98 protein-coding genes, 1 tRNA gene and 1 riboswitch (2 of these 100 running past the window's edge) are annotated in these 114,861 nt (G+C 71.5%); of the genes, 47 read left to right on the forward strand and 52 right to left on the reverse strand.

Annotation, left to right across the window (positions count from 1 at the left end; genetic code table 11):
• The 5 genes in view from ACZ7OH_RS05970 to ACZ7OH_RS05990 are tightly spaced (at most 39 nt apart) and all read right to left on the reverse strand, a layout consistent with a single transcriptional unit that may run on beyond the window.
• Window positions 1–121: the 5' portion of a Na(+)/H(+) antiporter subunit B gene (locus tag ACZ7OH_RS05970; RefSeq protein WP_470279824.1), read on the reverse strand. 116 nt of this gene lie to the left of the window's left edge; the window shows 121 of its 237 coding nt (coding positions 1–121); its start codon is at window positions 119–121; the stop codon falls past the left edge of the window.
• Window positions 118–417: a monovalent cation/H(+) antiporter subunit G gene (locus ACZ7OH_RS05975; RefSeq protein ID WP_470279825.1), complete on the reverse strand. Its 300-nt coding sequence runs from the start codon at window positions 415–417 to the stop codon at window positions 118–120. The genes ACZ7OH_RS05970 and ACZ7OH_RS05975 overlap by 4 nt, the downstream gene beginning before the upstream one ends.
• Window positions 414–668: a hypothetical protein gene (locus ACZ7OH_RS05980; RefSeq protein ID WP_470279826.1), complete on the reverse strand. Its 255-nt coding sequence runs from the start codon at window positions 666–668 to the stop codon at window positions 414–416. The genes ACZ7OH_RS05975 and ACZ7OH_RS05980 overlap by 4 nt, the downstream gene beginning before the upstream one ends.
• The gene (locus tag ACZ7OH_RS05985) at window positions 665–1,117 is read right to left on the reverse strand and encodes a Na+/H+ antiporter subunit E (RefSeq protein ID WP_470279827.1); all 453 of its coding nucleotides are present in this window, start codon (window positions 1,115–1,117) and stop codon (window positions 665–667) included. Before ACZ7OH_RS05985 ends, ACZ7OH_RS05980 begins: the two co-directional genes overlap by 4 nt.
• A gap of 39 nt (window positions 1,118–1,156) precedes the next feature.
• Window positions 1,157–2,416: a cation:proton antiporter domain-containing protein gene (locus ACZ7OH_RS05990; RefSeq protein WP_470279828.1), complete on the reverse strand. Its 1,260-nt coding sequence runs from the start codon at window positions 2,414–2,416 to the stop codon at window positions 1,157–1,159.
• A 185-nt stretch (window positions 2,417–2,601) separates the two neighbouring features.
• Between ACZ7OH_RS05990 and ACZ7OH_RS05995 the strand changes: the two genes are divergently transcribed.
• On the forward strand, window positions 2,602–2,946 hold the full coding sequence (locus tag ACZ7OH_RS05995; RefSeq protein ID WP_400909464.1) for a hypothetical protein: 345 nt from the start codon (window positions 2,602–2,604) through the stop codon (window positions 2,944–2,946).
• 242 nt (window positions 2,947–3,188) lie between these two features.
• On the opposite strand, the gene ACZ7OH_RS06000 is transcribed toward ACZ7OH_RS05995, so the two are convergent.
• Window positions 3,189–6,836: a family 78 glycoside hydrolase catalytic domain gene (locus ACZ7OH_RS06000; protein ID WP_470279829.1), complete on the reverse strand. Its 3,648-nt coding sequence runs from the start codon at window positions 6,834–6,836 to the stop codon at window positions 3,189–3,191.
• A gap of 357 nt (window positions 6,837–7,193) precedes the next feature.
• Between ACZ7OH_RS06000 and ACZ7OH_RS06005 the strand changes: the two genes are divergently transcribed.
• The 4 genes from ACZ7OH_RS06005 to ACZ7OH_RS06020 all read left to right on the forward strand — a co-directional run bounded on the left by ACZ7OH_RS06005 (window position 7,194) and on the right by ACZ7OH_RS06020 (window position 14,071).
• On the forward strand, window positions 7,194–8,666 hold the full coding sequence (locus tag ACZ7OH_RS06005) for an alpha-L-arabinofuranosidase B (RefSeq protein ID WP_470279830.1): 1,473 nt from the start codon (window positions 7,194–7,196) through the stop codon (window positions 8,664–8,666).
• A gap of 446 nt (window positions 8,667–9,112) precedes the next feature.
• A complete protein-coding gene (locus tag ACZ7OH_RS06010) occupies window positions 9,113–11,692 on the forward strand; it encodes a glycosyltransferase (RefSeq protein WP_470279831.1) in 2,580 nt (859 codons plus the stop codon).
• A complete protein-coding gene (locus ACZ7OH_RS06015; RefSeq protein ID WP_470279832.1) occupies window positions 11,692–13,140 on the forward strand; it encodes a radical SAM protein in 1,449 nt (482 codons plus the stop codon). The genes ACZ7OH_RS06010 and ACZ7OH_RS06015 overlap by 1 nt, the downstream gene beginning before the upstream one ends.
• Before the next feature lie 91 nt (window positions 13,141–13,231).
• Window positions 13,232–14,071 carry a lysozyme gene (locus ACZ7OH_RS06020; protein ID WP_470279833.1) on the forward strand — a complete coding sequence of 280 codons (840 nt, stop codon included), beginning with the start codon at window positions 13,232–13,234 and terminating at the stop codon, window positions 14,069–14,071.
• On the opposite strand, the gene ACZ7OH_RS06025 is transcribed toward ACZ7OH_RS06020, so the two are convergent.
• Window positions 14,068–14,343 carry a hypothetical protein gene (locus ACZ7OH_RS06025; RefSeq protein ID WP_470279834.1) on the reverse strand — a complete coding sequence of 92 codons (276 nt, stop codon included), beginning with the start codon at window positions 14,341–14,343 and terminating at the stop codon, window positions 14,068–14,070. The two genes, ACZ7OH_RS06020 and ACZ7OH_RS06025, sit on opposite strands and share 4 nt — an antisense overlap.
• An 89-nt stretch (window positions 14,344–14,432) precedes the next feature.
• Here ACZ7OH_RS06025 and ACZ7OH_RS06030 point away from each other — a divergent pair, with 89 nt between their 5' ends.
• Together ACZ7OH_RS06030 and ACZ7OH_RS06035 are read left to right on the forward strand one after the other, a co-directional pair.
• Window positions 14,433–15,668, forward strand: coding sequence for a GDSL-type esterase/lipase family protein (locus ACZ7OH_RS06030; RefSeq protein WP_470279835.1), 1,236 nt, complete (start codon window positions 14,433–14,435; stop codon window positions 15,666–15,668).
• 31 nt (window positions 15,669–15,699) lie between these two features.
• Window positions 15,700–16,503 (forward strand): SAM-dependent methyltransferase, encoded by an 804-nt coding sequence (locus ACZ7OH_RS06035; protein WP_470279836.1) that lies wholly within the window; start codon window positions 15,700–15,702, stop codon window positions 16,501–16,503.
• Here the strand turns inward: ACZ7OH_RS06035 and ACZ7OH_RS06040 are convergent.
• From ACZ7OH_RS06040 to ACZ7OH_RS06070, 7 genes are all read right to left on the reverse strand, one after another.
• Window positions 16,500–16,856 carry a ClpX C4-type zinc finger protein gene (locus ACZ7OH_RS06040; protein ID WP_470279837.1) on the reverse strand — a complete coding sequence of 119 codons (357 nt, stop codon included), beginning with the start codon at window positions 16,854–16,856 and terminating at the stop codon, window positions 16,500–16,502. The two genes, ACZ7OH_RS06035 and ACZ7OH_RS06040, sit on opposite strands and share 4 nt — an antisense overlap.
• 25 nt (window positions 16,857–16,881) lie before the next feature.
• Window positions 16,882–17,274: a hypothetical protein gene (locus tag ACZ7OH_RS06045; RefSeq protein WP_470279838.1), complete on the reverse strand. Its 393-nt coding sequence runs from the start codon at window positions 17,272–17,274 to the stop codon at window positions 16,882–16,884.
• Between the two features lie 321 nt (window positions 17,275–17,595).
• A tRNA-Pro gene (locus tag ACZ7OH_RS06050) sits at window positions 17,596–17,669 on the reverse strand.
• A 117-nt stretch (window positions 17,670–17,786) separates the two neighbouring features.
• On the reverse strand, window positions 17,787–18,959 hold the full coding sequence (locus ACZ7OH_RS06055; protein WP_470279839.1) for an alginate lyase family protein: 1,173 nt from the start codon (window positions 18,957–18,959) through the stop codon (window positions 17,787–17,789).
• Window positions 18,960–19,132: 173 nt separating this feature from the next.
• On the reverse strand, window positions 19,133–21,388 hold the full coding sequence (locus ACZ7OH_RS06060; RefSeq protein WP_470279840.1) for a glycosyl hydrolase family 18 protein: 2,256 nt from the start codon (window positions 21,386–21,388) through the stop codon (window positions 19,133–19,135).
• Between the two features lie 119 nt (window positions 21,389–21,507).
• Entirely contained in the window at window positions 21,508–22,287 is a 780-nt protein-coding gene (locus ACZ7OH_RS06065; protein WP_470279841.1) for an enoyl-CoA hydratase/isomerase family protein, read from the reverse strand.
• 2 nt (window positions 22,288–22,289) lie between these two features.
• Entirely contained in the window at window positions 22,290–23,201 is a 912-nt protein-coding gene (locus tag ACZ7OH_RS06070; protein ID WP_400907680.1) for a PaaX family transcriptional regulator, read from the reverse strand.
• Between the two features lie 147 nt (window positions 23,202–23,348).
• Here ACZ7OH_RS06070 and ACZ7OH_RS06075 point away from each other — a divergent pair, with 147 nt between their 5' ends.
• Window positions 23,349–24,986, forward strand: a complete 1,638-nt coding sequence (locus ACZ7OH_RS06075; RefSeq protein WP_470279842.1) for an ABC-F family ATP-binding cassette domain-containing protein — start codon at window positions 23,349–23,351, stop codon at window positions 24,984–24,986.
• Between the two features lie 692 nt (window positions 24,987–25,678).
• Here the strand turns inward: ACZ7OH_RS06075 and ACZ7OH_RS06080 are convergent.
• From ACZ7OH_RS06080 to ACZ7OH_RS06095, 4 genes are all read right to left on the reverse strand, one after another.
• Window positions 25,679–26,500 (reverse strand): carbohydrate ABC transporter permease, encoded by an 822-nt coding sequence (locus ACZ7OH_RS06080; RefSeq protein ID WP_400907674.1) that lies wholly within the window; start codon window positions 26,498–26,500, stop codon window positions 25,679–25,681.
• Complete coding sequence (locus ACZ7OH_RS06085) at window positions 26,497–27,468, reverse strand: carbohydrate ABC transporter permease (protein WP_470279843.1); 972 nt, start codon at window positions 27,466–27,468, stop codon at window positions 26,497–26,499. The genes ACZ7OH_RS06080 and ACZ7OH_RS06085 overlap by 4 nt, the downstream gene beginning before the upstream one ends.
• On the reverse strand, window positions 27,450–28,721 hold the full coding sequence (locus tag ACZ7OH_RS06090) for an extracellular solute-binding protein (RefSeq protein WP_470279844.1): 1,272 nt from the start codon (window positions 28,719–28,721) through the stop codon (window positions 27,450–27,452). The genes ACZ7OH_RS06085 and ACZ7OH_RS06090 overlap by 19 nt, the downstream gene beginning before the upstream one ends.
• A 109-nt stretch (window positions 28,722–28,830) precedes the next feature.
• On the reverse strand, window positions 28,831–30,921 hold the full coding sequence (locus tag ACZ7OH_RS06095; protein ID WP_470279845.1) for an alpha-galactosidase: 2,091 nt from the start codon (window positions 30,919–30,921) through the stop codon (window positions 28,831–28,833).
• A 170-nt stretch (window positions 30,922–31,091) separates the two neighbouring features.
• Here ACZ7OH_RS06095 and ACZ7OH_RS06100 point away from each other — a divergent pair, with 170 nt between their 5' ends.
• The gene (locus ACZ7OH_RS06100) at window positions 31,092–32,093 is read left to right on the forward strand and encodes a hypothetical protein (protein ID WP_470279846.1); all 1,002 of its coding nucleotides are present in this window, start codon (window positions 31,092–31,094) and stop codon (window positions 32,091–32,093) included.
• Window position 32,094: 1 nt separating this feature from the next.
• On the opposite strand, the gene ACZ7OH_RS06105 is transcribed toward ACZ7OH_RS06100, so the two are convergent.
• Window positions 32,095–33,039 (reverse strand): methionyl-tRNA formyltransferase, encoded by a 945-nt coding sequence (locus tag ACZ7OH_RS06105; RefSeq protein ID WP_470279847.1) that lies wholly within the window; start codon window positions 33,037–33,039, stop codon window positions 32,095–32,097.
• Between the two features lie 115 nt (window positions 33,040–33,154).
• Between ACZ7OH_RS06105 and ACZ7OH_RS06110 the strand changes: the two genes are divergently transcribed.
• Window positions 33,155–34,447: a lysine N(6)-hydroxylase/L-ornithine N(5)-oxygenase family protein gene (locus ACZ7OH_RS06110; RefSeq protein WP_470279848.1), complete on the forward strand. Its 1,293-nt coding sequence runs from the start codon at window positions 33,155–33,157 to the stop codon at window positions 34,445–34,447.
• Here ACZ7OH_RS06110 and ACZ7OH_RS06115 read toward each other — a convergent pair.
• The 4 genes from ACZ7OH_RS06115 to ACZ7OH_RS06130 form a co-directional block, all read right to left on the reverse strand.
• A complete protein-coding gene (locus ACZ7OH_RS06115) occupies window positions 34,434–34,919 on the reverse strand; it encodes a DinB family protein (protein WP_470279849.1) in 486 nt (161 codons plus the stop codon). The genes ACZ7OH_RS06110 and ACZ7OH_RS06115 overlap by 14 nt on opposite strands.
• A 648-nt stretch (window positions 34,920–35,567) precedes the next feature.
• A complete protein-coding gene (locus tag ACZ7OH_RS06120) occupies window positions 35,568–36,371 on the reverse strand; it encodes an ABC transporter ATP-binding protein (protein WP_470279850.1) in 804 nt (267 codons plus the stop codon).
• A gap of 5 nt (window positions 36,372–36,376) precedes the next feature.
• A complete protein-coding gene (locus tag ACZ7OH_RS06125) occupies window positions 36,377–37,429 on the reverse strand; it encodes a FecCD family ABC transporter permease (protein WP_470279851.1) in 1,053 nt (350 codons plus the stop codon).
• Between the two features lies 1 nt (window position 37,430).
• Entirely contained in the window at window positions 37,431–38,468 is a 1,038-nt protein-coding gene (locus ACZ7OH_RS06130; RefSeq protein WP_470279852.1) for a FecCD family ABC transporter permease, read from the reverse strand.
• 135 nt (window positions 38,469–38,603) lie between these two features.
• Between ACZ7OH_RS06130 and ACZ7OH_RS06135 the strand changes: the two genes are divergently transcribed.
• The 4 genes from ACZ7OH_RS06135 (at window position 38,604) to ACZ7OH_RS06150 (ending at window position 58,386) form a co-directional block, all read left to right on the forward strand.
• Window positions 38,604–56,654 (forward strand): amino acid adenylation domain-containing protein, encoded by an 18,051-nt coding sequence (locus ACZ7OH_RS06135; protein WP_470279853.1) that lies wholly within the window; start codon window positions 38,604–38,606, stop codon window positions 56,652–56,654.
• Between the two features lie 2 nt (window positions 56,655–56,656).
• Entirely contained in the window at window positions 56,657–57,073 is a 417-nt protein-coding gene (panD, locus tag ACZ7OH_RS06140; RefSeq protein ID WP_470279854.1) for an aspartate 1-decarboxylase, read from the forward strand.
• Between the two features lie 70 nt (window positions 57,074–57,143).
• Window positions 57,144–58,166 carry an ABC transporter substrate-binding protein gene (locus ACZ7OH_RS06145; RefSeq protein ID WP_470279855.1) on the forward strand — a complete coding sequence of 341 codons (1,023 nt, stop codon included), beginning with the start codon at window positions 57,144–57,146 and terminating at the stop codon, window positions 58,164–58,166.
• A gap of 10 nt (window positions 58,167–58,176) precedes the next feature.
• A complete protein-coding gene (locus tag ACZ7OH_RS06150; protein WP_470279856.1) occupies window positions 58,177–58,386 on the forward strand; it encodes an MbtH family protein in 210 nt (69 codons plus the stop codon).
• Window positions 58,387–58,435: 49 nt separating this feature from the next.
• Here the strand turns inward: ACZ7OH_RS06150 and ACZ7OH_RS06155 are convergent, their stop codons facing one another.
• From ACZ7OH_RS06155 to ACZ7OH_RS06170, 4 genes are all read right to left on the reverse strand, one after another.
• The gene (locus ACZ7OH_RS06155; protein WP_470279857.1) at window positions 58,436–59,044 is read right to left on the reverse strand and encodes a dihydrofolate reductase family protein; all 609 of its coding nucleotides are present in this window, start codon (window positions 59,042–59,044) and stop codon (window positions 58,436–58,438) included.
• A 101-nt stretch (window positions 59,045–59,145) separates the two neighbouring features.
• On the reverse strand, window positions 59,146–60,897 hold the full coding sequence (locus ACZ7OH_RS06160; RefSeq protein WP_470279858.1) for an ABC transporter ATP-binding protein: 1,752 nt from the start codon (window positions 60,895–60,897) through the stop codon (window positions 59,146–59,148).
• A complete protein-coding gene (locus ACZ7OH_RS06165; protein WP_470279859.1) occupies window positions 60,894–62,558 on the reverse strand; it encodes an ABC transporter ATP-binding protein in 1,665 nt (554 codons plus the stop codon). The genes ACZ7OH_RS06160 and ACZ7OH_RS06165 overlap by 4 nt, the downstream gene beginning before the upstream one ends.
• A 53-nt stretch (window positions 62,559–62,611) precedes the next feature.
• Window positions 62,612–63,469: a DMT family protein gene (locus ACZ7OH_RS06170; protein WP_470279860.1), complete on the reverse strand. Its 858-nt coding sequence runs from the start codon at window positions 63,467–63,469 to the stop codon at window positions 62,612–62,614.
• Window positions 63,470–63,513: 44 nt separating this feature from the next.
• Between ACZ7OH_RS06170 and ACZ7OH_RS06175 the strand changes: the two genes are divergently transcribed.
• From ACZ7OH_RS06175 to ACZ7OH_RS06205, 7 genes are all read left to right on the forward strand, one after another.
• Complete coding sequence (locus tag ACZ7OH_RS06175; RefSeq protein ID WP_470279861.1) at window positions 63,514–64,026, forward strand: DinB family protein; 513 nt, start codon at window positions 63,514–63,516, stop codon at window positions 64,024–64,026.
• Between the two features lie 227 nt (window positions 64,027–64,253).
• Window positions 64,254–65,390: a PheS-related mystery ligase SrmL gene (srmL, locus tag ACZ7OH_RS06180; protein WP_470279862.1), complete on the forward strand. Its 1,137-nt coding sequence runs from the start codon at window positions 64,254–64,256 to the stop codon at window positions 65,388–65,390.
• Window positions 65,391–65,522: 132 nt separating this feature from the next.
• Window positions 65,523–66,233 carry an MBL fold metallo-hydrolase gene (locus ACZ7OH_RS06185; protein ID WP_470279863.1) on the forward strand — a complete coding sequence of 237 codons (711 nt, stop codon included), beginning with the start codon at window positions 65,523–65,525 and terminating at the stop codon, window positions 66,231–66,233.
• A gap of 124 nt (window positions 66,234–66,357) precedes the next feature.
• Window positions 66,358–67,176, forward strand: a complete 819-nt coding sequence (locus tag ACZ7OH_RS06190) for an ABC transporter permease (protein WP_470279864.1) — start codon at window positions 66,358–66,360, stop codon at window positions 67,174–67,176.
• Window positions 67,161–67,862, forward strand: a complete 702-nt coding sequence (locus ACZ7OH_RS06195; protein WP_470279865.1) for an ABC transporter ATP-binding protein — start codon at window positions 67,161–67,163, stop codon at window positions 67,860–67,862. Before ACZ7OH_RS06190 ends, ACZ7OH_RS06195 begins: the two co-directional genes overlap by 16 nt.
• Complete coding sequence (locus ACZ7OH_RS06200; RefSeq protein WP_470279866.1) at window positions 67,849–68,859, forward strand: ABC transporter substrate-binding protein; 1,011 nt, start codon at window positions 67,849–67,851, stop codon at window positions 68,857–68,859. Before ACZ7OH_RS06195 ends, ACZ7OH_RS06200 begins: the two co-directional genes overlap by 14 nt.
• On the forward strand, window positions 68,856–69,959 hold the full coding sequence (locus tag ACZ7OH_RS06205) for an LLM class flavin-dependent oxidoreductase (protein ID WP_470279867.1): 1,104 nt from the start codon (window positions 68,856–68,858) through the stop codon (window positions 69,957–69,959). Before ACZ7OH_RS06200 ends, ACZ7OH_RS06205 begins: the two co-directional genes overlap by 4 nt.
• On the opposite strand, the gene ACZ7OH_RS06210 is transcribed toward ACZ7OH_RS06205, so the two are convergent.
• The 5 genes from ACZ7OH_RS06210 to ACZ7OH_RS06230 form a co-directional block, all read right to left on the reverse strand.
• Complete coding sequence (locus ACZ7OH_RS06210; protein WP_470279868.1) at window positions 69,956–70,549, reverse strand: class F sortase; 594 nt, start codon at window positions 70,547–70,549, stop codon at window positions 69,956–69,958. The genes ACZ7OH_RS06205 and ACZ7OH_RS06210 overlap by 4 nt on opposite strands.
• Complete coding sequence (locus ACZ7OH_RS06215; RefSeq protein WP_470279869.1) at window positions 70,539–71,384, reverse strand: DUF4397 domain-containing protein; 846 nt, start codon at window positions 71,382–71,384, stop codon at window positions 70,539–70,541. Before ACZ7OH_RS06215 ends, ACZ7OH_RS06210 begins: the two co-directional genes overlap by 11 nt.
• A 22-nt stretch (window positions 71,385–71,406) precedes the next feature.
• Window positions 71,407–73,215 carry a glycosyl transferase gene (locus ACZ7OH_RS06220; RefSeq protein WP_470279870.1) on the reverse strand — a complete coding sequence of 603 codons (1,809 nt, stop codon included), beginning with the start codon at window positions 73,213–73,215 and terminating at the stop codon, window positions 71,407–71,409.
• A 95-nt stretch (window positions 73,216–73,310) separates the two neighbouring features.
• A complete protein-coding gene (locus tag ACZ7OH_RS06225) occupies window positions 73,311–74,096 on the reverse strand; it encodes an IclR family transcriptional regulator (RefSeq protein ID WP_470279871.1) in 786 nt (261 codons plus the stop codon).
• Window positions 74,097–74,154: 58 nt separating this feature from the next.
• Window positions 74,155–74,745 carry a TetR/AcrR family transcriptional regulator gene (locus ACZ7OH_RS06230; protein WP_470279872.1) on the reverse strand — a complete coding sequence of 197 codons (591 nt, stop codon included), beginning with the start codon at window positions 74,743–74,745 and terminating at the stop codon, window positions 74,155–74,157.
• A gap of 86 nt (window positions 74,746–74,831) precedes the next feature.
• Between ACZ7OH_RS06230 and ACZ7OH_RS06235 the strand changes: the two genes are divergently transcribed.
• From ACZ7OH_RS06235 to ACZ7OH_RS06250, 4 genes are all read left to right on the forward strand, one after another.
• Entirely contained in the window at window positions 74,832–75,770 is a 939-nt protein-coding gene (locus tag ACZ7OH_RS06235; RefSeq protein WP_470279873.1) for an oxygenase MpaB family protein, read from the forward strand.
• Between the two features lie 9 nt (window positions 75,771–75,779).
• Window positions 75,780–76,805, forward strand: coding sequence for an LLM class F420-dependent oxidoreductase (locus ACZ7OH_RS06240; RefSeq protein ID WP_470279874.1), 1,026 nt, complete (start codon window positions 75,780–75,782; stop codon window positions 76,803–76,805).
• A 120-nt stretch (window positions 76,806–76,925) separates the two neighbouring features.
• Entirely contained in the window at window positions 76,926–78,239 is a 1,314-nt protein-coding gene (locus tag ACZ7OH_RS06245) for an MFS transporter (RefSeq protein WP_470279875.1), read from the forward strand.
• Window positions 78,226–79,641, forward strand: a complete 1,416-nt coding sequence (locus ACZ7OH_RS06250) for a pyridoxal phosphate-dependent decarboxylase family protein (protein ID WP_470279876.1) — start codon at window positions 78,226–78,228, stop codon at window positions 79,639–79,641. The genes ACZ7OH_RS06245 and ACZ7OH_RS06250 overlap by 14 nt, the downstream gene beginning before the upstream one ends.
• A 1-nt stretch (window position 79,642) precedes the next feature.
• On the opposite strand, the gene ACZ7OH_RS06255 is transcribed toward ACZ7OH_RS06250, so the two are convergent.
• The 8 genes from ACZ7OH_RS06255 to mrf all read right to left on the reverse strand — a co-directional run bounded on the left by ACZ7OH_RS06255 (window position 79,643) and on the right by mrf (window position 85,565).
• Window positions 79,643–79,915 (reverse strand): DUF6295 family protein, encoded by a 273-nt coding sequence (locus ACZ7OH_RS06255; RefSeq protein ID WP_400873157.1) that lies wholly within the window; start codon window positions 79,913–79,915, stop codon window positions 79,643–79,645.
• A 13-nt stretch (window positions 79,916–79,928) separates the two neighbouring features.
• On the reverse strand, window positions 79,929–80,669 hold the full coding sequence (locus ACZ7OH_RS06260) for a dienelactone hydrolase family protein (protein ID WP_470279877.1): 741 nt from the start codon (window positions 80,667–80,669) through the stop codon (window positions 79,929–79,931).
• Window positions 80,666–82,357 carry an MFS transporter gene (locus ACZ7OH_RS06265; RefSeq protein ID WP_470279878.1) on the reverse strand — a complete coding sequence of 564 codons (1,692 nt, stop codon included), beginning with the start codon at window positions 82,355–82,357 and terminating at the stop codon, window positions 80,666–80,668. The genes ACZ7OH_RS06260 and ACZ7OH_RS06265 overlap by 4 nt, the downstream gene beginning before the upstream one ends.
• A complete protein-coding gene (locus tag ACZ7OH_RS06270; protein ID WP_230863148.1) occupies window positions 82,354–82,788 on the reverse strand; it encodes a MarR family winged helix-turn-helix transcriptional regulator in 435 nt (144 codons plus the stop codon). Before ACZ7OH_RS06270 ends, ACZ7OH_RS06265 begins: the two co-directional genes overlap by 4 nt.
• A gap of 80 nt (window positions 82,789–82,868) precedes the next feature.
• The gene (locus ACZ7OH_RS06275) at window positions 82,869–83,918 is read right to left on the reverse strand and encodes a GTP-binding protein (protein ID WP_470279879.1); all 1,050 of its coding nucleotides are present in this window, start codon (window positions 83,916–83,918) and stop codon (window positions 82,869–82,871) included.
• Entirely contained in the window at window positions 83,915–84,064 is a 150-nt protein-coding gene (gene rpmF / locus ACZ7OH_RS06280) for a 50S ribosomal protein L32 (RefSeq protein ID WP_155549868.1), read from the reverse strand. The genes ACZ7OH_RS06275 and rpmF overlap by 4 nt, the downstream gene beginning before the upstream one ends.
• Window positions 84,064–84,318 (reverse strand): type B 50S ribosomal protein L31, encoded by a 255-nt coding sequence (locus ACZ7OH_RS06285; RefSeq protein ID WP_470279880.1) that lies wholly within the window; start codon window positions 84,316–84,318, stop codon window positions 84,064–84,066. Before ACZ7OH_RS06285 ends, rpmF begins: the two co-directional genes overlap by 1 nt.
• Window positions 84,315–85,565 (reverse strand): ribosome hibernation factor-recruiting GTPase MRF, encoded by a 1,251-nt coding sequence (gene mrf / locus ACZ7OH_RS06290; RefSeq protein WP_470279881.1) that lies wholly within the window; start codon window positions 85,563–85,565, stop codon window positions 84,315–84,317. Before mrf ends, ACZ7OH_RS06285 begins: the two co-directional genes overlap by 4 nt.
• A gap of 79 nt (window positions 85,566–85,644) precedes the next feature.
• Here mrf and rpmB point away from each other — a divergent pair, with 79 nt between their 5' ends.
• From rpmB to cobA, 5 genes are all read left to right on the forward strand, one after another.
• A complete protein-coding gene (gene rpmB / locus ACZ7OH_RS06295) occupies window positions 85,645–85,881 on the forward strand; it encodes a 50S ribosomal protein L28 (protein ID WP_451972410.1) in 237 nt (78 codons plus the stop codon).
• Window positions 85,881–86,048 carry a 50S ribosomal protein L33 gene (gene rpmG / locus ACZ7OH_RS06300; RefSeq protein ID WP_285996476.1) on the forward strand — a complete coding sequence of 56 codons (168 nt, stop codon included), beginning with the start codon at window positions 85,881–85,883 and terminating at the stop codon, window positions 86,046–86,048. The genes rpmB and rpmG overlap by 1 nt, the downstream gene beginning before the upstream one ends.
• Window positions 86,048–86,353: a 30S ribosomal protein S14 gene (gene rpsN / locus ACZ7OH_RS06305; RefSeq protein WP_400907580.1), complete on the forward strand. Its 306-nt coding sequence runs from the start codon at window positions 86,048–86,050 to the stop codon at window positions 86,351–86,353. Before rpmG ends, rpsN begins: the two co-directional genes overlap by 1 nt.
• Window positions 86,350–86,604 carry a 30S ribosomal protein S18 gene (gene rpsR, locus ACZ7OH_RS06310; protein WP_470279882.1) on the forward strand — a complete coding sequence of 85 codons (255 nt, stop codon included), beginning with the start codon at window positions 86,350–86,352 and terminating at the stop codon, window positions 86,602–86,604. The genes rpsN and rpsR overlap by 4 nt, the downstream gene beginning before the upstream one ends.
• Before the next feature lie 86 nt (window positions 86,605–86,690).
• Entirely contained in the window at window positions 86,691–87,917 is a 1,227-nt protein-coding gene (cobA, locus tag ACZ7OH_RS06315; protein WP_470279883.1) for a uroporphyrinogen-III C-methyltransferase, read from the forward strand.
• On the opposite strand, the gene ACZ7OH_RS06320 is transcribed toward cobA, so the two are convergent.
• Window positions 87,905–88,783 (reverse strand): alpha/beta fold hydrolase, encoded by an 879-nt coding sequence (locus tag ACZ7OH_RS06320; protein WP_470279884.1) that lies wholly within the window; start codon window positions 88,781–88,783, stop codon window positions 87,905–87,907. The two genes, cobA and ACZ7OH_RS06320, sit on opposite strands and share 13 nt — an antisense overlap.
• 136 nt (window positions 88,784–88,919) lie before the next feature.
• On the opposite strand from ACZ7OH_RS06320, the gene ACZ7OH_RS06325 reads away from it, so the two are divergent.
• Both ACZ7OH_RS06325 and ACZ7OH_RS06330 read left to right on the forward strand, forming a co-directional pair.
• Window positions 88,920–89,762, forward strand: a complete 843-nt coding sequence (locus ACZ7OH_RS06325; protein WP_470279885.1) for a crotonase/enoyl-CoA hydratase family protein — start codon at window positions 88,920–88,922, stop codon at window positions 89,760–89,762.
• 13 nt (window positions 89,763–89,775) lie between these two features.
• A complete protein-coding gene (locus ACZ7OH_RS06330) occupies window positions 89,776–91,479 on the forward strand; it encodes an AMP-binding protein (protein ID WP_470279886.1) in 1,704 nt (567 codons plus the stop codon).
• 8 nt (window positions 91,480–91,487) lie between these two features.
• Here ACZ7OH_RS06330 and ACZ7OH_RS06335 read toward each other — a convergent pair whose 3' ends face one another.
• Together ACZ7OH_RS06335 and ACZ7OH_RS06340 are read right to left on the reverse strand one after the other, a co-directional pair.
• Window positions 91,488–91,892: a hypothetical protein gene (locus ACZ7OH_RS06335; RefSeq protein WP_470279887.1), complete on the reverse strand. Its 405-nt coding sequence runs from the start codon at window positions 91,890–91,892 to the stop codon at window positions 91,488–91,490.
• Window positions 91,893–91,926: 34 nt separating this feature from the next.
• The gene (locus tag ACZ7OH_RS06340) at window positions 91,927–92,436 is read right to left on the reverse strand and encodes a hypothetical protein (RefSeq protein WP_470279888.1); all 510 of its coding nucleotides are present in this window, start codon (window positions 92,434–92,436) and stop codon (window positions 91,927–91,929) included.
• A 314-nt stretch (window positions 92,437–92,750) separates the two neighbouring features.
• On the opposite strand from ACZ7OH_RS06340, the gene ACZ7OH_RS06345 reads away from it, so the two are divergent.
• From ACZ7OH_RS06345 to trxA, 8 genes are all read left to right on the forward strand, one after another.
• Window positions 92,751–92,981 carry a hypothetical protein gene (locus ACZ7OH_RS06345; protein ID WP_470279889.1) on the forward strand — a complete coding sequence of 77 codons (231 nt, stop codon included), beginning with the start codon at window positions 92,751–92,753 and terminating at the stop codon, window positions 92,979–92,981.
• Window positions 92,982–92,994: 13 nt separating this feature from the next.
• Window positions 92,995–93,621 (forward strand): cardiolipin synthase ClsA, encoded by a 627-nt coding sequence (locus tag ACZ7OH_RS06350; protein ID WP_470279890.1) that lies wholly within the window; start codon window positions 92,995–92,997, stop codon window positions 93,619–93,621.
• Window positions 93,622–93,982: 361 nt separating this feature from the next.
• A complete protein-coding gene (gene gcvH / locus ACZ7OH_RS06355; protein ID WP_086679382.1) occupies window positions 93,983–94,369 on the forward strand; it encodes a glycine cleavage system protein GcvH in 387 nt (128 codons plus the stop codon).
• Window positions 94,370–94,506: 137 nt separating this feature from the next.
• Window positions 94,507–94,977: a glycogen accumulation regulator GarA gene (garA, locus tag ACZ7OH_RS06360; RefSeq protein WP_072478754.1), complete on the forward strand. Its 471-nt coding sequence runs from the start codon at window positions 94,507–94,509 to the stop codon at window positions 94,975–94,977.
• A complete protein-coding gene (gene ftsR, locus ACZ7OH_RS06365) occupies window positions 94,974–95,720 on the forward strand; it encodes a transcriptional regulator FtsR (RefSeq protein WP_470279891.1) in 747 nt (248 codons plus the stop codon). Before garA ends, ftsR begins: the two co-directional genes overlap by 4 nt.
• 216 nt (window positions 95,721–95,936) lie before the next feature.
• Window positions 95,937–96,410 carry a bifunctional nuclease family protein gene (locus ACZ7OH_RS06370; RefSeq protein ID WP_009078856.1) on the forward strand — a complete coding sequence of 158 codons (474 nt, stop codon included), beginning with the start codon at window positions 95,937–95,939 and terminating at the stop codon, window positions 96,408–96,410.
• 42 nt (window positions 96,411–96,452) lie between these two features.
• Window positions 96,453–96,848, forward strand: coding sequence for a MerR family transcriptional regulator (locus ACZ7OH_RS06375; protein ID WP_470279892.1), 396 nt, complete (start codon window positions 96,453–96,455; stop codon window positions 96,846–96,848).
• A gap of 11 nt (window positions 96,849–96,859) precedes the next feature.
• The gene (gene trxA, locus ACZ7OH_RS06380) at window positions 96,860–97,204 is read left to right on the forward strand and encodes a thioredoxin (RefSeq protein WP_470279893.1); all 345 of its coding nucleotides are present in this window, start codon (window positions 96,860–96,862) and stop codon (window positions 97,202–97,204) included.
• Here the strand turns inward: trxA and ACZ7OH_RS06385 are convergent.
• Window positions 97,185–97,817, reverse strand: coding sequence for a TetR/AcrR family transcriptional regulator (locus tag ACZ7OH_RS06385; RefSeq protein ID WP_470279894.1), 633 nt, complete (start codon window positions 97,815–97,817; stop codon window positions 97,185–97,187). The genes trxA and ACZ7OH_RS06385 overlap by 20 nt on opposite strands.
• A gap of 277 nt (window positions 97,818–98,094) precedes the next feature.
• Between ACZ7OH_RS06385 and ACZ7OH_RS06390 the strand changes: the two genes are divergently transcribed.
• The 4 genes from ACZ7OH_RS06390 (at window position 98,095) to ACZ7OH_RS06405 (ending at window position 105,138) form a co-directional block, all read left to right on the forward strand.
• Entirely contained in the window at window positions 98,095–98,673 is a 579-nt protein-coding gene (locus ACZ7OH_RS06390) for a MerR family transcriptional regulator (protein WP_400907540.1), read from the forward strand.
• 42 nt (window positions 98,674–98,715) lie between these two features.
• A riboswitch (glycine riboswitch) is annotated at window positions 98,716–98,814 on the forward strand.
• Between the two features lie 279 nt (window positions 98,815–99,093).
• Window positions 99,094–101,970, forward strand: a complete 2,877-nt coding sequence (gene gcvP, locus ACZ7OH_RS06395; protein ID WP_470279895.1) for an aminomethyl-transferring glycine dehydrogenase — start codon at window positions 99,094–99,096, stop codon at window positions 101,968–101,970.
• A 49-nt stretch (window positions 101,971–102,019) separates the two neighbouring features.
• Window positions 102,020–102,967 (forward strand): NAD-dependent epimerase/dehydratase family protein, encoded by a 948-nt coding sequence (locus ACZ7OH_RS06400; protein ID WP_470279896.1) that lies wholly within the window; start codon window positions 102,020–102,022, stop codon window positions 102,965–102,967.
• A complete protein-coding gene (locus ACZ7OH_RS06405; protein WP_470279897.1) occupies window positions 102,964–105,138 on the forward strand; it encodes a glycosyltransferase family 2 protein in 2,175 nt (724 codons plus the stop codon). Before ACZ7OH_RS06400 ends, ACZ7OH_RS06405 begins: the two co-directional genes overlap by 4 nt.
• Here the strand turns inward: ACZ7OH_RS06405 and ACZ7OH_RS06410 are convergent.
• Window positions 105,068–105,565 (reverse strand): GtrA family protein, encoded by a 498-nt coding sequence (locus tag ACZ7OH_RS06410; RefSeq protein ID WP_470279898.1) that lies wholly within the window; start codon window positions 105,563–105,565, stop codon window positions 105,068–105,070. The two genes, ACZ7OH_RS06405 and ACZ7OH_RS06410, sit on opposite strands and share 71 nt — an antisense overlap.
• Window positions 105,566–105,703: 138 nt before the next feature.
• Between ACZ7OH_RS06410 and ACZ7OH_RS06415 the strand changes: the two genes are divergently transcribed.
• Window positions 105,704–106,858, forward strand: a complete 1,155-nt coding sequence (locus tag ACZ7OH_RS06415; protein ID WP_470279899.1) for an NAD-dependent epimerase/dehydratase family protein — start codon at window positions 105,704–105,706, stop codon at window positions 106,856–106,858.
• Window positions 106,859–106,909: 51 nt separating this feature from the next.
• Here the strand turns inward: ACZ7OH_RS06415 and ACZ7OH_RS06420 are convergent, their stop codons facing one another.
• Complete coding sequence (locus ACZ7OH_RS06420; RefSeq protein ID WP_470279900.1) at window positions 106,910–107,272, reverse strand: nuclear transport factor 2 family protein; 363 nt, start codon at window positions 107,270–107,272, stop codon at window positions 106,910–106,912.
• Window positions 107,273–107,455: 183 nt separating this feature from the next.
• Here ACZ7OH_RS06420 and ACZ7OH_RS06425 point away from each other — a divergent pair, with 183 nt between their 5' ends.
• Both ACZ7OH_RS06425 and ACZ7OH_RS06430 read left to right on the forward strand, forming a co-directional pair.
• Window positions 107,456–108,280, forward strand: coding sequence for a helix-turn-helix domain-containing protein (locus ACZ7OH_RS06425; RefSeq protein WP_470279901.1), 825 nt, complete (start codon window positions 107,456–107,458; stop codon window positions 108,278–108,280).
• Between the two features lie 43 nt (window positions 108,281–108,323).
• Window positions 108,324–109,097 (forward strand): aldo/keto reductase, encoded by a 774-nt coding sequence (locus ACZ7OH_RS06430; protein ID WP_470279902.1) that lies wholly within the window; start codon window positions 108,324–108,326, stop codon window positions 109,095–109,097.
• Here the strand turns inward: ACZ7OH_RS06430 and ACZ7OH_RS06435 are convergent.
• The 6 genes from ACZ7OH_RS06435 to ACZ7OH_RS06460 form a co-directional block, all read right to left on the reverse strand.
• On the reverse strand, window positions 109,094–110,662 hold the full coding sequence (locus ACZ7OH_RS06435; RefSeq protein ID WP_470279903.1) for a hypothetical protein: 1,569 nt from the start codon (window positions 110,660–110,662) through the stop codon (window positions 109,094–109,096). The genes ACZ7OH_RS06430 and ACZ7OH_RS06435 overlap by 4 nt on opposite strands.
• 115 nt (window positions 110,663–110,777) lie before the next feature.
• Entirely contained in the window at window positions 110,778–111,659 is an 882-nt protein-coding gene (locus ACZ7OH_RS06440; RefSeq protein ID WP_470279904.1) for a 3-methyladenine DNA glycosylase, read from the reverse strand.
• Window positions 111,656–112,699, reverse strand: a complete 1,044-nt coding sequence (locus ACZ7OH_RS06445) for a hemolysin family protein (protein ID WP_470279905.1) — start codon at window positions 112,697–112,699, stop codon at window positions 111,656–111,658. Before ACZ7OH_RS06445 ends, ACZ7OH_RS06440 begins: the two co-directional genes overlap by 4 nt.
• The gene (locus ACZ7OH_RS06450; protein ID WP_400907511.1) at window positions 112,696–114,033 is read right to left on the reverse strand and encodes a hemolysin family protein; all 1,338 of its coding nucleotides are present in this window, start codon (window positions 114,031–114,033) and stop codon (window positions 112,696–112,698) included. Before ACZ7OH_RS06450 ends, ACZ7OH_RS06445 begins: the two co-directional genes overlap by 4 nt.
• A 215-nt stretch (window positions 114,034–114,248) precedes the next feature.
• Window positions 114,249–114,824 (reverse strand): TIGR03086 family metal-binding protein, encoded by a 576-nt coding sequence (locus ACZ7OH_RS06455; protein ID WP_470279906.1) that lies wholly within the window; start codon window positions 114,822–114,824, stop codon window positions 114,249–114,251.
• Window positions 114,825–114,838: 14 nt separating this feature from the next.
• A protein-coding gene (locus ACZ7OH_RS06460) for a TetR/AcrR family transcriptional regulator (protein WP_257918778.1) crosses the window boundary here: on the reverse strand, window positions 114,839–114,861 show its final stretch. It continues 559 nt past the right edge of the window; 23 of the gene's 582 nt are visible here — the last part of the coding sequence; its start codon lies off the right edge, out of view — the gene reads right to left on this strand; its stop codon occupies window positions 114,839–114,841.

Raw genomic sequence — 114,861 nt, forward strand, 5'->3', positions numbered from 1 at the left:
TCAGGCACAGGCTGAACAGCGACAACGTGATCGCCTGCCGCCGCGGGTCCGGGGTGGCCACCACCGCGAACCCCGCGACGGCGACGAACGCGAGGGCGACGAGCAGCAAGACCGTCGTCACGACGGCAGGTCCTCGTCGATCGCGCCCTGCCGCCGCGCCTCGACGCGCCCGGCGGCGGACTGCAGCACCGGGCCGGTCACCGCGAGCAGCACGACGGTGAGCAGGATGGCGCCCGACCCGAGGTTCCACCCGCCGGCCAGCACCAGCCCGACGCCGACGAGGGGCGCGCCCAGCGTCGTCACCGGCGCGAGCAGGTGCAGGCGGTTGAGCAGGGTCCGGGCCCGCAGCATCGCCAGCGCCGAGACCACCACGACGGCGACCCCGGCGAAGACCAGAAGCTGGGCGACGACTGTCATTCCGTCGTCCCCAGCAGCCGGATGAACAGCAGCGTGCCCGCGAAGGCGAGGACGGTCAGCACCAGCGGCAGGATCACCGCGCTCGACGGACCGTAGGCCTGGATGAGCAGGAGCAGCGTGAGCACGGTGACCGGGCCGGCGAGCTGCAGTCCGGCGAGGCGCGCGATGGCGTCCCCGCGCGCGGCCAGCCACAGCGCCGGGCCGAGGCCGCCCGTCATGAGGACCACGGCGGCGACCAGCCAGCCGGTCACCGGCGCACCTCGTCCAGTACGCGCGAGTCCCCGTCGAGGAGCCGGTGGACGACCAGTTTGTGGTCGTCAGGAGGAGTGGCCACGACCATCGTGCCCGGGGTGCAGCCGACGACGGCGGCCGCGAGGGCCGCCCTGGCGTCGCGGACCGCGTCGGGTTCCGCCGGCAGCCCGACCGTGTCGAACCGGCCCGCGCGCGGGTGCCGCACGACCTTGACCAGGGCGGACGCCGATTCGCGGACCGCCGTTCCCGGGATCGTGAGCAGCCACCGCAGCCAGCTCGGGCGAGGCCGCCAGGCTCCCCCGACGGCCTTGCGCGCCGCGCGGGCCGCGAACGCGCACGGCACCGCCGCGACCGCCGCGACCACGATTTCCGGCCACGACGGCGTCGACAGCGTGAGGACCCACAGGCCGGTCAGGCCGAGCCACCAGGGCAGCACCTCGCGAATCACGTCGGCCGGGTACCCCGTGGCCGCGTCCGCCAACCGGGGTCAGTGGGCGGGCAGGTGGCCGCCCATCCGCTCGATCCGCTGGATGGCGGGTTCGGCGAGCACGCCGTGGACCACCACCGACACGGCGACCGCGAGCGCGCCGACCCGCCACAGGACGTCCTGGTGCGCCACCGGCAGCCGGTCGAGCGCGTAGGCGAGGTAGAAGAGCGTGCCGATGCCGCGGACGCCGAAGAACGCGATGGCCAGCGTCCCGGGCCGCCCGGCCGAGGACCCGAGCAGCGAAACCCAGCCGACGACCGGCCGCACCACCAGCACCGCGACCACGGCGATCACGACTTCGAGGGGACGGAGGCCGCGCAGCAGCCCGTCACCGATGGCGAGACCCAGCCCGAGCAGGGCGAGCGGCACGAAGAGCCGTTCCAGCTGGTGGCCGAACGCGTGCAGGACGCCGTGGTAGTCGTGCTCGCGCTCCTGCTTGCGGACCACGACCGCGGCGGTGAAGACGGCGATGAACCCGTTGCCGTGCGCCAGCTCCGAGAGCGCGTACGGCAGGAAAGCGAGCGCCAGCAGGACCAGGCCGTCGCCGTACTCGGCGAGCCGCAGCCGGTCCGACGACGTGTGGAAGATCGCCCAGCCGAGCCCGCGCCCGGCCACCAGGCCGACCAGCACGCCGGTCACGACCGGCAGCAGCAGGTCGGTGAGCACCCACGACACGGCGAGGTTCGGCCTGCTGCCCGCCATCGCCAGCCCGAGCAGGACGAACGGCATGGCCAGCCCGTCGTTGAGCCCCGCCTCGGTGGTCAGCGTGAAGCGGATTTCGTTGTCCCTGGCCAGTTCCGGCTCGACGTCGGGGTGCGGCACGCCGATGTCGCCCGCCAGCACCGGGTCGGTCGGCGCGAGCGCCGCGGCCAGGAGCAGGGCCACCCCCGGCGCCAGCGCGAGCCACCAGTACCCGAGCGCGGCGATCACCAGGATCGACAGCGGCATGGTCAGGGCGAGCAGCCGCCAGGTGGAGCCCCAGCGCTTCAAGCCGAACGGGCGGTCCACGGACAGGCCGGCGCCGGCGAGCGCGACGAGAATACCCAGCTGGGTGAACGATTCGACGCTGTGCAGGTGGGCGGCGGGATCGCTCCAGCCGTCGCCGTACGGCGCGGGCAGCGGGAGCAGGCCGAAGACGATCCCGGCGAGCAGCATCACCAACGGCACCGAGAACGGCCGGTCCGCGACGAGCTTCGGCACGATCGCCGCGGCGAGGGCGAGCAGCCCGGCCACCCCGAACAGCACGGTCAACGACGACAACGTTCCCTCCCTGCCCGCTCGTGCCGTGGTGCCGCCCGGGCGGGAGGTCCGTGCGCGGGTCCCGGCCGAGCGCGAGCCGGGTCCGCCGATGCCCCCGCTCGGCCGGATGCGGGTAGCGTGGCCGGGAGGTGACGTCGTGCCCCGGGTTCCCCGTGCGCGGGCGGCGAAACCGGTGAGGAGGCGGCGTGACGGCGGCGAACGGGGCCGGGCGGCCCTGCCGGTTCTGCGGCTCGGTGCGCGGCCCGCGCGTCCCCGGCAGGTCCGGGCCGATCTGCGTGGAGTGCGTGCGCGCCGGGTTGAAGGTGGTGCGCGACGGCGCGGACCGCGAGACGCCGAGCGGTGACGTGCTGGCGGCGGTGACGTCGCCGCTGGCCGCGGTGTGCGAGTTCTGCGGCCGCCGGGAGCGCCGGACGTTCCTCGGCCTGCGGCGCCCGCTCCTGCGGGTCGACTGCGCAGCGCGGGACGCGGTGATCTGCGCCGACTGCCTGGACCACGCGGGCGACGTGCTGAACCTCGCCCTGCGCCACTGACGGCGTTTCCGGGTGGCGGGCTCGGGTCGGCCCATCGCGATGGGGTACCCGGCCGGTCGGTGCGGCTGGTTCTTTCCCCCGACGACCTCGGATGTCTGGCTCGAAACGGTCTGCGGAGGGCCCGCTGGTGCCGTTCAGCGCGGGCCCCGCGATCTGCCCCTCCCGGCGACCCTGGACACTTCCACTTGGAGTTCGGAGTGCGGCCGGTGCCGTCACGGGTGAGGTGACGGCACCGGCACGCTTCACGCCGACGCCGTGAACACGTACGAACCCGCGGGCACGAAGTACGACCCCGCCGAGGACGGGACCGCTTCCGCCGGCGCCCCGACCGAACCCGGCTGCGACGTCGGCACCTTGACCGTCGCCGACGAGCCCACCGGAACCGTCACCCGCAGCGTCAGCTTGCCGCCGGAGATCGACCAGTCGCTGACCGCCGTCCCGTAAGGCGTCTCGTACGCCGACTTCGCCGCCGTCAGATCGCCGCCCGGCCTCGGCGCCACCAGCAGTGACGCGTACCCCGGCGAGGCTGGTGAGAGGCCGCCGACCGAGCGGTACAGGAAGTCGCCCACCGAGCCGAGGCCGTAGTGGTTGAACGAGTTCATGCCCGGGTCGTTGAACGAACCGTCCGGCTTGATCCCGTCCCAGCGCTCCCAGACCGTCGTCGCGCCGTGGCCGATCATGTAGCCCCAGCCGGGGAAGTCCGGCTGCAGCAGCACCTGGTACGCGACGTCCGCGTGGCCGTGCGCGGCCAGCACCGGCAATAGGTTCTCCACGCCGAGGAACCCGACGCTGAGGTGCCCGTTCGCCGAGGCGACCCGAGCCGCGAGCTTGTCCGCCGCCGGCTGCACCTGCGAAGCCGGCAGCAGCCCGAACGCCAGCGCCAGGACGTACCCCGTCTGGGAGCCGGAGCCCACCGTGCCGTCGGCCGCGACGAACCTGTTCGTGAACGCCGCTCCGATCTGGTCGGCCAGCGTCCCGTACTTGGTCGCTTCGGCGGTGTGCCCGGTGGCCGCGGCCATCCGTGACACCAGCCGGGACGACCACGCGAAGAACGCCGTCGAGATGAGGTCCTGCGCGGTGTTGTCGTTGACGTTGAGCCAGTCGCCGAACGTCTGGTGGTCGCGGATCAGGTCGGCACCCGACGTCGACCGCAGGTACTCCACCCACTTCACCATCGCGGCGAAGTGCTCGTCGATGACGCCGGTGTCGCCGTAGCGCTGCCACAGGGTGTAGGGCACGATGACGCCCGCGTCGCCCCAGCCCGCCGTGCCCGAGCCGCTCAGCACGCCCGGCGCGACGTCGGTGAACGACCCGTCGTCGTGCTGCGCGTCGACCAGGTCGTCGCTGAACTTGCCGAGGAAGTTGGCCACGTCGAGGTTGAACGTCGACGTACCGGCGAAGATCCCGATGTCACCGGTCCAGCCGAGCCGCTCGTCGCGCTGCGGGCAGTCGCTCGGGACGGACAGCATGTTCGAGCGCTCACCCCAGAGGATGTTGTGCTGCAGCTGGTTCACCAGCGCGTTCGACGAGGTGAACGTGCCGGTCTGCGCGCCGGACGTCCACATCGCCCGGCCGGTGAGCGTCGCCGCCGTCGGGGCGGACGGCAGCCCGGTCAGTTCGACGTACCGGTAGCCGTGCACGGTGAAGCGCGGCTCGTACGTCTCGACGCTCCCGGTGCCCGCCAGGGTGAACCGGTCGGTCGCCTGCGCCGCGCGCAGGTTCGCCGTGTAGATCGTGCCGTCCGGGTTGAGCACCTCGGCGTGGCGCAGGGTGATCGTGGTGCCGGCCGGGCCGGTCACCGACAACCGGTCGACGCCGCCGAAGTTCTGGCCGAGGTCGGCCACCCAGACCCCCGGCTTCGGCTGGGTCCACGCGACGGGCTTGAACTCCTGCTGCACGGTGACGCCGTTGTCCACTTGGGACACCAGGTTCGGCTTCGCGCCGGTCTTGACGCGGGGTGCCGCCCAGCCGCGGTCGTCGAACCCGGGCCGGTCCCAGCCGGTGGCGAGCCGCGCGTCGTAGGTTTCGCCCTGGTAGAGGTCGTCGGCCCGGATCGCGCCGTCACCGGCCTTCCAGGTGCCGTCGGTCGCGACGGTCGTGCTCGTGCCGTCGGTGAAGGTCAGCTTCAGCTGCGCCGAGTACCACGGCTCGGTGCCGTACTTCTGGCTACCGGCGATGCCGATGCTGCCGGAGTACCAGCCGTTGCCGACCAGCGCGCCGAGCACGTTCTCGCCGGTGCGGATCTGCTTGGTGACGTCGGAAACGCGGTACTGCAGGCGTTTCGTGTAGTCGGTCCAGCCGGGGGCCAGCGCTTCGTCGCCGACCTTCGCGCCGTTGAGGTGGGTCTCCTGCAGGCCGAGCGCGGTGGTCAGCAGCCGCGCGCTCGCGACCGGCTTCGAGACGGTGAAGCTCTTGCGCAGCAGGGGAGCGGGGGCGCTCACGGCGACGTTCGCGCCCCACGGCCCGGTGCCGTACGCGGTCAGCGCCCGCGCCGCCGGCCAGGAGCTGTCGTCGAAGCCGCGCTGCTGCCAGCCGTCGGGGCCGTTCTGGCTCGCCTTCCACGACCCGTCGGTGACGACGGTCGGTCCATTCGGGACGGTCAGCTTGGCGACCATCCCGGCCGGGCTCTGGGTCGTGTTCTCGGTGCTGACCGCGATCGTGTTCGTCCCCGCGGTCAGCAGGCTGCCGACGTCGAGGACGGCGGCGGTCTTCCAGGAGTCGGTGACCCGCGGCGAGTCGCTGACCTGGGTGCCGTTGACCCAGACGGTCGCGGTGTCGTCCCCGGTGACCACCAGCGTCGCCTTCGCGGGTGCGGCGGCCAGGTCCACGGTCTTGCGGAAGTACCGGGTGGCCGGGGGCACGCCGCCGATCGGGTCGCCTTCCGGGTACCAGACCCAGTTCGCCCCGGCGAGGTCCGGGCCGGCCGTGGCGCGGCCGAGGAACGCGCCGGTCCATTCGGCCGCCGGGTCGCGCAACGCCGTTTCGAAGCGCTGCACCGGGCTCCAGCCGCTCATCCGGCCTTGGCCGTCCCAGACGCGGACCTTCCAGGTGTATGCGGTCAGCGAGCCGAGCGCGGCACCGCCGTAGGCGACGTCGGCCTGCTGCGCCGAGGTGACGCGGCCGCTGTCCCAGACGTCCTTGCCGCCCGTGGACACCAGGATTTCGTACGCGGACTGCCGTTGCCCCGCCGCCGCCGAGGCGAGCTTCCAGCCGAACCGCGGCTGGTCGACGCCGATCGGGTTCACGCGCTGCCCGACCGTCGCGCTCGCGATCGAAAGCGGCGTCGGCTCCGAGGCGCTCGGCGTGCTGACGCGGGTGCCCCACGGGCCGGTGCCGTAGGTGCCGAGGTCCTTGGCCGCGGCCCAGGTCCCGTCGGCGAACCCGGGCTGTTCCCAGCCGTCGGGCGCGGTCGTCGCGCTCTTCCAGCCGGCGCCGGTGGTGAGGTCGGTGGTGCCCGACGCGGTCGTCACGCGCAGCCGCCCGAGCAGGCCGGCCGCGCCGCCGGAGTTGCGGACGGCGACGGCGAGCGTGTTGGTGCCGGGGGTCAGCGCGGACGCGAGGTCGACCGACAGTGCCGACCGCCACGAGTCCGCGGTGCGGGCGGAGGAGGCCAGGGGCTTGCCGTTGAGCCAGACGTCGGCGGTGTCGTCGCCGGTGACGACGAACCGGGCGTCGCTGACCGTGCCGGCGGGGGCGGTGAACGTGGTGCGGAAGTACCGGGTGGCGGCCGGCGCGGAGTTCGCGGGGTCGCCTTCCGGGTACCAGATCCAGTGCGCGCCGGTCAGCTCGACCGGGGGCGCGGCGCCCGCCGGAGGGACCGACGCGGCGGAGAGGACCAGGATCGCGGCGAGCGTGGTGGTGGTCGCGCGCCAGAGCTTCGAGGGCAGCATGCGGGCTCCCTTGGGGCGGGGATGGGGCGGCGATATTTAAAACGTTTCAAATCAGCGTGATACGTGACTGTAATCACGAACTCACACGTTGGCAATACTCCACCGGGACGTACGGGTGGTGAATCGCTTCGACGGTGCCGGGAATCCTAAATCGTTTTATGTCGTACCGGACGGCCGTTTCGGGCAAATCGGAGCGTTGACGAACGGCGGGGCCGAGCTGCATAGTGCTCGCTGGTAACGCTCACATCATTTGGTCCCGCTCTGGAGGCTTTTGTGTCTCAACGTCGAGACGGCAAGAATGTTAGCGCTAACAATCGGACGCGGATCCTGCGGGTACTGGCGGGGGTCGTCGCCCTCGTGGCCGCGAGCCTCACGACGGCGTCGACGGCTTCGGCCGCGGCCTCGCTGCCGTGCGACATCTACGGGGCCGCGGGCACGCCGTGCGTAGCGGCGCACAGCACCACCCGAGCCCTCTACGGCACCTACAACGGCGCGCTGTACCAGGTCCAGCGCGCCTCCGACGGCGCGAAGACGAACATCGGCCTGCTGGCGGCGGGCGGGTACGCCAACGCCGCGGCCCAGGACTCCTTCTGCGCCGGGACGACCTGCCTGATCACCGAGATCTACGACCAGTCCCCGCGGCACAACGACCTGACGATCGAGGGCCCCGGCGGCGCGGGCGGCCAGGACACCGGCGTCCCCGCGGACGCCCTGCCGGTGACCGCGGGCGGCCACCAGGTCTACGGCGCCTCGTTCTCCGGCCGGATGGGCTACCGCGACAACAGCACCTCCGGTGTCGCGAAGAACGGCCAGCCCGAAGGCATGTACATGATCACCTCCGGCACGCACGTCAACGGCGCCTGCTGCTTCGACTACGGCAACGCCGAGACGAACAACCAGGACACCGGCAACGGCCACATGGACGCGCTCAACTTCGGCACCGAGTGCTGGTTCCAGCCGTGCTACGGCGCCGGTCCGTGGGTGCAGGCCGACCTGGAGAACGGCTTGTTCCAGTCCGGTGCCGGCGGCAGCCAGAACACCGCGAACACCGGGATCACCGCGCCGTTCGTCACCGCGCTGCTGAAGAACAACGGCCAGAACTTCTTCGCGCTCAAGGACGGCAACGCCCAGTCCGGCGGCCTGCGGACGACGTACTCCGGCTCCGAACCGACGCGTGCGGGCTATTCGCCGATGCACCAGGAGGGCGCGATCGTCCTCGGCACCGGCGGGGACAACAGCAACGGCTCGATCGGCTCGTTCTTCGAGGGCGTGATGACCGCCGGGCTGCCGACCGACGCGGCGGACAACGCGGTCCAGGCGAACGTCGTCTCGGTCGGCTACGGCGGCGCGACCGGGTCCGCCGGCACGCTGAACCCCGGTTCGGAGATCTCGCTGCGCGCGACCACCGCGTGCTGCACGAACGACTACATCCGCCACCAGAACGACAACGCGGTGATCTCGCCCATCAGCTCCACTTTGGACAAGAACGACGCCACCTGGATCGTCCGGCGCGGGCTCGCCAGCGCGTCCTGCGTGTCGTTCGAGTCCCGCAACTACCCCGGGGACTTCCTGCGCCACTTCAACTTCCAGGTCTACCGGCAGCCGATGGACGGCAGCGCGGCCTTCCGCGCCGACGCCACGTTCTGCCCGGTCGCCGGGAAGAACGGGCAGGGCTCGTCGTTCCGCTCGTACAACTACTCCGGCAAGTACCTGCGGCACTACAACAACACCCTCTACATCGCCGACACCAGCGGCGCCCACGCGTGGGACGCCGCCGGGTCGTACAACGACGACGTGAGCTGGGTCGTCGCGCAGCCCTGGGCGCCCTGACCCGGCGCACAGCAGGATCAGGGCGACGGGTAACGCCGTCAGCAGCCACGGCCAGGCCCGGCCTTCGAAGCCGACGCCGTCGGTGGACAGCTCCAGGACCTTCGCGGTCCACCGCGCGGTAGCGACGTCCGTGCGGCGCGAGAGCGTGCTCACCGCGGTGTCGTAGGCGAAGCCGGGCCGGTCGTGGACATACTCCGGTGCGGCGCCCCAGGTGACCCCACAGAGAGCGCTTCCCTTGGTGCGCGGTGGTTGACCGCGGCGCACCCACGCCCCAGAGTGGCTCCATGAACCGGGCCCTCGGGGTGCTGACCTGCGGCGCCTTCCTCTCGATCGTGCTCGGGGTCCTCGGGTCCGGGGAGCCCGTGCTTGCGCTCTCACGCGGCCACTCGCCGCCACAACCCGTAGGCTGGGAGTGACGGCGAAGCCGAGACGGGAGTCCGACATCGATGTCAGTCCTCTGGGGCGTGTCCTTCGACGCCACCGCGCTGTCCGGGGTCGTGGTCGAGTTCCTCAAGACGGCGCGCCGGTTCGCCGGGCACCGCGTCCACCTCGACCTCGGCTACGACATCCGGCCCGACAAAGGGGCGTTCTTCCGGCCCTACCGCGACGAAGCCGGGCTGCTGCCGAAGTGGGTCACGCTCGACCGCGTCGAGGGCGTCGACGGGATCCGCGGCTACGACCGGGAGTTCGTCGAGCGGGTGCTCAGCGAGGTCGTCCAGAACGAAGACGACACCCTACGTCCCGAAATCGACCGGATCGCCGGCGAACTGGCCGAGCGCATCGTGGCCACCTGGGAACGTCTCGGCGTCACGATGGTGATGGTCGAGAACGGGACGCTGCCGGAGAACGTCACCTACACCGAAGCGCTCTACCGCGCGATCGACCGCTACGGCACCCGCCACCGCCTGGGCCGGTTCGTGTTCTGGCGCGACCACGACCTGATGTGGCAGAGCGAACCGGGCATCGCCAAGTACGGCCGGTTCCCGTACCCCGGCGTCCCCGCGCCGCGGAACTCGCCGCACATCCACTACTTCGCGCTGCACGAGCAGGCTTTGGCGAAGACCCTGGAGTGGGTTCCGGGCCTGCGGGCCATCGACGTGCTGCCCAACGCGTTCACCATCGCGCCCGCGCGGATCGACGAACGCACCGCCGGCTTCCGGCGTGACCACGGCATTCCCGACGACGTCCCGCTGCTGGCCCGGATCACGCGGATCATCCCGCAGAAGCGCATCGACCGGGACCTGCACCTGCTCGTCCTGCTGCCCGACGCGTGGCTGTTCGTCGCCGGCGACGTCGAAGAGGCGCCCGCCGAACACACCCGGCTGGTTCGGCTGGCCGACGACCTCGGCGTGCGCGACCGCGTCGTGTTCGGTGGCTGGCTGACGCCGTACGACACGAGCGTCCCCGGCCGCTACTCGGTGCGGGACCTCCTGGCGCACGCGACCGTCGTGTCGTTCCTGACCTCCTACGACTACGAGAGTTACGGCAATCCGATCAGTGAGGCGATCGCCTCCGGGACGCCATACATCACCAGCGGGTACGAGCTGTACGACGTCGTCTACGGCCGCAAGGGGTTCCGGGCGCCGGTGCTGGACATCCGGGCCCGCGACCTGCCGGACGCGGCGTTCGCCCGCGAAGTGGCCGAGCTGATCACCGACGAAGGGAAACGGGCGGACGTGGTGCGGGCGAACTCCGAACTCGGGCAGGCGCACTTCGGCACGGAGGTCGTCGACGACCTCGTCGACCGGCTCTACCCACCGCCGATGGGAGCCGGCACGCGGCTTTCCGTCGTGCTGCCGGTGTACAACGAGGCCGCGAACCTCCCGGAGGTCCTGCACACGCTGCACGACCAGCGCGACGGCGACCGCCCATTGGACAAGAGCCGGTACGAGGTCGTGCTGGTGGACAACAACTCGACCGACGACACCGTGGCCGTCGCGCACGCCTTCGCGGCCGCGCACCCGGATCTGGCCCTGCACGTCATCCGCGAGCCCGAGCAGGGGGTGTCGTGCGCGCGCCGGGCGGGCATGGACTTCGCTCTCGCACGCAGCCGCAATCGGCCCGATGCCGATCCGGCCGAGCGGTTCTACCTCGTCTCGGCGGACGCGGACTGCCGCGTCGACCCGCACTGGCTGAGCGAGCTGTTCACCGCGATGGAGGAGAGCAAAGCGGCCATCGGCGTCTGCGACTACTACTACAACGCGGCGCACTTCACCGGGCGGCCGCGGCTGTGGGACGCGATCCAGCGGACGCTGCGGTGCCGCGCGGTCACGTTTTCGCTGTTCGGCGGCTTCCCGGACGGCAAGGGCTTCGCCGTCGAGCGCGACGCCTACGAGCGCGCCGGCGGCATCGAGATCTTCTACCAGCTGCAGGACGGCAAGTTCGTCAGCCACCTGTCCGACGACTGGGACTTCGGCATCAAGGTCGCCAGCGGCGGCGACGCGATCACCTACGCGCCGCGCTCGCGCGTCGAGATCAACCCGCGCCGCGTCGACCACGCCATCGACGAGGTCATCGCCGGCCGCGCCTACGGCTCCGACGGCATCATCGTCATGCGCGACATCCGGCCCTCGGCGCCCGCCGTCGCCTCGGACCTGACCGAGGCCGAGGCGCTGCAGGCGTGGGAGTTCTCGATCAAGGACTTCACGCCGAAGAACACCATCCTGCCGGTGCTGCTGACGCCCGCGCTGCTTGAGGACGACGCCGTCATCGCGTTCTTCGGGGCCGACTTGGCCGCTCGGCTGGCGCGGCGGATCGCCGAGATCCGCGACGAGATGCGCGTCGTCGACTTCACGCCGATCCACGCGTACAAGACGCCGTCGTACCGGCTGTACTTCGAGTTCGCCGACGAGCTGTTCGCCTGCCTGCGCCGGCACGTCGGCGAGGACATCGGCCACCCGCCGCCGCTTCCGCCGTGCCTGGCGGAGGTCCCGGCCGCCCGCTTCGCGGAGTTCGTCCACTACTACTGCGAAGACCGGGAATCGGGAGAAGCCCACAACTACTTCGGCAACGGAGGGGTGTTCTGATGACCCTCGCCTACGAAGAGGCGATCGGCTCGCTGCACGCGCTCGACCCCGCGTGGCCGCGGCCCGCGGTGCTCGACGTCCTCGAGGCGCCGGAGAACCGGCACCTGCTGGACTTCGTGCAGGAGGACCCGTTCGGGGCGCACGTGTTCCCGGGCAACGTCCCCGGCTCGCCGGCGGACTTCCTGCGCGACCTGGATGCCCAGTTGGCGTCCTCGGGGCCGATCCACCTCTGGTCGTACATCCCCACGTGTGCCTACCGCTGCCGGTTCTGCCAGTACCCGGTGGTGCTGGTCAAGGGCAAACCCGAAGTGCAGTACGAAAAGGCGAAGCACTGGGTCGACCTCAACATCGCCGAAGCCCGGCTGTGGCTCGACGCCGTGCCGAACCTGCGCGGCGCGGAGGTGGGGGAGTTCAACGTCTTCGGCGGCACGCCGTCGCTGCTGCCGGAGCCGGAGATCCGCCGCCTGCTGGAGTTCTACCGCTCGAAGTTCGGCTTCACCGGCGACACGACGATCCGGTTCGAGGGCGACCCCAGCACGTTCACCCCGGCCAAGCTCGAGCTGCTGCGGGAACTGGGCTGCACCAAGCTGTCCAGCGGTGTCCAGTCGTTCGACGACCACGTGCTGGAGCTGTGCGGCCGCGAACACAGTGCCGAGATGTGCGTCGACTTCGTCCGCAACGCGCGTTCGCTCGGCTTCGAGTGGGTCAGCATCGACCTGATGTACGGCCTGCTGGACCAAACCCTCGACAGCGTCCGCCGCGACCTCGACGTCGTGCTCGAGAACGAAGTCACGGCCGTGGTCTGCACGAAGCTGCACCTGGCGTCCTACAGCGACACCCGCACCGGCGTCACGGGCGAGAAGCCGGCGGCGTGGCAGCTGCCGGCGTACCGGGACAAGCTGGTGCGCGACGGCCACCGCTGGCCGACGCTCGGCGAGCAGTACCAGATGCGCGACCTGCTCACCGACGGCCTGCGCACCGCGGGCTACACCGAGCACCCGACGATGTACTTCGCGCGCGCCGGCCTCGGGCCCGAGAAGTGGAAGGCCATCATGGTCGACCAGGACAAGCAGGAGCCCGAAGTCGCGATCGGGCTGGGCGGGTCGTCGAGCTGCCGCGCGTCCGAGGCGATCACCGACGTCAACTCCCGCCGCTACACCGAAACCGTTTCGGACGGCCGCATTCCCCTGGGCTCGGCGACGCGGTTCACGCCCGAAGCCCAGGAGGCGAGGGCGGTGAAGATGGCGCTGACGACGTTGCAGCCGTTGCGGGATTCCGTGCACGCGGAACGGTTCCCGGGGTGTTCGCTGTTCGCGGAACCGTGGCTGGGCAAGTTCCGGTCGCTGGCCGCGCGAGGCCTCGTCGAGCTGCGCCCGCACGACGGCGTCGTCGAACTCACGCCGGTGGGGGAGGTCCTGGTCGAAGCGATCATCACCACCGAGCTATAGATCACTACATCGAGTGACACATCGCTCGCGCGGAGCGACAAGAGCAGGCAGCATGGGCTTCGGACGTGCCAGTACCGAGATCGGAGCCCCGATGAGCCGAACCGTTGCCGGACACGACGAACAGCGGTGGCGGCCCCGGCTCGCCGCAGCGGGCGCCTTGGCCGCGCTCGCTTCGGTGGTCGTGGCCGTCCCCGCTGAAGCGGCGCCGGACTACTCACTCGCGGACACGAACTTCGCGGGCACGCAGATCGCGCTCCACGAAGGGGTGGTGCCGGGCTCCGCGCGAGCCGAGACGACCGACCAGACGCTGGGGCACGACGTCAGCGGGCACCAGGGCGCCGTCGACTGGGCCGCCGCGTCGGCCGGCGGCGCGAAGTTCACCTACGTCAAGGCGACCGAGGGCACCGGGTTCGTCAACCCGCAGTACGGCCAGCAGTACGACGGCGCGCACGCGGCGGGCCTGATCCGCGGCGCGTACCACTTCGCCCGCCCCGACATCTCCGGCGGCGCGGAGCAGGCGGAGTACTTCATCGCCCACGGCGGCGGCTGGCGCTCCGACGGCAAGACGCTCCCGGGCGCGCTGGACATCGAGTACAACCCGTACGGCGATGTCTGCTACGGCAAGAACCCGGCCGACATGACGGCGTGGATCACCGACTTCACGCGCACGTACCTGGCGAAGGTCAAGCGCAGCGCGCTGATCTACACGAGCACGGCGTGGTGGAAGCAGTGCACGGGTAACGCGTCCGGGTTCGGGAACACGAACCCGCTGTGGCTCGCGCGCTACGGCCCGGACGTCGGGGAGCTCCCGGCGGGCTGGGACAAGCAGAGCATCTGGCAGTTCGCCCGCGACGGCGGCCTACCGGGGGACCAGAACTACTACAACGGGCCGTTCGGCCGGGTCGTGGCGCTGGCCGGCGGCGCGGCTTAGCGTTGCCAGTGTCCCGACAGGTCCGGCCACGGCGGCCGCCGCAGCACGGCGAGCGTGCCAAGGGTCGCGGCGACCAGCCCGGTGCCGATGGCGAGCAGGGCGACGCGCGTCGCGTCGACGGCCGGCTCGAACTTGGCCTGGCCGTCGCGGATCGCGAACACCCCGGGCGGCCTGGTCACGGTGATCACCGTCGTGCCGTCGGGCGTCTCGTGCGGTTCGCCGAAGATCCGGGGTTCGGATGCACCCGGTCGCGGCAGGCCTCGTAACGTCATACCTGCCGATCGAACCCGGAAACCGCGGCGCTGACAACATCGGACAAGCTGCTTGCCGGTCTCGTGATCGGCTCCCTACCATCGATCGGGTGCGAGCAGCCCACCGGATCGCTGTCCTGGCCACGATTTCCGCGTTGGTCGTCGCTTCGGCCCCGAGCGCGGACGGGGCGGGGCACGCCTGGTTCACGTCGTGGGCGCAGTCGCAGGACGGCCACGCCGACGCGCCGGTGTCCGGCCAGTCCCTGCGGATGATCACCCACCTGAGCCAGGGCGGGGACGCGGTGCGCGTCCGCCTCCAGAACACGTTCGGCACCGGCCCGCTGACGGTCGACCACGCGACGGCCGGCCTGAGCACGAGCGGCGCCGACGTCTCGGGAACGCGCGACCTGACGTTCGCCGGCCGGGTGGCGGTCACGATCCCGGCGGGCGGCGAGGTCTGGAGCGACGAGACCCGCCTCGCGACCCGCCCGGACACGAACCTCGCGGTGAGCATGTTCGTCTCGGGCACCGCCGTCGTCGGGCGGCACGGCGCCGGACTGCGGGACAACTACTTGACCGCTGCCGGCGCGGGCGACCACACAGCCGACGCGTCGGGCGACGCCTTCACCTCGACGGTCGGTTCGACGTACGTGGTGAGCGCGGTCGATGTGCACAACGCGTCGTTGAAGGGCACGGTGGTCCCGTTCGGCAGTTCGGTGGTCGACGGGATCGGCAGCACGAACTGCGGCCCGGGCTGCACGCAGCTCGGCGCGGACCGCCGGTGGACCGACGACCTGGCGCGCCGGATCGTCGCCGCGTCGACGCCGCTGGCGGTCGCCAACGCAGGCGTGTCGGGCACGACGAGCGCGCCGTCCTGCCCGGGGATGCCGCCGTCGGTGGCGGGCCTGGACGCGGGGAGCCGCCTCGACCGCGACGTGCTGGCACTGCACGGCGTCACGGCGGTGATCTACTACTACGGAACGAACGACCTGGCGTACGGCTGCGACGCGGCGACGATCCTGGCGAGCTACCGATCGGTGTTCCAGCGGTTGCGAGCGGCGGGGATCGCGGTGTACGTCACCCCGAGCACGCCGCGGCCGGGCTACAACGACCAGGCGAACCTGGCGCGCCACGAGATCGGGCTGTTCGTGTCCCGCTGGTCGTCGTGCGGCGGCACGTGTTCGGGCGTGGTGGACTTCGACATGGTGCTGAAGGACCCGCTGAAGCCGAACAGCATCCTGCCGGCGTACGACAACGGCGACGGAATCCACGCGAACGCGGCGGGCCAGCAAGCCTTGGCGGACTTCATCTCGCTCCCGATGCTCGCCGGTTCCGCGCGCCGCTAAGGTGGGTTGAGCCGACTCGAGGGGGACCGCCATGACCGATCAGGAAGGCGCCGACTGGATTCCGCCGGAAGCGGATCTTTCCCGGCCCAGCGCCGCGCGGATCTACGACTACCTGCTCGGTGGCGCCCACAACCTCGCCGCCGATCGGGCCGTCGCCCAGAAGCTCGAGGCCATCCAGCCGCAGGTCGCCAGCGTGGCTCGCCGGAACCGGGCCTTCCTGCGGCGCGCGGTGCGGTTCATGCTCGACCAGGGTGTCCGGCAGTTCCTCGACCTCGGCTCCGGCATCCCGACCGTCGGCAACGTGCACGAAGTTGCGCAGGCCGTCGATCCCGCGTCGAAGGTCGTCTACGTCGACTACGAACCCGTCGCGGTCGCGCACAGTCTCATGCTGCTCAAGGACAACGCCAACGCCGCGGCGCTCGAGGCTGACGCCACGGACACCGAGGCCGTGCTCAGCTCCGAACCCGTGAAGAGCCTGCTCGACCTCGGCGAACCCGTCGGCCTGCTCGCGATCACCCTCGGGCACTACCTGCCGGAGGTCGAGGGCGTCTTCAGCGCTTACCGGAACGCGCTCGCCCCCGGCAGCCACTTCGCGCTGACGCATCTCACCAACGACTTCGCCGTCCTGCGTGACCCCAAGATCGCCGAGACGATGCGCTCGACCCAGGACCACATCTACCCGCGCTCGCGCGCCGAGGTGCTCGCCCTCTTCGACGGCTTCGAGCTCGTCGAGCCGGGGCTGACGACCTCCGCGAACTGGCGGCCGGACCGCGTCGCCGCGGTGGTGGACCCCGAAGAGGACGGTCTGTACGCCGGCGTGGGCGTCAAGCTTTAGGGCTCGTTGGAGAAGCGTTCCCACGCGGACTGCCGGGTCATTCCCAGCGCTTCGCCGATCTGCGACCAGGTGCCGCCCAGTTCGCGTGCCTTGCCCACCCAAGCCGCAAGGTTCTCCTGCACTTGAGTGGTGGCGGCCGCGACCGGCCGAAGGTTCTGCAGAACGTGTTCGAGCGGCAGATCGTGCTCCCACGGCGCGATGTGCGGCGCGTCGGCGGGCTTGCCTTCGATCACGGAGACGCACAGCTGCACGCACCCGTCACAGATGAAGACGCCCGGCCCGCCGACGAGCGTCTCGACTTCGGTGTTCGGCTTGGCGCAGAACGAACAGCGCGCAATCACCCCAGTGGCCATCGTGACCTCCTCGTCAGGACGGACCTTACAGCCGTAAGGCGGAGCCTGACAAGCTGAGGAAGTTCGAGGTCCATTCGGCAAGTTCGGTGAGCCGGCCGGTGAGCTCTTCGATCTCGGCCCAGCGCCGGTGCTCCCGTTCCAGATCTGGCACAAGGAAGTCCTCGACGAGGAGCAAGAGCGTGGAGATCTCATAGGCGACGTCGGCAAGCTGCAGAAAAGGGCGATACTCGGCTTCTTCACCGATCCCGTTCCGCGCGGCCCACTCACGAGCCCCAAGCCCGGCGACGCGACAGATGGACTCGACCGAGCGCCGGATCGCCCCACGCCGGGAGTCAGGCTGCCCCTCGGTCAGCGGGGCGACGTTCCAGGCCACGGACAGCAGACAGCACCCGGCGTCATCCATTGAGTTGTGCTTCACGCAGGTACTCTGCGGACTGCGGGTGGCCACACGGCCGTTCCGACGCGCGGAGCAACCTGATCGTGTAAGAAATCCGCCCCGATCGAGAAGGGGGCAAGAATCGCTGTATTGACCGTCGCGATGACGGCGCACGGAAGAAGCCGCCGACGGGCTGGACGTTGCTCGGTGCGTGGCTGATCGTGATGTCGATCCCGGTGTGGGTTCCGGTCGCGCTGCTGGCGAGCAAGCTCGGCCTCGCGGGGGCCCGCAGCGACGGGGTCAAGAAGTAAGAAAGCCGCTTAGCCCGGGTGCATCACCCAAGGCGAGCGGCTTCTGTGTCCGTCGGGCTGACAGGATTTGAACCTGCGACCCCTTGACCCCCAGTCAAGTGCGCTACCAAACTGCGCCACAGCCCGGACCCGCACTCGCTGAGTGCGTGAGAAGTACTCTAGCGTGCCCGCCATAGCCGTCTGCACGCGGGGCCCCCATCCGCCTGACCTGCGGAAACGCAGGTCAGGCGGACCGCGCCAAGATCAAGCCGGGTTGGAAGCATGCGTCAGGGTCTGCCACGCCACGAACAGGTTGTTCGAGCCCGCCGGGCGCTGGCGCTCCGTCAACGTCTGCGTGGTCGACATCGCTATGCCCAACCGCGTGTGCAGCGCGTTGAGCCCCACCTCCGTCACCGGGCCCAAGCCGAGCTTCAACGACCCCGAGCACAGCCACGACGGCACCGCCGCGCCCAGCTGGTACTTCGACTGGAACCCCAGCGCCTGACGCAGGCGCTCGCCCACGTCCGTTCCGTACACGTCCTGGCCCTGGATTCGCAGCGTCTCCGCCACGTCCGCGATCGCCGCTATGCCGTAGCCCGTGTGGGTGAAGTCGCGGCAGGTCTCCTGCGTCAGGCCGTCCACGAACGTCGACTGGCCCTGCCAATAGCCCACGATTTGGTCGCGAGAGGACAACCCGCTGCCCGGGACCGTCTTCGGCAACGAACCGTCCGACGACAGGTACACGTACGCCGCGACGCGGTTGCGGTACCTCGTGACCGCCTTGTCGAAGTTCGTCTTGTCCTCCAGGAACACCGAGATTCCTACCGCGGCCTCCATCATGGACAGTTCCCAGTTGCCGTTGCTGTTGCTGCCGTTGATGATCTTGTTCAAGTACACGTTGCGCAGCATCGTGCCGAAGCGGCCGGAGTTCGGCCAGCTCGAATACGTGTACTTGATGATCTCCGCCGCGCGGGGCCACGACGAACCCGCCCAGCCCGTCTGCAGCGGCGCGTTGCTGTTGGTGTGGCTCGTGATCGTCGCCGACCACGCGTCCATCAGCGCGATCGCCTTCTGCGCGTACCGCGCGTCGCCGGAGATGTACCAGATCAGCGCGTCCGTGTACGCCGCGATCGCGTCTTCCCGCTCGTCGGTGCACCCGTAGTTCGGGTTCGAATAGGACCCGCATTCGACGACCGCGCGCGGTTTGGGTGTGCGGGAAAGGGATGCGTACGAACTCGAGACAGCCTGGTCGTACGCCGCCTTCCACGGCTGGGCGCCGGCTTTCACCTGGGACTTGACGAAATCGAGCTGCGGGCGGCTGACCAGCACGCCCGGGTGCGTGAACGTCGCGGGCGCCGCGGGGGCCGGCGTGCTGACCAAGCCGAGGGCGAGCGGCACCAGGGCGGCGAGCGTGACGACTTTTCTCAAGCGGGACATGGCTCTCCTCGAGACGACGGTGTCCGGGGCTGGCGCGCCGCGCTCAAGTTTCATGGTCCAGACCATAGTCCGTCAAGAAGCCGGAAGCCCTTTCTTTGTCTCCTGAAGAAAAGTAGAGGGAAATGTTCAGCCCGCTGAACGGAAACGGCCTTCCGTTCAGCGGGCTGAACGAATCAGCCGAGCCCGGCGCTGACCGCGTTCATCAATGTCCCGGTGTCACCCGACATCTCCCACGCCATCACGCCGAGCAGGCCGCGGGACTTGAGCCACGTCGTCTTCAGCCCGATCGACCACGCGTCGTCGAACGTCCACCACTGGCCGCCGTTGCCGGTGTAGCACGACGTCGCGACCGCCGCCGTGTCGTGGTAAACCGTGCACGCCGGCACGCTCGCCACCAGGTTCGCATAACCCCGGGTGCCCGCTTCCTCGGCGAACTGCCCCGGCGCCGCGCCGGTCGCCGACTGCCATTCGCCGTGCTTCCCGCCGTCCGCGACGCCCTGCCAGCCGCGTCCGTAGAACGCCAATCCGAGCGTCAGCCGGCGTGGGTCGACGCCCGCGTCCGTGTACGCATTGATCGCGCTTTCCGCACTGAAGTGGAAGTTGTACGGGTCGTCCGCGTCGGCGTACAGATTGCCCTGGTGGCCCGTACGGTTCGGCTCCCACGAGTTGTCGCTGCCCGAGCCGTGGAAGTCGTACCCCTGCACGTTCGCGACGTCCAGGTAGTTGAAGACGCGGGACAGGTCCCAGCCCGACGCGACCTTGGCCGGGTCCGCCGGGGTGAACGCGTGCAGCTGGTAGCGCTTGCCGGTCGTCGCGCCGTACGCGTCGAGCTGCGCGCGGAACTCGGCCAGCAGGGCGGTCAGGTTGTTCTTGTCGTTCGGGCTCCAGTGGTTGCCCGGGTGGCCGTCGGCGCTCGCCGGCCACTCCCAGTCGAGGTCGATGCCGTCGAAGATGCCCGCCGCGGTGCCCGGGCCGCCGGCGCCGCCGTAGGACGCGATGTTGCCCTTGATCCACGTGTCGAGGCACGACGAGACGAACTTCTTGCGCGACGCGTCGGTGGCCGCGACGTCGGAGAAGTACTTCGAATACGTCCAGCCGCCCAGCGACACCAGCACCTTCAGGTTCGGGTGCTTCGCCTTGAGCTTCTTCAGCTGGTTGAAGTTGCCGCGCAACGACTCCCAGCCCGTGTCCGCCACGCCGTCGACCGACTGCGCCGCCGAGAACGGCCGCGAGTAGTCGGCTTCGGCGTCACCCGCGCCGTCACCCTGGCTGGGGTCCTGCGGATTCGCCGTGGTGCCCTTCGTGACGCCGGAGAGGCAGGTCAGGTTCACCGGATCGATGTTCTCGAACGCGTACAGGAGGTGCGTCAGCTTCGCCGCCGCGCCCGAGGTCTCGAGGTTCTTCACGAAGTACTGGCGCCCGTAGATGCCCCACTGGACGAAGTACCCGACCTTTGCGTAGCCGGAAACGATGTCGCCTGTCCGGGCTGTAACCGCGGCACTCGGCGCCGACACGTTGTCGTAGCCGTCACGAGCGCGCACGGTGAAAGTGTACGAAGTGGACGGTGCCAGCCCGGTCACGACGGCGGCCGTCGTGGTCACCGTCGTGGCCAAAGTGGACCCGCGGTAGACGTCGTAGCTGACGACGCCGGTGTTGTCGGTCGACGCCGTCCACGCCAGGGACACGCTGCCCGAGTCGGCGGCCGTCGAGCGCAGCCCGTTCGGCGCCGACGGTGGTTGCGTGTCGTCCGCCGGGTTGTTCGTCGTGACGGCCAACGCCGCGCTGGCGGGTGAGGTGTTTCCCTTGGCGTCCTTGGCCTTCACCGTGAACGAGTACGCCGTTCCCGGCGTGAGCCCGGAAATCGTGGCGCTGGTCCCCGTCACCGACGTGGCCAAGGACGTCCCCTGGTAGACGTCGTACCCGGTCACCGGCAACGACCCAGCCGTCGAGGCGTTCCACGCCAGGGCGACCGTCTTGGTCGTCTTCGCGACCAGCCGCAGGTTCGCCGGAGCGCCCGGGGGAGTGTCGGGTGAACCGTCGCAGTTGGCGTTGTCGACGCGGCACTGCGCCGGCGTCGCGGCGGCGCTGAGCCGGAACGTCGGGCTGTACGGGTAGGTGTTGCGGCCCGGCGCGAGCGTCGCGATGTAGTACGCCGGCGTGAGCGTGACTTGGGTGCCGCTCTGCGTCACCGTGCCGTTTTCGCCGGTCGAGGCGGTGATCCCGGCGGGCAGCGTGAAGGTGATCGCCCAGTTGCTTACCGACGCGGTGCCGGTGTTGGCGACGGTGTAGGTGCCGGTGGTGCCGCTCGTCGCCAGGGTGGCGGTCAGCGAACCGGCTGCGGCGGCGGGTGGCGCGAGCGCCACGCTGCCGCCGGCGGCTATCAGTACGGCGGCGAGTGCGGAGCGTAGTCGTGCGGAGGTGCGTCTCATGGCGGTTCTCCAAGCGGCACGAGGCGGGGGACGACGTGGTCTAGACCACATCGAATGTAACCCGGTGCGGAGAGAACCGCGCACGCCCGAACGGCGGCAACCGGTGTCCGAACGGACTGTTAACGACCCGAGAACGTCGCCTTACCGGGTCCGTCCGCGAGGAACGACTTGACGGCGTTGCGGAGGTCTTCGGTCTCGAAGAGCCCGGCCGCGATCGTCGTGATGTGCGCGTTCGCCTCCGGGACGCCGCCGGCGGAGAAGTGGTCGAGGACGCGCTTGGTCGCCGCGTGCGCCTTGGTCGGCCCGGAGGCCAGCTGACGCGCGAAAGCCCGGGCGGCGTCGTCGAAACCCTCGTCCGGCAGGACGCGGTTGACGACGTTCCAGCGCTCGAGCGTCGCGGCGTCGTAGGTGTCGCCGGTCATCACGAACTCCTTGGCGCGTCCGACGCCGGCGCGGTCGGCGAGCCGCTGCGTGCCGCCCATGGTCGGCGTCAGCCCGACGACCTTCTCGACGAGCCCGAACTTCGCGCGCGAGGCGGCCAGGATCAGGTCGCAGGCCACCGCGACCTCGAAGGCCCAGGTCAGGCACAGGCCGTGCGCGGCGAACACGGTCGGGAACGGCAGGGCCGCGATCCGGTCCGGGATCGCCAGCATCTCGTCGAACAGCACCTTCGCCTCGGTCGGCGAGCCCTGGGCGTCGAACAGCGAGACGTCCACGCCGCCGCTGACGATCTTGCCCTCGGCGCGGATCAGCAGCGCCCGCGCGGGTGACGCTTCCAGCTCGTCGATGGCCGACGAAAGCGAATCCTGCAGGGCGCCCGTGTAGAGGTTCAACGGCGGAGCGTCGACGGTCAGGACGGCGAGCCCGCCGTCACGATCGAGGCGGACCTGGTCGGTCATGTTCACCCTGCTTCTTCGGCGGCGACGATGTCGTCCCAATACTGCTGGGCCTCGGGGCGCCAGTCGACGTGTTTGTGATGGAACAGTTCCGCCGCTTTCGTGCCGCTCCACTTCGCCGGCAGGAGCTCGGCGGGCAGCTGCGGGTCGAGGAACGGGAACCGCCGCCACTCGTGCACCAGCTCGGTCTGCGCGCGCAGCACCGCGCGGCCGCCGGTGGGGTGCAGGCCGGTGAACCGGTCGATGAAGTCCTCGTAGCGGTCCTTCAGCTCGGTCAGGTCCCAGGACCGCGCGACCATCGTCTCCTGCTCGCCGACCTCGCCGTAGGTGGCGGTGAAGGACATCGCCTGGGCGTCGAGGCCGAGCTCGTTGACGATCTGCTGGGCCTCGCGCTGGCGGCTCAGGTCCGGGCTGACCCACACGCCCGCGACCGGCGAGCCGAAGCCCGCCCAGGTCAGCCGCGTGCGGAGGCGGTGGCGCAGGTCGCGCTTGGCTTCCGGCACGGAGACGATGAGCATCAGCCACTGGCCGTTCCACGGGCGCTCTTCGCGGCCGAACGCGTAGATTCGCTCGGCGCCCTCGGTGAGCAGGCGGCGCCCCGGCGGCGTCAGCGACCAGCGCACGCGGCGCCCGACGCGTTCGGAGACCACCCAGCCCTCGGCGGCGGAACGGGCCAGGGCCTGGCGCGCCGACTTCTCCTCGATGTCGAGGATGCCGAGCACCTCGACCAGCATCGACGTCCAGACCGGCTTGTCACGCGGCAGCGTGTACTCCCCGAGAACGGTCATCAGCAGCGACCGCGCGCTCGCGTGGCTGACCTCGCGGCGCCGGCTCACCGTGGGCCGGGGCGCGGATGGGCGTCCTTCCCTCGGTTTCGGCCTGCGGCCGAGGGTGACCGGGGGAGCGGATTCGCCCATGCTGTTTCACCGACCTCACTGCTTGGCTGTTCCGACAACCGAACAGGTTACCCACACTGAGTGATCAAAGCGCCACCGGACACACACAGTCGGTGGCTTTGACCATGATCTGACAGTTCAGCACGGCCCCGTAGACTTGGCCACCTCATGAGCGCAACTCTCGTCGCGAAGGACCTGGCCGCGGGCCACGGTGACCGCATCCTCTTCTCGGGCCTCGACCTCGTGGTCGCGCCCGGCGACGTCGTCGGCCTGGTCGGCGTCAACGGCGCCGGCAAGTCGACGCTGCTGCGGACGCTGGCCGGGCTCGCGAAGCCCGACGACGGCGAAATCCGGCTGAACCCGCCGACCGCGACCGTCGGGCACCTGCCGCAGGAGCCCGAGCGGCGTGAAGGCGAGTCGGTGCGGGCGTTCCTGGCGCGCCGCACCGGCGTGTCGGCGGCGCAGGCGGACCTGGATCTTGCGACCGCGGAGCTCACCGCGGGCTCGGCCGGCGCGGACGACCGGTACGCCCTGGCGTTGGACCGCTGGCTCGACCTGGGTGGCGCCGACCTCGACGACCGCGCCGCGGAAGTGGCGGCCGACCTCGGGCTCGCCGTCGACCTCGATCAGCCGATGACGTCGTTGTCCGGTGGCCAGGCGGCGCGTGCCGGGCTGGCGTCGCTGCTGCTGAGCCGCTACGACGTCTTCCTGCTCGACGAGCCGACCAACGACCTCGACCTGGACGGCCTGGCGCGGCTGGAGCGGTTCGTGTCCGGGCTGCGGGCGGCGACGGTGCTGGTCAGCCACGACCGCGAGTTCCTGGCCCGGACGGTCGACCGCGTCGTAGAGCTGGACTTGGCGCAGCAGCAGGTGAACGTCTACGGCGGCGGGTACGAGGCCTACCTCGAGGAGCGCGAGGTCGCGCGCCGGCACGCGCGTGAAGAGTACGACGAGTACGCCGACACGAAGGCTTCGCTGGAGGCGCGCGGTCGGATGCAGCGGGCGTGGATGGAGAAGGGCGTCAAGAACGCGCGCCGGAAGCAGCCCGACAACGACAAGAACGCCCGTAAGTTCCGCGCCGAGGCGACCGAGAAGCAGGCGTCGAAAGCCCGGCAGACCGACCGGATGATCGAGCGGCTGGACGTCGTCGAGGAGCCGCGCAAGGAGTGGGAGCTGCGGATGGAGATTGCCGCGGCCCCGCGGGCGGGCGCGGTGGTCGCGACCTTGCGGGGTGCTGTCGTGCGGCGGGGTGGGTTCACGCTCGGGCCGGTGGATCTGCAGGTCGATTGGGCGGACAAGGTCGCCATTACCGGGGCGAATGGTTCCGGGAAGTCGACGTTGCTGGCTGCGCTCCTTGGCCGGTTGCCGTTGGACGAGGGGTCCGCGGCGTTGGGGCCGGGGGTGGTGGTCGGCGAGGTCGATCAGGCGCGGCGGTTGTTCCTCGGTGATGTTCCGCTTGCTTCGGCGTTTGCTCGTGAGGTGCCGGAGTTGGCTGATGCTGATGTCCGGACTTTGCTGGCGAAGTTCGGGTTGAAGGCCGCGCATGTGCTTCGCTCCGCTGCGACGCTCTCGCCGGGCGAGCGGACGCGGGCTGCGTTGGCACTGTTGCAGGCTCGTGGGGTGAATTTGCTCGTGTTGGACGAGCCGACCAACCATCTTGATTTGGCGGCGATCGAGCAGCTGGAGTCGGCGCTGGACAAGTACCCGGGGACGCTGCTGCTCGTGACCCATGACCGGCGGATGTTGGACGCTGTGCACGTGGGACGGCGTCTTGAGGTGGATGGTGGGAAGGTTCGCGAGTTGTGACTCGGTTGGTGGCTGCGGTCGGGGCGTTGGTGAGTAGTGCTCTCGTTTGGGAGCGCTGCCCGCTGCACCGTGAGAGCGGTGCTCTCGATGGTGAGCATCGCCCACCACTATGGGAGAGCAGCGCTCACGAAAGTCAGCACTGGTCGCGGCTGGGTGAGAGCACTGCTCTCGAAATTGAGCGGCGCGCGATGTGTGTGAGCGGCGCTCTGGTTTGAGAGCATCGTGTCGGACGGCTTGCGAGCAGTGCTCTCGACCGTGAGCGGTGCCGGTCGCCCCGGCGGAGCGGTGATCTCGGCGTGAGCCTGAGGCGAACCCATGTCGGAGCAGTGCTCTCGCAAGCAAACACTGGGTGCTCGCTGCCTGCTGGCGCGTGTGAGCGGTGCTCCCGCTCTTGCGGACTGATCGCCGGCCTGCGAGAGCGGTGCTCCCGGACTGCGTGCCGATGCCCGGCCTGTGGGAGCGGATCTCGACTCTGGGGGTGCCCTCCGTCGCGTATGAGCAGTGCTGCCGTTTGGGAGCGCCGCGTCTTGGTGTGCGAGAGCGGCGCTCTCGAAGCTGCACACTGATCACTGGCTTGCGAGAGCGGTGCTCTCGACTCTGGTGGGTGCTCTCCGCCGGTTGTGAGCGGTGCTCTTGGATGTGAGCAGCCGTACGCAGGGCGAGTGAGCAGTGCTCTTGTCTGGGAGCGCCGCTCAGCCCTTTGTTGCGCCGCCCGTTAGGCCCTTCACGAATTGCTTCTGCAGTGCCAAGTAAAAGATCAACACCGGCAGCGTCGCCAAGAACATCAGCGCGAACACGCTGCCCAAGTCGGCCTGGTACTGGCCGATCGACCGGTAAATCCCCGTCGTGATCGTGGTGCCCTGGCTTGGTCCGAGGATGATCAGCGGGTCGATGAAGTCGTTCCAAATCCACACGCCCAAGAAGATCAACACCGAGGCCGTCGCCGGGCGCAACAACGGGAAAACCACGCGCCAGAACACCTGCATGCGACTCGCCCCGTCGAGGAGCGCCGCCTCCTCCAGCTCCACCGGCACCCCTCGGATGAACCCCGTGAACACGAACACCCCGAACGGCACGTAGTACCCGACGTTGAACAACACGAGCCCCTGCAGCGTCGCCATCAGGTGCGTCACCCGCAGGACGTCTGTGATCGGGATCAGGATCACCTGCGGCGGGATCATCAACCCCGCCAGCAGCACCAGCGTCAACACCTTCGTCCACCGCTTGCCCGACCGCGCCAGGTAGTGGCCGAGCATGGCCGACAGCACCGTCAGCACCAGAATCGACAACACTGTCACGACCACGCTGTTGGTCAAGCTGACCCAGAACAGCCCGTCCGGCCGGGTCAGGACCGCGTGGATGTTCGCCAGCGTGGGCGGCAGCGGGAGCGACGCCGGCTCCTTCGCGATCAGGTCCCCCTGCTTGACCACGTTCGTCAGCACCAGGTACAGCGGCACGAAGAACACCGCGCTGACCAGCAAAGCGACCGACGGCCGCAGCCAGGACCGGGTCACAGGTCCACCTCCCGGCGGCGCAGGAAGTTGAGCACGATCGTCGTCACGACCGCGACGATCACCAGCATCAATACCGCCATCGCCGACGCGTAGCCGACGTGGTTCGAGTCGAAGCCGGTCTGCAGGACGTCGAACGCGATCGTCGCGGTGGCTCCGGAACCCGGGCCGCCGTTGGTGATCACCTTGACGTAGTCGTACGTCTTGAACGCCGAGATCAGCAGCACGACCGTGTTGATCGTCAGCGACGGCGCGAGCAGCGGCCAGGTGACCGCCCGGAACCGCCGCAGCGGGCCGGCGCCGTCGATTTCGGCCGCCTCCAGCAATTCCGTAGGCACCCCCTGCAGCCCGGCCAGGTAGACGACGACGCAGAACCCGAGCATCTGCCAGCACACGATCGACGCCACCGAATACAGCGCGACGTCCGGATCGGACAGCCAGCCCGGCGGGTGCTCGACGCCCAAGGCCCGCAGCAAATTGTTCAACGGGCCCTGGTCGTCGAGCAGCCGCGACCACACGATCGAGACGACGACCGAACTGAGGATCACCGGCGTGAAGAACACGCTGCGCAAAGCGTTGTGCAGCCAGCCTTTCCGGTCCAGCAGCAGCGCGACGCCGAGACCCAGGACGTTCGGCACGATCACCACGATCAGCGTCAGGATCGTCGTGACCTTCAACGCGGTGAGGAATTGTTCGTCGGAGAACAGCAGTCGGTAGTTGTCGAAGCCGACGAACTTCACCGGCGGGTTGAACGGGTTGTAGTTCGTGAGGCTGTACCCGAAGCTGATCAGGATCGGCGCCAGCACGAAACACAGGTAGACGAGCACTCCCGGAGCGCCGAACGACGCGAAGTGCCACACCCTCGGCAGGATCGGCTTGCGCCGGCGGCGACGGACGGGGGAGCGACGCGCGCTCGGCGGGGCGGGCGGGGAGACGACGGCGGCCAAGTTCGTCAGCCCGCCTTGGCCCACTCGGTGTCCAGGAACGCGCACGCGTCGGCCACGGACTTGCGACCGGTGATGACGTCCTGGGCGGCCTGGTCGACCTTGTCCTTCATGCCGGGCAGCAGCCCGTCGTCGGCGGTTTCCCAGCGGAACGCGTGCACCACGGCGTTCTTCTCCACGGCCTGCGTGTAGAGGTCGTAGCCGGCCTTGAAGGTCGGGCCGACGTCCGCGGGCGGGGTGTAGCCCTTGATCGCCGGGAACAGGCCGTCGGCCTTGACCGACGCGTCCAGCTGGTCCTTGTCGAGCTGGAAGCCGAGCGCGAACTTCCTGGCGGCGTCGAGGTTCGCGGCCTTGGCGTTCACGATCATGCCGCCGCCGGTGTAGGCGGGGACGACCAGCTTGCCGTCCTCGGTGGGGAAGTTGAAGACGCCGATCTCGAAATCGTGCTTCTTGCTGTCGGCGTTGGCGGCGAACCAGTTGCCCATCGGGTACATCGCGCTCTTGCCGTCCAGGAAAGCCTGCTCGGTCGCCGCGTAGTCGCGGGACACGCTCGTCTTGTCCACGTACCCCTTCGACGCGAGGTCGGCCAGCTTGGAGAACGCTTTCTGGAACGCGGGATCGGCGAACTTGACCTTGTCCTGACGGCGCTGCGTCAGCCAGTCCGGCATCGTGCTGTAGACCTCGGTGCTGACCAGGCCGGAGAGGATCATCGACGACGGGAAGCCGTCCTTGCCGCCGCCGATGGTGAACGGCGAGAAGCCCTTGTCCTTCAGCTTGCCGGCGTCGGCGACGAGCTCGTCCCACGTCTTCGGGGGCGCGCTGATGCCCGCGTCGGCGAACATCTTCTTGTTGTAGTAGATCGGCGGGATGGTCTGGGTGTTCGCCGGCAGCTGGTAGTACTTCCCGCGGACCGGGTTCGCCTCGGGGAACTGGAAGTCCTTGAGCTCGTCCGGCGTCCAGGCATACAGGTTGCCCGCTTCGGCGAAGCCCGCCGAGTCGACGGCGATCATCACGTCCGGGAACTGGCCGGACTGCAGGAGCTGCTTCGCGTACGACGTCCGGCCGTCGGCGGTCGGGGCGACGAGCTTCTTGACCTTGATCCCCGGGTTCTTGTCCGTGACGCGCTTGATGGCGGCGTCCCAGTAGGCGGGGGTCAGGTTCGGGGTCTCGAAGGTCAGGAAGGTGATCTCCGCGTCGCCGCCGCCGCCGCTGTTCGAGCCGACCGAACACGCGCTCACCGCCAGGAGCGCCGCTGCCCCCAACGCCAGGAACCTTCTCATCGAGCCTCCCACCATATGTGATGTATGACGCATTTGATCTGACGTCTAGCGGGCTGTCAAGCGCGATATGGCCACGAAACCGTCGACGGGCGGCCGAAAGATCCGATCTCTAGCGCGCGATTCGGCTCAGTCGGGTCACCGTGCTCGCGAAGTCGCCGGTCGGCAGCGTCAGCGGCAGCCCGTGGGCGAGCAGCACGGCTCCGCTGTGCGTCGCTCCGGAATCCGAATCCACGTACCGGTCAGCGGGATCGAGGCCCTCGAGGCGCAGCGGCCGCTCCGGTGCGGCGAAGTGCGCGGCCTGCCGGTAGGCGAAGACGACGGTCCGGTCTTCGTGGACGTACTGCAGTGCCGTGACGCCGTCGTCGACAGGTGGCCGCAGCCGGTACAACGCGCCGTGCTGGACCACCGGCCGGATGTCCTTGTAGAGCGCGATCAAGTCGCCGGCGAGCGCGAGGTCGTCGTCGGGCCAGCGCACGATGTCGCCGCCGATGCCGAGCACGCCCGCCATGGCGACGTGGAACCGGAACCGCAGCGGCACCGACCGCCCGGTGACGAAGTTGGGGTTGTCGGTGACCCAGGCCGACATCGCGCGCGCCGGGTAGAGCTGGCTGTAGCCGTGCTGGATCCGGAGCCGGTCGAGCGCGTCGGTGTTGTCCGACGTCCAGACCTGGTCGGCGCGCGCGAGCACGCCGAGGTCGATCCGCCCGCCCCCGCCGCTGCACGCTTCGATCCGCAGGCCCGGGTGGTCGGCGCGCAACCGGTCCAGGAGCGCGTAGACGGCGCTCGTGTGCTCGACCCACAGGCGATCCGGGTTGGCGTCGCCGGGCCAGCCGGCTTCGCTGAACGGGCGGTTCATGTCCCACTTGAGGAAGTCGACGCCGTGGTCGCCGACGAGCCGGTCGAGCCACTCGTGGGCCCACGCGCGGACGTCCGGCCGGGCGAAGTTGAGGACGAGCTGGTTGCGCAGCTGCGACCGGCGCCGGTGCGGGTGGTGCAGCACCCAGTCCGGGTGGGCGCGGTAGAGATCGCTGTCGGGGTTGACCATTTCGGGCTCGACCCAGATGCCGAACCGCATGCCGAGCCCGTGCACGGCGTCGACCAGGGGCTTGAGCCCGTCGGGGAAGCGTTCGCGGTTGACGTGCCAGTCACCGAGCCCGGCGTGGTCGCCGGTCCGGGCGCCGAACCAGCCGTCGTCCATGACGAACAGTTCGACACCCAGCGCCGCGGCCCGCTCGGCGAGGGCGCGCTGTCCTTGCTCGGAGACGTCGAAACCCGTTGCCTCCCAAGAGTTGTAGAGCACCGGACGCAGTTCGTGCGCGTGCGGCAGGACGTCGCTCAGGGCGTAGGCGTGCCACGCGCGGCTGGCGGCGCCGAAGCCTCCGGTGGTGTAGAGGCCGGCGATCACGGGCGTGAGCAGCGGCTTGCCGGGGCCGACGTGGTGGACGACGCCGTCCTGGCCGAAGCCGCCGCTGACCGTGAGGCGTCCGGTCGACGAGCGCGTGGTCGTGAGCCGCCACGACCCGCTCCACGCGAGGGCGACGCCGTAGACCTCGCCGTGGCGCTCGGTGGCGGTGCCGTCGTCGACCATGACCCACGGGTTGGCGTGGTGCCCGGTGATTCCGCGCCGGCTCGCGAAGACCGTCTCGCCGTGGGGTGCGGGTGTCCGCCGCAGCCCGGTTTCCGCGGCCCAGCGGCCGGTGACGTGGCTGAGCCGGTAGCCGTCCCGGAGGGGGAGGGCCCAGGTCGCGGAGTCGGCGCGGACGACGTCGACCCCCGCGTCGGCGGTGAGTTCGGTCCAGCGTTCGAGGACGTCGGTCTTCAGGCGGTAGTGGAGGGTGATCCGGAGGGGGTAGTGGCGGTCGGTGAAGTGGATCGCGAGGTGGTCCCGCGAGATCTCGTGCGTTTCGTAGCGCCATTCGAGGGCGCGGGTGCCGTCGGCGAAGCGGACTTGCAGGGCGGGGGTCCAGTAGCGGGTGCCGCCGTCCGCGGCGAGTTCGTCGAGGCCTTCGTTGGGGTCGTTGAAGCCGTCCCACCAGGGGAGCGTTTCGGTGATGAGCTCCTCGACGGCGTCGGCCGGGAGGGGCGGGCCCCAGTAGAGGTGGGTCGGGACGTCGTCCTCGTTCAGGCGCAGGGCGTAGGTGCTCGACTCGCCGGTGAGCACCCAGGCGCGGTGGCGCTCGAGGTGGCTGATCTCGCCCATGCGGGACATCCTGGCGCCGGGATGTGGTGCCGCCAAGAGGTGTCCCGGCCATCGGCACCTGCGGCCGTTCGGGTGGCATGCGACGCGCGATAGTGGTTCTTCCGGGTATCGGTCATCACAATGGGTGAGGGGTGGCGGCCTGTGGTCGTCAGCGAGGGGAGAAAAGCGCCATGGTGATCAATGCGCGAAAAATAAACGCGGTACCGGACGCGGAACCAGGTGATCGGATCGCCTGCCCGTGCGTCCACGATTTGATCGAGGCCTACCAGGAGGAGGGGCGGCCGCGATTCGCGAAGCTGCGGGCGGCGTACGAGGCCAACCAGGGAAAGATCGTCGACGAGTATTACGCGCGGCATTTCCAGGCGGCGCTCCTGGTGGTCGCCCACCAACAGCACGGGCCGGACGGCGGGGTGAAACGGGTCGTCTACAAACTGCGGCAGTACTACGACTCGTTGGAGAGCACGGCAGACTTCGACGACGTGTTCCGGTCCGCCCGGCGGGTGGAGCGGAAGTATTCGGTGCTGCTCGGCGGTCAGTCGCAGGAGATCCTGGTGCAGGGCATCTACACCGAGGCCGTCGCCCTCCTGAGCGTGCTGGACGCGATGGTGGGAGCCGACGGGAAGCGCGAGCGGCTGGCCGCCGCCGTCGCGTCGAGCCGGAAGGAGATTCGCCAGATCGAGCAGAACGCGCGGGACGCGGCGCTCGACCGGGCGCTCGTCCGCTACCTCGGTGGCCTCGCCGTCGGCGTCGTCGTGGCCGCCGCCGTCGCCATTGCCGTGCATTTCCTGTTGAAGGTCGAAATCGGCTCGCACTTGGTGATTTGCGTGGTCGCCGGCGCCATCGGCGCGATCGTCAGCGTCATGACGCGCACGGCGAACCGGCAACGGGTGCGGGTGAGCCTCGACCAGGGCTGGCTCGTCGTCATTCTTTCCGGGTGTTTCCGGCTGATCATCGGCGCCGTTTTCGGCGCGGCGATGTTCGTTCTCGTGCGGGCCGGTCTGCTCCCGCTTGCCGTTCCGGTCCCGGGCGGCCAGGTCACGTTGTTCTTCGCCGGGCTCGCTTTCCTCGCCGGGTTCAGCGAACGCCGTGCGCAGGACACGATCGTGCGCACCTTGCCCGGCGCGGTGGAACAGAACGTGACCGAACCGGCGCGGGGCAAGGGCGACACCTGAGTCAGGGGCGGTCGGTCAGGTACCCGCCCATGGTCTTGAAGTACTCGGCCGCCGGCAGGTCCGTCCCGTCGGCCGTGCGGACGCGCTCCACCACGAGCCCCGGCGACCGGCCGCGCCGGGCGTCCGGGCCGGCCACGATCACCACGCCGTCGCCTTCGCGGATGAAGATGCGGCCCGGCGTTCCCCCGTAGTTGCCGCGGGACACCGACGCCTCGAGGATCCGCAGCTGCTCGCCGCGGTGGTAGGTGAACGCGTTCGGGTACGGGTCCGGCAACGCGCGCACGAAGCGTTCGATGTCGGACGGCGAGGACGTCCAGTCGACGAGGCTGTCGCGCGCCGCGCGCTTGTGGAAGAAGCTCGCCTTCGACCGGTCCTGCGGCACCGGCGTGTAGCCCGTCTCGATCTTCGAGAGCGCTTCCGCCGTGATCGGCGCGATCAGGTCCACCGTGCGGTGGAACAGGTCCGTCGTCGTGTCCGACGGCCCGACCGGGATCGCGCGCTGCAGGACGATGTCGCCGGCGTCCAGCTCGCCGTCCATCATGTGGGCGGTCACGCCGACCTCCGGCTCGCCGTTGATCATCGCCCAGATCAGCGGCGAGAAGCCCGCGTACGACGGCAGCAGCGAGTCGTGGATGTTCAGCGTGCCGTGGCGCGGCAGGTCGAAGATCTCCGGCGGCAGCCACGTGCGCCAGTTGTTCGCCACGATCAGGTCGAGCTCCGCCGCCTTCAGCTCGGCCAGCAGCTCGGCGTCGTCCGGGCGGTTGCGCAGCAGGACGCGGATGCCGTTCGCCTCGGCGAGGTCGGCGACGGAGTCCGCCCAGATCCGCTCGTAGGCGTGGTCGCTCTTCGGGTGCGTGACCACGAGGGCGACCTCGTGGCCGGCGTCGATGAGCGCCTGGAGGGTCCGGTGCCCCCAGGTCTGGTAGCCGAACATCGCCACGCGCATTCGAGAGTGCCCTTTCGTGATCGGGGGACGAACATCACCACGAACGTACTAGGCGAGGCTGTCCTAAGTTAGGTTAGGGTTCCCTGAACCGTACCGGAGCGCGCGAGGGAGCAACATGACTGCAGAGGTCCCGATCTACGACATCGTCGGCGTGGGCTTCGGACCGTCGAACCTGGCCCTCGCGATCGCCCTCGCCGAGCACAACGCCGGGGCCGGGGAGCCGGTGACCGCGCACTTCCTCGAGCGGCAGCCGCGCTTCGGCTGGCACCGCGGGATGCTGATCGACACCGCGACGATGCAGGTGTCGTTCCTCAAGGACCTGGTCACCATGCGGAACCCGACCAGCGAGTTCAGCTTCCTCAACTACCTGCACGCGGCGGGCCGGCTGGTCGACTTCATCAACCACAAGAACCTCTTCCCGCTGCGCGTCGAGTTCCACGACTACTTCGAGTGGGCGGCCGCGAAGGTCGACGACGTCGTCTCGTACGGCACCGAGGTCGTCGCGGTGAAACCGGTGTACGACGGCTCCGAAGTGGCCTACTTCGACGTCGAGGCTTCGGACGGCTCGTCGCTGCGCGCCCGGAACCTCGTGGTCGGCACCGGTCTGCGGCCCCAGTTGCCCGACGGCGTCACCGCCGGCGACCGGATCTGGCACAACAGCGAACTGCTCTTCCGCGTGGACGCCCTGCGTGGCACGTCGCCACGACGGTTCGTCGTCGTGGGCGCCGGGCAGAGCGCCGCGGAGGTCGCCGCGCTGCTGCACGACGAGTTCCCGCGCGCCGAGGTGTGCGCGGTGTTCGCGCGGTACGGCTACAGCCCGGCCGACGACAGCTCGTTCGCGAACCGGATCTTCGACCCGGACGCCGTCGACCAGTTCTACCGCGCGGGCGAGCCGGTCAAGGACCGCCTGATGCGTTACCACGGCGCGACGAACTACTCGGCCGTCGACGTCGAGCTGATCGACGAGCTCTACCGCCGCGTCTACCGCGAGAAGGTGCTGGGCGTGGAACGGTTGCGGCTGTTCAACGTTTCGCGGCCGGTCGAGGTGACGCCTTCGGGCACGGTGACGGTCGAGTCGCTGACGACGGGTGCGCGGACGGTGCTGGAGGCCGACGCGGTCGTGTTCGCGACGGGCTACCGGCCCGCGGACCCGACGCCGTTGCTGAGCGAGCTGCGGTTCCTGCGCGACGAGTCCGGCCGGTTGCGGGTCGAGCGCGACTACCGGTTGTCGACGGACATGCCCCTGCGCGGCGGGATCTACCTGCAGGGCGGCACCGAGCACACGCACGGCATCACGTCGTCGCTGCTGTCGAACACCGCGGTGCGGGTGGGGGAGATCCTGCAGTCCATTGTGGACCGGCGCGTGGTCGCCGAGCCCGCGGGGGAGTACGCGGTCAGCGCGCTCTGAGCTGTTCCCGGAGGATGTCGCCGTGGCCCGCGTGGCGGGCGAAGTCCTCGATCAGCAGCAAGTAGACGAACCGGAGGTTGACCTCGCCAAGGACGTCGTGGGTCCACGTGTCGTCGAGGTCGAAGCCGGCGGCGATCTCGCGGGAGCGCGCGCTCGCCCGCTCGAACTCGGCGATCACGTCGGCGAGGGTTTCGCCTTCGGCGACCACGAAACTGGCGTCGCCGGGGGTGGTGGGTCCGTCGCAATCGGACTCGGCCAAGCCGAGCAGGAAGAGCTGGAACCAGCGGCGCTCGGCCATCGCGGCGTGCTTGACGAGGCCGATCGGCGTGGTCAGCGACGTGACCAGCCGCTCCCGCGCGTCGGCTTCGGAAAGGCCGCGCGCGGTGTCGATCACGGCGCGCCGGTTGCGGTCCATCATCGCCTCCAGCAGGCGGCGCTCGGGTCCGGTGGTGGTTTCGGGCAGCACGAACACAGGTCAGCTCCAGAAGTGGGGTGGTGGCCGGACGGACCTCGGGACGACACGAGGCGGGCCACGCCCAGGATAGCGCTGCGGCCAGGGCGGCAACAGGCGGGCCGAGCGGGGACTTGGTGGGGGCGGCCGCTGACGGCCGACGGGTGAAACCTGAGGTTGATCTCGCTGTGCCCGTAACGCCCGAGCGGCATGGCAACGACCCAGCGGGTTGAGGGCCATCCGCGAAGCGGATCTGATCGTATCCGTCGATGGGGCATCGGGGACCGCGGCGGCCGTGTATTCCGCCGCGGTGCTGGAAAAGCCGATCATGGCGATTCCGACGTTCGGCGGAGCGAGCGGTTCGCGCGCAGAAACCCCATGGTGGAACTGAGGGCTGCCGACGTCGTCGCCTCTGCGGCTACCGGCGTCATCCTGGTCGGCGGCTGGATCGCAGCCTTCGCGGGAGTCGGCCCGGGTGTTCTGCCGCCGGTGGCCTGGGCTTACCTCCTGATCATGATCGCCACCTACCTCGGCGTGATGCTGCGACACTCGTTCTCGCGCGAAGTATTCCTGGCGTCATCGGGTCAACGAGGTTGCTCCTGGACGAGTACTACAAGCGGATCCAAGCCGAAGCGCGGAAATTCTTGGCCTGATCGCGCGAACGAACGGCTAGTCGACCGGCGCCGGGTGGTGGCGGCTGATCGGGATCACCATCGGCGTTCCGCTCACCGGGTCCGGGGTCACCTGGCAGCGGACGTCGAACACCTCGTCCACCAGCTCCTCGGTGATCACCTCCACCGGCTTCCCCGATGCCACGACCCGGCCCGCCTTCATCGCGATCACGTGGTCGGCGTAGCGGCACGCCTGCGGCAGGTCGTGCAGGACCATGACCACCGTCCGGCCTTCGCCGCGGTTGAGGTCGACCACCAGGTCCAGCACGTCGATCTGGTGGGCCAGGTCGAGGTACGTCGTCGGCTCGTCGAGCAGCAGCACCGGTGTGCCCTGGGCGACCGCCATCGCGATCCACGCGCGCTGCCGCTGGCCGCCGGACAGCTCGTCGACCGGGCGGTCCGCGAGGTCGGTCATGGAGGTCGCCGCCAACGCCGACGCCACCGCGCCTTCGTCCGAAGTGGACCATTGGCGCCACCAGCTTTGGTGCGGCGCGCGGCCCCGGCCGACGAGGTCGGCCACCGTCATGCCCTCGGGCGCCACCGGGGACTGCGGGAGGATGCCGAGCCGCTGGGCGACCTGGCGCGTCGGCAGGTCGTGGATCGAGCGGCCGTCCAGGTACACCCCGCCCGCCTTCGGCGTGAGCAGCCGGGCGAGGGTGCGCAGCAGCGTCGACTTCCCGCACGCGTTCGGCCCGACGATCGCCGTGATCTGCTCCGGCGGGATGTCGAGGTCGAGGCCGTCGATGACGACCCGGTCGTCGTAGGCGACGCGCAGGTCCTGCACGCGCAGGGACGGTGTCATGGGGGTCAGCCTCCGGAACCGGATCGGTTGGCCGTGGCCAGCAGCCAGAGCAGCAGGGGAGCGCCGAGCACGCCGGTCACGATGCCGACCGGCAGCGCCGACGCGGTCAGCGACCGCGCGATGATGTCGCTGCCCAGCACCACGACCGCGCCGGTGAGCGCGGACGCCGTGATCGGCGGCGACGACAGCCGGGCGAGCCGTTGCGCGATCTGCGGCGCGGTCAGCGCGACGAACGAGATCGGGCCCGCCGACGCCGTCGCGAACGCCACCAGGCCGGCGCCGGCCAGCAGCAGGCCGAGCCGGACCGGCTGGACCGGCGTGCCGAGCCCGGCCGCCACGTCGTCGCCGAGCAGCAGCGTCTGCATCCACCGGGACAGCGCCAGCACCACCGGCACCAGCACGACCAGCGCGAAGAACAGCGGCACGACGTGCTCCCAGCCGCGGTTGGCGAGGTTGCCGACCAGCCAGCCGATCGACGCCTGCGCCTCGGTGATCTGCGCCTTGCTCAGCAGGTAGTCGGTGAGGCTGGTGCACATCGCGAAGATCCCGATGCCCACCAGCAGGATCCGGTAGCCGGTGGTGCCGCGCCGCCACGCCAGCGCGTACACCAGCAGCGCCGTGAGCAGCCCGCCGAGGAGGCCGAGCGTCGTGGTGCCGAGGCCGCCGCCGAAGCCGAACGCGATGCCCGCGACGACGAAAGTGGCCGCGCCCGCGTTGATGCCGATCATGTCCGGGCTGGCCAGCGGGTTGCGGGTGATCGTCTGGAACACCGCGCCGGACGCGCCGAACGCGAACCCGGCCAGCAGACCGGTGAGCGCCCGCGGCAGCCGCAGCTCCTGGACGATGTAACCGTTTCCGCTGTCGCCGCCGCCGAACAGACCGGACAGGACGTCGGACACGGTCATCGGGACGTCGCCGATCGTCATGCCCACGCAGAACAAGACGAACGCGAGCACCGCGAGGACCACCGACACGAGCAGCAGCCGGGGCCGGACCCGGCCGGACACGGCGCCGGCGCGGAAGGTGACCCGGTCGCGCCGGATCTGCAGCAGGCTCATCTCAGGACTCCACGAGCTTGCGGCGCCGGACCAGGTAGATGAAGAAGGGCGCGCCGAGGAACGCGACGATCACGCCCGCGCGGATCTCGCTCGGCCGCGCCACGATCCGGCCGAGGATGTCGGCGGCGAGCAGCAGACACGGCGCGAGCACCGCGGTGTAGGGCAGCAGCCAGCGGTGGTCCGGGCCGATCACGAACCGCACCGCGTGCGGGACGACCAGGCCGAGGAACACGATCGGCCCGGCGACGGCGACGGCCGCGCCGGTCAGCAGGGTGATCGCCAGCGCGCCGCGCAGCCGCAGCGGACCGAGCTTGCGGCCGAGCGCGATCGCGACGTCGTCGCCGAGCGCGAGGCTGTTGAGCGCCGGGCCGCTCGCGATCGCCAGCACCACCCCGACCACCAGGAACGGCAGGACTTGCAGCAACGCGGTCGCGTCGACGCCGGAAAGCGAGCCGGCGGACCAGAAGCGGTAGCGGTTGAGCGCCACCGGGTCCGACAGCACCATGGCGCTGGTGAAGGACGAGAGCAACGCCGTGACGGCGGCGCCGGCGAGCGCCAGCTTGACCGGGCTCGACCCGGCCCGGCCGCGCGTGCCCAGGTAGTAGACGACGGATGTCGCGGCGAGCGCGCCGGCGAAGGCGAACCAGATGTAGCCGTAGAGCGAGCTGACACCCAGCACGGTGATCGAGAACACGATCGCGAACGCGGCCCCGGCGCTGACGCCGAGCAGGCCCGGATCGGCGAGGGGGTTGCGGGTCAGCGCCTGCATCACCGTGCCGGCCAGCCCGAGCCCGGCACCCACCAGCAACGCCAGGAAGGTCCGCGGCATCCGGACACTGTGGATGATCACGGCGTCCGCGGAGCCGTCGTCGTGCCACAGCACCTGCCAGACCGCGCCGAACGAGATCTCCTTCGACCCCAGCCAGATGCTCAGCAGGCACAGGAAGACCAGCACGGCGAGGACGGCCAGCAGACCCAGCGCGCGGCCCGTGTGTGGCGGGCGTCGCGTGAGAGCGATCCCTCCGGGGTCTGTTCGCACCGCACCTCCGACTGGTAATCATTTTAGGTAAGGCTAACCGATGGTACAGCAGTGCATTCTCACCCTCGGTTTGTTAGGTTGCCCTAAGTCGACGCCCCGTTTGGGCGTCTTGAGCAGCGGGAGGCTGGTCTACCGGTGAGCAACGGTGACGCTGTGCAGCAGGTGGCGGAGCTGGATTTCTGGCGTGACCGCCTCGCCTCGGCGCCGAAGGAGCTCGCGCTGCCGGTCGACCGCCCGTACGCCGCGGAGCCCGTCCGCGCCCGGCTGGCCCGGCCCCGGCCGGACGCCGACGAGCTGACGCTCTTGGCCGGGTTCGCCGTACTGCTGTCCCGGTACGCGGGCACCGCCGACGTCGTCCTCGGCATCGGCTCGCTGATCCCGTTGCGGGTCGACCTCGGCGGCTCTCCCGGATTCGCCGACGTCGTCACGCGCGTGCGTGACGCGCGCGAAGAGGCACTGGCGCACGAAGTCCCCTTCGGCGAGCTGGTCGCCGAGCTGAAGCCGGAGCCCGGTCGTGGGGGATCGGTGCTCGTGAGCGTCGGCTTCGGTGCCGGGACGGACCTCCCGCTCGACCTGAACCTGAGCGTCGGCGACGGCGAACTCGTCGCCGACTACCGCGCCGACGTCCTCGACGAGTCCACTGTGGACCGCATGCTGGGCCACCTGGCGAACCTCCTGGCCGACGCGCGGCAGCGTCCACAGTGGCCGGTCGACCGGCTGGACCTGATGAGCGCGCCGGAACTCCGTCAGCTCATCGAGGAGTGGAACGACACCGACCTCGACACGCTGTTGGCGACGCTGCCCGAGCTGTTCGCCGCCCGCGTCCAGGAAGCTCCCGACGCCGTGGCGCTCGTCTTCGAGGACGAGGAACTGACCTACGCCGAGCTGGACGCGCGCGCGAACCGGCTCGCCCACGTCCTCATCGGCCGCGGCGCCGGGCCGGAACGGGTCGTCGCACTGGCCGTGCCGCGCTCGGTCGAGATGATCGTGGCCGAGCTGGCCGTGCTCAAGGCCGGTGCGGCCTACCTGCCGCTCGACCCGGACTACCCGGCCGAGCGCATCGCGTTCATGGTCGCCGACGCCCGTCCGGTGTGCGTGCTGACCACCGGTGACCTGGCGGAGCACTTCGAGCGTCCGGTCCTCCTCGACGAGCTGGACCTCGCGTCGGCGCCGGACACCGGGCCACCAGCGGCGATCGTCCCGGCGAACGCGGCCTACGTCATCTACACCTCCGGCTCGACCGGGCGGCCCAAGGGTGTCGTGGTGTCCCACGCGGGTGTCGCGAAGCTCGTCGCGACGCAGTCACAGCGGTTCGGAGTCGGCCCGCACAGCCGGGTGCTGCAGTTCGCGTCGCCGAGCTTCGACGTCGCGTTCTGGGATCTCTGCCTCGGCCTGCTTTCCGGTGGGCGCCTGGTGGTCGTGCCCGCCGAGCGGCGCGTGCCCGGCCCCGAACTCGCCGGCTACGCCCACGCCCACGGCGTCGACTTCATGATCCTGCCGCCCGCGCTGCTCGCCGAGTTCCCCGACGACTGCGACCTCCCGCGCGACAGCGTCCTGCTGGCCGGCACCGAGCGCGTGTCGCCGGAACTGGTCAAAAGGTGGGCGCCGGGACGGCGGATGTTCAACGCCTACGGCCCGACCGAGGCCACGACCAACTCGACGCTCGGGTTGTGCGACCCGGAGATCGCGCCCGGCTCGGCCGTGCCGATCGGCGTGCCGGACCCGGGCACCCGCGCGTACGTCCTCGACGCGTCGCTCGCGCCGGTCCCGGTCGGCGTCGTCGGCGAGCTGTACCTGGCCGGTTCCGGTCTGGCCCGCGGGTATCTCGGGCGGCCGGGGCTGACGTCGGAACGGTTCGTCGCGGACCCCTTCGGTGACGGTGGCCGGCTCTACCGCACCGGTGACCTGGTGAAGTGGCTGCCGGACGGGCGGCTGGTGTTCCTCGGTCGCGCGGACGACCAGGTCAAGATCCGCGGCTACCGCATCGAGCTGGGCGAGATCGAGTCGGTGCTCGCCGAGCACCCGCGCGTCGGCCAGTCGGTCGTCGTTGCCCAGGACGGCCGGCTCGTCGCCTACGCCGTGCCGCTGCCCGACCGCGACCAGGCGGCCGAGCAGGGCCACGTCGAGGAGTGGCACGCCGTCCACGAGGAGATGCTCGCCGGCTCCACCGGCATCGAGGAGAACTTCGCGGGCTGGAACTCCAGCTACGACGGCTCCGACATCCCGCTCGACGAGATGCGGGAGTGGCACGCGGCAACGATCGACCGCATCCGGTCGCTGCGGCCGACGCGGGTCCTGGAGATCGGCGTCGGCAGCGGGCTCATCCTCTCGCGGATCGCGCCGGACGCCGAAACGTACTGGGGTGTCGACCTTTCCGAGAGCGCGATCGTGAACGTCCGGCGCGAGGTCGCCGCGACGCCGTTCGCCGACAGGGTGCACCTCGCCGCCCGCCCGGCGCACGACCTGGGCGAGCTGCCGGACGAGCCGTTCGACACGGTGATCATCAACTCGGTCGCGCAGTACTTCCCGAGCGCCGGCTACCTCACCGAGGTCGTCCGGACCGCGGCCGGCCTGCTGGCGCCGGGCGGCACGGTCTTCCTCGGCGACATCCGCAACCTCCGGTCGCTGCGCGCTTTCCGCACCGCCGTCGAGCTGCGCCACGGCCGCGCCGACGTCGCCGCGGTCGACCAGGCGATCGCGCGCGAGGGCGAGCTGGTGCTCGACCCGGACTTCTTCCCGGCGCTCGCGCGGGACCTCGACGGCTTCGACGACGTCGACCTGTGGGTGAAGCGCGGTCAGGCCCACAACGAGCTGACGCGGCACCGCTACGACGTCGTCCTGCGGAAGGCGCCGAAGACGGAACCGGCCGGCGAGCAGGTCGTCGCGTTCGGTGATCTCGGTGCGGTGGAACGGTTCCTGGCCACCGAGACGCCGAGCCGGCTGCGGGTGACCGGCATCCCGGACGCCCGGCTGTCCGGTGAACTGGCGGCGGCGCGCGCCCTCGACATCGGCGATCCGGCCGCTGCTCGCGCGGCGCTCGAGCGGCGCGACGGCGTCGACCCGGAGGACCTGCACCGGCTCGGCGACCGCGCCGGCTACCGGGTGGCGGTGACCTGGGCGGCCGAGGGTGGTGTGCTGGAGGCCGTCTTCTCGAGGGGGGAGGACGGCCCGGCTTACCGCCCCGGACGGCCATCCGGGCCCCCGGCGTCGTACGCCAACAGCCCGGCGGCGCGGCGGGACACCGGCGCGCTGGTGGCGTCGCTGCGCGCGCACGTGCGGGACCGGCTGCCGCTGTACATGGTGCCGTCGGCGTTCGTCGTGCTGGACAAGCTGCCCGTCCTGGCTTCCGGCAAGCTCGACCGCAAGGCCCTGCCCAGCCCCGAGCGGTTCGAGGCCGGACCGGGCCGCGCGCCGCGCAACCCCGTCGAACAGCTGCTGTGCGAGCTGTTCGCCGACGTCCTCGGCGTGCCGCAGGCGGCCCCGGACGACGACTTCTTCGCCCTCGGCGGACACTCGCTGCTCGCCACTCGGCTGATCCAGCGCATCCGCGCGGCCGTCGGCGCCGAGGTGCCGGTGCGGGCGGTGTTCGACGCGCCGACCCCGGCCGCGCTCGCCGGCCTCCTCGCCGGCGCGGTGACCGGCACCGAGCGGCGCCCGCTCACCCGCGCCGCCGACCGGCCCGAGCGGCTGCCGCTGTCGTTCGCGCAGCAACGGCTCTGGTTCCTGCACGGCCTCGAAGGCGGCTCGGCGACCTACAACGTCCCGCTCGTCATGCGGCTGACCGGCGAGCTCGACGTCGAGGCGCTGCGGGCGGCACTGCACGACGTCGTCCGCCGGCACGAGGCCCTGCGGACGGTGTTCCCGACCGCCGACGGCGTGCCGTACCAGAAGATCCTGGCCGAGGCCACGGTCGAGCTGACCGTCCGCGAGGGCGCGGAGTCCGAAGTGGACGACCTCGTCCGCGGCGCGTTCGACCTCGGCGCCGGCGTCCCCGTGCGGGCCGCGCTGCTGACCGTCGGCGAACGGCGGCACGTGCTGGTCCTCGTCCTGCACCACATCGCCGCCGACGGCTGGTCGCTCACCCCGCTCTGGCGGGACATCGCCACGGCTTACCGCGCCCGGCTCCGCGGCGAAGCTCCACAATGGACGCCGCTGCCGGTGCAGTACGCGGACTACACGCTCTGGCAACGGGAACTCCTCGAGTCCGAAGAGACCACGCAGCTCGACTACTGGCGCGAGGCCCTCGACGGCCTGCCCGAACGCATCCCGCTCCCGCTCGACCGGCCGCACCCGGCGGTGTCCGCCTACCGCGGCGAGTTCTTCACCTTCACCTGGGACACCGGTCTGCAGGCCGGCCTGACCGAGCTCGCCCGCGCGTGCGGCGCGAGCCCGTTCATGGTCGTGCACGCCGGCCTGACGGCGCTGCTGTCGCGGCTCGGCGGCGGCACCGACATCCCGATCGGCACCCCGATCGCCGGCCGGACCGACCCCGCCCTCGACGACCTCGTCGGGTTCTTCGTCAACACCCTCGTCCTGCGCGTCGACACCGGCGGCGACCCGTCGTTCCGCGACCTCGTGGCGCGGGTTCGCGAGCGCAGCCTCGACGCCTACGCCCACCAGGACGTCCCCTTCGAGCGGCTGGTCGAGGCCCTGAACCCGGTGCGGTCGCTCGCGCACCACCCGCTGTTCCAGACCATGCTGGCCTGGCAGAACACGCCCGGCGCCGGCGTCGAGCTGCCCGGGCTGACCGTCACCGAGCGGCCCGTCGGCACCGGCACGGCCAAGTTCGACCTCTGGTTCTCCTTCACCGAGCGGGCCGACGGCATCCACGGGCAGGCCGAGTTCAACGCCGAGGTCTTCGACCACGCCACCGTGACCGGCCTGCTCGGCCGCCTCGAAGTCCTGCTGCGCCAGGTCGTCTCCGCCCCGGACCGCCGCCTGGGCAGCCTCGACGTGCTCACCCCGGCCGAGCGTGACGGCCTCGAAACGACCTGGTCGGGCCCGGTCGAATACGTCCCGGCGGTGGCTGTGCCGGAGCTGTTCGCCGCCCAGGTCGCGCGGACGCCGGACGCCACCGCCCTCGTCTTCGAGGACGAAGAGCTGACCTACGCCGAGCTGGACGCCGTCTCGAACCGCCTCGCTCGCGTGCTCGCCGAGCGGGGCGCCGGGCCCGAGCGCGTCGTCGCGCTGGCGCTGCCGCGGTCGACGTACCTGGTCACGGCCATCCTCGCGGTGCTCAAGACGGGCGCGGCCTACCTGCCGCTCGACCCGGGCTACCCGGCCGAGCGCATCGCGTTCATGCTCGAAGACGCGCAGCCCGCCCTGGTCCTGGCGACCGCGGAGACGGCCGTCGCGGGTGCGCTCCTCTTGGACGACCCGGAGACCCTCGCGGGCGTTTCGGCTGCGCCACTCGACGTCATCCTTCGCCCGGAGAACCCGGCGTACGTCATCTACACGTCCGGGTCGACGGGCCGCCCCAAGGGTGTCGTCGTGCCGCACGAGGGCATCGTCAACCGGCTGCTGTGGATGCAGGCCGAATACGGCCTGACCGGCGACGACCGGGTCCTGCAGAAGACGCCGTCGAGCTTCGACGTCTCCGTGTGGGAGTTCCTCTGGCCACTCGTCACCGGCGCGACCGAGGTCCTGGCCCGCCCCGACGGTCACAAGGATCCCGCTTATCTCGCCCGGCTGATCCGCGAGCGCGGGATCACGACCGTCCACTTCGTCCCGTCGATGCTCCAGGTGTTCCTGCCGGAACCCGCGGCGGGGGAGTGCACCAGCCTGCGCCGGGTGCTGTGCAGCGGCGAAGCCCTGCCGCTCGACGCCGTCACCCAGTTCGGCCAGGTCCTCGACGCCGAGCTGCACAACCTCTACGGCCCAACGGAAGCTTCGGTCGACGTCACGTCCTGGCGAACGTCCACCGAGGACACGACCGTCCCGATCGGACGTCCGGTGTGGAACACCCGGACCTACGTCCTCGACGCCGCGTTGCGCCCGGTGCCGCCGGGCACCGCGGGGGAGCTGTACCTCGCCGGCGTCCAGCTCGCCCGCGGCTACCTCGGGCGGCCCGGGCTCAGCGCCGAGCGGTTCGTCGCCGACCCGTTCGGCGCGCCGGGCTCCCGGATGTACCGGACCGGCGACGTGGCCCGCTTCGGCCCCGACGGCGTTCTCGAGTTCCTCGGCCGCGGCGACGAGCAGATCAAGATCCGCGGCTTCCGCGTCGAGCCCGGCGAGATCGCGGCCACCCTCGCCACGCACGACGACGTCGCGCACGCGGTGGTCGTCGCCCGCGAGGACCGGCCGGGCGACGTCCGCCTGGTCGGGTACGTCGTGCCCGCCGACACGGCGAGCACGTCCGACGAGGAGACCGAGCAGGTCGGCGAGTGGCGTGAGCTGTACGACTCGATGTACGCGGCCACCGACGACGAGTTCGAGGGCTGGAACTCCAGCTACACCGGCGAACCGATCCCGCGGGCCGAGATGCGGGAGTGGCGGGACGCGATCGTTACGCGCATCCGCGACCTCGACCCGCGCCGCGTGCTGGAGATCGGCGTCGGCACCGGCTTGCTGCTGACCGAGCTGGCCCCGCGGTGCGAGACGTACTGGGGCACGGACTTCTCCGCCGAGGTCATCGCGTCGCTGGGCCGCCGGGTCGAGGCCGACCCCGCGCTCGCCGATCGCGTCGAACTGCGCGCCGGCGACGCCGCGGACCTGTCCGGCCTGCCGTCCGGGTTCTTCGACACCATCGTGCTCAACTCCGTCGTCCAGTACTTCCCGAGTGGGACGTACTTGCTGGAGGTCTTGCGCGGGGCCCTCGAGCTGCTCGCTCCGGGTGGGTCGCTGTTCGTCGGCGACGTCCGCGACCTCCGCCAGGTCCGCGCCTTCCACACTGCGGTGGCCGAAGCGCGCGGGGGCGACGTCGAGCAGCGGCTCCTGCACGAGAAGGAGCTCCTCGTCGCGCCCGAGTTCTTCGCCGGACTCCACGACGTCACCGCGGACATCCGGGTCAAGCGCGGCCGGGCGGTCAACGAGCTGACCCAGTACCGCTACGACGTGGTCCTGCGCCCCGGCCCGGCCGCGGCGAGCGAGGTCCCCGTCCTCGTGTGGGGCACGAATCTGTCCACTGTGGACGAGGTCGCCGGCCCGAGCCGGATCGAACGCGTTCCGAACGGCCGTACCGTACCGGGCGGGGTGGACCCCGAAGACTTTTACGAGTTCGGTGACGCGCACGGTTACCGCACGGTCGTCACCTGGTCGGCAGACGGCGACGGCTCGGTCGACGTCCTGTTCACCACCGGCGACCCCGCCGGCGCTTTCCGGCCGGGCACCGGCCCGCTGCTGTCCTACACCGGCAACCCCGGCCGCTTCCGCCGGATCAGCACGCTCACCGCGGACCTGCGGACCCTCGCGGCCGACCGGCTGCCCGAGCACATGGTGCCCTCGGCGATCGTCGTCCTCGACGCGCTCCCGGTGACCGCCAACGGCAAGCTCGACCGCCGCGCCTTGCCCTCACCCGACCCCGTCGCCCCGACCTCGGACCGCGAGCCGCGCACCCCGGCCGAACGGCAGCTGTGCGAGCTGTTCGCCGACGTCCTCGGCCTGCCGCGGGTGGGCCCGGACGACAGCTTCTTCGCCCTCGGCGGCCACTCGCTGCTGGCCACCCGGCTGATCGCCCGCATCCGCACGACGCTGAACGCCGAGCTGGAAGTCCGCTCGGTCTTCGAGACGCCGACCCCCGCCGGCCTGGCCGCGCTGGTCAGCGCGGGAACCGCCACCGCGCGTCCGCCGCTCGTCCCGGTGGAGCGGCCGGCGCTGGTGCCGCTCTCGGGTGCACAGCAGCGGCTGTGGTTCCTGCACCACCTCGAAGGCCCGTCGGCCACCTACAACGTTCCGCTGATCATGCGCCTGGAAGGCGAGGTCGACGTCGAGGCGCTGCGCAGGGCACTGTCCGATGTGGTCGCCCGGCACGAGGCCCTGCGGACGCGTTTTCCGCAGCACGACGGCGTCCCGCACCAGGACATCCTGCCGCCCGGCGAGGTCGATCTGCCGGTGCGGGACGTCACCGACCTCGACGCCGAACTGACCCGGCTCGTCCGCGGTTCGTTCGACCTCGAGCGTGAGGCGCCGATGCGCGTGGAGCTGCTGCGATTGGACGAGCGCGAGCACGTCCTGGCCCTGGTGTTCCACCACATCGCGTCCGATGGTTGGTCGATGGCCCCGCTGTGGCGCGACATCGCCACGGCCTACACCGCGCGTCGCGCCGGCGAGACTCCACAGTGGACGCCACTGCCGGTGCAGTACGCGGACTACACGCTGTGGCAACAGGATCTGCTCGGCAGCGAGGACGACCCGGACAGCGTCCTCGGCACACAGCTGGACTACTGGCGCGACACCCTCGACGGCCTGCCCGACCGCATCGAGCTGCCCCTGGACCGGCCGCATCCGGCGACCGCGACCTTCCGCGGTGAACTGCACACCTTCACCTGGGACGCGGACCTCCACACCCGCCTGACCGAGCTGGCCCGCGAATCCGGCGCGAGCGTGTTCATGGTCGTGCACGCGGCGCTGGCCGCCCTGCTCACCCGGCTGGGCGCGGGCACCGACGTCCCGATCGGCTCACCCATCGCCGGCCGGACCGACTCCGCGCTCGACGACCTCGTCGGGTTCTTCGTCAACACCCTCGTCCTGCGCGTCGACACCGGCGGCGAGCCGACCTTCCGCGACCTGGTGGTCCGCGTCCGCGAGCGGAACCTCGATGCCTACGCCCACCAGGACGTCCCGTTCGAGCGCCTGGTCGAGGTGCTCAACCCGGCGCGCTCGCTGTCCTACCACCCGCTGTTCCAGGTGATGATCGCGGGCCAGAACAACGCGCGTGCCGAGGCCACCCTGCCCGGCCTGACCGTCACCGAGATCCCGGTGACGACCGGGACGTCGAAGTTCGACCTGTCGATCTCGCTCACCGAACGCGAGGCCGGGATCGCCGGCGTGCTGGAGTTCAACGCCGACGTCTTCGACCACGCGGGCGCGAACGCGATCCTGCGCCGCCTCGAAGTGCTGCTGCGCGCGGCGCTGGCCGAGCCCGACCGCCCGGTCGGTGCCCTGGATCTTCTGGCCGGGGACGAGCGCGACCTGATCCTGACGGAGTGGGCCGGTTCGCTGGAACCGGCGGGCACCGAGACGTTCCCGGGCCTGTTCGCGCGCCGTGTGGCCGAAGCGCCGGACGCCGTGGCGCTCGTCTTCGAGGACGTCGAGCTGACCTACGCCGAGGTGAACGCCCGCGCGAACCGGCTCGCGCACCTGCTCCTCGCCCGCGGTGCCGGGCCGGAACGCGTGGTCGCGCTGGCCGTCCCGCGGTCGCTCGAAATGATCATCGCGGAACTGGCCGTGCTCAAGGCCGGTGCCGCCTACCTGCCGGTCGACGTCGACTACCCCGGCGACCGGATCGCCTACATGGTCGAGGACGCGCGCCCGGTCTGCGTCGTGACGACGCGGGAGATCGCCGCCAAGCTGCCCGGGGACGTCCCGCGCGTGCTCCTGGACGACCCGGCGCTCGCCACGACGTCCACAGTGGACCCCGACGTCGTGGTGAAGGCGGAGAACGCCGCCTACGTGATCTACACGTCCGGCTCGTCCGGGCGGCCGAAGGGCGTCGTCCTCCAGCACTCGGGCGTCGCCAAGCTCGTGGCCACCCAGGTCGAGCGGTTCGGGATCGGCCCGCACAGCCGGGTGCTGCAGTTCGCGTCGCCGAGCTTCGACGTCGCCTTCTGGGACCTCTGCCTCGGTCTGCTGTCCGGCGGCCGCCTGGTCGTCGTCCCGGCCGAGCGGCGCGTCGCCGGGCCCGCGCTGACCGAGTACGCGCACCAGCACGCCGTGGACTTCATGATCCTGCCGCCCGCGCTGCTCGACGCCATGCCCGCGGACTGCGACCTCCCGCGCGACAGCGTCCTGCTGGCCGGCACCGAGCGCGTGTCGCCGGAACTGGTCAAAAGGTGGGCGCCGGGACGGCGGATGTTCAACGCCTACGGCCCGACCGAGGCGACCACCAACTCGACGCTCGGCGAGAGCGACCCCGTCGAACTGGCGGACGCGACCGTCGTGCCGATCGGCATCCCGGACCCCGGCACCCGGGCGTACGTGTTCGACGCCGGGCTGCGGCCGGTCCCGCCCGGCGTGGTGGGGGAGCTGTACCTGGCCGGGTCCGGCCTGGCGCGCGGCTACCTCGGCCGGCCCGCGCTGACGTCGGAACGGTTCGTCGCGGACCCGTTCGGCACCGGCGGCCGGCTTTACCGCACGGGTGACCTGGTGAAGTGGCTGCCGGACGGGCGGCTGGTCTTCCTGGGCCGCGCGGACGACCAGGTCAAGATCCGCGGTTACCGCATCGAGCCGGGCGAGATCGAGACCGTCATCGCCGAGCACCCGGCCATCGGCCAGTCCGTGGTGATCGCCCAGGACGGGCGGCTCATCGCCTACGCCGTCCCGGCCGCCGGCCGCGACGAGGAAGCGGAGCTGGACCACGTCGGCGAATGGCGTGAGCTGCACGAGAACGTGTTCACCGAGGCGGCGTCCGGCGGGCTGGAGGAGAACTTCACCGGCTGGAACTCCAGCTACGACGGCTCCGAGATCCCTCTCGAAGAAATGCGGGAGTGGCACGCGGCGACGATCGACCGCATCCGGTCGCTGCGGCCGAGGCGGGTCCTCGAGATCGGCGTCGGCTCGGGGCTCATCCTGTCCCGGATCGCGCCGGACGCCGAGGAGTACTGGGGCGTCGACCTGTCGGAGAAGGCGATCGACAACCTGCGGCGTGAACTCGCGTCGACGTCGTTCGCGGGCAAAGTCCACCTCGCGGCCCGCCCGGCGCACGACCTGGGCGAGCTGCCGGACGAGCCGTTCGACACGGTGATCATCAACTCGGTCGCGCAGTACTTCCCCAGCGTCGGCTACCTCGCCGAGGTCATCCGCACGGCCGCCACGCGGGTCGCCCCGGGCGGGGTGATCTTCCTGGGCGACATCCGGAACCTGCGCTCGTTGCGCGCGTTCCGGACGGCGACCGAGCTGCGCCACGGCCGCCGGACCACGGCCGCCGTCGACCAGGCGATCGCCCGCGAGGGCGAGCTGCTGCTGGACCCGGACTTCTTCGCGGTGCTGGCCCGTGAGCTGGCCGGCTTCGACGACGTGGACCTCCGGATGAAGCGCGGTCACGCGCACAACGAGCTGACCCGGCACAGGTACGACGTCGTCCTGCGGAAGGCGCCGAAGCCGGCCGCGGTCGAGGAAACCGTCGTCCCGTTCACGTCGCTCGACGAGCTGGAGCTGCTGCTCGCCGAGCGCCCGGCCCGCCTCCGGGTCACCGGTGTACCGGACGCGCGGCTGTCCGGTGAGCTGGCCGCCGTCGCCGCGCTCGCCGAGGGCGACGCCGACGCCGCACTGTCCGCGTTGGCGGCCGAGCCGTCCGGTGTGGACATCGAGAAGCTGCAAGAGCGCGGCTGTTACGCGGCCCCGGCGCAGCAAGGCTTCCACGAAGTCGTGTTCACCACCGGCGAGCCGACGCGGATCTACCGGGCCAAGCCGGTTCGGGCCGCGCTGGAGACGCTGGGCAACCACCCGGCGGGCCAGCGGGACACCAGCGCCTTGGTCTCGGCGCTGCGCGCCCACGTCCGCGACCGGCTCCCGCAGTACATGGTGCCGTCGGCGTTCGTCGTGCTGGACCGGCTGCCGCTGCTCGCCTCGGGCAAGCTCGACCGACGCGCGCTGCCGAGCCCGGACCAGCAGGCCGTCACCGCCGGTCGCGCACCGCGCACCCCGGTCGAGGAAGTCCTCTGCGGACTGTTCGCCGAAGTCCTCGACACCGCGTCGATCGGCGTCGACGACGACTTCTTCGCACTGGGCGGCCATTCGCTCATGGCGACGCGCCTGGTCGCGCGGGTGCGCGCGGTGTTCGGCGTCGAGCTTCAAGTGCGCTCGGTCTTCGAGACACCGACGGTCGCCGGGCTCGCCGCGCTGCTGTCCACTTCGGACTCCTCGGCCGCCCGGCCCGCGCTGGACCGCGTCGAGCCACGACCGGCCGTGCTGCCGCTGTCGTTCGCCCAGCAGCGGCTGTGGTTCCTGCACCGCCTGGAAGGCCCGTCGGCGACGTACAACATGCCGACGGCGGTCCGGCTGAGCGGCGACCTCGACGTCTGCGCGCTGACGCTCGCGCTGTCCGATGTGGTCGAACGCCACGAAGCCCTGCGCACGGTCTTCCCGGAAATCGACGGCGAAGCCCGGCAGCAGATCCTCGACGGAGTCACGATCCCCTTGCCGACCCGCACGGTCACCGAGGCGACGCTCGCCGATGCCGTGTCCGAAGTGGCCCACACGGTGTTCCGGCTGGAATCCGAGATCCCGCTGCGGGCCGAGCTGCTGCGGCTCGATGCGCAGGAGCACGTCCTCGTGCTGGTGTTCCACCACATCGCCTCGGACGGCTGGTCAACCGCGCCCTTGTGGCGCGACCTCGCGACGGCCTACACCGCACGGCAGGCCGGAGAAGCTCCACAGTGGACGCCGTTGCCGGTGCAGTACGCGGACTACACGCTGTGGCAGCGGGACGTCCTCGGCGAGCCGGTGATCGAGCCGCAGCTGGCCTACTGGCGGGAAACGCTCGACGGCCTACCGGAACGGATCGAGCTGCCCACCGACCGGCCGCACCCGGCCGAAGCGTCCTACCGGGGCGAACAGTTTGCGTTCGGCTGGGACGCCGGCCTCCACAGTGGACTCGTCGAGCTGGCCCGCGCCTGCGGGGCCAGCGTGTTCATGGTCGTGCACGCCGGCCTCACCGCCGTGCTCACCCGGCTCGGCGCGGGCACCGACATCCCGCTCGGCACGTCCATCGCCGGCCGCACCGACCAGGCCCTTGACGACCTCGTCGGGTTCTTCGTCAACACCCTGGTCCTGCGCGTGGACACCGGCGGCGACCCGACGTTCCGCGACCTCGTCGCCCGCGTGCGCGACCGCAGCCTCGACGCCTACGCCCACCAGGACGTCCCGTTCGAGCGCCTGGTCGAAGCGCTCAACCCGGCGCGGTCGCTGTCCTACCACCCGCTGTTCCAGACGATGCTGGCCTGGCAGAACAACGCCGTCGCCGACCTCGCGCTGCCCGGCCTGACCGTCGCGGAGGAACCGGTCCGCACCGGCACCGCCCGCGCCGACCTGACGTTCTTCGTCGGGGAGCGACCGGGCAACCAGACCGGCATCCGCGGTACCGCGGAGTACAACAGCGACGTCTTCGACCGCACGAGCGTCGAAGCCATCCTCGACCGGCTCCGGATGCTGCTGCGGGCCGTCGTCGCCGACCCGGACACCCGCATCGGCGCGGTCGACCTGCTGACCGCCGCCGAGCACGAGCGGCTCGCCGCCGACCCCGCGACGCCGCTGCCCGCGGAGACGGCCGCCGAGCTGTGCGCCGCCCAGGTGACCCGGATCCCGGACGCAACCGCGCTGGTGTTCGGCGACGAGCGCTTGACCTACGCCGAACTGGACGCCCGCGCGACGACGCTCGCCCGCGCCCTGCTCGTGCGCGGTGCCGGACCGGAGCGGGTGGTGGCGGTCGCGCTGCCGCGCTCGGCCGACCTGGTCGTCGCGCTGCTGGCGGTGCTCAAGACCGGCGCCGCGTACCTGCCCCTCGACCTGAACCACCCGGCCGAACGCGTCGAGCTGATGCTCACCGACGCCGGCCCGCACCTGGTCATCGCGGAGGATGGCTTCGGCGATCGGCTGGTCCGGCCCGGCGACACCGGACCCGAACCGGCGTGGCCGTCGATCAGCCCGGACCACCCGGCGTACGTGATCTTCACGTCCGGCTCGACCGGACGCCCGAAGGCGGTCGCCGGCACCCAGCGGGCGCTGGCCAACCGGCTGCACTGGGGGCGCGGCCTCGCCGAGGGCGTGCGCGTGGCGAAGAGCGCGCTGACCTTCATCGACGGCTCGACCGAGCTGCTCGGCGGGCTCGTCGCGGGCGACCCGGTCGTCCTCGCCGACGACGCCACCGCGACCGACCCGCACGCGCTCGCCGAACTCGTCCGCACGTCCGGCGCCCAGGTGCTGACCGTGGTGCCGAGCCTCCTGGAGAGCTTCGTCGAGGACGGTCCGGATGACGCGTTCGACGCCGTCACGACGTGGATCACCAGTGGTGAGCCGCTTTCGACCGCCCTCGCGGAAAAGGTGCGGCGGCGGTGGCCGGCGGCGAAACTCGTCAACCTGTACGGCTGCTCGGAGGTCGCCGGCGACAGCCTCGCGCAGGAGTGCGGGCCGGTCGCCATCGGCCGGCCCGTCGCGAACACCCGCGCGTACGTCCTCGACGCCGCGTTGCGGCCGGTGCCGCCGGGCGTCCGCGGCGAGCTGTACCTGGCCGGTGCCGGGCTCGCCAGGGGCTACCTCGGCCGTCCGGCGTTCACCGCAGAGAGATTCGTCGCGTCGCCGTTCGAGGCGGGGGAGCGGATGTACCGCACCGGCGACCTCGTCCGCCGCCGCTCCGACAGTGCCCTCGAGTTCCTCGGCCGCGCCGACCAGCAGATCAAGATCCGCGGCTTCCGCGTCGAGCCGGGCGAAGTCGAAGCCGCGTTGACGGCCGACGCCTCGGTCGCCCGCGCGGTCGTCATCGCCCGTTCCGGCGCCTTGATCGCCTACGTCGCGCCGTCCGGGGACCCGGCCGCACTGCGGGCGCGGCTCGCCGGACGACTGCCGGACCACCTGGTGCCCTCGGCGATCGTCGCCCTGCCGGAACTGCCGGTGAACGCCAACGGCAAGCTCGACCGCGCCGCGCTGCCCGACCCGGAGATCCGGACCTCGGGCCGCGTCGCGCGAACGCCGGCCGAGCAGGCGCTGTGCGACCTCTTCGCCGACGTCCTCGGCGTGCCGCAGGTCGGCCCGGACGAGGGCTTCTTCACTCTCGGCGGCCATTCGCTGCTCGCGACGCGGCTGGTCAGCCGGATCCGCGCGCTGCTCGGCGTCGAGGTCCCGATCCGGGCGGTGTTCGACGCGCCGACACCGGCCCGGCTCGCCGAGCTCCTCGACCCGGGCCGGGAAAGCCGTCCGGCGCTCGTGCCGGTCGAGCGACCCGAAGTGCTGCCGCTGTCGTTCGCCCAGCAGCGCCTGTGGTTCCTCGACCGCCTCGACGGTTTGAGCGCGACCTACAACATCCCGTGGGCGTGGGAGCTGACCGGACCGGTCGACGCCGAGGCACTGCGGGCGGCTTTGGGGGACGTCGTCGCGCGGCACGAGGTCCTGCGCACGATTCTCGCCGAGGATCACGGCACACCGCGGCAGGTCGTCCTGGACGCGGGTGACGCCCGCGCGCGGCCGGTGCTGGTCACGGAGACGTCGGCCGACCTCGACGAGAGCGTCACGGCGGCGGCGTCGTACTGCTTCACCCTGGACGCCGAAATCCCGATCCGCGCGACGCTCGTGTCGGCCGGGCCGGAGCGACACGTATTCGTCCTGCTGGTGCACCACATCGCCGGTGACGGCTGGTCGTTGCCACCGCTGAAGCGGGACCTCGACACCGCGTACGCCGCCCGGCTGCGCGGCGAGCGTCCACAGTGGACGCCGTTGCCGGTGCAGTACGCGGACTACACGCTCTGGCAGCGCGAGATGTTCGGCCGGGCCGACGACCCGGACAGCATCCTCGGGCGGCAGGCCGCGTTCTGGCGGGACACCCTCGCCGGCATCCCGGACGAGCTGGCGCTCCCCGCGGACCGGCCCCGCCCGGCACGCTCCACGAACCGCGGCGCCGCCGTGCCGTTCACCGTGCCCGCAGACGTCCACAATGGACTTCGCGCGTTGGCTCACGGCAGCGACACCAGCACGTTCATGGTGCTGCAGGCCGCCCTCGCGGCGCTGCTGACCCGGCTCGGCGCGGGCACCGACATCCCGCTCGGCACGCCCGTCGCGGGCCGGACGGACCACGCGCTGGAGGACCTGGCCGGGTTCTTCGTCAACACGCTCGTCCTGCGCACCGACACCGGCGGCGACCCGACGTTCCGCGAGCTCCTGGACCGCGTCCGGGAGGCCGACCTGGCCGCGTACGCCCACCAGGACCTGCCGTTCGAGCACCTCGTCGAGCTGCTCAACCCGGCCCGGTCCCTGGCGCGGCACCCGCTGTTCCAGGTCATGCTCGCCGTCTACCACTCGGGCTCGGAGCCGGACCGGCTGCTCGGCCTCGACGCGGCCTACCGCGACACCGGGCTGCGGCAGGCGAAGTTCGACCTGTCGTTCGACCTCGTGGAAACGCCCGGCGGCATCGAGGGCGACCTCGAGTTCAGCCTCGACCTGTTCGACGAGCCGACCGCCCGGACGCTCACCGAGCGCCTGGTCCGGCTGATGACGGCCGTCGTCGCGGACCCGGACCGGCCGCTGAGCCGGATCGACGTCCTCGAACCCGCCGAGCGGCACCGGATCCTGCGCGACTGGGGTGCGGGCGAGCCGCTGACGACGTCGGCGCCGACGGTCGTCGACCGGCTGGCCGCTCAGGTGGCCGCGACACCCGGCGCGACGGCGCTGAGCGACGCTTCCAGCAGCGTGACGTTCGCCGAATTCGCGGCGAAGACCGACCGCCTGGCCCGGTGGCTGACCTCGCGGGGAGCGGGTCCGGAGCGGGTCGTGGCGCTGGTCCTGCCGCGCTCGGCGCGGGTCGTCGAGGCGATCTTCGGCGTGTTCAAGACGGGTGCGGCGTACCTGCCGGTGGACCCGGACCAGCCGGCCGACCGGATCTCGGCGATCCTCGCCGACGTCGGGGCGACGCTGGTGCTCACCAGCCGTTCGCTGGCTTCGCGGGTTCCCGGAGCGCTGTTCGTCGAGGACATTGTGGACAGTGACGCGGCTTTGACCCTGCCGTCGCCCGCGAACCCGGCGTACGTGCTCTACACGTCCGGGTCGACGGGCAAGCCCAAGGGTGTGGTGATCCCGCATTCCGGGCTGGCGAACCTGTTCCACAGCCACCGGGAGACGCTCTACCGCCTGGCGGTCGCCGCGGCGGGCGGCCGCCGGCTGCGGGTCGGGCACGCGTGGGCGTTCTTCTTCGACGCGTCCTGGCAGCCGCAGCTGTGGCTGCTCGACGGGCACGAGGTGCACGTCGTCGACGACGACACCCGCCGCGACCCCGACCGGCTGGCGGCGGTGGTGCGCGAGCGCGGCCTCGACTTCCTCGAGCTGACGCCGTCGCACTTCGCGCAGCTGGCCGCGGCCGGCGTCGTCGAAGACGGGAAATGCGCCCTCGGGGTCGTCGGCGTCGGCGGGGAAGCCGTGTCCCAGACGCTGTGGGAGCGGCTGCGGTCGATGCCGGGTACCGCGGCGTACAACCTCTACGGCCCGACCGAGGCCACTGTGGACGCTCTGGTCGGCCGGTTCGCCGACGCCGACCGGCCGGTGGTCGGGCGCCCGGTGCACAACGCCCGCGCGTACGTCCTCGACGGCGGCCTGACCCCGGTCCCGGCCGGGGTGCCGGGCGAGCTGTACCTGGCCGGCGCCGGGCTGGCCCGCGGCTACCACGGCCGGTCCGCGCTGACCGCCGAGCGGTTCGTGGCCGACCCGTTCGGGCCCTCGGGGGAGCGGATGTACCGCACCGGCGACCTCGTGCGGTGGCGGCCGGACGGGCAGCTCGAGTACCTCGGCCGCACCGACGACCAGGTCAAGGTCCGTGGCTTCCGGATCGAGCCGGGGGAGATCGAGACGGCCCTGACCCGCCACGACGACGTCGAGCAGGCGCTCGTCGTCGTCCGCGAGGACCGGGACAAGCGCCTGGTCGCCTACACGACCCCGGCGACGGCGGACCCGGCGCGGCTGCGGGAGTTCGTGGCCCGCTCGCTGCCCGAGTACATGGTGCCCGCGGCGATCGTCCCGCTCGACGCGTTCCCGGTGACGCCCAACGGGAAGCTCGACAAGACCGCGTTGCCGGTGCCGGAGTTCGAAACCCGGGGCCGGGCGCCGGAAACACCCTTGGAGAAGACCCTCTGCGAGATCTTCGCCGAGGTCCTGGACGTCGGCGCCGTCGGTGCCGACGACGACCTGTTCACCCTCGGCGGGCATTCGATGCTGCTCGTGGTCCTGCGCGACCGGATCACCGAGCGGCTCGGGACCGAGCTCCCGATCGCCGAGTTCTTCCGCACCCCCACGGCGGCCGGCTTGGCCGCGCTGCTGACCCGAGACGCGAGGTAGAAGTGCACCGCACCTTGATGAACGCCAAGATCCACCGCGCCACCGTCACGCAGGCCGACCTGCACTACGTCGGCTCGCTGACCATCGACGCCGACCTGATGGCCGCCGCGGACATCGTCGAGGGCGAGCGGGTCCAGGTCGTCGACATCACCAACGGCGCCCGCCTGGAGACCTACGCCATCACAGGCGAGCCGGGCACCGGGGTGATCGGCGTCAACGGCGCGGCCGCGCACCTGGTGCACCCCGGCGACCTCGTCATCATCATCACCTACGCGCAGGTGGACGAGGCCGAGCGCGCGGGTCACCGGCCGCGCGTGGTGCACGTGGACGCGGACAACCGCCAGGTCCACCTGGGACACGACCCGGCCGAGCCGGTGCCCGGCGCGGAAGCCCAGCTCTCCGGACGGGGTGGGCGCTGACACAGTTGCTTTTGCCAGGCTGCCCTAAATAAGGTGTGCCTATCCTAAAAGTCTTTGGTGAGAGGTTCACATGTCCGTGTTTCAAGGCGCTGCCGGGCTCAGCCGGCGTGGATTCCTGATCGGGGCCGGTGGCCTCGCGGCGACCGTCGCCCTCACCGCGTGCGGCAGCGGCGAGGACAAGCCCGCCGCTTCGTCCGGCCCCTGGGAGTTCACCGACGACCGCGGCCGGAAGGTGTCGCGCGACCAGCGTCCGACGCGTGTCGTGGCCTACGTCAGCTCCGCGGCCGCGCTGTGGGACTACGGCGTCCGCCCGGTCGGCGTGTTCGGCCCGCAGAAGACGGCCGACGGCGGCAAGGAGATCCAGGCGGGCAACATCGACCTGGGCTCCGTCACCTCGATCGGCAACGCCTGGGACGACTTCAGCATGGAGAAGTTCGCGGCCACCAAGCCGGACCTGGTGATCACCGGCCTCACCGGCGCCAAGCCGACCGACCTGTGGGTGCTCAAGGACGACGTGGGCACCAAGGTCCAGCAGGTCGCGCCGATCGTCGCGCTGTCGGAGTACAAGGTCACGCTGCCGAAGGTGATCGAGCGCTACGAGCAGCTCGCGGTGGCCCTCGGCGGCGACGCGAACTCCGACGTCATCAAGAAGGGCAAGGACGACTTCCGGAAGGCGTCCGACGACCTCAAGGCCGCGATCAAGGCCAAGCCGGGCCTCAAGGTGCTCGTGGTGTCCAGCGACAAGGACAACCTCTACGTCTGCAAGCCGGAGTTCTTCGCGGACCTGGCGTACTACCGCGACCTGGGCCTGGACATCATCAACGGCGCCGGCTCGGACGACTACTTCGAGACGCTCAGCTGGGAGCAGGCGGGCAAGTACCCGGCCGACCTGATCCTGACCGACAGCCGCACGTACGCGCTGTCGCGCCAGCAGCTGGCCGCGATCCCGACGTGGGCGCAACTGCCCGCGGTCAAGGCGAGCCAGCTCGCCGACTGGTCGACCGAACCCCGGTTCAACCCGGTGCTCGCGGCCCCGGTCATCCGGAAGCTGACCGAGGTCGTCACCGGCGCCCGTACGGACATCGCCGCCTGAGGAGGCCCGCATGACCAACCCGTTCGAAGACCCGTCCGGCACCTACCTGGTGCTGGTGAACGCGGAGAACCAGCACAGCCTGTGGCCGGAGTTCGTGGAGGTGCCGGCGGGCTGGACGGTCGCGTTCGGTCCGGCGGGGCGCCAGGAGTGCCTGGACCACGTGGAAGCGAATTGGACGGACATGCGGCCCAAGTCCCTGGCCGAGGCCATGGACGACTGAGTTCCTTTCTGTTCTGCCGACGCCGGGAGCCCGCGGGTTCCCGGCGTTCTCAGTGCCGGACGCGGTAGATCAGGTGCGTGACCGCCTTCGCCGCCCGCACCTCGACCTGCTCGAGATCCAGGGGCGGGACGCCGTCGAACAGCCGCGAGCCGGCGCCGAGCATGAGCGGGACGACGTGCAGCCGGATCTCGTCGATCAGCCCGGCGGCGAGGTACTGGTTGACGGTCCGCGCGCCGCCGTGGATGGAGATGTCCCCGTCGCCGGCCGCCTCGCGAGCGCGTTCGAACGCCGCTTCGATCCCCTCGGTGACGAAGTGGAAGGTGGTGCCGCCGTCCATCGGCTGCGGCGCGCGCGAGTGGTGGGTGAGCACGAAGACCGGTCCGTGGTACGGCGGGTTGTCGCCCCACCAGCCCGTCCACTGCCGGTCCCATTCGCCGCGCACCGGGCCGAACATGTTGCGGCCCATGATGAACGCCTTCGCCGTCATCATCCGCGCGAACTCGTCGGGGTGCTGCTCGGCGCCTTCGCCGAACCAGGCGTGCAGCTTGTCGCCCCAGCCGTCACCGCCGTCTTCGCCGAACGGGCGCTGCTCGGTCTGGTTGATCCCGGCGGCGTAGCCGTCGAGCGAGATCGTGAGGTCGCAGGTCACCTTCGTCATGGGCACCAGCTTGCTGCGTTCGACGCAGGACGTCCAATGCCAACTCGGCCGCGGTATCCGGTTGACCCCGGAAGGCCGGCTGCGCGCTCACGGACGGCGCGTCAGGTGCGCTGGCCTGACCAGGCCGCCCACAGCTTCGCGTACTGGCCGCCCGCCGCGACCAGTTCGTCGTGCGTTCCGGACTCCACCACCGCGCCCGCGTCGAGGACCACGATCCGGTCCGACGCCGCCGCCTGGGTCAACCGGTGGGCCACCACCAGCGCCGTGCGCCCTTCCAGCGCCGCGGCGGCCGCCGACTCCAAGACCCGCGAGCCCGCGCTGCCCGCCTCCGCCGTGGCTTCGTCGAGGATCGCGATCGGCGGGTCGGCCAGCACCAGCCGGACCAGGGCGAGCTGCTGGGCCTGCGTCACCGTCAGCTGGTGCCCGCCTTCGCCGACGACCGTGGCGAGGCCGTCCGGCAGACTGTCCACCCAGGACAGTGCGCCCACCTTCGCCAGCGCCGCACGCAGTTCCGCGTCGGTCGCCGACGGGCGCGCCAGGCGGAGGTCGGCGGACAGGGGCCCCGCGAAGACGTGGACCTCCTGGCTGATCAGCGCGACCGTCCGGCGGGTCGCCTCCGGTCCCAGCTCCTCCAGCGGGACGCCGCCGAGGGTGACCGAGCCCGTGGTGGGCGCGTGGATCCCCGCGATCAGCTTGGCCAGTGTCGTCTTGCCCGCTCCGCTCGCCCCGACCAGCGCCACCCGTTCACCGGGGGCGACGCCGAGGTCGATGTCGCGCAGCACCGGGTGACCGTCCACATAGGAATAGCCGGCCGCCGCCGTCTTCACCGACGCGTCCACCGGCCGGGCCGGCTGTGCGGGCGCGGCTTCGGCGGGCAGGTCCGCGACGCCGATCAGCCGCGCGAGGCCGGCCGCGGCCGCTTGCGCGTCGTCAACCAGGGCCAGCGCCGTCGTGATCGGGCCGAAGAGGCTGTGGAAGTACAGTGCCGCGGCCGTCGCGACACCGACCGTCACCGCGTCCGCGCCGACCAGCAGGAACCCCATGGCCAGCACGGCCGACAGCCCGAGGAACTCCGCCAGGTTGAGCCGCGCGTAGAACCGCGTCACCAGCCGGATCCCGCGCAGGGCCAGGTCGACGGCGACGTCCGACCGCGCGCGCACCCGGTCGAGGTGGGTGTCCGCCAGCCGGAACGCGCGGACGGTCTTCGCGCCGCCGATGGTGTCCAGCAGCTGTTGCTGTTGCGCCCCGATGGCCTCGCGCTGGCTCGCGTACAACGGCTTCGCGCGCGGCACGTACCAGCGGACGGTCCACAGCTGGATCGGCACGGCGACCAGCGCGGCCAGCAGGAACCGCCAGTCCAGCACCGCGAGCGCGCCCAAGGTGAGCACGACCGTCAGCACCGAGCGGCCGAGCTCGGGCAGCGCCTGCCGGACGGCTTCCGCGACGACCGAGACGTCGTTCGTCACGCGCGTCGTGAGGTCGCCGGACCCGGCGCGCTCCAGCTGGTCGAGCGGCAGGCCGAGGGCCCGCTCGACGAAGCGTTCGCGCAGCTCGGCGAGGATCTCTTCGCCCAGCCGCGCCACCAGCGACACGCCGATCGCCGTCGCGACCGCCTGGGCGAGCGCGACCAGCACCAAGCCCACCACGGGCGTGACGAGTTCGGCCGCCGGGTGGCGCGTCGCGACCAGGTCGACGGCCCGGCCGAGCAGGGGCGCGGTGAGCAGCCCGATCGCCGTCGCTGCGACGAGCACCGTGAACGCGGCCGCGGCCCGGCCCTTCGACCGGCCGGCGAGCTCGCCGACGACGGCGCGGATCCGGCGGCCGTCGGCCACGGGGAGGAGTTCGCGGGTCATGACAGCACCGCCGCCCGGTAGTCGGCGCGACCGGCCAGCTCGGCGTGGCTGCCGACGCCGGCGATCCGCCCGTCGTCGAGGAGGACGACGCGGTCGGTCGCGGCGAGCAGCGCCGGGCTGGTGGTCACGAGGATGGTCGTGCGGCCGCGCCGCAGCTCGGCCAGGCCCGCGGCGATCCGGGCCTCGGTGACGGTGTCGACGGCGGTCGTCGGGTCGTGCAGCACGAGCACCGGCGCGTCCACGGCCAGGGCGCGGGCCAGCGCGACCCGCTGCCGCTGCCCGCCCGAGAGCGACCGCCCGCGTTCGCTGACGGCGGTCGCGACGCCGTCGGGCAGCGCCTCGGCGACCTCGTCGACGGCGGCCGCGGTCATGGCCGGTCCGGCGAGCGGTCCGGTTCCGCAGTTCTCGGCGACGGTGCCGGCGAAGAGGTCCGCGTCGTGCGCGGCCACCAGCACCACTTCGCGGACCCGGCTGGGGTCCACAGTGGACAGATCGACGGCGTCGACCGTAACGGTGCCGGTCGCCGGGTCGGCGGCGCGGCCGAGGCAGTCGAGGAGGTCGGTCGCGGCGGCCGGATCGGTGGCGACCACGCCGAGCAGCTCGCCCGGGCGCGCTTCGAAGCCGACGTCCCGCAGCGCGCCGCGGCCGAGCGCGGACAGCCGGACGTGACCCGCTGACGGCGTCGGCAGCGTGGCCTCGCCGGTGTCGACGGCGGGTGGCGCGTTGAGGACGTCGGCGATGCGCGCGGCCGACGCGCGACCCTGAGCGAGCTCGCCGTTGACCCACGAGAAGATCGAGAACGGCGTGATCAGGTACTGCGCGAGCCCGACCGCGGCGACGAGGTCGCCGACGCTGATTTCGCCGGCGGCCGCGAGGTTCCCGCCGACGAGCGCGACGAGGGCGATGAAGATCCCGGTCAGCGCGAGCAGTGCGCCGTTGTGCCAGGCCTGCGCGCGTGCCGCCCGCAGCGTCGCCTTCAACGAGTCCTGGCTGGTGCGGCGGTAGCGGTCGACGGCGGCGCGTTCGGCGCCGACGCCCTTGAGCACGCGCAGCCCGGCGACGAGGTCGGTGGCGATGCCGGAGGCGAACGCGGAGCGTTCCTGCTCGGCCTCGCTGCGGCGCTCGAGGGGCTTCCCGATCAGGTGCGCGAGGTACAGCATCGGCGGCGTGCCGAGCAGCACCAGCAGGCCGAGCGGGACGCTCATGGTGAGCAGCACGACGGCGCTGACCAGCAGCCCGGCCAGCCCGGCGACGCCGAACGGCAGGACGCCGTTGACCTGGCCGACGCGCTTCGCGTCCGACGTCCCGACGCTGACGAGTTCGCCCGCGAGGGACTCCGCGCCGCCGCCGGGGTGCAGCACGCGGCGTCCGACGTCGAGGCGCAGGTCGTGGGCGGCGCGTTCGGCGGCGCGCTCGCCGAAGCGGGCGCCGAGGCGGTAGCTGGTCGACAGCACCGCGAAGAGCACGCCGAGCACCGCGAGCCAGAGGAGCAGTGTGCCCACCGAGCCGCCGGCGACGGCCTGGTCGATCACCACGCCGATCACCACCGGCACCAGCGCCTCACCACCCTGGTGGCACGCGGTCAGCAGCGCCGCGAGGCCCACCGATCGTCGTTGCCCGGTGATCGAACGGCGGAGGACTTCCCGTCCGGTCGTGCGCACCCGCGCCTCCCTGTCCTGTCGTGGGATAGGTAAGGCTAGTCTAAGTAAAGAAGTTACGGGGAGACCGTCGGCTTCGTCTCAGTTGTATCCGGCTCGCCGAAGCGGGCCAGGGCGAGCGCGGCGGCCACGGCGAGGACGAACCCGGCGAGGGCGACGACCGCGAACCCCGGCCGGGTGCGGTCGCCGAGCACGAGCACGCCGACCAGCGACGGGAAGACCGTCTCGCCGAGCACCATCATCGCGGTGCTCGTGGTGACGCTGCCGCGTTGCAACGCCGTCGCGTAGAAGAGCATCGCCATGCCGCCCGCGACCGCGACGGTGTAGGTGGCCGGGTCGGTGAGCAGGTCCAGCGGGGCGAGGCTGGGGATGATCCGGCCGGCGATGGCGACGACGCCGAAGCTGAGCCCGGCGACCAGCCCGAGCGCGGGTGTCCGGAGGCGGCGGCTCGCCTTCCCGGCGGCGATCCCGGCCACGGCCAGCACGGCGACGGCGCCGATCAGCCCGAGCCGGAAGCCGAGCCCGACGGGATCGGAGCCCTCGCTCTCGGCGGCGGCGCCGAGCAGCCCGAGCCCGGCGCACACAACGGCGACGGCCGCCCACTCCTTCGTCCCGAGCCGCACGCCGAGGAACCGCGCGGCGACGGCGGTGACGGCGAGACTGGCGGCGAGCGCGGCCTGCACGACGAAGAGCGGAAGGACGTGCAGGGCGGCGATCTGCGCGACGAACCCGAGGACGTCGAGGGACAGGCCGAGCACGAACTTCCACTGTTTCAGGACGCGGACCAGGAGCTTCGGGTCGACGCCGGGTTTGTCGGTGCCGGTGTCCGCGGCTTTGGCGGCGACCGACTGCATCACCGAAGCCACGCCGTACGCGATTGCCGCGCCGAGCGCGCAGAGCAGTCCCCACCACATGGCGATCACTCTATTTTGTCGGTGCGGTGGGGTACGTTGCGGTCATGTCGAACATGAGTTCGAAGATGCAGCGGTCGTGGCCGGGCCGCCTGGCTTCCGACGAGCTGCGCCTTCAGCTGGACTTCCTCCAGTTCCTCCGCGCGACGGCGGTGAACAAGCTGGCGGGGTTGCCGCTTGCCTTGGCGGTGGCCACGCCGCTGCCGACGTCACCGCGGTTGAGTGCCCTGGGGGTGGTGAAGCACCTGACGGCGGTGGAGCGGTGGTGGTTGTCGATCGAGGCCGGGGGAGCGGACCTGCCGTCGTTGTGGGCGGGTTCGCCGGACCCGAGCTGGGATCCGGCGCCGGAGGACACGCCGGCTTCCGTGGTGGCGGCGTACAAGGCCGAGTGGGCGCGGGCGGAGAAGTCGCTGCGGAGGCTGGGTCCGGACGACCGGACCCGGCGGCGCGGGGAGTTCACGGTTCGGTGGGTGGTGGCGCACGTGGTCCAGGAGACGGCCCGGCATGTGGGGCATTTGGACTTGCTGCGGGAGCTGGCTGATGGGGAGGTGGGGGAGTAGGGAATGTCCGTGTTGTCGGTTGACTTGACCGGCTAACCTGGGTTCGTGGCCGTCGTTGCGGGATACCGCCGATTTCCCGGCCCCCTGGCCCTTCGTGGGCGCCAGTGGGGTTCCGGGGCCATGCCCGCCGCCTGCGCTGTCTGAACGCGCCGCGGTGAACCTCGCCGAGTGTCCGGGCCAGGGGGAGCACCTCGCTCACCCAACCCGCTCACTCAGGAGGTTCCGTCGTGCCCGCCCTGCTCACTCCCACCCAGCTCACTCGCGACCTCGCCGTCCGGGATCTGACTGATCCCGCGGCCGGGCCGCATGCCGTTCAGCTCGTCGTCGAGCGGGCCGTCTCCGCTGTGGGTCGCCCCGGCACTGAAATCCGGCGGTGGCCCGGCGATCGGATCGTCACCGTCGCCGACAACTACGACCGCCTCGGCTACGACCCCGCCGACGTCACCCGCGACGCTCGCTACACCCGCTACGTCGACGAAAGTCACGTGCTGCGCAGCCACTCCAGTGCCCTGGTTCCCGCCGCACTGCGGGCGCTCAAGGCCTGCCCCGTCGATGACGCCCTGCTCGTCTGCCCCGGCGTCGTCTACCGGCGCGACTCCATCGACCGGCTGCACAGCGGCACCCCGCACCAGCTCGACCTCTGGCGGATCACCCGCGGGACGACCACCAAAGCCGACCTTGAACACCTCGTCGAATCGCTCGTCGGAACCCTCCTGCCGGGACGCCCGTGGCGGCTCGAACCCCGCCGGCATCCGTACACAGTGGAGGGTGCCCAGCTCGACGTCGAGCATGAGGGCGGGTGGGTCGAGGTCGCCGAGTGCGGGCTGGCCCACCCGGCCGTCCTCGCGCGGGCCGGGCTCGGGGACGGCTGGTCCGGCCTCGCCCTCGGCATGGGGCTCGACCGGATGCTCATGCTGCTCAAGGGCATCCCCGACATCCGCCTGCTGCGCTCGGCGGACCCGGCCGTCGCCGCTCAGCTCACCGATCTCGCGCCCTACCGTCCGGTGTCCGCGCTGCCGCCCGTGCGTCGCGACCTCTCGATCGCCGTCGCCGCCGACGACCGGGCCGAGGACCTCGGCGACCGCGTCCGCACCGCCCTCGGCGACGACTCGGACCTCGTCGAGTCGGTCGAGATCCGGCAGGAGACGCCGTGCGCACGGCTCCCGCCGCAGGCCCTGGCGCGATTGGGCGCGGAAAGGCACCAGAAGAACCTCCTGGTCCGGCTGGTGCTCAGGCCGCTGGACCGCACGCTGTCGGACGCGGAGGCGAACGCGCTGAGGGATCGTGCGTACGCGGCCCTGCACCAGGGCACCGCGCACCAATGGTCAGGCTCGGTACCCCCGGAGCGCGCGGGCGGCCGGTGAAGCGGCCCGGATCCCGCCGTTGGCCATCAAGACCAGGACCAGGCGGCGGTGGCCGCGCACCGGAGGATGCAGGCCAAGTCTCCGGGAGGATCGTGCTCACCCCGGCGGAAAGCCGACCCGTAGGGTGGGGCCATGGCAGATCGGCTCTACTTCCGGCAGCTGCTCGCCGGGCGGGACTTCGCCGTCGGTGATCCCGTGGCGACGCAGATGGTGAACTTCGCCTACCTCATCGGCGACCGGGACACGCGGGAAGCGGTCATCGTCGACCCCGCCTACGCCGTGCAGGATCTGCTCTCGGTGCTCGAAGCCGATGGCATGCGGCTCACCGGGGTGCTCGCCACGCACCACCACCCCGACCACGTCGGCGGCGAGATGCTCGGCTTCGACCTGCCCGGCGTCGCCGAACTGCTCGCCATCCAGCCGGTGCCGATCCACGTCAACGGCGCCGAGTCCGAGTGGGTCCGCCGCGTGACCGGGGTCGAGGACAGCGATCTGCGCGCCCACGACCACGACGACGTCCTCGAGGTCGGGTCCGTTCCGATCCGGATGCTGCACACCCCCGGTCACACGCCCGGCAGCCAGTGCTTCCTCGTCGAGGACAAGCTCGTCTCCGGCGACACGCTCTTCCTCGAGGGCTGCGGCCGCACCGACTTCCCCGGCGGCGACGCCGAGGAGATCTACCGCAGCCTGCAAGCCCTCGCCGGGCTGCCCGGCGATCCCGGCGTCTATCCGGGCCACCAGTACTCGGCCGAGCCGTCGGCGCCGCTGTCGGACGTCAAGCGCACCAACTTCGTCTACCGGCCGCGGTCGCTCGACGAGTGGAAGGTCATGTTCGGCGGCTGAGCAAGCCGTTCCACGGGCTGAAACCCCGCGATTTCACGGACTGGGCGCCGATTGACTTCGCCTGCCCGGGGCCCGATGGTCGGGACCACGCAATCCCGAACATCCCCGTCCCCGGGAGAAATCCGTGTCGATTTCCACCACGGGCGTGCTTCCCCGCGCCCGGAAGCGCGCCGACGGGCCGCCGCGCAAGCTCGCGTGGCGGCCCGACCTGCGGCGCTGGATCAGCCCGGTGGTGCTCGTCGCCGCCTGGCAGGTCTTCAGCGCCACCGGCGTCGTGCCGCCCGACAAGCTCAGTTCACCGTGGACGGTCCTGCAGGCCGGCGTCGAAACCGCGCGCAGCGGCGAACTCGGCGACGCGTTCGCCGTGTCGCTCGGCCGCGTCGGCGCCGGGTTCGCGCTCGGCCTCCTCGCCGGCGTGCTGCTGGGCATCGTCTCCGGCCTGTCGCGCTGGGGCGAGGCGCTGGTCGACCCGCCCGTCCAGATGCTGCGCACGCTGCCGTTCCTCGGGCTGATCCCGCTGTTCATCCTGTGGTTCGGCATCGGCGAGGAAACCAAGATCGTGCTGGTCGCGCTCGGCGTGGCCTTCCCGCTCTACCTCAACGTCCACTCGGGAATCCGCGGCGCCGACCCCGACCTGGTGGAAGCTTCACGGGCGCTGGGGTTCAGCCGCGCGGAACGGCTCTGGCACGTCGTCCTGCCCGGTGCGCTGCCGCAGGGGCTCGTCGGGCTGCGGCAGTCGCTCGGCCTCGCCTGGCTCGCGCTGATCGTCGGCGAGACGGTCAACGCCGACGCCGGGGTCGGCTACCTCATCAACAACGCGCGGGAGTTCCTGCGCACCGACGTCGTGGTCGTCGGTCTCGTCCTGTACGCCCTGCTCGGCCTGGTCACCGACGCGCTGGTCCGGCTGCTGGAACGGAAGGTGCTGCGGTGGGGAACCCGGTAGCGGAGGTCCGCGAACTCACGAAGAAGTTCGGGGATCGGACGATCCTGAGCGGACTCGACCTGACCGTCGAGCGCGGCGAGTTCGTCGCGCTGCTGGGCCGCAGCGGGTCGGGCAAGTCGACGCTGCTGCGGGTGCTGGCCGGCCTGGACGGCGACGTCGACGGCCACGTGGTGGTGGGCGGGACCGTCTCGGTCGCCTTCCAGCAGCCGCGGCTGCTGCCGTGGCGGAAGGTCTGGCGCAACGTCGTCCTCGGCCTGCGCCAGGACGGCGTCTCGAAGTCCCGCAACCGCGCGGTGGCCGAGAAGGCGCTCGCGGAGGTGCACCTGACCGAGCACGCCGACGACTGGCCCCTGACGCTGTCCGGTGGGGAGGCGCAGCGCGTTTCGCTGGCCCGCGCCCTGGTCCGCGAACCCGGCCTGCTCCTGCTCGACGAGCCGTTCGGCGCTCTCGACGCGTTGACGCGGATCGCGATGCACGGGCTGGTCGTGGACCTGTGGCGGCGGCACCGGCCGGGCGTGCTGCTGGTGACCCACGACGTCGACGAGGCCCTGCGGCTCGCCGGCCGGGTCCTGGTGCTCGACGGCGGCCGGATCGTGGCCGAGCACCGGCCGCGCGAAGCCGACCACGACGACCTCCGCCGGCGCGTGCTGGCCGACTTGGGAGTGACCGAAGATGCGGTGGCGTAACGGAATCGCGGTCGTCGCGGCGGCGCTGACCCTGGCCGGCTGCGGCTCGGCGACCGGCACCGACCAAGCTGCCGTGCCGGGCCCGGTCAGCGCGGCGGATCTGGCCAAGGTGACGCTCAAGGTCGGCGACCAGAAGGGCGGCGCCAAGTCGCTGCTGACCGCGGCCGGCCTGCTCGACGGCACGCCCTACAAGATCGAATGGTCGACGTTCACCTCGGGGCCGCCGCTGCTCGAAGCCGCGTCGGCCGGCGCGATCGACACCGGCCGCGTCGGCAACACGCCGCCGATCTTCGCGGCCGCGGCGAAGGCGAAGATCAAGGTGATCAGCGTGTCGCACAGCAACGTCGAGCGGGAGGCCATCCTCGTCCCGCCCGATTCGACCTTGCCGGACGTCGCCACGTTGAAGGGCAAGACGATCGGCGTCGCCAAGGGCAGCTCGGCGCACGGGCAGCTGCTGAACACGCTGCACAACAACGGATTGTCCACAAAGGACGTCAAGCTGAGCTTCCTGCAGCCGGCGGAGGCCTACGCCGCGTTCACCCAGCACACGATCGACGCCTGGGCGATCTGGGACCCCTACACCGCGCAGGCCCAGATCGAAGCGCACGCCCGGGTGCTGGCCGACGGCCGGGGCGCCTCGAACGGGCTCGCCTTCCTGACCGCGGGCACCGCCGCGCTGGCCGACCCCGGGAAGAACTCCGCGTTGCGGGACTTCGCCGTCCGGGTCGTCAAGGCACAGAAGTGGGCCGACACGCACCGCCCGGAGTGGGCGCAGGCGTGGGCGAAGGAGACCGGGCTCAAGCTCGAGGTCGCGCAGAAGGCCGTCGACGCCGGGCGGGACCTGCCGATCGCGCTGGACGACTCGGTGGTGGCGTCCGAACAGCAGCTCGCGGACGCCTTTACCGACGAGAAGACCCTGCCGGGCAAGGTGGACTTCGCCGCCTTCGCCGACCGGCGGTTCGCCCCCGACCTGGACCAGGCTAGGAGCAACGGATGAGCATCGCGCTGCACTGGTTCCTGCCCACCAGCGGCGACGGCCGCACGATCGTGGAACGCTTCCACGCCAACCGGTCCCAGGGCCCGTCGGCGCAACGCCAACCCGACCTGGACTACCTGGCCCAGGTCGCCCGCGCGGCCGAGCGGCAGGGCTTCGAAGGCGTCCTGACGCCGACGGGCACGTGGTGCGAGGACGCGTGGCTGACCACGGCCGCGCTCATCCGCGAGACGACCCGGCTGAAGTTCCTGGTCGCCTTCCGCCCGGGTGTCATTTCGCCGACGCTGGCCGCGCAGATGGCCGGCACCTTCCAGCGGCTGTCGGACGGCCGCGTGCTGCTCAACATCGTCACCGGCGGCGACGCGGTCGAACAGCGGCGCTTCGGTGACTGGCACGACCACGACGCCCGGTACGCGCGCACCGACGAGTTCCTGACCATCGTCCGCGGCGTCTGGTCCGGGCAGCCGTTCACCTTCGAAGGCGAGCACCTGCGCGTCGAAGGCGCGACGACGCTGGCCGCGCCGGACCCGGTGCCGCCGATCTACTTCGGCGGGTCGTCGCCGGCCGCGCTGCCGGTCGCGGCGCGGCACGCGGACGTCTACCTGACCTGGGGCGAGCCGCCCGCGCAGGTGGCGAAGAAGATCGGCAAGGTCCGCGAGCTGGCCGGCGACCGGCCGATCCGGTTCGGCGTCCGGCTGCACACGATCTCGCGCGACACGTCGGCCGAGGCGTGGGCGGAGGCGCAGAAGCTGCTGGACGCGCTGAGCCCGGACCAGGTCGCGAAGGCGCAGGCGCAGCTGGCCGCGAGCGAGTCGGTCGGGCAGCAGCGGATGGTCGCGCTGCACGGCGGCCGGACGGACGGCGGGGTCCGCGGGCTGGAGATCCACCCGAACCTGTGGGCCGGGGTCGGCTTGGTCCGCGGCGGCGCGGGGACCTCGCTGGTGGGCAGTCACAGCGAAGTCGCCGACTTGATCGAGGAGTACCACAGCGTCGGCGTCAGCGAGTTCGTGCTGTCGGGCTACCCGCACCTGGAGGAGGCTTACTGGTTCGGCGACGGCGTCCGGCCCGAGCTGGCCCGGCGCGGGCTGCTGAAGGAGTACTAACCCCAGCGGGTCGAGGCGTAGACGACGATGTTGTCGCGGTAGGACCGCTTCGCCGCGTCGAAGCTGCCGCCGCAGGTGATGAGCCGCAGCGCGCTGCCCGGCGCGGGTCCGTACACCGCGTCGGTCGGGAACGCGTTCTTCGGGTAGCGCTGGACGGTGTCCACGACGAACCGGGTCTCCTGGCCGTCGGAGCGCGTGACGAACACCGGGTCGCCGTCGCGCAGGTCGCGCAGCCGGAAGAACGGCGCCGGGCCGGACCGGGAGTCGACGTGCGCGGCGATCACCGCCGGCCCGGGGTCTCCCGGGACCGGGCCGGCGGCGTACCACCCGACGTCTTCGAAGCGCGCCGGTGCTTCGAGCTGGTGGTCCGCCCCCAGCCCGAGCGGCACGAGCGCGGGTGCGTCGACGCCGATCGCGGGAATCCGCAGCCGCACCGGACGGACCTCGGCCGCGGTGGGCAGCAGCTTCGGCCCGGTCGCCGTCTCCGCCGGGGTGGTCGCCGCCGTCGGTGGCGCCGCGGGCGGCGGAGCCGGGGCGCAGCCCGCCACCACCAAGGCGGCGACGAGCAGCGCGCCGACGTCACCGCGCACGAGCCGCCCGGCGTCCCACGACGAGCGCGGCCAGCAGCCCGACCACCGCGAGGGCCGGCCACAGCGGCGTTCCGGACGGCGACGCCGTGCCACCACCGCCGGTTTCGACGCCCAGCTTCGGCGGCTGGGGCAGCGAAGCGCCGTCGGAGATCGGGTTCGCCTTCAGCACGCCGTTGTTCTCGAGGACGAACACGGTCGTCGAACTCCCGGCCTTGACGTCGACCTCGGGGCTGGTCTTCGCCGTGCCGCTGCGCAGCTGCAGCGGCCAGCGCCCCTGCGGCACGTCGACGTAGGGCGAGGTGAAGCCGTAGGGCGCGTCCTGGGCGAGCAGGACGCCCGGGCCGTCGACGGAGACCGGCGCGATCGCCGCCGACCCTTCGACGATCCGGAGGCGGCCCTTGCCCGCGGCCGGCGCGGTGAGGTCGTCGGTGACCAGGGTGCCCTTGAGCGTGCTGCCCGGGCCGTTCGTGAACACGAGCAGCGAGTACGCGGACCGCTCGGCGATCTCGATCGTCGCCGACAGCGCGGGCGGTGTGCTGGACGCGGCATCGGCGGGCCGCATCGACAGCGTGTACTTCCCGGGGTCGAGCGAGGAGTACGGCGTGACGGCGCCGTAGCCCGCCTTGCGGATGACGACCTTCTCGGCCTGGCCGAACGGCGCGAAGTAGATGTCCACCGGCGGGACCTTGGGGGAGAGGTGACCGACCCGGATCCAGCCGACGCCCGGGCCGGGCGCGGTCGCCGCCTCGGCCGTGACCGGCGTCAGCGCGACGAGCAGGAGGGCTGCGGCGGCCAGCCCGCCGGGTCTGAGCAGGAGCTGGGGGAGAGTGCGCATCGGAGGGCCTCTTTTCACCGGATCAGGGAGAGGAGAACGGGACGAGCAGTCCCGGGGGTGCGAACAGCGGGTAGGTGACGAGCACGCCGCCGCCGGTCCGGACGACCGACGAGGGGCGGAACAGGTCGCGCTGGCCGGTGTAGAACGCGGCCGCGCCGTCTTCGCCGCCGGTGAGCAGCACCCGCCGGCGGGGTTGCCCGGCGGGGTCTTCGCCGGGGACTTCGGGGAACGCCGTGACGCGGACCGGCTGCAGCGCCGCGAGCGCGGCGATCGTCGCGATCAGCCGGGGGTCGACGCGGCCCGCGCGCAGCGGGACGGCGGCGTCCGGGGTGAAGGTGATCCGGGCCGACGCCTGGAGGGCCTCGCCCGCGTGGGCGCGGGCCGACGATTCCGACGGCGCCGCCGGGTCGGCGGGCGGCAGCCCCAGGCGCGAGACCGTGACGCTGCCGTCGCCGGTGCCGAACACCGCGGTCGCGCCGGAGCCGTCGAAAGCCGCGTCGAGGGCCGGGTAGCGGTCCCGGAGATCGGCCTCGTCGGCGGCGAAGACGGCCCACTCGGCCGGCGGGCAGGTCGCCGCGCACGCGGCGGGCGCGACGAGCATGCCGGTCGGCCAGCCCGCCTTCGCGAGCTCGGCCCAGGCGCCGTCGTCGACCAGCACGCGGGCGCCGGAAGCGTTGACCCGCAACCAGTTCCCCGCGTCGGCCAGGGGGCCGCCCCGGTCGGCCGCCGGCCGCAGCGCGGGGTAGCCGTACGCCCAGCCGACGGCGACCATCACGACGAGCACGACCGCCGCGAGCGCGGTGCCGGTTTGCCGCCGGGCTTCCCAGCGGTGGGCCGCGTCGCGCTGCCGGGTCACGGCCTGGACGACGCCGGCCAGCAGCAGCGGCGTCACCGGCAGCAGCAGCGCGAGCACGGCGGTGTCCGGCACGCCGGGGACGAGCAGGGCCGCGACGAGCAGCAATCCGGACACCGCGAACGGCCGCAGCGCCGTCACGGCGAGGGCGGCCACCAGGGCGACGGTCGACAGCACCGCCCAGGCCGGGTCGAGCGCGACCCAGTCGGCGACCGAGGGGCGGCCCGAAGCCGCCAGGTGCGGCCGCAGGAGCCCCGCCGCCGGACCGAACGCGATGCCGAGCCCGAGGTTGAGCAGCACCGCCACGAGCGCGGCCCGCACGGGCGCGCGCCGCACCAGCAGCCAGCCGGCCGCGGGCAGGAAGACCAGCGCCAGCGGCGACGTGAGCACGGCCGCCAGCAAGCAGACCGCGGCCAGGACGTCGTGCCGGATCCGGGCGTCGGGCCGGGTGAGCAGCACCAGCGCGCCCAGCGCCCACACCGCCGCCAGGTGTTCGACGACGACCAGCCGCTGCAGGCCGAGTGCCAGCGGGGACGCCGCGAGCAGCAGCACCGCGGCCGCCGCCGCCCAGCGCGTCAGGCCGAGCCGCCGGGCCAGGACCCACAGCAGCAGCGCGCCGAGCACGGCGACGACGAGCATCGTTTCGCGGACCGCCACGAGCGCCATGGCCGAGCGCCCGAAGGCGTCCGAAACCATGGTGTAGGCCGAAAGCTGCCACCAGCCGAACGGGCTGACCCCGCCGCCGCCCGCGTCGGTGAACGCCGTGAAGTGCCCGAGCGCGTAGGCGTGCGCGACGTTCACGGCTTCGGCGGGCAGGGCCGGTGCCGGCGCGGCGAGGTAGAGCACCCGCAGGCCGCCGGCCAGTGCCAGCAGCGCGAGGACGACGTCGAGCGACAGCAACCGGTGCGCGGCCACCGGTTCGGAGAGCGTCGCGGGGGAGCGGCCCGCGACCGTCGTCCCCCGGCTGTGCTGGGCCATTGGACGGATCGTAGCCGCTCCCGATCACCCGTCCAGCTCGGGAGGGTTACGTCAGCCGGACGGCCCAGTGGCCGGAAAAGCGTTGTCCCGCAAGATTATTTCCGACTGTCCGGAGTGGATCCGGAGAGTGTCCGGGTCAACGCGAGCGCGACCGTCCGGACGGCGGGCGCGACCCGTTCGGTCCGCATCCGGTTGGCCCAGCCGGAAATCGAGACCGCGGCCACCGCCTCGCCGCGCGCGTCGAGCAGCGGGCTCGCCGCGCACACGACGCCGACGCCGGATTCTTCGCGCTCCAGCGCGATCCCGCCTTCGCGGACCCGCGTCAGCTGGCGCCGCAGCAGACCGGGCGCGGTGATCGTCTTGGGGCTCATCCTGGGCAATCCGGCGTCGATGACCTGGTTCACCACGGATTCCGGAGAGAACGCGAGGATCGCCTTGCCGACCCCGGTGGCGTGCGCCGGGAAACGGCCGCCGATCCGCGACGGCAGCGTCGGCGCGTCGGGGCCGCGCAGCACGTCGAGGTAGACGACTTCGGTGCCCTCCAGGATCGCGAGGTGCACGGTGTTGCGGGTCGCCTCGCGCAGGTCGGCGAGATAGGGCCGGGCGGCTTCGACCAGTCCACGGCGGGGCGAGGCCAGTTGGCCGATTTCGAACAGCCGCAGCCCCAGCCGCACCGCACCCCCCTCACGGGTGAGGAGGCCGGTGTCGGCGAGGTGACCCGCCAACCGGTGCACCGTCGTCTTCGCCAGCCCGGTCCGGCGGGCCAGTTCGGAGACGCCCAGGGCGTCGTCGCCCGGCCGGAAGGCTTCCAGCAGCGCGGCGAGCCGGGCCGCGACGAGACCGTCGCCGCTCGCGCCGTCGTTCCGCCCAGCGGTACGCATGGGTTGAGTGTGCCCGATCCGCCGCGCGACTGTCACGAGGTCGGCAAGGAGGTGGAGGTCAGTGGTCGTCGGCGCCGAGCACGAGTTTCACGCAGTGGGCGACGAGCCGGTCGCGCGAGACCTTCAGCGAGCCGTCGAGGTAGGCGATGAAGACGTTGCTCAGCGCGCCCACCAGCCCGACGGCGACCATCCGGCGCTCGGTCTCGTCGCCGTGGGACAGCTGTTCGCCGACGAGCGCGGCGAACACCGGCAGCAGGTGCAGGCCGCGGCGGGTCAGCGCGGGGTCGGTCAGCGGCGCGAGCAGCAGGATCCGGCCCTTGCGGGGGTCGTCGACGATCAGCTCGACGAACGCGCGGACGGCGTTCTCGGCCCGCAGCACCGGGGTCGGCGCGTCCCGGACCGCGTCCACGAGGGCTTGGCGGGCCTGCTCGCCGACGTGCTCGTAGACGGCGGCGACCAGCTCTTCGCGGTCGGTGAAGCTCTCGTAGAAGTAGCGCTCGGTGAGCTTCGCCTGCCGGCACACCGCGCGCACGCTCGTGCCGGCCGAGCCCTCGGTGCCCAGCAGCTCGAGACCCGCGGAGACGAGCTGCGCGCGCCGCTGCGCCCTGCGGTCGTCCAGGGTCGTGCCCGCCCACGTGCGGCCCGGCATGATCACTCCTCGGTTGACTACGTGTGTTGTCAGATCCTAGCCTGACAACAGCCGTAGTCAGTCGGACTCGACGAGGAGAGCCGCCGATGACCCGCGAAGCACCCCAGCCGCTGGGCCCCGACTCGCTGACGTGGAAGTACTTCGGCGACTGGCGCGGCCTGCTGATCGCGCTGTGGGCCGGGTCGATGCAGAACATGCACCCGGGCCTCGGCGCCGGCGTCGAGCAGCACTCGCGGTTCTTCGAGGAGCGCTGGCAGCGGCTGTTCCGCTCGCTCTACCCGATCGGCGGGGTCGTCTACGACGGCCCGCGCGCGCACGCGACGGCCCTGGAGGTCCGCGGCTACCACGACCGCATCAAGGGCGTCGACGCGCGAGGCCGGCGCTACCACGCGCTCGACCCGGACACCTACTACTGGGCGCACTCGACGTTCTTCGTCAGCACGATCCTCATCGCCGACCACTTCATGGGCGGCATCGGCGAGGCGGAGAAGCGGCGGCTGTTCGACGAGCACGTCACGTGGTGGCGGATGTACGACATGACCATGCGGCCGGTGCCCGGGAGCTGGGAGGACTTCCAGCGCTACTGGAAGCACATGTGCGCCGAGGTCCTGGAGGACAACAAGGCCACCCGGGACGTCCTCGACCTGCGGGGGATCGCGAAACCGCCGTTCCTGCCGTGGCTGCCGGACGTGCTGTGGCGGCCGGTGAGCGCGCTGGTCGCGAAGAACTTCCGCTGGCTGACCATCGGGCTCTACGACCGCGAGGTCCGCGACCTGCTCGGCTTCCGCTGGTCGGAGCGCGACGCCCGCCGGCACCGCCGGGTGGGGAAGCTGATCAACGCCGTCTTCAAGCTCGTCCCGCACGACCGCCGCTACCACCCGCGGGCCCGCGCCGGCTGGCGCCGCGTGCGCGGCGAGGTGGCTCCGGACGCCGCCTTGGTCGAGACTCCACGCAGGAACCTGCCGCCGCTGTCCGAGCGGGGCAAGCCGGAGCACTACGCGCCGAACGTCCGTCGTAACGCCTAGGAGGCATTCGTGAAGCTGGGATTCCACGTCGGGTACTGGGGCAGCGGGCCGAGGCCGGGCGCGCTGGAGGCCGTGCTGAAGGCCGAGGAGCTCGGGTTCGACTCGGTGTGGACGGCGGAGGCGTACGGCTCGGACGCGTTCACGCCGCTGGCCTGGTACGGCGCGTCCACCAGCCGGATCCGGCTCGGCACGAACATCGTGCAGATGTCCGCGCGCACCCCGACCGCGACGGCGATGAGCGCGATGACGCTGGACCACCTCTCCGGCGGCCGGATGGTGCTCGGGCTGGGCGCGTCCGGCCCGCAGGTCGTCGAGGGCTGGTACGGGCAGCCGTACCCGAAGCCCCTGGCGCGGACGCGGGAGTACGTGGACATCGTCCGGCAGGTGATCGCCCGCGAGGCCCCGGTGACCCTGGACGGCCAGCACTACCAGCTGCCGCTCCAGGGCGGCACCGGGCTCGGGAAGGCGCTGAAGCCGACCGTGCACCCGCTGCGCAAGGAGATCCCGATCCACCTGGCCGCGGAAGGCCCGAAGAACGTCGCCCTCTCGGCCGAGATCGGCGACGGCTGGCTGCCGCTGTTCTTCTCCCCGAAGAGCAACGGCTTCTACAAGGCCGCCCTCGAGGAGGGGTTCGCCCGCGAGGGTGCCCGGCACACCCTGGAGACGTTCGAGGTGCCGTGCTCGATCCCGGTGATCGTGCACGACGACGTCGAGGAGGCGGCGTCGTGGATCAAGCCGTCCCTGGCGTTGTACATCGGCGGCATGGGCGCGAAGAGCGTGAACTTCCACCACGACGTCTTCGCCCGCCTCGGCTACGAGGACGTCGCCGACAAGGTCCAGGAGCTGTACCTGGCCGGCCGCAAGGACGAGGCGACCGCCGCGATCCCGACGTCGCTGGTGGAGGACACGTCGCTGATCGGGCCGGCCGCCAAGATCCGCGACGAGCTGCAGGCCTGGGAGGAAACGGTGGTCACGCAGCTGCTTCTGCGCGGTGACGCGGCGACGTTGGAGAAGATCGCCCGCGCGCTCGGCTAGCGCGGGCCCCGGTCGTGGCCTTGGTCACGACGATGGCACGATTCCCCTCGACCACTACCGGGTGCGCGCCGAGATCGAATACTCATGGCCTGCACCCGGTACGCCGTTTCGAGGAGGACCATGACGACGCTGTCCGGCCGGACGAGGTTCCGCTATTCGCTCGGCTCGTTCGTCACCGGCTCCTTCGGCACGGTCCCCGGCCTGGTCCTGGTCAAGTACCTGACCGACACCATGGCCGTGCCCGCCGGCTGGGCCGCCGCGATCGTCTTCGTGCCCAAGGCCTGGGACTTCTTCTTCAACCCGGTCGCCGGCCGGCTGTCCGACGCCGACCTGATCAAGACCGGCAGCCGGCGGCGCTTCCTGCTGATCGGCGGCATCGGCGTCGCGATCCTGTTCGCGGCGATGTTCGCCCACCCCGGCTTCGGGAGCCCGCTGCCGGACGCGCTGTACGTGGCGGTCATGTTCGCCGCTTGCGCCACGGCGTACGCGCTGTTCCAGGTGCCGTTCAACGCGCTGCCCGCCGAGCTGACCGGGTCGGCGACCGAGCGGACGAAGCTGACCAGCGTCCGGATCGGCGTGCTGGCCGTGACGATCCTGATCTGCGGCGGCGGCGCCCCGGCGATCACCGCCGCGATCGAAGGCGTCGCCGGCTACCGGGTCATGGCCGTGGTGATCGGGCTGATCGTGCTGGCCGCGACGCTGCTGGTGTACTTCGGGCTCAAGGACGCGCCGGTCGGCTCGCTGCGGCCGAACACCGTGAACCTCAAGGAGCTCGTCAGCACGCTCGCCGGCTGGCGGCCGTTCCGCTGGCTGCTCGGCACGTACTTCATCCAGGCGCTGGGCATCGGCACCGTGCTCGCAGCGATCCCGTTCTTCGCCCAGCGCATCCTCGGCAGCGACAACTACGGCACGATCCTGTTCGTCATCTTCGTCGGCCCGGCGCTGGTCACCATGCCGCTGTGGCCGCGCCTCGGCGACCGCGTCGGCAAGCTCAACGGCTTCCGGCTGGCGACCGCGGCGTTCGCGATCGGCCTGCTGGGCCTGGTGTTCGCCCAGTCGATCCCGCTGGTCGTGTCGTTCGTCTTCGTGGCGCTCTGCGGCGTCGGCTACGCGGGGATCTCGGTGTTCCCGCTGGCGATCCTGCCGGACCTGATCACCGCCGAGGAGGAGCGGACCGGCGAGACCCGCGCGGGGATCGCGGCCGGCGTGTGGACGGCGGGGGAGACGCTCGGGCTGGCCTTCGGGGGCGGGCTCTGGGCGCTGATCCTGGCGTTCGGCGGGTACGTGTCCAGCACGGACGCGACGGCCTTCCAGCCGCACAGCGCGATCGTGGCGATCCTGATCGGGTCGTCGATCATCCCCGGTGTGCTCATCGCGCTGGCGCTGCCGATGCTGAGGCGCAAGGTCCTGGAACCGCGGCATGAACCCGCCTGAGGACGTCCTCGCGCAGCTGCGGGAGCTGCGCGCGGGTGACCTGCCGACGCACGGCGGCCGCACCCTGGCCTACGTCTACGACAGCGGGCTGTCCGAAGTGGACTCCCTCGGCGCGGCGGCGCACGCGCTGGCGTCGTCGGCCAACGGCCTCGACCCGACGGCGTTCCCGAGCCTGCTGCGCATGGAGAACGACCTCGTCGCGGCGGCTTCTTCGTTGCTCGGCGACGTTCCCGGCGTCGTCGGCTCGGTGACCTCCGGCGGCACGGAGTCGTGTCTGCTGGCGGTGCTCGCGGCCCGGGACGCGCGGCCCGACGTTTCGTCGCCGTCGATCGTGCTGCCGACCACCGCGCACGCGGCGTTCCACAAGGCGGCGCACCTGTTCGGGCTGCGGCGGATCGACGTCCCGGTCGACCCGGTGACGTTCCGCGCCGACCCGGCGGCGATGGCCGCGGCGATCGACGACTCGACGGTGCTGGTGGTGGCGAGCGCGCCGTCGTACGCCCACGGCGTGCTGGACCCGATCGCTTCGATCGCGGCGGCCGCTCTCGAGCGCGGAGTCCGGATGCACGTCGACGCGTGCATCGGCGGCTGGGTGCTGCCGTACTTCGCCCGCCTCGGCGCCGACGTGCCGCCGTTCGACTTCCGCGTCCCGGGCGTGACCAGCGTGTCGGTGGACCTGCACAAGTACGCGTACTGTCCGAAAGGGACGTCGGTGCTGCTGCACGCGTCGGCGGAGCTGCGGCGCTCGCACTACTTCGCGAGCGCGGCCTGGCCTGGCTACACGATGCTGAACACGACGATCCAGAGCACCCGCTCGGGCGGCCCGCTCGCGGCGGCGTGGGCGGTGGTCCGCCACCTCGGCTCCGAGGGCTACCTTTCGTTGGCGGCGTCCACGCGGGAAGCGGTTTCCCGGATCCGGTCCGGCATCTCCGAGATCCACGGACTGCGCGTGCTGGGCGACCCGGTGTCGACGCTGATCGCGTTCACCGGCGACGACGGCTTCGACCTGTTCACGGTGGCCGACGAGATGAAGGTCCGCGGCTGGTACGTCCAGCCGCAGTTCGCCCACCTGTCGTCACCGGTGAACCTGCACCTGACGGTGACGGCGGCGAACCACGGCAGCGAGAAGGAGTTCCTGACCGACCTCGCGGCTGCGGTGGACGCGGCTCGCGAGGCGGGCCCGGTCGTGATCGACCCGGCGGTCGCGGAGTTCGTGGCAGCGCTGGACCCGGCGACTTTGACGTCGGAGCAGTTCGCGGGCTTGCTCGCCGCGGCCGGCCTCGGCTCCGGCGCGGGCCTGCCGGACCGGATGGCGGAGATCAACGCGCTCCTCGCAACGGCACCGGCGCCGTTGCGGGAGCGGCTGTTGCTGGAGTTCCTGGGCGCGCTTTACACGCCCTGACTCACTGGTTTCGCGAAGCCAGGCCCGCGGGCGCCGACTTGACCGCGGCGTGAATCGCGTCCGCCAGGGCCAGGGCGTCCTCCTCCGTCAGTTCCAAAGCCACCCGCGCCGAAGCGCCCAAGCCGGGGTTGCGGAAGTCGATGTTCACCGTGTGCGCGTACGGCGCGTGGACCGGGTGGTCGACGTACACGGTCCCTTCGTTCAACCGGAACCAGCCGCGGGCGCCCTTGCCGCTGCCCTCGAGTTCGAACTTCTCCGTGAGGTAAGTGCACATGAGTGAGGTCCTCTCAGGCGGTCAGCGTGCGGGAGTAGAAGTCGAGGATGCGTTCCCAGCCGTCCTTCGCGGCTTCCGGCCGGTAGCTCGGGCGGTCGACCGCGAAGAACGCGTGGCCCGCGCCCGCGTACGTGTGGAACTCGTGCTCCTTGCCCAGCTTCTCCAGCTCGGCCGCCAGCACGGCGACCTCGTCCGGGCTCGGGAACTGGTCGTCCGCGCCGAAGATGCCCAGCAGCGGGCACGACAGCTGCGAAGCCAGGCCCAGCAACGGCTTCATCATCTTCATGGCCTCGGGCGGGTCGTTGACGACGAAGGCGCCGTAGCAGTCGACCGCCGCGTCGAGGTCCAGGGAACACGCGGACAGGAACGCGTGCCGCCCGCCCGAGCAGTGCCCGATGACGCCGACCCGGCCGTTGGCGTTCTCCAGGGCGCGCAGGTAGTCCGCCGCGCCCGAGACGTCGCCGACCAGGCGGTCGTCGGGGATGCCGCCGGCCGCGCGGACCGTCGCCGCCGCGTCGTCCGGGTCCGCGCCCGGCGCTTCGCGCGTGTAGAGGTTCGGGCAGAGCGCGTTGTAGCCCTCGACGGCGAAGCGGCGCACCATCTCCTTGGTCGCCGCGTCGTAGCCGGGCAGGTGGTGGATCACCACGACCCCGCCGCGCGGAGTCGTGTCGGTCGGTTTGGCCAGGTAAGCCTCGAGCTCGTCCCCGCCGTGGCCGGTGATGGTGACGGTCCCGGCGACGATCTCGTCGGTCATCGGTTCTCCTTCGATCCCTCGGGGGTGTGGAAGTAGCGCTTGCCGCGCGAGGCGGACGCCACCGCGGCGACGACGGCCATCACCGCGGCCGCGGTGAACACGACCACCAGGCCGTGGTGGAACGGTCCGGAAACGAGCTGCGGGAAGAACTCCCCGCCGGTCAGGGCCGAGCGGTCCGCCGGGGACAACCCGGCCAGGACGTCCGGACCCAGCAGGTGCCCGACCGGGTTGCTGCCGAGGAACGCCGCGAACAGCGTGCTGACCGGCGGCAGCTGCGCGACGCCGTCGGCGACGGCGGCCGGGACGCCGTGGGCCTGCAGCCCGCCGGTCAGCGTCTGGGGGAGCGACGACGCCAGCCCGGCGATCATCAGCGAGAAGAACACGCCGATCGACAACGACGTCCCGGAGTTCTGGAACGTCGCCCGCATGCCGGACGCGACCCCGCGCTGCTCGGTCGGCACGCTGCTCATGATCGCCGAGGTGTTCGGCGCGGAGAACATGCCCTGGCCGATCCCGCTCAGCACGAGCAGCGCGGCGAAGGCGGGGTAGGGGAAGTCCACCGGCAACGCGAGCAGGCCGAGGAACGCCGCCGCGACCAGCAGCAGCCCGCCGGTGGAGAACAGCCGGGCCCCGAACCGGTCGGACAGGTAGCCCGAAACCGGCCCGGCGATGAGGAAGCCGACGGTCAGCGGCAGCAGGTAGATGCCCGCCCACAGCGGGGTGCGCTCGTAGTCGAAGCCGTGCAGGGGCAGCCAGATCCCCTGCAGCCAGATGATGAGCATGAACTGCATGCCACCACGGGCGACCGAAGTCAGCAACGCGGCGATGTTGCCGGCGGCGAACGCGCGGATCTTGAACAGGCTCAGCTGGAACATCGGCGCGGCGACCCGGGTCTCGATGACGCCGAACAGCAGGAGCAGCAGCACGCCGGCGACGATCCCGCCGAGCACCCACGGGCTGCCCCAGCCGGTGGCGGCGTCTCCGTAGGGCTGGATGCCGTAGGTGATCGCGGCGAGCAGCAACGCGGTCCCGGCGGCGAAGGTGATGTTGCCGCCCCAGTCGACCTTCGCCCGCTTCGGCGTCCCGACCTCGCGCAGGCTGCGGATCGACCAGATCGTGCCGAGCAGCCCGAACGGGACGCTCACCCAGAACACCGCGCGCCAGTCGATCTCGGCGAGCAGGCCGCCGACGACCAGGCCGAGGAACTGCCCGGCCAGCGCGGTGATCTGGTTGACGCCGAGCGCCATCCCGCGTTGTTCCGCCGGGAAGGCGTCGGTCAGGATCGCGGCCGAGTTCGCCGTCAGCATCGACCCGCCGACGGCCTGGACGATCCGCCAGCCGATCAGCCACAACGCGCCGCCGCCGGCGTGGAACGGGTCGAACGACAGAGCCACCGACGCGACGCTGAAGACGACGAAGCCGAGGTTGTACATCTTGACCCGGCCGAACATGTCGCCGAGCCGCCCGAGCGTCACCACCAGCACGGCCTGCACCAGCAGGTAGCCGAGGATCATCCAGAGCAGGTAGCCGATGTTGCCGGGCGCGAGGGGGTCGAGGCCGATGCCGCGAAAGATCGCCGGCAGCGAGATGATCACGATCGAGCCGTCGAGCGCGGACATCAGCACGCCGAGCGTGGTGTTCGAGAGCGCGACCCACTTGTAGCGGCTCGGGGTTTCGGTGACGGTCACAGCTCGTCCGCCAGCCGCTCGATGAGCGGGATGGCCGCGATCAGCTCGCGCTGCTCGGCCGCGGTGAACTTCTCGGCCAGCGCGGTCGCCATCTTCTCCGTCGTCCGCGAACGGCGGTCGGTGAGCAGCTTGACGCCGGTTTCGGTGACCGACATCAGCACCTTGCGGCCGTCGGAGTCGTCCTTGCGCCGCTCGACGAGCCCGCGGTCGACGAGGCCGGCCAGCGTCACGCCCATGGCCTGCGGCTTGACGCGTTCGAGGTCGGCCAGACACCCCGGGGTGGCCGGGCCCTCCCGGTCGAGCCGGGAGAGCACCGACCGTTCGGGCAGCGTCAGCTCCCCGACGACGTACCCCTGCCGCAAGCGCCGGATCACCCGGCCCAGCGCGACGCGCAGGTCCGCGCTCGCCTGGAGGAGGTCCTCGTCCGTCACGATCGTCAACCTAGACTGATAAACCTGGGTTGATCAACTCGGACGGACCGGCCGCTATCGGGTGAGCCGGGAGCTTTCACTCAGTGGACGTGCACCGGCTCCCACTCGGGAAACAGGTCCGGCCCGGTTTCCTCACCCAGGCAGCCGTCCAGGGCCTTCAGGAGTGCTTCCCCCGCCAGATCGACGCCGATGAACACCAGCTCCTGCCGCGGTTCCGCGGCCACCCCGTGCGGCTCGAACCGGGCCACCGCGCCGGCCTGCGACCACAGCCCGGTCACCCCGGGCCGGGACGCCAGCGCGAAGAACCCCTTGGACCGCAACACGGTCCCGAACTCGCCCGAGTCCAGCCGCCGCGTCACGAAGTCCCACAGCGCCGCCGGGTCGAACGCCCGCGACGCTCGGAAGACGACGCTGGAGATCCCGTACTCCTCGGTCTCCGGCACGTGGTCCCCGTTCAGCTCGGCCACCCACCCCGGCGCCTCCTGGGCCCGTTCGGCGTCGTAGCGGCCGGTGCCGAAGACCCGGTCGAGGGGCACCCTCCCGAAGCTGCCGGTGACGACGTCCGCGGCGGGGTTGAGCCGCCGCAGCGTCGCCACCAGGCCGTCGATGTCCGGGACGAGGTCCGTCTTGTTGAGCAGCAGGACGTCCGCGAACTCGACCTGGTCGACCAGCAGGTCGCTGACCGTCCGTTCGTCGCCCTCGTACTGGTCGAGCCGGCGCTCCACGAGGGAGTCGCCGGCCGCCAGCTCGCGGGCGAAGTTCGCCGCGTCCACCACCGTGACCATCGTGTCGAGGTGGGCGACGGCGTCCAGGAAGGTGAACGTCGCCGCCACCGGCATCGGCTCGGAGATCCCGCTCGACTCGATCAGCACGTGGTCGAAGCGGCCGTCCGAGCAGAGCGCCGCCACCTCTTCGAGGAGGTCCTCCCGCAGGGTGCAGCAGATGCACCCGTTGGTCAGCTCGACGAGGCGCTCCTGCGAGCGCACCAGCGCCGCGTCGATGTTGACCTCGCTCATGTCGTTGACGATCACCGCGACCCGCAGCCCCGCCCGGTTGGCGAGGATGTGGTTGAGCAGCGTCGTCTTGCCCGCGCCGAGGAAGCCGGACAGCACCGTGACCGGGACGGTCACGAGTGGAAGTGCCGCATCAGCCGGCGCGGAACCAGCTGGACCTCGCCGTCGACCTTGATCGGCACCAGGTCCGGCACCGCCGCCTTCCACTGCGATCGCCGGGAACGCGTGTTGCTGCGCGACTTCTTCCGCTTGGGGACGGCCATCAGCGCGTCCCCCGCTTCCCGTAGCGGCGGTGGAACTTCTCGACCTGGCCGGCGCTGTCCATGATCCGCTGGGTGCCGGTCCAGAACGGGTGCGACGACGAGCTGATGTCGACCAGCACGAGCGGGTAGGTCACGCCGTCGGACCACTCGATCGTCTTGTCGGAGGTGATGGTGGAGCGGGTCAGGAACGCGTCGCCGGTGGACGAGTCCTTGAACACCACGGGGTGGTAATCGGGGTGGATTCCGGTCTTCACTGGTCTTCCTTTCGGTTCGCCGCGGTCGCGTCGTGCCGCGCCGGGTCGGGCTCGGTGTCCTCGCACGGTTCTTCGTGCCAGTCGCCGAACGGGTCGGGGTAGCGCGCCCACGCCTCGGGTCCTGCCGCGAGTTCCTCTTCGGTCAGTAGAGCGCCGCGCAGGGCCGCGTCGATCTCGTCGGGCGTTGTCTGGTCCGTCACCACGACGAGCTCCTGCGCGCGGTCGCCGTGCACCGGGTGCCAGCGCAGGGACGCCAGCGTGCGGCGCTCGGGGGAGACGTCCGTCCACTCCGGACCGTCCGGCGCGGCGAGCCACGGCCCGGCGTGGCCGATGCCCAGGCCGCCGCCCGCCGACTCGATCCAGAACGCGACGTCGGGCTGGCTCGCCACCCACGCGCGCCCACGGGTCCGGACGACGCCGTCGAGGAGGACGTCCAGGGCGTCGTGCAGGCGCTCGGGGTGGAACGGGCGCTGCGCGGTGAAGGTGACCAGCCCGATGCCGCAGTCGACGTGCACCGGCGGTTCGCCGCGCAGGAGAGCGCCGTGCATGTCGGTGACCTCGCCGCGGCGGGCGTCCGGCGGTACGGCGTCGAGCACGCTGTGCCCGTCGATCCGGCTCAGCTCGACCCGGGGTACCGACGGCGCGACCCGGTCGAGGACCGCCGACGCCTTCGCCGCGGTCCACGCGTCGGGTGCCGCGCCGGCCAGCACCAGCACGTCGGCGAACTCGACCTGCGAGAGCGCCACCTGGGCGACCGTGCGTTCGTCCTCCGGGCTGGCCTGCAGGTTCCGCTCGGCCAGGACGTCGTCGCCGGTCGCGTCGGCGAGGAAGGCCGCGCAGTCGACGACGGTGAGCACCGCGCGCAGGTCGACGTCGTCGCTCACCGGGTGGTCGCCGACCAGGACGGTGCGGATCGCCCAGCTCACCGGCTCCGGCTCCATGGCCTCGTCGAGCCGGACGACGATCCGGCGCACCTGCGGCAGCCGGGCCAGGTGCCGCAGCAGGGGGAGCAGGTCTTCGCGCAGCGTGCAGGACACGCAGCCGTGCGCCAGTTCGAGCACGGTCAGCTGGTCGCGCTGCCCGAGCCGGAGCCGGCGGCGGACGACGCCGGAGTGGATCTCGCGCAGGTCGTGGTGGACGACGGCCGTGCCGGGCGCGGCACCGCGCAGCAGCTCGGCCAGTTCGGCGTTCGGGCCCGGGGCGAGGCCGCTCACGAGGATGAGCGGGACGCGGGAATCAGGGGTCACGGGTGCTCCAGGAATACGGGCGGGGTACGGTGCGTCAGAGTAAATGAAAACGACAACCACTATCAACTCGGGAGGTCTCGTGTCCGCCGTGTGCCAGGTCACCGGCCGCAAGCCGGGCTACGGCAAGCGGGTCTCGCACTCGCACCGCCGCACGTCCCGGCGCTGGGAGCCGAACCTGCAGAACCGCCGGTACTTCGTGCCGGGCGAGGGGCGCTGGGTACGCCTGCGCGTCTCCGCCAAGGGCATGAAGACGATCGACAAGCGGGGCATCGAGGCCGTCGTGGCCGAACTGAAGGCAAGGGGAGTGAAGCTGTAATGGCGAAGAGCACCGACGTCCGCCCGGTCATCAAGCTGCGGTCCACCGCGGGCACCGGCTACACGTACGTCACGAAGAAGAACCGGCGGAACGACCCCGACCGGATGGTCCTGCGCAAGTACGACCCGGTCGCGCGCGAGCACGTCGAGTTCAAGGAAGAGCGCTGATGGCCAAGAAGTCCAAGATCGCGAAGAACGAGCAGCGGAAGGTGGTCGCGGCGCGGTACGTCGCCCGGCGCCGCGAGCTCAAGGCCGTCATCGCGTCGCCGGCGTCGTCGCCGGGTGAGAAGGCCGAGGCGGTGGTCGCGCTGCAGAAGCTGCCGCGCGACGCGAGCCCGACGCGCATCCGCAACCGCGACGCCGCCGACGGGCGTCCGCGCGGGTACCTGCGGAAGTTCGGGTTGTCGCGGGTCAAGGTGCGCCAGGCCGCGCACCGCGGCGAGCTCCCCGGCGTCACGAAGTCGAGCTGGTGAGCCGGGTGCCGAAGCCGAACCGGGACCGCCCGGCCAAGCGCAAGGTGAACCTGTTGCGCGCCAACAAGGTCACCCACGTCGACTGGAAGGACGTCGAGCTGCTGCGGAAGTTCATCTCCGACCGGGGCAAGATCCGCGCCCGCCGCGTGACGGGGTTGACCCCGCAGCAACAGAAGCAGGTCGCGACGGCGATCAAGAACGCGCGGGAGATGGCCCTGCTGCCGTACCCGTCCGCGGGACGCGCGAGCTGACGGCGTCACGCCACCCGGGAGGTTCTCCGGGTGGCGTGACCCACGCTGGGCTGGCGCGCGGGTGAACCGTCAATAAACTCCCGCCCATGGACGACCCGCACTACCTCTCCGGCCTCCAGCTCACCGGCCGCCGCGTTGTCATGTTCGGCGGCGGCAGCGTGGCCCAGCGGCGGCTGCCCCGGCTGATCAGCGCGGGGGCGCGCATCGAGCTGGTGTCGCCGCACACGACGCCGTCGGTGCAGGGGATGGTGGACGCGGGCGAGCTGGTCTGGCACGAGCGCGGTTACGCCGAGGGTGACCTGAAGGACGCTTGGTACGCCCTGGCCTGCACGAACGACCCGGACGTCAACGCGGCGATCTGCGCCGAGGCCGAGCGTGAGCGCGTGTTCTGCGTCCGCGCCGACGAGGGCGAGTCCGGTTCGGCGGTGACCCCGGCGTCCGGCCGGCACGGCGGCCTGCTGTTCGGCGTCCTGTCCGGCGGCGAGCCGCTGCGTTCGGGGGCGGTCCGCGACTCGATGCTCGACGGCCTGCACAACGGCACGATCGAAGACGGCCGCCAGCCGCACCCCGAGGGCACCCTGCCCGGGGTGGCCCTGGTCGGCGGCGGCCCGGGCGACCCGGAGCTGATCACGGTCCGCGGCCGCCGGCTGCTCTCGCGCGCCGACGTCGTCGTGGTCGACCGCCTGGGGCCGCGCGAGCTGCTCGACGAGCTCGCGCCCGAGGTCGAGGTCGTGGACGCGGCGAAGATCCCCTACGGCCGCGCGGCCAGCCAGGACGTCATCAACCAGACCCTGATCGAGAAGGCCAAGGAGGGCAAGTTCGTGGTCCGCCTCAAGGGCGGCGACCCGTACCTGTTCGGCCGCGGCTTCGAAGAGGTGCTGGCCTGCGCCGAGGCGGGCGTCCCGGTGACGATGGTCCCGGGCATCACGAGCGCGTTCGCGGTCCCGGCGGTGGCGGACGTCCCGGTGACCCACCGCGGCGTGGCGCACGAGGTGGTGGTGGTCTCCGGCCACGTCGCCCCGGGCGACGACCGGTCCCTGGTGGACTGGGACCTGCTGGCCCGCATGCGCGGCACGATCGTGCTGATGATGGGCGTGGAGCGGCTGCCGCAGTTCGCGAAGGCCCTGCTGGACGGCGGCCGCCCGGCGGAAACCCCGGTGGCGATCATCGAGGACGGCACGATGCGCACCCAGCGGACACTGCGGTCCACATTGGACACGGTGGTCACGGACGCGGCGGCCTCGGGTGTCCGGCCCCCGGCGATCATCGTGATCGGCCCGGTGGCGGGCCTGGCGCCGGTTCAGGCTTCGTAGCAGCTCGCGGCGAAGTCCCGGATCGCGTCGGACAGGCGGGTCGGGTCCAGCCTCAGCTCGACCGGGCTGCGCGCCTGGACGAACTCCGCTTCCGGCATGTCCACGGCCAACGTGTCCGCGTCGCCGAACGGGTGGATCGGGTCGCCCTGGTGGCCGATCACCAGCGCCCGCGTCGTGATCTTGCGGCGCACCGACTTCGGCGGTGCGATCCGGCCGAACAGCACCCCGTGCAGCAACGCCGCCATCGGGGCGGGACGCTGCGAGAGCGTGTCCGTCACGACGTCGACCCACTGGTTGCCGTGCGGGACCAGGGACGCCACCAGCGCCACCGCCTGGACCGTCACCGGCAGGAACCGGGCCGCCATCAGCAGCGGCGCGAACGTGATCAGGCCCGCCACGATCGCGTTGTCCAGCACCGGCATCTCGACGATCAGCCCGCGCACCCGCGACGCATCCTGGACCGCGACCTCCAGCGAGACGTTCGCACCCAGGGACGTCCCGCCGATGACCGCCGACGAGACCTCGAGGTGGTCCAGCAGCGCCAGGGTCTGCTCCGCGAACGACGGCATCGAGTAGAGCCACGACTCGGTCGGCCGGTCGGAGTCGCCGTGGCCGAGGAGGTCGAGCGTGACCACCCGGAACCCGGCGCGGGCCAGCCGGCGCGCGAGGGGCGCGTGCATCCGGCGGGTCAGCATGATGCCGTGGGTGAGCACGACGACGCGGTCGCCACTGCCGAACTCCGTGTACCAGAGCCGGTGCCCTTCGTGCTCGAACGAGCCGGTCAGCTCGATCGGGCGGGACGCCCGCCGGACGGGCGTGGAAGGGGGTTCGGGTTCGATCGCGGTCGCGCTGCTGGCCGGGCTCATGTCCCACCGTCCTCCCCGGGTCGTGCCGCACCTCTGTTCAGGAAAGCATCCCCTGACCACGTTGGCACGGTGACACTCGCGTCAATTGACAGCGCGCCAATGGCGGGCCGTCGCGGGCATGGGTCAAGATGACCCCATGACCGCTACAGCTGACAGCTTGCCCGACCTCGTCTCGCTGAAGGTCGACGTCGCCGGCCCCGTGGCCGAAGTGACGCTCCTCGGCCCGTCGAAGGGCAACGCGATGGGCCCGGACTTCTGGCGCGAGCTGCCCCTGGTGTTCCGCGCGCTGGACGCGGACCCGCAGGTCAGGGCCGTCGTGCTGACCGGCAGTGGCAAGCACTTCTCGTACGGCCTCGACCTGCCGGCGATGATGGGCGACTGGGCGCCGATGCTCGGCGGCGACAACCTCGCCGGCCCGCGGACGGCCTTCCTCGACCAGGTCCGGTCGCTGCAGGCGGCGGTCAGCTCGATCGCGGAATGCCGCAAACCGGTCGTAGCGGCCGTGTCGGGCTGGTGCATCGGCGGCGGGGTCGACGTCGTCGCGGCCGCGGACATCCGTCTGGCCAGCGCGGACGCCAAGTTCAGCGTCCGCGAGGTGCGCGTCGCCATCGTGGCCGACCTCGGCAGCCTCCAGCGGCTCGCCTCGATCGTCGGCGAGGGACACCTGCGGGAGCTCGCGCTGACCGGCAAGGACATCGACGCCGCGCGCGCCGAGAAGATCGGCCTCGTCAACGACGTCTACCCCGACCAGGACGCGCTGCTCGAGGCGGCGCGGGAACTCGCCGGGGCGATCGCTGCGAACCCGCCGCTCGTGGTGCAGGGTACGAAGCAGGTACTGGCGACGAACACCGAGCGCCAGGTCGCCGACGGCCTCCGGTACGTCGCGGCGTGGAACTCGGCGTTCCTGCCCAGCAAGGACCTCGGCGAGGCGGTCCAGGCGTTCCTGGAGCGTCGCCCGCCGGAGTTCAAGGGCGAATGACGGAGGAGGCACTGTGACCGCTTCGGAAGTCCACCACGCGTTCCGCGTCGCGAGGGACTACCTGCTGACCCACCGCGAGGACTACGAGACCGCCTACCGCGACTTCGCCTGGCCGTCGCTCGACGAGTTCAACTGGGCGATCGACTGGTTCGACGTCGTCGCCCACGACCCGGACAACGCCGAGCGGTACGCGCTGTGGATCGTCGAAGAGGACGGCACCGAGAACCGCTGGACCTACCCGGAGATGTCCGGCCGGTCCAACCAGGTCGCCAACTGGCTGCGGGGTCTCGGCGTCCGCCGCGGCGACCGGCTGATCCTCATGCTGGGCAACCAGGGCGAGCTGTGGGAGACCATCCTCGCCGCGATCAAGCTCGGCGCGGTGATCATCCCGGCGTCGACCCTGCTCGGGCCGGCCGACCTGACCGACCGCGTGGAGCGCGGCGCGGCCAAGCACGTCGTGGTCCGGTCGGTGGACGCGCCGAAGTTCGCGGACGTCGGCGGCGACTACACGCGGATCGCCGTCGGGGAGCCGGTCGAGGGCTGGCAGCAGTACTCGGCCGCGTTCGCGGAGTCCCCGGAGTTCGCCCCGGACGGCCCGACGAAGGCCGGCGACCCGCTGTTGCTGTACTTCACCTCCGGCACGACGGCGAAGCCGAAGCTGGTGCAGCACACCCACGTCTCGTACCCGGTCGGTCACCTGTCCACGATGTACTGGATCGGGCTGGAACCGGGCGACGTCCACCTGAACATCTCCTCGCCCGGCTGGGCGAAGCACGCGTGGAGCAACTTCTTCGCTCCCTTCAACGCCGAAGCGACGGTGTTCCTCTACAACTACAACCGCTTCGACGCGGGCGCGCTGATGGCCCAGATGGATCGCTGCGGCGTCAGCAGCTTCTGCGCGCCGCCCACGGTGTGGCGGATGCTCATCCAGGCCGACCTGACCGCGCTCAAGACGCCGCCGAAGAAGGTCGTCGGCGCGGGGGAGCCGCTCAACCCCGAAGTGATCGAGCAGGTCCAGAAGTCGTGGGGCGTCACCATCCGCGACGGCTTCGGCCAGACCGAGAGCAGCGTCCAGATCGCGAACACGCCGGGCCAGGACGTCGTGCCCGGCTCGATGGGCCGCCCGCTGCCCGGGTTCGTGGTGGCGCTGGTCGACCCGGTCAGCGGCGAGCGCGCGTCCGAGGGCGAGATCTGCCTCGACCTGCAGCACCGCCCGGTCGGCCTGATGACCGGCTACGCCGACGACGACGAGCGCACGGCGGCCGCGTTCGCGAACGGCTTCTACCACACCGGTGACGTCGGTTCGATCGACGAACGCGGCTACATCACCTACGTCGGGCGCACGGACGACGTGTTCAAGGCGTCGGACTACCGGATCTCGCCGTTCGAGCTGGAGAGCGTGCTGATCGAGCACGAGGCCGTGGCGGAGGCCGCGGTGGTCCCGGCTCCCGACCCGATCCGGCTCGCGGTGCCCAAGGCGTACGTCGTGCTGGCTTCGGGGCACGAACCGACCGCGGAGACGGCGAAGGCGATCCTCGCGTACTGCCGCGAGCACCTGGCGCCCTACAAGCGCATCCGGCGGCTCGAGTTCGCGGAGCTGCCGAAGACGATCTCCGGCAAGATCCGCCGCGTCGAGCTGCGGGGCCGCGAGAACGACCCGAAGCGCGCCGAGGGCACCGAGTTCCGCGAAGAGGACTTCCCGGACCTCAAGGGCTGACCCGCCGGTCAGCCGCGGGTGCCCTCGATCTGCCGGCCGTCCTCGGTCGAGCACGCCGTCACCGGGTCATTCGCGCCGCTGCCGCACGTCCACTCGCCGAGGACGACCGGGCCCGGGCCGTCGGCGGAGGACGCCTCGGCCGGGGTCAGCTTCGCGAAGTAGTCCTTCAGCAGCTGGGTCGCCGCGGCGCAGTCGACCTTGCCGTGCGCGACGACGGCCGTCTTCGCGCCGCCTGCGCCGGTGACGTCGCCGCACGGCACGCCCGGAGCCGTCGACGCGGCCGCGGCAGCCGCGGCCGGGACCGCCGCCGGAGAAGAGGACGAAGGAGCGGCGGGCGCCGGGTCACCGCCGCCGCAGCCGGCCAGGACGGCGGTCGCGGCGACGAGCAGCAGGGGGTAGGCGAGTGTCTTCATGGGCCCTTCAAGAGCGGGAACGGATCGGGAGGGGTCACTCGGAGGGCACGACGGCGGCGAACACCGTCTGCTCGCCCTTGGTGCAGGTGGTGCCGCCCTGGGCGGCCGGCGGCCCGGACGTGCACAGCCAGCCGTCGACGGTCTCGTTCACCGCGTCGTTCGACCCGGCGCCTTGGCGCCCGGCGATCTTGCGGTGGAAGTCGCCGACGAGCTTCGTCGCCGCGGCGCAGCTGACGCCGGCCGAGCCGCTGTCGAACACGTAGAGCGTCAGCCCGCTGGCGGCCGTCACCGTGCCGCAGGACCCCGGCACCGACGGCGGCGCGCCGGCCGGCTTCGTCACCGGTGCGGGCGCGGACGAGCTGCCGTCGGCGGGCGGCGGCGGGGGAGCGGTCGTCGAGGACGCCGGAGCCGCCGAAGTCGTGACGGCCGCGGACGACGGCGGCGCCGGCGCGGCGGGCTCGGCGGAGCAGGCCGCGAGCGCGGGCACGGCGAGGCAGGCGGCGAGCAACGGCCGCCACGTCCTCGTGGTGGTCGGGTGGGGCACCGCGATCGTTCCTCCCCGGTCAGGCTGGCCCGGTCATTCTGGCCCACCGGGCCGGGGCACCGTGGGCCGACTCGCCCACAGGTGTGCGGCAGATTACTCCAGCCGGGTGGCGGCGCGGTCCGGTGGCCGCCGGAAGAATGTCCACAATGGACGGTTAACATTCCGTTCACGCTCCGAAACCTCACGCTGCCATCAAGAATCGATCGGTCTAATTCCGGCCGCGTCGGTTAACAATCCGGCTCCGCGCGCCGAAGATCTTGGTGGAGGCCGAAGAGCTTCCCGTCCCCGACGCCCGTCCCGAGCCCGTGAGAGCGATGAACGCCGACGCTGTGACCAGCCCCGAACCCAGCACCGACGAGACCACCGGCCCGTCCGGCCCGCCGACCGTCCCCAGCAGCGTCGTCTGGTGCTGCGGCCGCCCGTACGTCCTGGAGGCGCGCCCCGGCCGCGCCCGCTGGATGGGCACCGACTACCGGGGCCGCCCCGAGGCGCTGAGCAGCGCCGAACTGCAGCGGCGCGGCTGGAGCCACCGCCGCGCGTGCTGACTACGCTGGCCGGGTGAGCACCGCCGCACCCGAACCCGCCGCTCAGGCGGGCGCCGCCGAGCCGTCCCTGCTGAAGCAGGCGTTCAACGTCCCCAACATGCTGTCGCTGCTGCGGCTAGCCGGCGTCCCGGTGTTCCTGTGGCTGCTGCTGGGGCCGGAGGAGGACGGCTGGGCGCTCGCGCTGCTGGTGTTCAGCGCGCTGACCGACTGGCTCGACGGCAAGCTGGCCCGCTGGCTCAACCAGATGTCCCGGCTGGGCCAGCTCCTCGACCCGGCGGCCGACCGGCTCTACATCCTCGCGACGCTGATCGCGTTCCTGGTCCGCGGCATCATCCCCTGGTGGGTCGTGGTGCCGCTGGTGCTGCGTGAAGCGGTGCTGGGGGTGTGCGTGGTGGTGCTGCGCCGCCGCGGTTTCGCCCCGCCGGAGGTGACCTACATCGGCAAGGGCGCGACGTTCGTGCTGATGTACGCGTTCCCGTTCCTGCTGCTCGCCCAGGGTGGCTCGGACATCGCGGCGGTGGCGCGGCCGATCGGCTACGCGTTCACCATCTGGGGTGCGGTCCTCTACGTGTGGTCCGGTGTCCTTTACGTGGTCCAGGCGCGCAACGCCCTGCGCGGCGCCGCGTCGCCGGAGGGCTGAACGCCACCGCTTACCGCGCGAGCCGGCTCGTCCCCGCGCCACGGCCCGCCCGCGCCGCTGCCGGGCGGTCTGGTTCCGGCCTGCTGTGGACGGGCTTCCCGGGCGCGGCGGCTCGTTCCGCCGGCTTTGGTCGGTTGCCGGGTGGCCGGGTGGGCCCGTGCCTCGATCGCTCGAGCCCGCCGCCGGCGGCCCGGTGCCGGCCCGCCACGCGGCGACCTCCCCGGCGCGCCGCCCGTCCCCGCCGGCCGATCCCGCGACTGAGCGCGACCTTTTTCCCGGCCCGTGCCGGGCGGCTGCGCCGTGTGGGTGTAAGACTTCGCGCAGCACGTTTCGCCAGTGAGGGCATGAAAGGGGACCGGCGGTGTCCGCTCCTGAAGAGCTTCGCTACACCGAGGAACACGAGTGGGTCGCCACCCGCGGCGAGGACACCCTCGTCCGCATCGGCATCACCGAGTACGCGCAGGACCAGCTCGGCGACGTTGTCTTCGTCGACCTGCCCGAGGTCGGCCGCCAGGTGAGCGCGGGCGACGTCTTCGGCGAGGTCGAGTCGACCAAGAGCGTTTCCGAGCTGTTCGCGCCGGTCGACGGCGAGGTCGTGGCCGTGAACGACGCCGTCGCCGACTCGCCCGAGCTGATCAACAGCGACCCCTACGGCGAGGGCTGGCTGATCGAGATCCGGCTCGACGACCCGGCGGGCCTGGAAGCCCTGCTCGAAGCCGAGGCGTACGACGCCCTGACCAAGGGCTGAAGCCCGCTCCCACCCGGTCGGACCAGCACTGCGCCGGTTCGGGGAGCCGGGGCTCGGAGAATCGATCAGGCACGGTACGTTGGCAGCTACACGTTCTTGAGTACTAGGCAACACAGCATGTGTGGAGGAGAGCTCAGGTGAGCACGAACGACGGGCCCGGCGGCGTTCCCCCGGAGCAGTCTCCGGAGCGGACCTCTGTCTTCCGGGCCGACTTCCTGGCCGAAGCCGAAGGCCACGAGTCCGCCCCGGCCGCGGAAGCACCGGTCCAGGGCGTCGACGCCCTGCCGCCGGGTTCCGCCCTGCTGGTCGTGAAGCGCGGGCCCAACGCGGGTTCGCGCTTCCTGCTCGACCGCGACACCACCAGCGCCGGACGGCACCCGGACAGCGACATCTTCCTGGACGACGTCACGGTCTCCCGCCGGCACGCCGAATTCCGGCGTGAGGGCGGCGAGTTCGTCGTCATCGACGTCGGCAGCCTCAACGGCACCTACGTCAACCGCGAGCCGGTCGACCAGGCCGTCCTCGCGGGCGGCGACGAGGTGCAGATCGGCAAGTTCCGCCTGGTCTTCCTGACCGGCCCGGGTCACGGGGGCCAGGGGGCGCAGTGACGGCGGCCGGGCGGCCACAGAACCACGGGTTGAGCATCGGGGCGGTCCTCGCGCAGCTGCGCGGGGACTTCCCCGATGTCACCATCTCCAAGATCCGGTTCCTCGAAGCGGAAGGCCTGGTCACCCCGGGCCGGACGCCTTCGGGCTACCGGCAGTTCGCCGCGGCGGACGTGGAGCGCCTGCGGTTCGTCCTGGCCGCCCAGCGGGACCACTACCTCCCGTTGAAGGTCATCAAGGAGCAGCTGGACGCGGCGGACTCGGGAGCCGAGCCCACCGCGGCCCTGCCCCGCCCGCCGCGCCGGCTGGTGCCGATCGACGCCCCGGCGGAGAACGTCGGCCTGCCCGTGGCGGAGGACTTCGCCACCGGCAAGGAGCTGCGCCTGACCCAGGAGGAGCTCCTGGAGCAGTCCGGCATCGACGCCGCCACGCTGACCGAGCTGCAGCAGTACGGCTTGGTCCGGCCGGGCACCGCCGGGTTCTTCGACCCGGACGCGGTCCTGGTCGCGCGGACGGTGAAGGCGATGACCGAATTCGGTATCGAGCCGAGACACCTGCGTGCCTTCCGCGCCGCGGCCGACCGCGAGGTCGGGTTGCTGGAGCAGATCGTGACCCCGGTGTATCGGCACCGTGACCCGGAAGCGAAGTCCAGGGCCGACGAGGTGGTCCGGGAGGTCGCGGCACTGTCCGTGACCCTCCACACGCTCCTCGTCAAGGCGGGAATCCGCGGCGTCACGGGGTGTTGATCCGTAACGGGGCGGTGAGATCCTCTTTGCGGTCCCATGTCAATGACTGAATGTTCGGTGCCGCATGCCGTACCGTGAGGGCAAGGGTTTGCGGCAGGCGAACCGAGATAGTCTCGACAGCGAGCACAGTGCGGGGATGACGGGTAGCGTCGGCAGTGACGGCGCCCGGCCGAACCAGCGCCTGCGCCCGCGTGCACGAGAGGGAGGCGAAGCCCGATGAGCGAGATGCGCGTCGTCGGTGTGCGGGTCGAGCTGCCCGCGAATCAGCCGATCTTGTTGCTGCGGGAGACCGAGGGTGAACGGTACCTGCCGATCTGGATCGGCTCGGTCGAAGCGACCGCCATCGCCTTGGAGCAACAGGGAGTCCGGCCGGCTCGTCCGCTCACGCATGACCTGCTGAAAGAGGTCATCGGGGCGCTCGGCCGGGAGCTGGAGCAGGTCGTCATCACCGACCTCAAGGAAGGCACGTTCTTTGCGGAACTGGTCTTCGACGGCGACATCCGGGTGTCCGCCCGGCCGAGCGACTCGGTCGCGCTGGCCCTGCGGATCGGCGTCCCCATCCACGCCGTGGACGCGGTGCTGGAAGAGGCGGGCCTGATCATCCCGGACGAGCAGGAGGACGAGGTCGAGAAGTTCCGCGAGTTCCTCGACTCCGTTTCGCCCGAAGACTTCCGGGGTGCGGACACGTGAGAACTTGCCTTGACGCGGACGTCAACGTCTAGCGTCGGGGGCATGCGGATCGGAGAGCTTGCGCAGCGCACGGGTGTCACCACCCGTGCGCTGCGGTTTTACGAGGCCCAGGGTCTCCTGGCGGCCCGTCGCGCGGCGAACGGCTACCGCGAGTACGACGAGGAAGACCTGCAGCTGGTCAAGGAGATCCAGACCCTGCAGACGGTCGGCCTGACCCTCGAGGAGACCCGCCCGTTCGTCGAGTGCCTGCGCAGCGGCCACGAAACCGGCGACTCCTGCCTGAGTTCCATCGAGGTCTACCGCCGCAAGCTCGAAGAAGCCGACGCGCTTCTCGCGCGCCTCGGCGGCATCCGCGGCGAACTGGCGGCGAAGCTCGCCGGCGCGCTCGCCCGGCAAGCGCCCGATCCGTGTGTCGTGCCCACGTCCCCGCGCTCGTGAAGGAGCCCGTCATGTCCGAAAACACCACAGTCGGTGAAGTCACCGACGCCACGTTCGCGGAGGTCGTCGGCAGCGACGTCCCGGTGCTGGTCGAGTTCTGGGCCACCTGGTGCGGCCCCTGCCGGATGGTCGGCCCGGTGCTCGAGCAGCTGGCCGCCGAGCGGGCCGGGAGCCTCGCCGTCCGCAAGATCAACGCCGACGAGAACCCCGAGACCACCCGCTCCTATCAGGTCATGTCCCTGCCGACGATGATCCTCTTCCGCGGCGGCGAGCCGGTCGAGACGATCGTCGGCGCGTTCCCCAAGGCCCGCATCGAAGACCGCCTCGACCGGGCGCTCACGGCGCCGTCGCTTTGACGAAGGTGTCCGCCACCTCGCGGCCGTAGTCCTCCAGGTCGAGCGCCGGGTCGGCCGCGTACGCCGCGGCCACCCCGTCGATCGCCTGCGCGACGGACATCGCCATCACCTCGGGCGTGAACTGCCCGAACACTCCCTCGGCCTGCCCCTGCTTCAGCTGCCGGGCGAGGCCGTGCACGCGCATGTCGTCGACCAGCACCTTCGTCATCGACCAGCCGTCGGCGTCGTCCGCGTTGGCCGACAGCTCGGCCAGCACGCGGACGCACTCCGGGTACGCGCGCAGGAACGCGATCGACGTCTCGATGTGGGCCCGCAGGTAGCCGGCCCGGTCGGCCGGGTCCAGCCCGCCGCCGGTGCGCTCCTTCAGGAACTCGTTCTTCGTCTCGACCACCGCGCTCAGCACGGCCTGCATCAGGCCGGCCTTGTTCGTGAAGTGGTAGGAGATCAGCCGGGTGCTGCTGAGCCCGGCGCGCTCCTTGATCTTGGCGAACGTCGTCTTGCGGTGCCCGAGGTCGGCGAGGACGCCGATGGTCGCCCCGATGATCTGGGCGCGGCGGGCCGCCTCGGTGCCGCTGAGCCCCAGTTCCGCCATGAGGTCGGTGTTTACTCGCATGAATAAAATTTACTCGGCTGAGTAAAACGGCGCAAGAGGTTTGAACCACGGCTCCCGGGGTACGGCGAACGGTGCAAAGGCTCAGCCGACCGTTGAGGCTTGCCGCGCGTCGCGTTGACCGGCACTGTCCGGGCGCTTACCGTCGGAGGAGGTAAATCGCCACGGTGTGATTCACGGTCTGGGGCCGGACCGTGGCGGTTGATCTCCGGCGGGTCCCGCTCCTGGGACCGTCCGGCTGTCATTCGCCGGCCGCCTGGTCGGGCGAGGGGAGGCTTGCGTGGTCGAGGCTGGTTCCGAGAAGCAGCCTGTTGAGGTCGCGGCTGGCGAGCAGGGTGAACTGTTCCCCGACGACTCGCTGCCGGACGAGCTGGTGGGCTACCGCGGCCCGGCCGCGTGCCAGATCGCCGGGATCACCTACCGCCAGCTCGACTACTGGGCCCGGACGAAGCTGGTCGCACCCAGCATCCGCACCGCCCACGGCTCCGGCTCGCAGCGGCTGTACTCGTTCAAGGACATCCTGGTCCTCAAGGTCGTCAAGCGGCTGCTGGACACCGGGGTCTCCCTGCAGAACATCCGCGTCGCCGTCGACCACCTGCGCGTCCGCGGGGTCCGCGACCTCGCGCGCGTGACGCTGTTCTCCGACGGCACCACCGTCTACGAGTGCACCTCGCCGGAGGAGATCGTCGATCTGCTCCAGGGCGGCCAAGGCGTCTTCGGCATCGCGGTCAGCGGCGCCATGCAGGAAATCAGCGGCACCATCCACGAGTTCCCGGCCGAACGCGCCGACGGCGGTGTCGTCGAGACCCACCAGCCGGACGAGCTGACCCAGCGCCGCAACGCCCGCCGGACCGGGTGATCACCGCTGCGGCGGACGGAGTAAGGTTCTCCGTGCGGTCGACGAATCCGCGCGGGAGAGTCCGAGCCTCATATTGAGCTCGGCGCCGAAGGAGCAAGTCCTCCCCGGAACCTCTCAGGCACCCTGGACCGCGCGGACGAGACGCCTCTGGAAAGCGGGTCGTCAGGACACAACCTGATGGCCCCGCCGACGGTGCAAGCCCGGCTCAACCTCGGGCGAAACTCTCAGGCGCCCCTCGGGGTACGGACAGAGTGGGGAGGGTACGGCACGGGGCTCGCAGGCTCGCCCCTCGCCTTCCTGGTGTTTTGTGGGGGTGCAACCCCCACACCCCGCCCGGGGGCTCCGCCCCCGGACCCCCGTCGTGGTCACCTTCCGTTCTAGAGTCGGGTTGGCAGATACCGCCGTTCGGAGGAGGCCCTCGTGGACTTTTCGCTCGCCTCTCTCGAGCAGGGTGTTCCCTTCGCCGACCGGCACATCGGGCCCGGCCCCGCCGAACTCCGCCGGATCCTCGACGTCATCGGCGTCGCTTCTCTCGACGAGCTCTCCGAGCGTGCCGTTCCCGAGTCGCTCCGGCGGTCCGCGCAGCCGCTCGAACTGCCGCCCGCCGCCACCGAAGGCCAGGCGCTCGCCGAGCTCCGCGCGCTCGCCGGCCGCAACCGGTCCATGGCGCAGATGATCGGCCTCGGCTACCACGACACCGTCACCCCGCCCGTCATCCGGCGGAACGTGCTCGAGAACCCCGCCTGGTACACCGCCTACACGCCCTACCAGCCGGAAATCTCCCAAGGCCGGCTCGAAGCGCTGCTCAACTTCCAGACCATGGTCTCGGACCTGACCGGCCTGCCGGTCGCCAACGCCTCGATGCTCGACGAAGCCACCGCGGCCGCCGAGGCCATGACGCTCGTGCGCCGAGCGGGCAAAGCGTCCTCGAACCGGTTCGTCGTCGACCAGGACACCCTCCCGCAGACCCTCGCCGTGCTCCGGACCCGCGCCGAGCCGCTCGGCATCGACCTGGTTGTCGAAGATCTTTCGCAGGGGCTGACCGGCCTCGGGCTCGGCGGCGACTTCTTCGGCATCCTGCTGGCGTACCCCGGCGCGTCCGGCGCGGTGCGCGAGCTGGACCTGACGATCGCCGACGCGAAGAAGCACGGTGCCGCCGTGATCGTCGCCGCCGACCCGCTCGCCCTGACCCTGCTCCGGCCGCCCGGCGAACTCGGCGCCGACGTCGCCGTCGGGTCGACCCAGCGCTTCGGCGTCCCGCTCGGCTTCGGCGGCCCGCACGCCGCCTACCTCGCCGTCCGCAAGGGCCTCGAGCGGCAGCTGCCGGGCCGGCTGGTCGGCGTCTCGAAGGACGCCGACGGCGCACCCGCGTACCGGCTCGCCCTGCAGACCCGGGAACAGCACATCCGCCGCGAGAAGGCGACGTCGAACATCTGCACCGCCCAGGTCCTGCTCGCGGTGATGGCGTCGATGTACGCCGTGTACCACGGGCCCGACGGGCTGCGCGGGATCGCGCTGCGCGCCCACCGGATGGCCACCGTGCTCGCCGCCGGCCTGGCCGAGGGCGGCGTCGACGTCGTGCACGGCGAATTCTTCGACACCGTGACCGCGGCGGTGCCCGGGCGCGCGGACGCGGTCGTCGAGGCGGCCCGCGACCTCGGCGTCAACCTCCGGTGGGTCGACGACGACCACGTCGGCGTCGCCTGCGACGAGACGACGACCCGGGACCGGCTTTCCCGCGTGTGGAAGGCGTTCGGCGTCTCGGTGTCCGATGTGGACGGTCTCGACGCGGACACCGCGGACGCGCTCCCGGCGCCGCTGCGGCGCACGAGCGACTTCCTCACCCACCCGGTGTTCCACGCCCACCGTTCGGAAACCGCGCTGCTGCGCTACCTGCGGCAGCTGGCCGACAAGGACGTCGCGCTCGACCGGAGCATGATCCCGCTCGGCTCGTGCACCATGAAGCTCAACGCCACCGCGGAGATGGAACCCATCACCTGGCCGGAGTTCGCCGGGCTGCACCCGTTCGCCCCCGCCGAGGACGCCGCCGGTCTCCTGGAGGTGGTCGCCGACCTGGGCGCGTGGCTCGCGCGGATCACCGGCTACGACACGGTCTCCCTGCAGCCCAACGCGGGCAGCCAAGGCGAGTTCGCCGGGCTGCTGGCCATCCGCGCCTACCACCGGTCGCGCGGTGAGGGCGAGCGGGACGTCTGCCTGATCCCGGCGAGCGCGCACGGCACGAACGCGGCGAGCGCGGTGATGGCCGGCATGCGCGTGGTCGTCGTCCGCTGCGACGACGACGGCAACATCGACCTCGGCCACCTGCGGTCCACTGTGGACGACCACCGCGCGGACCTGGCCGCGATCATGATCACCTACCCGTCGACGCACGGGGTCTACGAGGACACCGTCGGCGAGGTGTGCGCGCTGGTGCACGACGCGGGCGGGCAGGTGTACGTCGACGGTGCCAACCTCAACGCGCTGATCGGCGTGGCCCAGTACGGCCGCTTCGGCGCCGACGTCTCGCACCTCAACCTGCACAAGACGTTCTGCATCCCGCACGGCGGCGGCGGACCCGGCGTCGGGCCGATCGGGGTCCGCGCGCACCTGGCGCCGTTCCTGCCGAACCACCCGCTGCAGCCGGCGGCCGGCCCGGTGACCGGGGTCGGGCCGGTGAGCGCGGCGCCGTGGGGGAGCGCGTCGATCCTGCCGATCTCGTGGGCGTACGTCCGGATGATGGGTGCGGAGGGCCTGCGCCGCGCGACGCTCGTGGCGGTGGCAAACGCCAACTACGTCGCTCGCCGCCTGGGGGACCACTTCCCGGTGCTGTACGCGGGCCACGGCGGGCTCGTCGCGCACGAGTGCATCCTCGACCTGCGGCCGCTGACGAAGGCGACCGGCGTGACGGTCGACGACGTGGCCAAGCGCCTGGCGGACTACGGCCTCCACGCGCCGACGATGTCGTTCCCGGTGGCGGGCACGCTGATGGTGGAGCCGACGGAGAGCGAAGACCTGGCCGAGCTGGACCGCTTCTGCGACGCGATGATCGCGATCCGCGCGGAGATCGACCGGGTCGCGGCGGGGGAGTGGGCACTGGCGGAGTCCCCGCTGCGGCAGGCCCCGCACACTGCGCGCTGCGTCGCGGGCGAGTGGGACCGGCCGTACAGCCGGGAGGTAGCGGTGTTCCCGGCGGGCCCGCCGGCGGCGAAGATCTGGCCCCCGGTCCGCCGCATCGACGGCGCGGCCGGCGACCGCAACCTGATCTGCTCCTGCCCGCCCCCGGAGGCGTTCGCCTAGCGCGTGGGTACGCGGGAACCGCACAGGTGCGCGGGGTAGGTTGGCGGCCATGTCGAGTGCGCACGCTCCTGATCGAACGTCCGTCGTCGTGACCGGTGGCAGCGGCTTCATCGGCCGGGCCGTCGTGCGCGCCTTCCTCGATCGGGGTGTCCCGGTCACTGTCGTGGACCGCGTCCCTTTCCCGTACGCCGAGAACGGTGTCCGCGTCGTGACCGGCGACCTGCGCGAGGCCGCCGTCCGCGAGGAGGCCGTGACGCCGGAGACCGTCGGGATCGTGCACCTCGCCGCGCTGACGTCGGTGCTGAAGTCGGTCGAGCTGCCCGAAGACACCTTCGCCGACAACGTCCTGGTCACCCAGGAACTGCTCGAACTCGCCCGCCGCCACGAAGTCCCGAAGTTCCTGCTCGCCTCGACCAACGCGGTGATCGGCAACGTCGGCTCGGCAACGATCACCCCGGACCTGCCGCCGCGGCCGCTGACGCCGTACGGCGCCACCAAAGCGGCGTGCGAAATGCTGCTCTCGGGCTACGCCGGCGCGTACGGCATGACCACGTGTGCGTTGCGGTTCACCAACGTCTACGGTCCGGGAATGTCCCACAAGGACAGTTTCGTGCCGCGCATGATGCGCGCCGCGCTGACCGGCACCGGCGTCAAGGTCTACGGCGACGGCCGCCAGCGCCGCGACCTCGTGCACGTCGACGACGTCGTCCGCGCGATCCTGCTGGCCCTCGACAGCGGCTACTCGGGCCGGGCGATCGTCGGCGCCGGGCGGTCGGTCTCCGTGCTGGAGATGGTCGACGCCGTGCGCGAGGTGACCGGCGCCGAGCTGCCGGTCGAACACGTCGACGCGCCGGCGGGCGAGATGCCCGCGGTGGTCGTCGACGTTTCGGCGAGCGCCGGGACCATCGGCTTCCGGCCGGAGGTCTCGCTCACCGACGGCCTGGCCACGGCGTGGAAGTACTTCTCCGGTCTCGACCGTCCAAACGCGACACCGTGACGGCTTTCCTCAAGCGCCACTGGCCGCTGCTCCTGCTCCTCGTCCCGGCGATCGTGCTCCGGGTGCTGACCTGGCTGGCGTACAAACCCGCGCTGCTGTACATCGATTCGTTCCGCTACATCGACAACCTGCACGCGCTGCGCGCCGACCAGCTCGACCCGATCGGCTACGACCTCGTGCTGCGCCCGCTGCTCGCCGTCGGCGGCCTCGCGTGGGTCACGGCCGTCCAGCACGTCGGCGGGCTCCTCGTCGCGGTCGGCCTGTACGCGCTGGTCCTGCGCCTCGGCGGCCGCCCGTGGGTCGGCGCGCTCGCCGCCGTGCCCGTGCTGCTCGACGCCTACCAGCTGCAGATCGAGCAGAACCTCATGTCCGAGGTCGTCTTCGAGGCGGTGCTGCTCGGGCTCCTGTGGCTGCTGCTGGGCTGGGGCACGCCGGGCTGGAAACGCGCCGGCGTCGCGGGTCTGCTGCTCGGCTTCGGCGTGCTGACGCGGCTCGTCGGGATCTCCCTGGCGGTGCCGCTGCTGGTGTTCCTGGTCGTCGCCGGGGGAGCGTGGCGGCACTGGGCGGGCTGGCGCCGGGCGGGGGCCGGCGTGCTGGGCCTGCTCGTCGTGCTCGTGCCGTACTCGGCGCGGGTGCACTCGGAGACCGGCAAGTGGGGGCTGACCGGGCCGTCCGGGAACATGCTCTACGGCCGCACCGCCGCCGTCGCCGACTGCGCGAACCTCCACCTCTCGCCCGAGCTGCAGGTGTTCTGCCCGGCCGAGCCGCGCGAGACGCGGCTGGTGGACAACTACACCCACGCCGACCTCGACCCGAACTGGCCGGGCCCGCTGCCGCCGGGCGCGGACAAAGCCGCGCTGGCGCACGAATTCGCCGTCGACGTCCTGAAGGAGCAGCCCGGCGACGTCGCCGACGCGATCCTGAAGGACTTCGCGAAGAGCTTCGCCTGGACGCGTGAGCAGGACCCGACCGACGTCCCGCTGGACCGGTGGCAGTTCCAGCTCACCTACCCGCAGTGGGCCGACCAGTCGCTGATCGACCTGGTCACGCAGCAGAACGACGGCGTGAACGCCGGTGTCGACCAGCCACTGGCCAAGATCCTTCGCGACTACCAGCTCGGCGGCGGGTACGTCTCCGGCGGGGTGCTCGGCATCGGTGCGATCCTGGGCCTGCTCACGGTGTTCCGCCGCAAGAGGCCCCTGGACCGGGCGCGCGCGGGCGCGCTGCTGGCGGCGTCGAGCGGGCTGGTCCTGCTCTTCGTCTCGGCCGTGTTCCAGTTCTCCTGGCGCTACCAGATCCCCGCCCTGGTGCTGCTGCCCGTGGCCGGCGCGCTCGGCTTCACCACCTTGACCTCGGCCAGCCGGAAACGGCTCGCCGCGTTCCCCGACGACGTCGACACCGGCGCCCTGGACGACTTCCGCGGCCGGCACCCCGAGCTGAAGCTGGCGCCGCTGACCGTCGTCATCGCCGCCTACAACGAAGCCGGCGGCATCGGCGAAGTCCTGGAGAAGATGCCGGACGAGTGCCTGGGCATGCGCGTGGACGTGCTCGTCGTCGTCGACGGCGGCACCGACGACACCGCGGCCATCGCCGAGGAGCACGGCGCGTACGTGTGCGTCGCGCCCCGCAACCGCGGCCAGGGTGCCGCGTTGCGCCTGGGCTACCACCTCGCGGCGGAGGCCGGAGCCGAGTACGTCGTGACGACCGACGCCGATGGCCAATACGACAACAGCGAGCTGGAAGCCCTGGTCAGTCCGGTCGTCGACGGCACCGCGGACTTCGTCACCGGGTCCCGGCGGCTCGGGCACGAGGAGGCCGACAGCCGCGTCCGGTGGCTGGGCGTGCGCGTGTTCGCCGTGCTGGCGTCGGTGCTGACCGCGCGGCGGATCACCGACACGTCGTTCGGCTTCCGCGCGATGCGGGCGGAGCTGGCCTGCTCGGTCCCGCTCAACGAGCCGCAGTACCAGTCGTCGGAGCTCATGCTGGGCGTGACCGCGCGCGGTGCCCGGGTCCTCGAGCTGCCGATGAGCATGCGGCTGCGCAAGGCGGGCAAGAGCAAGAAGGGCGGCAGCCTCGTCTACGGCGCGAACTACGCCCGCGTCATGACGGGGACGTGGTGGCGGGGGTACGTGCTGCGCCGCGGCCGAACACGAGCCGGTCGAGCAGCGTGAACTTCACGACGAACACCAGCGCGTAACTGGCCACGTATGCGCCGTCGACGAGCACGACCCACCATAGGTGCGGCAGGTTCAGCGGCGTCAGGAGCGAGCCGGCGAGGGTCGTCAGGCCGATCGAGGCGAGCCCGCCGAGCCCGATGACGACCAGGTAGGGCAGCAGTTCGCGGCGCACGCGCGGGCGTCCGGTGCGGCCCCACACCCAGCGGCGGGTGACCAGGAAGTTCAGCACCGCGCCGGCCGCCCAGGCGAGCGTGCTCGCAAGGGCCGCGGCGCCGCCGGTGGCGAGCACGGCGAGCAGGACGACCTGGCTGAGGACCGTGGCGGCGACGGACGTCGCGGCGGCGCGCGCGAGGCGGGCCCAGCCGCGGCGGCGGGTCTTGTCCGCTGTGCGGGGCCGCACGCCGTTGGTTACGGTCGTCATGCCCCCATCCTCCCCGTGGGCCGGTCGCGCCGCCGTCCGACCCCCCTACGCATAGGAGATTCACAGCCTATTGACAGGTCTTCATCAGCACTTGATCGATAGCGTCGGGGGGCGTAAACGAGCAGGAAAGGCGGCACAATGCGAGTGCTGGTTCTCGGCGGCGACGGATATCTGGGCTGGCCGACCGCGCTTCACCTATCGGACAAAGGCCATCAGGTAGCCGTTCTCGACAATTTCGCCCGCCGCGGTTACGACGCCGAACTCGGCGTCGAAAGCCTCGTCCCGATCGAATCCCTCGCCGACCGGATCGCCGCGTGGGAAGAGGTCTCGGGACGCACGATCGCCAGCTACGAAGGCGACCTGCTCGACGCGGAGTTCCTGTTCGGCGCGGTGCGCGACTTCGGGCCCGACGCGGTGGTGCACTACGCGGAGCAGCGTTCGGCGCCGTACTCGATGATCGACCGCGAGCACGCGGTGTACACCCAGCACAACAACGTGATCGGCACCTTGAACCTGCTCTACGCGATCGCGGAGATCGACCCGGCGATCCACTTGGTCAAACTGGGGACGATGGGCGAATACGGCACGCCGAACGTCGACATCGAAGAAGGCTGGCTGGACCTCGAGCACAACGGGCGTTCCGACCGGGTGCTGTTCCCGAAGCGGCCCGGGTCGTTCTACCACCTGACCAAGGTGCACGATTCGCACAACATCGAATTCACGTGCCGCGCGTGGGGGCTGCGGGCCACGGACCTCAACCAGGGCATCGTGTACGGCCAGCAGACGCCGCAGACCGCGGCCGACCCGCGGCTGGCGACCCGCTTCGACTACGACGCGGTGTTCGGCACGGTGCTCAACCGGTTCGTCATCCAGGCGGTGCTGGGGCAGCCGCTGACGGTGTACGGCAAGGGCTCCCAGACGCGCGGCCTGATCGACATCCGCGACACCGTCGAATGCATCCGGCTCGCCGTGGAGAACCCGGCCGGGGCGGGGGAGTTCCGCGTGTTCAACCAGATGACCGAGAGCATGTCGGTGGCCGCGATCGCCGACCTCGTCGCCGACCGGTTCCCCGGGCCGGTGCAGATCGAGCAGCTGGAGAACCCGCGCACCGAGGCGCCGGAGCACTACTACAACGTGAAGCACACCGGGCTGGTCGGGCTGGGGCTGGAGCCGCACCTGCTGTCGGACACGCTGATCGAGTCGATGTTCGACATCGTCGGCGCCAACAAGCACCGCGTGAACCCGGAAAAGCTGCGCCCGACGGTGCGCTGGCGGGGCGCGCTGAAGGGCTAGCGGGTACGGGTGGCGTGCGGGCTCCCCTGCCCGGGAGCCCGCACGTCGTTTTCAGCCGGGCAGCTTGTCCAGGAAGCCGTGCACCCGGGCGATCTTGCCGTCTTCGAGCTCGACGACGTCGAACCCGATGGCGATGGGCTCGTCGGCCCCGGGCGCGCCGAGGTACCACTGGAACCGCGCGAGGTCGTGGTGGGCATCCGGGTCGGCGGGCAGGCTGAAGGTGAGGCCGGCGAACTGCTGCTGCGCCCCGCCGATGAACTGGTCGATCCCGTCGTGTCCGGTGACGGCCCCGAGCGGGTCGGTGTAGCCGGCGCCGGCGGTGAAGACGTCGGCGATGAGGGCCCGCCGGTTGTCACCGTCGGTCTCGTTCCAGACGGCGATGTACTGCTCGACGAGGGTGCGGACGTCGGTCATGAGGTGCTCCTTCGGTTGGGGGACAACGGTTTCGTCGTCGTCCGGTGCTGGGACCGACTTTGGCGGACGAGCGGCGGTCCGTCGATTACGCGCGAGGTAATGCCGCGGCGGCGGTCGAGGCGGTCGCCGGCATTACCCCCGAAGTAATGGCAGCGGCCCCGTGATGGCCGTAGCGTCGCTCGCGTGACGACCACAGTGCAGGCGACCACCGTGCAGGCGGCCGCGCGGCAGCGGCCGGTCGGGAAGCTGCTGCGGGAATGGCGCGACCGGCGCCGGATCAGCCAGCTCGACCTCGCGATCTCCGCGGACATCTCCACCCGCCACCTCAGCTTCGTCGAAACCGGGCGCTCGCAGCCGAGCCGGGACATGGTGCTGCGCCTCGGCGAGCACCTCGACGTCCCGCTGCGCGAGCGCAACCGGCTCCTGCTCGCCGCCGGGTACGCGCCCGCCTACACCGAGAACGCATTGGGGGACCCGGACATGACCGCCGTCCGGCAGGCCGTGCGGCAGCTGCTCGCGAGCCACGAGCCGTACCCGGCCGCCGTCGTCGACCGGAACTGGGACCTCGTCGACGCCAACGCGGCCATCGGCCTGTTCGTCGCGGGGATCCCGGCCGAGCTGACCACCAACGTGCTGCGCGCGACCCTGCACCCCGACGGCATGGCCCCGCACGTGCTCAACCTGGGGGAGTGGCGCGCCCACCTGCTGGGCCGGCTGCGCCGCCAGGTCGGCCAGACCGGCGACCCCGGCCTGGCCGAGCTCCTCGCCGAGCTGCGCGGCTACCCGTGCGACCAGCCCGTGCCCGAGGTGGAGGTCCCCGGACCGGGTGACATCTTCGTCCCGCTGAAGTTCCGCCACGAGGGCACCGACCTCACGTTCTTCAGCACGGTGGCCACGTTCGGCACGCCGTTGGACGTCACGGTCGCGGAGCTGGTGATCGAGGCGTTCTTCCCCGCGGACGCGGCGACGGCCGAGTACCTGCGCGAGCGGGGCGCCGCGGTGGAATGATGGGGAACACCCGCGCAGCATCCGACGTGAGGATCACCGGCAGATGGCCGTCCCGCCTTCGCTCGTCCTGTCCGACGGAGTCCGCATCCCCCAGCTGCTGTTCGGCGTCGCGGGGCTGACCGCGGCCGAAACCGGCCGGGCCGTCCGCATCGCCCTCGACATCGGCTACCGCGGCTTCGACACCACGCCGGGCACCGAGGCGGCGGTGGGCACCGCGCTCCTCGAGGTGCCCCGGGACGAGGTGTTCGTCAGCTTCAAGGTGCCCGCGCAGGGTTACGACACCGCCCGCCGCGCCGCCGACCTGGCGCTGGCCGCGCTCCAGGTCGAGCGGGCCGACCTGTGCCTGCTGGACGGCACGAAGGGCGCGTTCACCGACACCTGGCGCGCCCTGAGCCGGCTGCGCGCCGACGGCCGCGTCCGCGCGGTCGGCGTCGCCGGCTTCGGCGTCGCGGAACTGCGCCGGCTGATCGACGCCACCGGCGCGGTCCCGGTGCTGAACCAGGTCGAGCTGCACCCGTGGCTGCAGCAGCTCCCGCTGCGCGAGTTCCACACCCAGCACGGGATGGTGACGGCGGCGGCGAGCCCGGCCGCGAACGCCGGGCTGCTCGCCGACGAGACCGTCACCGCCCTCGCGGCGAAGTACGGCAAGACCCCGGCCCAGATCGTGCTGCGGTGGCACCTGCAGGCCGGCACGGTCGCCGTGGCGGCCTCGGCCACCACGACCCGCACCCGCGAGAACTTCGGGATCTTCGACTTCGAGCTGGCCGACGACGACCTCGCCGTGGTGGCCGAGCTCGACAACGGCACGCGCGTCTAGGCGGTCTTGATCCCGGCGGCCGTGAAGTCGGCCTGCTGGGCCGGCTGCTCGAGGTACTCGCGGAACGTCTGGGCCGCGCGCAGCACGGTGTCGTCGATGCCCTGGCCGGTGAGGCCGATGAACGGGTAGTCCGCGGAGCGGGCGTTCGCCACCGACTGGGCGGGGGAGCCGATCATCTCGGGCTTCTTGGTGGTCAGCTCGCTGACCCAGTACGACGACTCGGGCAGCCAGGCGGCCGGGAGCCCGCCGATGGCGTCCAGGTTGGTCCGGCCGACCAGCGCGTCGAGGACCTGCGAGGACGGCTTGGCGTCGATCGTCACGTGCACGCACTGGCCGTGGACGACGGTCGCGGCCTGGTTCCAGCGGTCGGCGGCCGCGGTCATCGGCTTCTGCACGCTCGGCGTGACGACGATCCGCATCTGGGACGTGCCGCCGGAGCAGCTGGCGGCCTGCGCCTCGGCGCGGCTGTTGAGCTCGCTGTCGGCCCAGTTCCAGCCGATCACGCCGAGCCCGATGAGGGCGGCGAGCACGGCGCAGGCGATCGGCCAGGTGGCGATCCGGCGCCGCGGGGCCTTCTTGCCGACGATCCGGTGCGACCCGGTGGCCTCGCCCTTGCCGGCGACCCGGTGCGAGCCGGTCGTCTCGCTCTTGGCTTCGGTGCGGTGCGGCCCGGTGGTCTCGCTCGTGCTCTCGGTGCGGTGCGGGCCGGTGGTCTCGCCGCGCCGGGGCGTGCGGCGGGTGGCCGGCTCGCCGGCGTCGTCGCGGCGGCGCGGGCGCGGAGTGCTCTCGGCACCAGCACCAGCACCAGCACCGGCGGCGGGTTCGGGGCGGTCGAGGGTGCGGTGGGAGCCGGTGTTCTCGCCGTGGCCGGCGGTCCGGAAGGCCCCGGACGTCTCGCCGCGGGCCGTGATCGGGTAGTTGCCGGAGGCTTCGCCGTGCCGGGTGATGACCTCGGTCCGCTCGGCGGCGGTCTCGTCCCGCCGCGCGACCGGGAAGGGGGCGGAGGCTTCCCCGCGGCGGCCGGCGGGCCGCCCGGTGGCGGGGAACGCGCCGGAGGCCTCGCCCCGGCGGGCGGGCGGTTCACCTTGCCCGGCGACGGGGTGGGAGCCGGACACCTCGCCGCGCCCGGCGACGGGGTGGGAGCCGGACATCTCGCCGCGCCCGGCGACGGGGTGGGAGCCGGACACCTCGCCTCGCTCAGCGACGGGATAGGGGCCGGACACCTCGCCACGACGAGCGGCGGGGTGCGAGCCGGTGGTTTCCCCGCGTTCCGCGACGGGGTGGGAGCCGGAAGCTTCACCACCGCCGGAGACGAAGTAGCCGGACGACTCGCCGCGCGGCGTACCGCGGCCGGCGATCCCGAAGGCGTCCGAGATGGAGCTGCGCTTCTTCTTCGACGGTCCCGGGGCCTGGCCCGCGACCGGGTAGGCGCCGGACGCCTCACCGCGACGGGCTTCGCCGGGGTGCGGGCGGCGCGTGACGGGCGGCCGTCCCCCGGTGGGAGGCGCCTCGGCACGGTCCTGAGGGTGCGGCACGGGCTCGTCGTCCCGGGTGTGTCGCCCCATCGTCGTCCTTTCGCGGTGAGCGCATGTCAAGTACGCGCTGCGATGCAATGAAACCGTTATCACCCTAACAGGTGAGTATCGGAGAGAGAATAATCTGACTCACAGTGGGGCGCGCTCAGGGTGCTGCTCTGACCAGGCGATGGCAGTGCGCTATCAGCCGAGCACGCAGCGGTGCCGCCCGCCGGGCGAACCCACCCTGCGCGCGGGCGTATTCGGCTCGTCCTTCGGCCGTTTCGATCCGCACCGGCGGGTAGCCGAGCGGGGCCAGGTCGTACGGGCTCGCCCGCATGTCCACTGTCCGGATCTCCACGGCCAGCTCGAAGCAGTCCGCCACCAGCTCGGCGGGCACGAACGGATCGAGCTTGTACGCCCATTTGAACAGGTCCATGTTCGCGTGCAGGCACCCCGGCTGCTCGAGTGCGACCTGCGTCTCCCGCGACGGCGTCAGCTCGTTGCGCGGCCGCGCGTCCGCGGTGAAGAACCGGAAGGCGTCGAAGTGCCCGCACCGGACGTCCAGCGCCTCCACGACGGCGTCGGTGCCCGCGGACCCGAGCCGCAGCGGCACCTGGTTGTGCCGGACCGAGTCCGCCGGCTCGCGGTAGACCATGGCCCACTCGTGCAGCCCGAAGCAGCTCAGCCGCGGCGCGCGCGACGCCGTCGCGGTCAGCAGGCCGAACACGAAGTCGGCCGTCCGCGCCTTGCCCTCGGTGAAGCCCGCGGGATCGAGCGTGACGCCGTCGGGTGTCGAGACGTACCCCTTGCGGTCCAGGAAGCGCCGCGCCGCGGGCCCGGCGAGCGCGACGCCGGGCCCGGGCTGCCACCGCTCCAGGTGCGAGGGCCGGTACGAGTAGTAGGTGAACAGGAAGTCCAGCACCGGGTGCTTCTCGCCGCGCGAGCGCCGCTCCTGGTGCGGGCCGGTCCACCGCCGCATCCGCTCGACGTGCGCCGCCTCCCGGGCCAGCCAGTCCGGTTCGGCGAGCACTTCGACGCCGGTCATGCGCCGACGTGGGTTCCGTCGCGCACGGTGCCCACGTACTCCTCGACGAGGTCCTCGAGCGCCACGACGCCGACGGCGTTGCCGCCCGTGTCGAGCGCCCGGGCCAGGTGGCTGCCTTCCTTGCGCATGGCCGAAAGCGCGACGTCGAGCCGGGCGTCGGCGCGCAGCTCGGTGAGCGCGCGCGTCTTCGAGTCGGGCACGATCGTCGCCGGGTCCTGCCCGGCCAGGTCGAGGACGTCCTTCACGTGGATGTAGCCGGTCAGCCGCCCGTCGTCGGTGCACACCGGGAACCGCGAGAAGCCGGTCGAGGAGACCGCCCGCTCGACGTCGCCGAGGGTCGGCCCGCACGGCAGCGTGGTCAGCTCGGCCGTCGGCACCAGCACGTCGGCCACCGTCTTTTCGACCGAGGACAGCGTCTGGGCGAGCCGCCGGTGCTCGGACTGGTCCAGCAGGCCCTCGCGGCGCGACTCGCTCAGCAGCTCGGCCAGCTCGTCGGAGGTGTACGCCGTCTCCAGCTCGTCCTTCGGCTCGACCTTCACCGCGCGCAGCAGCGAGTTGGCGACGAAGTTCAGCAGCCAGATGAACGGCCTGGCGATCTTGACCCACCCGACGTGCACCGGCACCAGCCACAGCGCGAGCCGCTCGGGCTCGGCGATGGCGAGGTTCTTCGGCACCATCTCGCCGATCAGGACGTGCAGCACGGTGATGAACGCCAGCGCGATGGCGAACGAGATCGGGTGCAGCAGCGCTTCGGGCAGGCCCAGCAGGTCGAAGAACGCCGAGAGCCGGTGCGCCACCGCGGGCTCGCCGAGACGGCCGAGCAGCAGCGAGCAGATGGTGATGCCGAGCTGCGCGCCGGCGAGCATCAGCGACACGTGCTTGCTCGCGTTGATGACGATCTTCGCGCGCGCGTTGCCCTGCTCCAGCAGCGCTTCGAGCCGGTCCCGCCGAGAGGAGATCAGCGTGAACTCGGCGCCGACGAAGAAGGCGTTGGTCAGCAGCAGGAGCACGACGAGGGCGATGTTCAGCCAGTCGCTCACGAGGCCACCTCCGCCGGTTCTCCGGTGCGGACGGGTGCGACTTCGACCTCGGCGATCCGGCGTTTGTCCATCGTGGTCACGGTGAGCCGCCAGCCGTCGACCTCGACGGCGTCACCTTCGTCCGGGATCTTGCCCAGCCGCTCGAGGATCAGCCCGGCGATGGTCTCGTAGTCGCCGTCCGGCATCCGGAATCCGGTGACGTCGGTGACCTCGTCGGCGCGCAGCTGCCCGGACACGAGCCAGCTGTCGGTGCCGACCTGCTTCGAGGCCGGCGCTTCGCGGTCGTCGTGCTCGTCGCGGACGTCGCCGATGATCTCCTCGACGACGTCCTCCAGGGTCACCAGCCCGGCGGTGCCGCCGTACTCGTCGACGACGATCGCGAGCTGGAACCGGGAGTCGCGCAGGCGGTTGAGCAAGTCGTCCCCGGGCAGCGACTCGGGCACGGTCGGCACCGGCCGCATGACCGAGCCGATCGGCACGGCGGCCCGGTCGGCGGCGGGCACGGCGAAGGCCTGCTTGACGTGCACGGCGCCGCGGACGTCGTCGAGGTCCTCGGCCTGCACCGGGAACCGCGAGAACCCGGTGCGGCGCGAGATGTCGATGAGGTCCTCGATGGTGTCGTCGATCGCGAGCGATTCGAGCTGCACGCGCGGGGTCATCAGTTCCTCGGCGGTGCGCTCGCCGAACCGCAGCGAGCGGTCGAGCAGCTCGGCGGTCGAGGTGTCGAGCGTCCCGCTTTCGGCGCTGGACCGCACGATCGAGCCGAGCTCCTGCGGCGACCGCGCGGACCGCAGCTCTTCCTGGGGCTCGACGCCGAACTTGCGCACGAGGAAGTTCGCGCTGTTGTTCATGAGCGTGATGAGCCAGCGGAAGAGGGCGGAGAACCGCGAGTGGTACCCGGCGACGGCCCGCGCGGTCGGCAGCGGCCGCGCGATGGCGAGGTTCTTCGGCACCATTTCGCCGAGGATCATCGACATCGAGGTGGCGATGACCAGGGCGAGGACGACCGACGCGCCGGCGGCGAACCCCTCGGGGAGCCCGATGCCGGTGAGCAGCGGCCGGACGAGCTCGCCGATCAGCGGCTCGGCGAGGTAACCGGTGATCAGCGTGGTGAGGGTGATCGCGACCTGGGCGCCGGAGAGCTGGAAGGACAGCGTCCGGTGGGCCTTCTGGACGGTCAGCGCCCGGCGGTCGCCGACCTGCCGCACGTTGGCCTCGACGGTGCTGCGTTCGAGCGCGGTCAGCGAGAACTCGGCGGCGACCGCGAGCCCGGTGCCGACGGTGAGCAGCACGAAGAGCAGGACGCCGAGCACGGCGAAGAGGATTTGGATCATTCCGCACCCGCCAGAGCGGCGGGGGATGAACCTATCGGACAGCCGGGTCGGTCACCCGGCTCGGTACTGTCACCAGGTGACTGCGCTGCGCGCACGAAACGGTCACTCCTAGTAGGAAATCGGCGTGTACTGCGACGATGCGGACAAGTTTACCGTGTCGGTGCCCGGTGTCGTGGGGATATCGGTGTGTCGGCGCGCTCACCTCGGCGGGTGATTCAGCGCGGCTGCCGCCCGAGCAGGGCGACGAGCCGCGCGGTGGCCCCCGCGTCGCGGGGGACCGGGACCGGCGGGTCGAAGATCCCGAGCCCCTGCCACTCGTCCACCCACGGCCGCACGATGTCGAGGAGACCTTCGGCGAGCGCCTCGGTCACCGGGCAGGGGAGGCCCAGCGCCGTCGCCAGGTCCCAGGCGTGGACCGCCGCGTCGATCGTCATCTGCCAGCCGTACTCGCGGGCCGGGACCAGCCCCGCCGACACGTGCACGGCGCGTTCGAGCACGCCGTCGTCGAGGAACGCTTCGCGGGCGGCTTCGGCGGCCGCGTCCCAGGCGCTCACCGGGTCGGTGCCGAGGACGTCGCCGTCGAAGCGGTCGCCGACGTCGTCCAAAGTGGCCCCGGCGAGCAGCGAGGGCGCCCACAGCTGCTCGGCGACGAGGTGGTTCACGAGGTCGCGGACCGTCCACTCGGTACACGGCGTCCGGCGCTCCCAGCCGTCGGCGCCCGCCGCGTGCACCGCGTCGCCGAAGGCCCGCAACGCCTGGCCGTGCGCCTCGAGGAGATCCACGCCGGCCATTGGACCACGGGTGATCAGGCGGTGCCCGGCCGGTGCC

It is taken from the genome of Amycolatopsis sp. NPDC114478 (assembly GCF_055633805.1).

Bases quoted from the DNA above. Each gene is read 5' to 3' on its own strand.
- ACZ7OH_RS06440 (WP_470279904.1), bottom strand. From the start codon at position 111,659: ATGACCGGCGTCGAAGTGCTCGCCGAACCGGACTGGCTGGCCCGGGAG.
- ACZ7OH_RS06110 (WP_470279848.1), top strand. From the start codon at position 33,155: ATGACTGCAGAGGTCCCGATCTACGACATCGTCGGCGTGGGCTTCGGA.
- rpmF (WP_155549868.1), bottom strand. From the start codon at position 84,064: ATGGCCGTCCCCAAGCGGAAGAAGTCGCGCAGCAACACGCGTTCCCGG.
- ACZ7OH_RS06335 (WP_470279887.1), bottom strand. From the start codon at position 91,892: ATGAAGACACTCGCCTACCCCCTGCTGCTCGTCGCCGCGACCGCCGTC.
- ACZ7OH_RS06400 (WP_470279896.1), top strand. From the start codon at position 102,020: ATGTCGAGTGCGCACGCTCCTGATCGAACGTCCGTCGTCGTGACCGGT.
- ACZ7OH_RS06105 (WP_470279847.1), bottom strand. From the start codon at position 33,039: ATGCGCGTGGCGATGTTCGGCTACCAGACCTGGGGGCACCGGACCCTC.
- ACZ7OH_RS06200 (WP_470279866.1), top strand. From the start codon at position 67,849: ATGCGGTGGCGTAACGGAATCGCGGTCGTCGCGGCGGCGCTGACCCTG.
- ACZ7OH_RS06245 (WP_470279875.1), top strand. From the start codon at position 76,926: ATGACGACGCTGTCCGGCCGGACGAGGTTCCGCTATTCGCTCGGCTCG.
- ACZ7OH_RS06220 (WP_470279870.1), bottom strand. From the start codon at position 73,215: ATGGCCCAGCACAGCCGGGGGACGACGGTCGCGGGCCGCTCCCCCGCG.
- ACZ7OH_RS06155 (WP_470279857.1), bottom strand. From the start codon at position 59,044: ATGACGAAGGTGACCTGCGACCTCACGATCTCGCTCGACGGCTACGCC.
- ACZ7OH_RS06070 (WP_400907680.1), bottom strand. From the start codon at position 23,201: ATGGGCGAATCCGCTCCCCCGGTCACCCTCGGCCGCAGGCCGAAACCG.
- ACZ7OH_RS06375 (WP_470279892.1), top strand. From the start codon at position 96,453: ATGCGGATCGGAGAGCTTGCGCAGCGCACGGGTGTCACCACCCGTGCG.
- ACZ7OH_RS06415 (WP_470279899.1), top strand. From the start codon at position 105,704: ATGCGAGTGCTGGTTCTCGGCGGCGACGGATATCTGGGCTGGCCGACC.
- rpmG (WP_285996476.1), top strand. From the start codon at position 85,881: ATGGCGAAGAGCACCGACGTCCGCCCGGTCATCAAGCTGCGGTCCACC.
- ACZ7OH_RS06455 (WP_470279906.1), bottom strand. From the start codon at position 114,824: ATGGCCGGCGTGGATCTCCTCGAGGCGCACGGCCAGGCGTTGCGGGCC.
- ACZ7OH_RS05975 (WP_470279825.1), bottom strand. From the start codon at position 417: ATGACAGTCGTCGCCCAGCTTCTGGTCTTCGCCGGGGTCGCCGTCGTG.
- ACZ7OH_RS06325 (WP_470279885.1), top strand. From the start codon at position 88,920: ATGACCGCTACAGCTGACAGCTTGCCCGACCTCGTCTCGCTGAAGGTC.
- trxA (WP_470279893.1), top strand. From the start codon at position 96,860: ATGTCCGAAAACACCACAGTCGGTGAAGTCACCGACGCCACGTTCGCG.
- ACZ7OH_RS06370 (WP_009078856.1), top strand. From the start codon at position 95,937: ATGAGCGAGATGCGCGTCGTCGGTGTGCGGGTCGAGCTGCCCGCGAAT.
- ACZ7OH_RS06260 (WP_470279877.1), bottom strand. From the start codon at position 80,669: ATGACCGACGAGATCGTCGCCGGGACCGTCACCATCACCGGCCACGGC.
- ACZ7OH_RS06345 (WP_470279889.1), top strand. From the start codon at position 92,751: ATGAACGCCGACGCTGTGACCAGCCCCGAACCCAGCACCGACGAGACC.
- ACZ7OH_RS06090 (WP_470279844.1), bottom strand. From the start codon at position 28,721: ATGAGAAGGTTCCTGGCGTTGGGGGCAGCGGCGCTCCTGGCGGTGAGC.
- ACZ7OH_RS06320 (WP_470279884.1), bottom strand. From the start codon at position 88,783: ATGAGCCCGGCCAGCAGCGCGACCGCGATCGAACCCGAACCCCCTTCC.
- ACZ7OH_RS06385 (WP_470279894.1), bottom strand. From the start codon at position 97,817: ATGCGAGTAAACACCGACCTCATGGCGGAACTGGGGCTCAGCGGCACC.
- ACZ7OH_RS06060 (WP_470279840.1), bottom strand. From the start codon at position 21,388: ATGAGACGCACCTCCGCACGACTACGCTCCGCACTCGCCGCCGTACTG.
- ACZ7OH_RS06000 (WP_470279829.1), bottom strand. From the start codon at position 6,836: ATGCTGCCCTCGAAGCTCTGGCGCGCGACCACCACCACGCTCGCCGCG.
- ACZ7OH_RS06170 (WP_470279860.1), bottom strand. From the start codon at position 63,469: ATGTGGTGGGGACTGCTCTGCGCGCTCGGCGCGGCAATCGCGTACGGC.
- ACZ7OH_RS06020 (WP_470279833.1), top strand. From the start codon at position 13,232: ATGAGCCGAACCGTTGCCGGACACGACGAACAGCGGTGGCGGCCCCGG.
- ACZ7OH_RS06100 (WP_470279846.1), top strand. From the start codon at position 31,092: ATGGTGATCAATGCGCGAAAAATAAACGCGGTACCGGACGCGGAACCA.
- ACZ7OH_RS06010 (WP_470279831.1), top strand. From the start codon at position 9,113: ATGTCAGTCCTCTGGGGCGTGTCCTTCGACGCCACCGCGCTGTCCGGG.
- ACZ7OH_RS06175 (WP_470279861.1), top strand. From the start codon at position 63,514: ATGTCGAACATGAGTTCGAAGATGCAGCGGTCGTGGCCGGGCCGCCTG.
- ACZ7OH_RS06025 (WP_470279834.1), bottom strand. From the start codon at position 14,343: ATGACGTTACGAGGCCTGCCGCGACCGGGTGCATCCGAACCCCGGATC.
- ACZ7OH_RS06435 (WP_470279903.1), bottom strand. From the start codon at position 110,662: ATGGGGCGACACACCCGGGACGACGAGCCCGTGCCGCACCCTCAGGAC.
- ACZ7OH_RS06065 (WP_470279841.1), bottom strand. From the start codon at position 22,287: ATGACCGACCAGGTCCGCCTCGATCGTGACGGCGGGCTCGCCGTCCTG.
- ACZ7OH_RS06430 (WP_470279902.1), top strand. From the start codon at position 108,324: ATGGCCGTCCCGCCTTCGCTCGTCCTGTCCGACGGAGTCCGCATCCCC.
- ACZ7OH_RS06095 (WP_470279845.1), bottom strand. From the start codon at position 30,921: ATGGGCGAGATCAGCCACCTCGAGCGCCACCGCGCCTGGGTGCTCACC.
- rpsN (WP_400907580.1), top strand. From the start codon at position 86,048: ATGGCCAAGAAGTCCAAGATCGCGAAGAACGAGCAGCGGAAGGTGGTC.
- ACZ7OH_RS06230 (WP_470279872.1), bottom strand. From the start codon at position 74,745: ATGCCGGGCCGCACGTGGGCGGGCACGACCCTGGACGACCGCAGGGCG.
- ACZ7OH_RS06055 (WP_470279839.1), bottom strand. From the start codon at position 18,959: ATGTCCCGCTTGAGAAAAGTCGTCACGCTCGCCGCCCTGGTGCCGCTC.
- ACZ7OH_RS06235 (WP_470279873.1), top strand. From the start codon at position 74,832: ATGACCCGCGAAGCACCCCAGCCGCTGGGCCCCGACTCGCTGACGTGG.
- ACZ7OH_RS06125 (WP_470279851.1), bottom strand. From the start codon at position 37,429: ATGAGCCTGCTGCAGATCCGGCGCGACCGGGTCACCTTCCGCGCCGGC.
- cobA (WP_470279883.1), top strand. From the start codon at position 86,691: ATGGACGACCCGCACTACCTCTCCGGCCTCCAGCTCACCGGCCGCCGC.
- ACZ7OH_RS06160 (WP_470279858.1), bottom strand. From the start codon at position 60,897: ATGACCCGCGAACTCCTCCCCGTGGCCGACGGCCGCCGGATCCGCGCC.
- ACZ7OH_RS06420 (WP_470279900.1), bottom strand. From the start codon at position 107,272: ATGACCGACGTCCGCACCCTCGTCGAGCAGTACATCGCCGTCTGGAAC.
- ACZ7OH_RS06120 (WP_470279850.1), bottom strand. From the start codon at position 36,371: ATGACACCGTCCCTGCGCGTGCAGGACCTGCGCGTCGCCTACGACGAC.
- ACZ7OH_RS06185 (WP_470279863.1), top strand. From the start codon at position 65,523: ATGGCAGATCGGCTCTACTTCCGGCAGCTGCTCGCCGGGCGGGACTTC.
- ACZ7OH_RS06015 (WP_470279832.1), top strand. From the start codon at position 11,692: ATGACCCTCGCCTACGAAGAGGCGATCGGCTCGCTGCACGCGCTCGAC.
- ACZ7OH_RS06215 (WP_470279869.1), bottom strand. From the start codon at position 71,384: ATGCGCACTCTCCCCCAGCTCCTGCTCAGACCCGGCGGGCTGGCCGCC.
- ACZ7OH_RS06225 (WP_470279871.1), bottom strand. From the start codon at position 74,096: ATGCGTACCGCTGGGCGGAACGACGGCGCGAGCGGCGACGGTCTCGTC.
- ACZ7OH_RS06145 (WP_470279855.1), top strand. From the start codon at position 57,144: ATGTCCGTGTTTCAAGGCGCTGCCGGGCTCAGCCGGCGTGGATTCCTG.
- ACZ7OH_RS06150 (WP_470279856.1), top strand. From the start codon at position 58,177: ATGACCAACCCGTTCGAAGACCCGTCCGGCACCTACCTGGTGCTGGTG.
- ACZ7OH_RS06075 (WP_470279842.1), top strand. From the start codon at position 23,349: ATGAGCGCAACTCTCGTCGCGAAGGACCTGGCCGCGGGCCACGGTGAC.
- ACZ7OH_RS06205 (WP_470279867.1), top strand. From the start codon at position 68,856: ATGAGCATCGCGCTGCACTGGTTCCTGCCCACCAGCGGCGACGGCCGC.
- ACZ7OH_RS06040 (WP_470279837.1), bottom strand. From the start codon at position 16,856: ATGGCCACTGGGGTGATTGCGCGCTGTTCGTTCTGCGCCAAGCCGAAC.
- ACZ7OH_RS06450 (WP_400907511.1), bottom strand. From the start codon at position 114,033: ATGATCCAAATCCTCTTCGCCGTGCTCGGCGTCCTGCTCTTCGTGCTG.
- ACZ7OH_RS06255 (WP_400873157.1), bottom strand. From the start codon at position 79,915: ATGTGCACTTACCTCACGGAGAAGTTCGAACTCGAGGGCAGCGGCAAG.
- ACZ7OH_RS06410 (WP_470279898.1), bottom strand. From the start codon at position 105,565: ATGACGACCGTAACCAACGGCGTGCGGCCCCGCACAGCGGACAAGACC.
- ACZ7OH_RS06035 (WP_470279836.1), top strand. From the start codon at position 15,700: ATGACCGATCAGGAAGGCGCCGACTGGATTCCGCCGGAAGCGGATCTT.
- ACZ7OH_RS06250 (WP_470279876.1), top strand. From the start codon at position 78,226: ATGAACCCGCCTGAGGACGTCCTCGCGCAGCTGCGGGAGCTGCGCGCG.